At 39.6% G+C, this 115,343-nt stretch carries 103 protein-coding genes, 1 other RNA gene, 2 pseudogenes and 1 riboswitch (2 of these 107 only partly in view); of the genes and pseudogenes, 81 read left to right on the top strand and 25 right to left on the bottom strand.

Features of this window, described 5'->3' with window-relative positions; all coding sequences use genetic code 11:
- Both ACXAEO_RS14320 and ACXAEO_RS14315 read right to left on the bottom strand, forming a co-directional pair.
- Positions 1-93: the 5' portion of a hypothetical protein gene (locus ACXAEO_RS14320; RefSeq protein ID WP_474882185.1), read on the bottom strand. It extends 234 nt beyond the left edge of the window; the window shows 93 of its 327 coding nt (coding positions 1-93); it begins with the start codon at positions 91-93; the stop codon falls past the left edge of the window.
- Between the two features lie 150 nt (positions 94-243).
- Entirely contained in the window at positions 244-450 is a 207-nt protein-coding gene (locus tag ACXAEO_RS14315) for a hypothetical protein (RefSeq protein WP_474882181.1), read from the bottom strand.
- Between the two features lie 272 nt (positions 451-722).
- Here ACXAEO_RS14315 and ACXAEO_RS14310 point away from each other — a divergent pair, with 272 nt between their 5' ends.
- A complete protein-coding gene (locus tag ACXAEO_RS14310; RefSeq protein WP_474882179.1) occupies positions 723-1,904 on the top strand; it encodes a DUF4317 domain-containing protein in 1,182 nt (393 codons plus the stop codon).
- Between the two features lie 74 nt (positions 1,905-1,978).
- Complete coding sequence (locus ACXAEO_RS14305; protein WP_474882177.1) at positions 1,979-2,473, top strand: hypothetical protein; 495 nt, start codon at positions 1,979-1,981, stop codon at positions 2,471-2,473.
- A 118-nt stretch (positions 2,474-2,591) separates the two neighbouring features.
- On the opposite strand, the gene ACXAEO_RS14300 is transcribed toward ACXAEO_RS14305, so the two are convergent.
- From ACXAEO_RS14300 to ACXAEO_RS14290, 3 genes are all read right to left on the bottom strand, one after another.
- Positions 2,592-3,551, bottom strand: coding sequence for an L-threonine 3-dehydrogenase (locus ACXAEO_RS14300; RefSeq protein WP_474882175.1), 960 nt, complete (start codon positions 3,549-3,551; stop codon positions 2,592-2,594).
- Between the two features lie 37 nt (positions 3,552-3,588).
- A complete protein-coding gene (locus tag ACXAEO_RS14295) occupies positions 3,589-4,794 on the bottom strand; it encodes a glycine C-acetyltransferase (protein WP_474882173.1) in 1,206 nt (401 codons plus the stop codon).
- 294 nt (positions 4,795-5,088) lie between these two features.
- On the bottom strand, positions 5,089-5,703 hold the full coding sequence (locus tag ACXAEO_RS14290; protein WP_474884169.1) for a TetR/AcrR family transcriptional regulator: 615 nt from the start codon (positions 5,701-5,703) through the stop codon (positions 5,089-5,091).
- A gap of 275 nt (positions 5,704-5,978) precedes the next feature.
- Between ACXAEO_RS14290 and kynU the strand changes: the two genes are divergently transcribed.
- The 3 genes from kynU to kynB all read left to right on the top strand — a co-directional run bounded on the left by kynU (position 5,979) and on the right by kynB (position 8,869).
- Positions 5,979-7,265, top strand: a complete 1,287-nt coding sequence (kynU, locus tag ACXAEO_RS14285) for a kynureninase (protein ID WP_474882171.1) — start codon at positions 5,979-5,981, stop codon at positions 7,263-7,265.
- Positions 7,266-7,302: 37 nt separating this feature from the next.
- Positions 7,303-8,151, top strand: a complete 849-nt coding sequence (gene kynA, locus ACXAEO_RS14280) for a tryptophan 2,3-dioxygenase (RefSeq protein ID WP_474882169.1) — start codon at positions 7,303-7,305, stop codon at positions 8,149-8,151.
- 91 nt (positions 8,152-8,242) lie between these two features.
- Positions 8,243-8,869: an arylformamidase gene (gene kynB, locus ACXAEO_RS14275; RefSeq protein WP_474882167.1), complete on the top strand. Its 627-nt coding sequence runs from the start codon at positions 8,243-8,245 to the stop codon at positions 8,867-8,869.
- 131 nt (positions 8,870-9,000) lie between these two features.
- On the opposite strand, the gene ACXAEO_RS14270 is transcribed toward kynB, so the two are convergent.
- Positions 9,001-9,126 carry a hypothetical protein gene (locus ACXAEO_RS14270; RefSeq protein ID WP_474882165.1) on the bottom strand — a complete coding sequence of 42 codons (126 nt, stop codon included), beginning with the start codon at positions 9,124-9,126 and terminating at the stop codon, positions 9,001-9,003.
- 220 nt (positions 9,127-9,346) lie between these two features.
- Here ACXAEO_RS14270 and ACXAEO_RS14265 point away from each other — a divergent pair, with 220 nt between their 5' ends.
- Entirely contained in the window at positions 9,347-10,942 is a 1,596-nt protein-coding gene (locus tag ACXAEO_RS14265) for an ATP-binding protein (protein WP_474882163.1), read from the top strand.
- Positions 10,943-11,006: 64 nt separating this feature from the next.
- Here ACXAEO_RS14265 and ACXAEO_RS14260 read toward each other — a convergent pair whose 3' ends face one another.
- Positions 11,007-12,314 (bottom strand): replication initiation protein, encoded by a 1,308-nt coding sequence (locus tag ACXAEO_RS14260; RefSeq protein ID WP_474882161.1) that lies wholly within the window; start codon positions 12,312-12,314, stop codon positions 11,007-11,009.
- Between the two features lie 1,067 nt (positions 12,315-13,381).
- Between ACXAEO_RS14260 and ACXAEO_RS14255 the strand changes: the two genes are divergently transcribed.
- The 5 genes from ACXAEO_RS14255 (at position 13,382) to ACXAEO_RS14235 (ending at position 17,847) form a co-directional block, all read left to right on the top strand.
- The gene (locus ACXAEO_RS14255; RefSeq protein WP_474882158.1) at positions 13,382-14,269 is read left to right on the top strand and encodes a peptidylprolyl isomerase; all 888 of its coding nucleotides are present in this window, start codon (positions 13,382-13,384) and stop codon (positions 14,267-14,269) included.
- Between the two features lie 136 nt (positions 14,270-14,405).
- Positions 14,406-15,080 (top strand): response regulator transcription factor, encoded by a 675-nt coding sequence (locus tag ACXAEO_RS14250; RefSeq protein WP_474882156.1) that lies wholly within the window; start codon positions 14,406-14,408, stop codon positions 15,078-15,080.
- Complete coding sequence (locus ACXAEO_RS14245; protein WP_474882154.1) at positions 15,070-16,491, top strand: sensor histidine kinase; 1,422 nt, start codon at positions 15,070-15,072, stop codon at positions 16,489-16,491. Before ACXAEO_RS14250 ends, ACXAEO_RS14245 begins: the two co-directional genes overlap by 11 nt.
- Before the next feature lie 275 nt (positions 16,492-16,766).
- Positions 16,767-17,174 carry a hypothetical protein gene (locus ACXAEO_RS14240; RefSeq protein ID WP_474882152.1) on the top strand — a complete coding sequence of 136 codons (408 nt, stop codon included), beginning with the start codon at positions 16,767-16,769 and terminating at the stop codon, positions 17,172-17,174.
- Between the two features lies 1 nt (position 17,175).
- A complete protein-coding gene (locus ACXAEO_RS14235; protein ID WP_474882150.1) occupies positions 17,176-17,847 on the top strand; it encodes a PspA/IM30 family protein in 672 nt (223 codons plus the stop codon).
- A 142-nt stretch (positions 17,848-17,989) separates the two neighbouring features.
- On the opposite strand, the gene ACXAEO_RS14230 is transcribed toward ACXAEO_RS14235, so the two are convergent.
- The 3 genes from ACXAEO_RS14230 to speB form a co-directional block, all read right to left on the bottom strand.
- Positions 17,990-18,808: a transporter substrate-binding domain-containing protein gene (locus ACXAEO_RS14230; protein ID WP_474882148.1), complete on the bottom strand. Its 819-nt coding sequence runs from the start codon at positions 18,806-18,808 to the stop codon at positions 17,990-17,992.
- Between the two features lie 254 nt (positions 18,809-19,062).
- Positions 19,063-20,010 carry an alpha/beta hydrolase gene (locus ACXAEO_RS14225; protein ID WP_474882146.1) on the bottom strand — a complete coding sequence of 316 codons (948 nt, stop codon included), beginning with the start codon at positions 20,008-20,010 and terminating at the stop codon, positions 19,063-19,065.
- Between the two features lie 295 nt (positions 20,011-20,305).
- Positions 20,306-21,271, bottom strand: a complete 966-nt coding sequence (gene speB / locus ACXAEO_RS14220) for an agmatinase (protein WP_474882144.1) — start codon at positions 21,269-21,271, stop codon at positions 20,306-20,308.
- Positions 21,272-21,975: 704 nt separating this feature from the next.
- Between speB and ACXAEO_RS14215 the strand changes: the two genes are divergently transcribed.
- The 9 genes from ACXAEO_RS14215 to ACXAEO_RS14175 all read left to right on the top strand — a co-directional run bounded on the left by ACXAEO_RS14215 (position 21,976) and on the right by ACXAEO_RS14175 (position 34,411).
- On the top strand, positions 21,976-23,322 hold the full coding sequence (locus ACXAEO_RS14215) for an APC family permease (RefSeq protein WP_474882142.1): 1,347 nt from the start codon (positions 21,976-21,978) through the stop codon (positions 23,320-23,322).
- A 104-nt stretch (positions 23,323-23,426) separates the two neighbouring features.
- Positions 23,427-23,672: a biotin/lipoyl attachment domain-containing protein gene (locus ACXAEO_RS14210; protein ID WP_474882140.1), complete on the top strand. Its 246-nt coding sequence runs from the start codon at positions 23,427-23,429 to the stop codon at positions 23,670-23,672.
- A gap of 195 nt (positions 23,673-23,867) precedes the next feature.
- The gene (locus ACXAEO_RS14205; protein ID WP_474882138.1) at positions 23,868-26,006 is read left to right on the top strand and encodes a sigma-54 interaction domain-containing protein; all 2,139 of its coding nucleotides are present in this window, start codon (positions 23,868-23,870) and stop codon (positions 26,004-26,006) included.
- A 327-nt stretch (positions 26,007-26,333) separates the two neighbouring features.
- Positions 26,334-27,806, top strand: a complete 1,473-nt coding sequence (locus tag ACXAEO_RS14200; protein WP_474884167.1) for an aldehyde dehydrogenase family protein — start codon at positions 26,334-26,336, stop codon at positions 27,804-27,806.
- Positions 27,807-27,841: 35 nt separating this feature from the next.
- Entirely contained in the window at positions 27,842-29,209 is a 1,368-nt protein-coding gene (locus ACXAEO_RS14195) for a putrescine aminotransferase (protein ID WP_474882135.1), read from the top strand.
- 441 nt (positions 29,210-29,650) lie between these two features.
- Positions 29,651-30,793, top strand: a complete 1,143-nt coding sequence (locus tag ACXAEO_RS14190; protein ID WP_474882133.1) for an alpha-hydroxy-acid oxidizing protein — start codon at positions 29,651-29,653, stop codon at positions 30,791-30,793.
- A gap of 575 nt (positions 30,794-31,368) precedes the next feature.
- Positions 31,369-32,655 (top strand): GntP family permease, encoded by a 1,287-nt coding sequence (locus ACXAEO_RS14185; RefSeq protein WP_474882131.1) that lies wholly within the window; start codon positions 31,369-31,371, stop codon positions 32,653-32,655.
- Positions 32,656-32,671: 16 nt separating this feature from the next.
- Positions 32,672-33,448, top strand: coding sequence for a 3-hydroxybutyrate dehydrogenase (locus ACXAEO_RS14180; RefSeq protein WP_474882130.1), 777 nt, complete (start codon positions 32,672-32,674; stop codon positions 33,446-33,448).
- A gap of 189 nt (positions 33,449-33,637) precedes the next feature.
- Entirely contained in the window at positions 33,638-34,411 is a 774-nt protein-coding gene (locus ACXAEO_RS14175) for a class I SAM-dependent methyltransferase (protein ID WP_474882128.1), read from the top strand.
- Between the two features lie 472 nt (positions 34,412-34,883).
- Here ACXAEO_RS14175 and ACXAEO_RS14170 read toward each other — a convergent pair whose 3' ends face one another.
- Complete coding sequence (locus ACXAEO_RS14170; protein WP_474882126.1) at positions 34,884-35,342, bottom strand: hypothetical protein; 459 nt, start codon at positions 35,340-35,342, stop codon at positions 34,884-34,886.
- 17 nt (positions 35,343-35,359) lie between these two features.
- Entirely contained in the window at positions 35,360-36,130 is a 771-nt protein-coding gene (locus ACXAEO_RS14165; protein ID WP_474882123.1) for a hypothetical protein, read from the bottom strand.
- A gap of 315 nt (positions 36,131-36,445) precedes the next feature.
- Here ACXAEO_RS14165 and ACXAEO_RS14160 point away from each other — a divergent pair.
- Positions 36,446-37,555 (top strand): annotated as a pseudogene (locus tag ACXAEO_RS14160) (HAMP domain-containing protein); the annotation flags it as partial.
- On the top strand, positions 37,553-38,503 hold the full coding sequence (locus ACXAEO_RS14155) for a methyl-accepting chemotaxis protein (RefSeq protein WP_474884165.1): 951 nt from the start codon (positions 37,553-37,555) through the stop codon (positions 38,501-38,503). The pseudogene ACXAEO_RS14160 and the gene ACXAEO_RS14155, both read left to right, overlap by 3 nt.
- 79 nt (positions 38,504-38,582) lie before the next feature.
- Here ACXAEO_RS14155 and ACXAEO_RS14150 read toward each other — a convergent pair whose 3' ends face one another.
- Together ACXAEO_RS14150 and ACXAEO_RS14145 are read right to left on the bottom strand one after the other, a co-directional pair.
- Positions 38,583-39,149: a glutathione peroxidase gene (locus ACXAEO_RS14150; RefSeq protein WP_474882121.1), complete on the bottom strand. Its 567-nt coding sequence runs from the start codon at positions 39,147-39,149 to the stop codon at positions 38,583-38,585.
- 519 nt (positions 39,150-39,668) lie between these two features.
- Entirely contained in the window at positions 39,669-39,920 is a 252-nt protein-coding gene (locus ACXAEO_RS14145) for a DNA alkylation repair protein (RefSeq protein ID WP_474882119.1), read from the bottom strand.
- Positions 39,921-40,017: 97 nt separating this feature from the next.
- Between ACXAEO_RS14145 and ACXAEO_RS14140 the strand changes: the two genes are divergently transcribed.
- From ACXAEO_RS14140 to ACXAEO_RS14095, 10 genes are all read left to right on the top strand, one after another.
- Positions 40,018-42,294, top strand: coding sequence for a DEAD/DEAH box helicase (locus ACXAEO_RS14140; RefSeq protein WP_474882117.1), 2,277 nt, complete (start codon positions 40,018-40,020; stop codon positions 42,292-42,294).
- A gap of 56 nt (positions 42,295-42,350) precedes the next feature.
- Positions 42,351-43,634 (top strand): ribonuclease H-like domain-containing protein, encoded by a 1,284-nt coding sequence (locus ACXAEO_RS14135; protein WP_474882115.1) that lies wholly within the window; start codon positions 42,351-42,353, stop codon positions 43,632-43,634.
- A 325-nt stretch (positions 43,635-43,959) separates the two neighbouring features.
- A complete protein-coding gene (locus ACXAEO_RS14130) occupies positions 43,960-44,361 on the top strand; it encodes a CotD family spore coat protein (protein WP_474882112.1) in 402 nt (133 codons plus the stop codon).
- Positions 44,362-44,387: 26 nt separating this feature from the next.
- Positions 44,388-44,963 (top strand): SLOG family protein, encoded by a 576-nt coding sequence (locus ACXAEO_RS14125; RefSeq protein ID WP_474882110.1) that lies wholly within the window; start codon positions 44,388-44,390, stop codon positions 44,961-44,963.
- Positions 44,964-45,101: 138 nt separating this feature from the next.
- Positions 45,102-45,416 carry a cell division regulator GpsB gene (gene gpsB / locus ACXAEO_RS14120; RefSeq protein ID WP_474882108.1) on the top strand — a complete coding sequence of 105 codons (315 nt, stop codon included), beginning with the start codon at positions 45,102-45,104 and terminating at the stop codon, positions 45,414-45,416.
- A gap of 168 nt (positions 45,417-45,584) precedes the next feature.
- An RNA gene (rnpB, locus tag ACXAEO_RS14115) (RNase P RNA component class B) lies at positions 45,585-45,980 on the top strand.
- Positions 45,981-46,243: 263 nt separating this feature from the next.
- Complete coding sequence (locus tag ACXAEO_RS14110) at positions 46,244-47,917, top strand: glycoside hydrolase family 13 protein (protein ID WP_474882105.1); 1,674 nt, start codon at positions 46,244-46,246, stop codon at positions 47,915-47,917.
- Positions 47,918-48,084: 167 nt separating this feature from the next.
- On the top strand, positions 48,085-49,233 hold the full coding sequence (locus tag ACXAEO_RS14105; RefSeq protein WP_474882102.1) for a THUMP domain-containing class I SAM-dependent RNA methyltransferase: 1,149 nt from the start codon (positions 48,085-48,087) through the stop codon (positions 49,231-49,233).
- A gap of 173 nt (positions 49,234-49,406) precedes the next feature.
- Entirely contained in the window at positions 49,407-49,586 is a 180-nt protein-coding gene (locus ACXAEO_RS14100; protein WP_474882099.1) for a DUF3934 family protein, read from the top strand.
- 230 nt (positions 49,587-49,816) lie between these two features.
- Entirely contained in the window at positions 49,817-50,011 is a 195-nt protein-coding gene (locus tag ACXAEO_RS14095) for a DUF3921 family protein (protein WP_474882096.1), read from the top strand.
- 45 nt (positions 50,012-50,056) lie between these two features.
- Here the strand turns inward: ACXAEO_RS14095 and ACXAEO_RS14090 are convergent, their stop codons facing one another.
- A complete protein-coding gene (locus tag ACXAEO_RS14090; protein WP_474882094.1) occupies positions 50,057-50,209 on the bottom strand; it encodes a hypothetical protein in 153 nt (50 codons plus the stop codon).
- 169 nt (positions 50,210-50,378) lie between these two features.
- Between ACXAEO_RS14090 and ACXAEO_RS14085 the strand changes: the two genes are divergently transcribed.
- Both ACXAEO_RS14085 and ACXAEO_RS14080 read left to right on the top strand, forming a co-directional pair.
- Complete coding sequence (locus ACXAEO_RS14085) at positions 50,379-52,313, top strand: ATP-dependent DNA helicase (protein ID WP_474882092.1); 1,935 nt, start codon at positions 50,379-50,381, stop codon at positions 52,311-52,313.
- A gap of 169 nt (positions 52,314-52,482) precedes the next feature.
- The gene (locus ACXAEO_RS14080; RefSeq protein WP_474884164.1) at positions 52,483-54,000 is read left to right on the top strand and encodes a carboxypeptidase M32; all 1,518 of its coding nucleotides are present in this window, start codon (positions 52,483-52,485) and stop codon (positions 53,998-54,000) included.
- Between the two features lie 73 nt (positions 54,001-54,073).
- Here the strand turns inward: ACXAEO_RS14080 and ACXAEO_RS14075 are convergent, their stop codons facing one another.
- The gene (locus ACXAEO_RS14075; protein WP_474882090.1) at positions 54,074-54,415 is read right to left on the bottom strand and encodes a DUF3992 domain-containing protein; all 342 of its coding nucleotides are present in this window, start codon (positions 54,413-54,415) and stop codon (positions 54,074-54,076) included.
- Positions 54,416-54,614: 199 nt separating this feature from the next.
- Entirely contained in the window at positions 54,615-55,037 is a 423-nt protein-coding gene (locus tag ACXAEO_RS14070; RefSeq protein WP_474882088.1) for a DUF3992 domain-containing protein, read from the bottom strand.
- 365 nt (positions 55,038-55,402) lie between these two features.
- Here ACXAEO_RS14070 and ACXAEO_RS14065 point away from each other — a divergent pair, with 365 nt between their 5' ends.
- The 14 genes from ACXAEO_RS14065 (at position 55,403) to ACXAEO_RS14000 (ending at position 69,857) form a co-directional block, all read left to right on the top strand.
- On the top strand, positions 55,403-55,765 hold the full coding sequence (locus ACXAEO_RS14065; RefSeq protein ID WP_474882085.1) for an S-Ena type endospore appendage: 363 nt from the start codon (positions 55,403-55,405) through the stop codon (positions 55,763-55,765).
- Positions 55,766-55,835: 70 nt separating this feature from the next.
- Positions 55,836-57,296 carry a DUF11 domain-containing protein gene (locus ACXAEO_RS14060; RefSeq protein ID WP_474882083.1) on the top strand — a complete coding sequence of 487 codons (1,461 nt, stop codon included), beginning with the start codon at positions 55,836-55,838 and terminating at the stop codon, positions 57,294-57,296.
- A 130-nt stretch (positions 57,297-57,426) separates the two neighbouring features.
- Positions 57,427-57,528: riboswitch (purine riboswitch) on the top strand.
- Positions 57,529-57,716: 188 nt separating this feature from the next.
- Positions 57,717-58,319: a xanthine phosphoribosyltransferase gene (locus ACXAEO_RS14055; RefSeq protein WP_474882080.1), complete on the top strand. Its 603-nt coding sequence runs from the start codon at positions 57,717-57,719 to the stop codon at positions 58,317-58,319.
- Positions 58,316-59,623 (top strand): nucleobase:cation symporter-2 family protein, encoded by a 1,308-nt coding sequence (locus tag ACXAEO_RS14050; RefSeq protein ID WP_474882079.1) that lies wholly within the window; start codon positions 58,316-58,318, stop codon positions 59,621-59,623. The genes ACXAEO_RS14055 and ACXAEO_RS14050 overlap by 4 nt, the downstream gene beginning before the upstream one ends.
- Positions 59,624-59,897: 274 nt before the next feature.
- Positions 59,898-60,440, top strand: a complete 543-nt coding sequence (locus tag ACXAEO_RS14045; protein WP_474882076.1) for an N-acetyltransferase family protein — start codon at positions 59,898-59,900, stop codon at positions 60,438-60,440.
- A 224-nt stretch (positions 60,441-60,664) separates the two neighbouring features.
- The gene (locus tag ACXAEO_RS14040; protein ID WP_474882073.1) at positions 60,665-61,753 is read left to right on the top strand and encodes a type III polyketide synthase; all 1,089 of its coding nucleotides are present in this window, start codon (positions 60,665-60,667) and stop codon (positions 61,751-61,753) included.
- A 4-nt stretch (positions 61,754-61,757) separates the two neighbouring features.
- Complete coding sequence (locus tag ACXAEO_RS14035; RefSeq protein WP_474882071.1) at positions 61,758-62,327, top strand: isoprenylcysteine carboxyl methyltransferase family protein; 570 nt, start codon at positions 61,758-61,760, stop codon at positions 62,325-62,327.
- A gap of 329 nt (positions 62,328-62,656) precedes the next feature.
- Entirely contained in the window at positions 62,657-63,154 is a 498-nt protein-coding gene (locus tag ACXAEO_RS14030; protein WP_474882069.1) for a P-loop nucleotide/nucleoside kinase family protein, read from the top strand.
- A 160-nt stretch (positions 63,155-63,314) separates the two neighbouring features.
- Positions 63,315-66,944 (top strand): dynamin family protein, encoded by a 3,630-nt coding sequence (locus ACXAEO_RS14025; RefSeq protein ID WP_474882066.1) that lies wholly within the window; start codon positions 63,315-63,317, stop codon positions 66,942-66,944.
- Positions 66,945-66,953: 9 nt separating this feature from the next.
- On the top strand, positions 66,954-67,817 hold the full coding sequence (locus tag ACXAEO_RS14020; protein WP_474882064.1) for a nucleotidyltransferase domain-containing protein: 864 nt from the start codon (positions 66,954-66,956) through the stop codon (positions 67,815-67,817).
- Positions 67,814-68,071: a YpbS family protein gene (locus ACXAEO_RS14015; protein WP_474882061.1), complete on the top strand. Its 258-nt coding sequence runs from the start codon at positions 67,814-67,816 to the stop codon at positions 68,069-68,071. The genes ACXAEO_RS14020 and ACXAEO_RS14015 overlap by 4 nt, the downstream gene beginning before the upstream one ends.
- Before the next feature lie 70 nt (positions 68,072-68,141).
- Entirely contained in the window at positions 68,142-68,978 is an 837-nt protein-coding gene (locus ACXAEO_RS14010) for a sulfurtransferase (protein WP_474882058.1), read from the top strand.
- 75 nt (positions 68,979-69,053) lie between these two features.
- Positions 69,054-69,293 carry a hypothetical protein gene (locus ACXAEO_RS14005; protein WP_474884304.1) on the top strand — a complete coding sequence of 80 codons (240 nt, stop codon included), beginning with the start codon at positions 69,054-69,056 and terminating at the stop codon, positions 69,291-69,293.
- A 102-nt stretch (positions 69,294-69,395) separates the two neighbouring features.
- On the top strand, positions 69,396-69,857 hold the full coding sequence (locus tag ACXAEO_RS14000; protein ID WP_474882056.1) for a divergent PAP2 family protein: 462 nt from the start codon (positions 69,396-69,398) through the stop codon (positions 69,855-69,857).
- Positions 69,858-69,930: 73 nt separating this feature from the next.
- Here the strand turns inward: ACXAEO_RS14000 and ACXAEO_RS13995 are convergent, their stop codons facing one another.
- Positions 69,931-70,848, bottom strand: coding sequence for a DMT family transporter (locus ACXAEO_RS13995; protein ID WP_474882054.1), 918 nt, complete (start codon positions 70,846-70,848; stop codon positions 69,931-69,933).
- On the bottom strand, positions 70,845-71,252 hold the full coding sequence (locus tag ACXAEO_RS13990; RefSeq protein ID WP_474882052.1) for a reverse transcriptase-like protein: 408 nt from the start codon (positions 71,250-71,252) through the stop codon (positions 70,845-70,847). The genes ACXAEO_RS13995 and ACXAEO_RS13990 overlap by 4 nt, the downstream gene beginning before the upstream one ends.
- Positions 71,253-71,450: 198 nt before the next feature.
- On the opposite strand from ACXAEO_RS13990, the gene ACXAEO_RS13985 reads away from it, so the two are divergent.
- Together ACXAEO_RS13985 and ACXAEO_RS13980 are read left to right on the top strand one after the other, a co-directional pair.
- On the top strand, positions 71,451-72,107 hold the full coding sequence (locus tag ACXAEO_RS13985) for a ribonuclease H family protein (protein ID WP_474882049.1): 657 nt from the start codon (positions 71,451-71,453) through the stop codon (positions 72,105-72,107).
- Position 72,108: 1 nt separating this feature from the next.
- Positions 72,109-72,309 (top strand): zinc-finger domain-containing protein, encoded by a 201-nt coding sequence (locus ACXAEO_RS13980; RefSeq protein ID WP_474882047.1) that lies wholly within the window; start codon positions 72,109-72,111, stop codon positions 72,307-72,309.
- Positions 72,310-72,345: 36 nt separating this feature from the next.
- Here the strand turns inward: ACXAEO_RS13980 and ACXAEO_RS13975 are convergent, their stop codons facing one another.
- Together ACXAEO_RS13975 and cspD are read right to left on the bottom strand one after the other, a co-directional pair.
- Positions 72,346-72,618 (bottom strand): DUF2564 family protein, encoded by a 273-nt coding sequence (locus tag ACXAEO_RS13975; RefSeq protein WP_474882046.1) that lies wholly within the window; start codon positions 72,616-72,618, stop codon positions 72,346-72,348.
- A 151-nt stretch (positions 72,619-72,769) separates the two neighbouring features.
- Complete coding sequence (gene cspD / locus ACXAEO_RS13970; RefSeq protein ID WP_474882044.1) at positions 72,770-72,970, bottom strand: cold-shock protein CspD; 201 nt, start codon at positions 72,968-72,970, stop codon at positions 72,770-72,772.
- Positions 72,971-73,317: 347 nt separating this feature from the next.
- On the opposite strand from cspD, the gene ACXAEO_RS13965 reads away from it, so the two are divergent.
- Positions 73,318-73,599 carry a hypothetical protein gene (locus ACXAEO_RS13965; RefSeq protein WP_474882042.1) on the top strand — a complete coding sequence of 94 codons (282 nt, stop codon included), beginning with the start codon at positions 73,318-73,320 and terminating at the stop codon, positions 73,597-73,599.
- A gap of 54 nt (positions 73,600-73,653) precedes the next feature.
- Here the strand turns inward: ACXAEO_RS13965 and ACXAEO_RS13960 are convergent, their stop codons facing one another.
- Entirely contained in the window at positions 73,654-74,871 is a 1,218-nt protein-coding gene (locus tag ACXAEO_RS13960; protein ID WP_474882039.1) for a NupC/NupG family nucleoside CNT transporter, read from the bottom strand.
- A gap of 360 nt (positions 74,872-75,231) precedes the next feature.
- Between ACXAEO_RS13960 and ACXAEO_RS13955 the strand changes: the two genes are divergently transcribed.
- The 4 genes and pseudogenes from ACXAEO_RS13955 (at position 75,232) to ACXAEO_RS13940 (ending at position 80,288) form a co-directional block, all read left to right on the top strand.
- On the top strand, positions 75,232-76,065 hold the full coding sequence (locus ACXAEO_RS13955; protein ID WP_474882037.1) for a PRD domain-containing protein: 834 nt from the start codon (positions 75,232-75,234) through the stop codon (positions 76,063-76,065).
- 203 nt (positions 76,066-76,268) lie between these two features.
- Positions 76,269-77,639, top strand: a complete 1,371-nt coding sequence (locus ACXAEO_RS13950) for a sucrose-specific PTS transporter subunit IIBC (RefSeq protein ID WP_474882034.1) — start codon at positions 76,269-76,271, stop codon at positions 77,637-77,639.
- Between the two features lie 239 nt (positions 77,640-77,878).
- Positions 77,879-78,838 (top strand): aminoimidazole riboside kinase, encoded by a 960-nt coding sequence (locus ACXAEO_RS13945; RefSeq protein WP_474882032.1) that lies wholly within the window; start codon positions 77,879-77,881, stop codon positions 78,836-78,838.
- 2 nt (positions 78,839-78,840) lie between these two features.
- Positions 78,841-80,288: pseudogene (locus ACXAEO_RS13940) on the top strand (glycoside hydrolase family 32 protein).
- Here the strand turns inward: ACXAEO_RS13940 and ACXAEO_RS13935 are convergent.
- Positions 80,283-81,974 carry an IS1182 family transposase gene (locus ACXAEO_RS13935; protein WP_474882029.1) on the bottom strand — a complete coding sequence of 564 codons (1,692 nt, stop codon included), beginning with the start codon at positions 81,972-81,974 and terminating at the stop codon, positions 80,283-80,285. The pseudogene ACXAEO_RS13940 and the gene ACXAEO_RS13935 overlap by 6 nt on opposite strands.
- Positions 81,975-82,247: 273 nt before the next feature.
- Here ACXAEO_RS13935 and ACXAEO_RS13930 point away from each other — a divergent pair, with 273 nt between their 5' ends.
- A complete protein-coding gene (locus ACXAEO_RS13930) occupies positions 82,248-83,168 on the top strand; it encodes a S66 peptidase family protein (RefSeq protein WP_474882027.1) in 921 nt (306 codons plus the stop codon).
- A 68-nt stretch (positions 83,169-83,236) separates the two neighbouring features.
- Here the strand turns inward: ACXAEO_RS13930 and ACXAEO_RS13925 are convergent, their stop codons facing one another.
- Positions 83,237-84,859, bottom strand: coding sequence for a PAS domain S-box protein (locus ACXAEO_RS13925; protein ID WP_474882025.1), 1,623 nt, complete (start codon positions 84,857-84,859; stop codon positions 83,237-83,239).
- Between the two features lie 295 nt (positions 84,860-85,154).
- Between ACXAEO_RS13925 and ACXAEO_RS13920 the strand changes: the two genes are divergently transcribed.
- The 6 genes from ACXAEO_RS13920 (at position 85,155) to ACXAEO_RS13895 (ending at position 92,995) form a co-directional block, all read left to right on the top strand.
- Positions 85,155-86,879, top strand: a complete 1,725-nt coding sequence (locus ACXAEO_RS13920) for a DUF2339 domain-containing protein (protein WP_474882023.1) — start codon at positions 85,155-85,157, stop codon at positions 86,877-86,879.
- A 284-nt stretch (positions 86,880-87,163) separates the two neighbouring features.
- Complete coding sequence (locus tag ACXAEO_RS13915; RefSeq protein WP_474882021.1) at positions 87,164-88,174, top strand: LacI family DNA-binding transcriptional regulator; 1,011 nt, start codon at positions 87,164-87,166, stop codon at positions 88,172-88,174.
- Positions 88,175-88,383: 209 nt separating this feature from the next.
- Entirely contained in the window at positions 88,384-89,688 is a 1,305-nt protein-coding gene (locus ACXAEO_RS13910) for an ABC transporter substrate-binding protein (protein WP_474882019.1), read from the top strand.
- A 164-nt stretch (positions 89,689-89,852) separates the two neighbouring features.
- Positions 89,853-90,743: a carbohydrate ABC transporter permease gene (locus tag ACXAEO_RS13905; RefSeq protein WP_474882016.1), complete on the top strand. Its 891-nt coding sequence runs from the start codon at positions 89,853-89,855 to the stop codon at positions 90,741-90,743.
- A gap of 6 nt (positions 90,744-90,749) precedes the next feature.
- Positions 90,750-91,634, top strand: a complete 885-nt coding sequence (locus ACXAEO_RS13900; protein ID WP_474882014.1) for a carbohydrate ABC transporter permease — start codon at positions 90,750-90,752, stop codon at positions 91,632-91,634.
- A 14-nt stretch (positions 91,635-91,648) separates the two neighbouring features.
- Positions 91,649-92,995 (top strand): GH1 family beta-glucosidase, encoded by a 1,347-nt coding sequence (locus tag ACXAEO_RS13895; RefSeq protein ID WP_474882012.1) that lies wholly within the window; start codon positions 91,649-91,651, stop codon positions 92,993-92,995.
- A 253-nt stretch (positions 92,996-93,248) separates the two neighbouring features.
- On the opposite strand, the gene ACXAEO_RS13890 is transcribed toward ACXAEO_RS13895, so the two are convergent.
- On the bottom strand, positions 93,249-94,145 hold the full coding sequence (locus ACXAEO_RS13890; RefSeq protein WP_474882010.1) for an AraC family transcriptional regulator: 897 nt from the start codon (positions 94,143-94,145) through the stop codon (positions 93,249-93,251).
- A 305-nt stretch (positions 94,146-94,450) separates the two neighbouring features.
- Between ACXAEO_RS13890 and ACXAEO_RS13885 the strand changes: the two genes are divergently transcribed.
- The 19 genes from ACXAEO_RS13885 to ACXAEO_RS13795 form a co-directional block, all read left to right on the top strand.
- A complete protein-coding gene (locus ACXAEO_RS13885) occupies positions 94,451-96,001 on the top strand; it encodes a sugar ABC transporter ATP-binding protein (protein WP_474882008.1) in 1,551 nt (516 codons plus the stop codon).
- The gene (locus ACXAEO_RS13880; protein WP_474882006.1) at positions 95,998-97,002 is read left to right on the top strand and encodes an ABC transporter permease; all 1,005 of its coding nucleotides are present in this window, start codon (positions 95,998-96,000) and stop codon (positions 97,000-97,002) included. The genes ACXAEO_RS13885 and ACXAEO_RS13880 overlap by 4 nt, the downstream gene beginning before the upstream one ends.
- 54 nt (positions 97,003-97,056) lie before the next feature.
- The gene (locus ACXAEO_RS13875) at positions 97,057-98,013 is read left to right on the top strand and encodes a substrate-binding domain-containing protein (RefSeq protein ID WP_474882004.1); all 957 of its coding nucleotides are present in this window, start codon (positions 97,057-97,059) and stop codon (positions 98,011-98,013) included.
- A gap of 425 nt (positions 98,014-98,438) precedes the next feature.
- Positions 98,439-99,383: an aldo/keto reductase gene (locus ACXAEO_RS13870; protein ID WP_474882002.1), complete on the top strand. Its 945-nt coding sequence runs from the start codon at positions 98,439-98,441 to the stop codon at positions 99,381-99,383.
- Positions 99,384-99,432: 49 nt separating this feature from the next.
- Positions 99,433-99,738: a Dabb family protein gene (locus ACXAEO_RS13865; RefSeq protein WP_474882000.1), complete on the top strand. Its 306-nt coding sequence runs from the start codon at positions 99,433-99,435 to the stop codon at positions 99,736-99,738.
- Between the two features lie 38 nt (positions 99,739-99,776).
- Positions 99,777-100,700, top strand: a complete 924-nt coding sequence (locus ACXAEO_RS13860) for a phytanoyl-CoA dioxygenase family protein (RefSeq protein WP_474881998.1) — start codon at positions 99,777-99,779, stop codon at positions 100,698-100,700.
- Between the two features lie 288 nt (positions 100,701-100,988).
- Positions 100,989-103,163, top strand: coding sequence for a DNA topoisomerase III (locus tag ACXAEO_RS13855; protein ID WP_474881997.1), 2,175 nt, complete (start codon positions 100,989-100,991; stop codon positions 103,161-103,163).
- A 33-nt stretch (positions 103,164-103,196) separates the two neighbouring features.
- The gene (locus ACXAEO_RS13850; RefSeq protein ID WP_474881995.1) at positions 103,197-104,081 is read left to right on the top strand and encodes an EamA family transporter; all 885 of its coding nucleotides are present in this window, start codon (positions 103,197-103,199) and stop codon (positions 104,079-104,081) included.
- A gap of 433 nt (positions 104,082-104,514) precedes the next feature.
- The gene (locus ACXAEO_RS13845) at positions 104,515-104,844 is read left to right on the top strand and encodes a DUF3870 domain-containing protein (RefSeq protein ID WP_028396613.1); all 330 of its coding nucleotides are present in this window, start codon (positions 104,515-104,517) and stop codon (positions 104,842-104,844) included.
- A gap of 185 nt (positions 104,845-105,029) precedes the next feature.
- Positions 105,030-105,698 carry a CoA transferase subunit A gene (locus tag ACXAEO_RS13840; RefSeq protein WP_474881992.1) on the top strand — a complete coding sequence of 223 codons (669 nt, stop codon included), beginning with the start codon at positions 105,030-105,032 and terminating at the stop codon, positions 105,696-105,698.
- Positions 105,688-106,350 (top strand): 3-oxoacid CoA-transferase subunit B, encoded by a 663-nt coding sequence (locus ACXAEO_RS13835; protein WP_474881989.1) that lies wholly within the window; start codon positions 105,688-105,690, stop codon positions 106,348-106,350. The genes ACXAEO_RS13840 and ACXAEO_RS13835 overlap by 11 nt, the downstream gene beginning before the upstream one ends.
- A complete protein-coding gene (locus ACXAEO_RS13830; protein WP_474881986.1) occupies positions 106,350-107,540 on the top strand; it encodes a thiolase family protein in 1,191 nt (396 codons plus the stop codon). Before ACXAEO_RS13835 ends, ACXAEO_RS13830 begins: the two co-directional genes overlap by 1 nt.
- Entirely contained in the window at positions 107,528-108,913 is a 1,386-nt protein-coding gene (locus ACXAEO_RS13825) for an aspartate aminotransferase family protein (protein WP_474881983.1), read from the top strand. Before ACXAEO_RS13830 ends, ACXAEO_RS13825 begins: the two co-directional genes overlap by 13 nt.
- Positions 108,897-110,195, top strand: a complete 1,299-nt coding sequence (locus tag ACXAEO_RS13820; RefSeq protein WP_474881981.1) for an aspartate aminotransferase family protein — start codon at positions 108,897-108,899, stop codon at positions 110,193-110,195. Before ACXAEO_RS13825 ends, ACXAEO_RS13820 begins: the two co-directional genes overlap by 17 nt.
- Positions 110,196-110,222: 27 nt before the next feature.
- Positions 110,223-111,683 carry an aldehyde dehydrogenase family protein gene (locus ACXAEO_RS13815; protein ID WP_474881978.1) on the top strand — a complete coding sequence of 487 codons (1,461 nt, stop codon included), beginning with the start codon at positions 110,223-110,225 and terminating at the stop codon, positions 111,681-111,683.
- A gap of 30 nt (positions 111,684-111,713) precedes the next feature.
- On the top strand, positions 111,714-113,234 hold the full coding sequence (locus ACXAEO_RS13810) for a M81 family metallopeptidase (RefSeq protein ID WP_474881975.1): 1,521 nt from the start codon (positions 111,714-111,716) through the stop codon (positions 113,232-113,234).
- Positions 113,222-113,698, top strand: a complete 477-nt coding sequence (locus tag ACXAEO_RS13805; RefSeq protein WP_474881973.1) for a GNAT family N-acetyltransferase — start codon at positions 113,222-113,224, stop codon at positions 113,696-113,698. Before ACXAEO_RS13810 ends, ACXAEO_RS13805 begins: the two co-directional genes overlap by 13 nt.
- 58 nt (positions 113,699-113,756) lie before the next feature.
- Positions 113,757-115,166, top strand: a complete 1,410-nt coding sequence (gene kamA / locus ACXAEO_RS13800; protein WP_474884163.1) for a lysine 2,3-aminomutase — start codon at positions 113,757-113,759, stop codon at positions 115,164-115,166.
- A gap of 2 nt (positions 115,167-115,168) precedes the next feature.
- Positions 115,169-115,343: the 5' portion of a YokU family protein gene (locus tag ACXAEO_RS13795; RefSeq protein WP_474881970.1), read on the top strand. It continues 104 nt past the right edge of the window; only the first 175 of its 279 coding nucleotides appear in the window; the start codon lies at positions 115,169-115,171; its stop codon lies off the right edge, out of view.

Here is a 115,343-nt window from a genome sequence, read left to right as displayed (position 1 = left end):
TTCTGTTTGAGCAAGTACAGCTGGCAGTTTCACCATGCTGAGAAGAAGGGCGATAAGCAGTAATGTTCGTTTTTGAATCAGCAGCATGTTCATTTCCAAACCTCTTTTCCTTTCTTGCCTAATAGCTGTTCAACACTATTGTTGGCCTCACCAGTAAAACCCATGTATTACAGTTCGGTTACAAACTTGTTACGGAAACTCATAAAAAAAGATGACCCAAACCATGAACTTCCATGTTTTGAGTCACTTTTTAAATTCATTAATTCGTTTATCCGCTATATCGATAAATACTCGAAGTTTATTTATTTCATTTTCGAGCAATTTTTTTGTAGCTTCGCCTTGAACATTGGAAACATCACTTTTATAATCATGTAATTCTTGTTCAAAATTATTTTTCCAATCTTGAAAATAGCTCACTTCATGTCGATGCTTTTGTGATTTAAATAGCATGAGAACCTCCCGCGGTTTTACCCCGTCTGAACGGGCAGTAAGTCACCCATTTCAATACTTTGAGTGATTGGAGAAGATAAGCAGGGGATGAAGGGAAACCCCGATTAATGAAAGTTTCCTTTATATGCGATTACGTTTATTATGCCCATAGTAAACGAAAAAAGACTTCTTTTTACGCCTTTCAAATTGGATATATATTGTTGCTTTAGATGGAAAAGCAAGTGAAAATATACATAATAGAAAATCAAAACAGCTTAGGAGAGGAAAGAACGATGAATAAAAAAGATATAGCAAACCTTCGAAAGCAATTTAAACGAGAGAATGATTTACTTAACATTACGGACATTTTCAATGTTTATATTATGAAGGAAACAAGTGAAATTTATCATCATCAAAGTCAGCCGTTTGAAATGCTGGATCAAGACCAGCAAGAATTATTTATGAATAACTTTAAAAAATTACTGGCAGGACAATTGGATGAAAAATTATTTGAGTTAAAGTTTCAGCGTCATGCTGAGCATAGCAGTCAGCTTATTCTGCATCAAGCATTACTGAGCAAGGATGTGGAAGGCTGGAAAGAACAAATGCTACTCATTGTGGAAAAAATGCTAAAAGACCGACAATATGAAATGGACATTGTTGTCACGTTTATTCGGGGAGAATACTTAAAACCGATGAAGCGCCGAAACGAAGACACAGAAGAGAGTGAACGGGATACGGTGTATTCCCATTCTTTTATTTTATGCAGTATAAATAAAACCGAAGACCCCAAAAAAGAACTGCTGTTTGATTATGTTGAGCGGGAATTTAAGTATAATTTTGTCGTAGATCCTATCATCAATCTTACTGCTCCAGTAGGAGGATTTCTTTTCCCATGTTTTACTGATAATGCTGCTGATGTGAACCACATTCTATACTCGGCAGGCAAAGCCCATGAGTTGGATTATCAGTTTATCGAGGATGTACTAAATGGTGAAGAGGCAATGACGGCAAAGGATGATAAAATCGCTTTTGAAGAAATTGTTAAAAATGTAACCGGAGATCAATTAAGCACATCAACACTTTCCAATGTATATGAAGAAATTCAACGTGTGATTGAAGAAAATGAAGAGGAAGAACCACCAAAATTAGACTACAAAGATGTCGAACGGATTTTAAAAATGAGTGGATTAGAAGATGTTAATACTGAAAAGGTAGAAACAGCGTTTCAACGAGTGCTCGATGACGAAAACTATGAGCTAAAAGCAAGCAGTGTTGTGCCAAAATATAATTCAAAATCCATTAAAATCAATACAAAAATAGCGAACATCTCCATTAGTCCGCAAGATTTAAAATACGTAAAACAGGTTCACTTGCAAGGAAAACGTTACCTTATGATTGAAGTAGAGGAAGACACGGTAATTGAAGGGTTTACGATGATTCCAGAAGCTTTTGATGGGTCCTCAGCTAAGTAAAGAGGACGTTTCCATATCCAGAACATCTCATTATTTTAAGACGAAAATGGAAATAATGAGAAGAGGGGGCTTAAATGGAGAAATTGAAGAAAGCATTACCTAAACAAGTGATCATCGGTTTAGCAATTTTTATGTTTGTAACAGTTAGTTATGGAGTTGTGTCATGGTGGGGAGGGAAAAATGCTGTTGTACAGCCAGAAACAGTGACAACGAACCTGCTTCATTCTGTTCACGAGTTAGAGGAGTTGACGGATGAAGCAGCGTTCATTGCTTATTTCCATCATTTTTATAATGAAACGGTTTGCTATGGAAGAGTGAAGACGCTCAATTGGGAAGAGCAACAGACCGCCGCTTCTGCCATTCTAAAGTCATTGACCACTATAAAGCCGGCTAACGAAGATTTAGCAAAAGATTTCAAGAACATTAATAAATTAGTACAGGAAATTGAGAACAATAAAACAGATAAAGCAAATGTGAAGACACTTCACCGTTATTTCCATGATTTGGACATTCATTATAACGGCTATAAAGAGTCTGTTCAAGTTTTCAATATTACAGAGTTTCGATGAGAAAAACAGTACTAACAATGCTTCTTCACAAGTGACATAAACCTAATTAATCAAATAGAAACGTCCGGTTATAGCATGTGGAAAACGATATAACCGGGCGTTTTATTGTTTTTATCATTTAGGCAGTAACTGAAAGTGTTGTGCCTCGAAGTTTATCAAGCATATCCTTTGTCATCGTCTGTAAATTGTATGCTGTTTTAAATCCCCATTCTTGTTTGGCACAAGTCGAGTCGATGGCGTTCGGCCAGCTGTCAGCGATGGACTGTCTAATTGGGTCCACTTTATAATGCATAACAAATTCTGGGATATGCTTTTTAATTTCAGCAGCAATATCTTCAGGTGCAAAAGTCATAGCAGACACATTGAAGGCGTTTCGATGGTGTAGTTTGGCAGGGTCTGCTTCCATTAAATCAATAACGGCATTGAGCGCATCAGGCATATACATCATATCCATGTACGTTCCTTTGGCGATATAAGAAGTATATTTTTTATGTTCTAAAGCTTTATAATAAATTTCTACAGCATAGTCTGTCGTTCCGCCGCCAGGGGGGGTTACATGTGAAATTAAGCCTGGGAAGCGAAGTCCTCGCGTATCTACCCCGAATTTATAATGATAGTAATCACATAGCAGTTCTCCTGATACTTTATTTACTCCATACATTGTAATCGGTCGTTGAAAGGTATCTTGCGGGGTCCAATCTTTTGGCGTGGTCGGACCGAATGCGCCAATGGAGCTAGGCGTGAAAAATTGACATTGACATTCCCGTGCGGTCTCTAGTGCATTCATTAACCCTCCCATATTTAAATGCCACGCTAACAGCGGCTTTTGTTCAGCTGTTGCGGACAATAAAGCGGCCAAATGAATAATGGTATCTATCTCATGCTTTTTCGCTATTTGCCCCATTGCGTTTGCATCTGTTACATCTAAAATCTCAAATGGACCGGATTGTACGACTTCATCTTCTGTTTTGCGAATATCTGTTGCAATAATATTGCTATCTCCGTAGATGCTTCGCATTTTGATCGTCAACTCGGAGCCAATCTGACCTAACGCCCCCGTGATTAAAACTTTCTTCATGAAACGTCCCCCCTTTGTTGTTCTCTCCCATTATCCCTTAAATGATTGACATTTCTTTTCCTACTTTTTCGTAAGCAGTGAGCGCACGATCAAGCATTTCTTTCGTATGAGCAGCCGTCGGCATATTACGCACTCGACCGGTTCCTTTTTGCACAGTTGGGAAGACAATCGCCTTTGCGTATACCCCTTCTTCGTTTAAGCGTTGACTGAATTGCTGAGCTTTTGCTTCGTCTCCAATGATGCAAGGTGTAATCGGTGTTGCGCTTTCTCCGATATCAAATCCGAGCTCTTTTAAGCCCTTTTTTAAATAGTCGCCATTGTCCCACAGCTGCTGCAACAATTGAGAACTATTCATGAGGATATCAATGGCTGCAATACAGGAAGCGGCGGCTCCTGGTGTGACGGCAGTGGAGAATAAAAACGGCCGGCTTCTTACTTTAAGCCAATCAATTAACTCTTTCTTACCCGCTACATAACCACCAACAACGCCAATTGCTTTTGATAACGTTCCAATTTGAAAATCCACCTTATCAGACAATCCAAAGTGTTTGACCGTTCCGGCTCCATTGCCTAACACCCCAGAACCATGTGCATCATCGACATAAGTAATTAAATCAAATTCTTCTGCAATGGCGACAACGTCAGGAAGCAGTGCAATATCTCCATCCATTGAAAAGACACCATCGGTAATAACCATGATTTTGTTATATAATCCAGATTCTTTTGCGGCTCGTGCTTTCTCTCTTAAATCCGCCATATCTGAATGGTTGTAACGAATAATCGTAGCTTTTGATAAACGGCAGCCGTCAATAATGGAGGCATGATTCAATTCGTCAGAAAGAATGGCATCCTTCTTATCCATCACTGCTGAAATGGCCGCCATATTACAATTGAATCCAGATTGATAAGCAATGGCTGCTTCTGTATGTTTGAATTCAGCGAGCTTTTCTTCCAACTTTACATGAACATTTAATGTTCCATTAATGGTCCGCACAGCTCCAGCTCCGACGCCGTATGTTTTCGTTGCTTCTAAGCAAGCATCTATTAACCTTGGATCTGTCGCTAATCCTAAATAGTTATTAGAAGACAAATTGATTAATTCTCTTCCAGCAATGTTGATGATGGGCCCGTTCGCACCTTCTACTGGATCAATGACATTGTAAAGTCCTTTTGCTTTCAAGTCCTCCAAGTTTTCTTTCAAAAACTGCGTTAATGTATTGCTTGCCATCCCATACCCCTCCATATGACCATTCAATTTGGTAACTGTATTCGTTATTTTTGTTTTGTGTTGTTTGTTCGTATACTTAAAAATCTTAAAATATACAAATGTATTTTCTGAAAGGACATCTAATGAAGAGCTAACCCCTTTATTAACAACGCTTTCAATAAATATAATAATCTAACTTTTCTGAAATGTACATATGAAAAAGACGAAAACATGATGAAAATCATTTCAAAAGACATCCGAAGAGAAGGGGATATGATAGGAAAAACCCCTCAAATATCATGACATTCGAGGGGTTTCGGCAGATGCATTCTACAAGTATATTCCAGCTGTATAAACAGCCGTAATGGTGGAAGCAATTTCTTCAACAGAGGCTTTATGTTCATTACGGACAATTTCCCATAAATACATTTCATTTGTAAAAAACCAGCCTCTTGCTACAAGTTCACTATTTAAGCTGGAGCGCGCCAGTCCATTTTGTTGAGAATAAGCGATATCTTTAGAAATACGGTGAATAAATTTTTCGCGAATTTCTTTCCATTTAGTAGCGGCCATAGGAGACATTCCGATTGCTTGTTCAAACACTTGCATCATTTTTCGCTCTTTTTCAGCTAATGTTAGAAAAGAGTATGCTTGTTTTTCGATAATTTCTTCTGCTTCTGCTTTGGAGGCAGGGGCAAACGGGGTTTCGGCAATCTTATAAAATTCCCCCATAACATCCTCCATTAAAATGATTAAAATATCGTCTTTTCCTTCAAAATGGACGTAGGCCGTTCCATATCCAACTTCTGCTTTTTTAATTATTTGGGAAATGGTCGCTTTTTGGAAGCCTTCTTGAAGAAATATCTCTTTAGCGGCCTCTAATAGCTTTTCTCTCGTCAAAATGGAGCGAAGATGACGTTTATCCATACCTTCTTTCGTATTCACATTCACTGCTTGTTAATCCTCCTCTATGTATGTTGATGATTAGCTGTACGTAAAAAGCTCCCGGTTCAGCTTCATTTCGTCCATAACTACAGGCAATCTTCCCAGATTTTTTCATCATTCTAGCATATACAGATTTTTCTTGAAACAAAATTTTTTAGGAGGGGCTGTTTACATCTTTACTTTTAGAATGTTCTGATTTGTTATTGACATAATGTCATATTGTTTGATACGCTTTCTCTAAATATTAGCAAAAATGAAGTCTAGGGGGATTATGAATGCACTCATATTCTTTTGAACCAACAGTCGAGTTTGCTCAAAGTCTTGATCAACAAGATCCATTATCAACCTTTCGCGATGAATTTTATTTGAATTCATCTTCCATTTATATGGATGGAAACTCATTAGGATTGCTTTCTAAACGAGCAGAAAAAACCTTATTGCAATCGTTAAAGGATTGGAAGGAGCTTGGAATAGATGGTTGGACACAAGGAAATCATCCATGGTTTTTTATGTCGGAAAAATTAGGAGAGATGAGTGCACCGCTTGTTGGCGCTTTGCCGGAAGAAGTAATTGTAACCGGTTCCACTACGGTGAATCTACATCAGCTTACCTCCTCTTTTTATAAGCCGAAAGGAATGCGCACGAAAATTTTAGCTGATGAGCTTACGTTCCCATCTGATATTTATGCGCTGCAAAGTCAGCTACGTCTTCATGGATATGACCCTGATACGCATTTAATTCGTGTGAAAAGTCGGGACGGACGCTTTTTAGAAGAAGAGGATATTATCGCCGCTATGACGGATGAAATTGCGTTAATTGTGCTTCCAACTGTGTTATATCGGAGTGGCCAAATTTTAGACATGAAGCGATTGACAGAAGAAGCTCATAAAAGGGGGATTTTAATTGGATTCGATGGTTGTCATTCTGTTGGAGCCATTCCTCACTCCTTCAGCGAGTGGCAAGTCGACTTCGCTTATTGGTGTAACTATAAGCATTTAAATGGTGGCCCCGGTTGTGTTGGCGGCTTGTATGTCAATCAAAAACACTTTGGTACCCATCCAGGACTGGCCGGATGGTTCGGGTCAAGAAAGGATAAACAATTTGATATGGAGCATACATTGACACCGGCTGAAACGGCGGGCGCTTTCCAAATTGGAACTCCTCACGTACTAAGTCTTGCCCCGCTGATTGGTTCTCTTGAAATATTTAAAGAAGCGGGAATTGAAAATATTCGTAAAAAATCGCTGTTTATTACTCGCTATTTAATGGATTTGATTCAGCATGAATTGGCTGACATAGGCTTTACAATTGGAAATCCAAAAGAGGATGTACGCCGAGGTGCCCATATTAGTCTTGAGCATCCAGAAGCCGCTCGAATTTGTAAGGCGTTAAAAGAGAACGGAATCATTCCAGATTTTCGTGCTCCTAACATTATCCGTTTAGCACCTGTCGCTTTATACACTTCCTATGAAGAGGTATGGAAAGTCGTCCAAACCCTTAAAACCATTATGACGGATAAACAATATGAAAAATTTGCGAATGAGCGTGAAGTGGTCGCTTAAAGTGGAATATCTTGAAGGGTAAAGGGAGGAAAAGAGAATGAAAAACAATAAAGAAACAGCATCATCAAGCTTAGAAAAAAACATTCGGACCGATTTTCAACAAGACATGTCTTACGGCGATTATTTACACCTTGATAAAATATTATCGGGCCAACACCGACTATCTGATCACCATGATGAAATGCTGTTCATTATTATCCATCAAGCGAGCGAACTATGGATGAAGCTAATTTTACATGAGCTTACAGCAGCGACTGAATGCATTCGCCGCAATGAGTTAGAGCCTTCTTTTAAGATGCTGTCCCGCGTCTCAAAAATTCAGCAGCAATTAATTCAGTCATGGAGCGTGTTATCTACGTTAACACCAGCTGAGTATATGGAATTTCGGGATAAGTTAGGGCATTCGTCAGGCTTTCAATCTTACCAAAATCGCCTCATTGAGTTCGGTCTTGGAAATAAGAATGCTCATACATTGTTAGTGTATCAACATGAAGCAGAGCTTTATGAAAGATTGAAGAACGCGTTGAATGAACCAAGTATTTATGATGTAGCCATTAATGCACTTGCGGTTCGAGGATTGCCGATTGATGAAAAAGCTTTAAATCGAGATTGGTCTAAAAACTATGAACCAAATGATAGTGTAGAACAAGCCTGGTTGACCGTGTATCGCAATGTTGATCAATATTGGGATTTGTATGAACTAGCTGAAAAACTTGTAGACATTGGGAGCCAGCAACAGTTCTGGCGCTATAATCATATGAATACAGTGGAAAGAATTATTGGTCATAAGCAGGGAACAGGCGGGTCATCTGGCGTTACATATTTAAAACGTGCCCTTGATCATCATTTCTTCCCTGAGTTATGGAGCTTAAGAACAAAGCTCTAAACAATTGTGGGGGGACCTGTCAATCGCAATCATGATGCGTACAGATTCCTCCTAATAGGATATGTATGAATATGTGAATGGAGGAATCGGGATGGGGAAGTGGATTGATATTTCACAGCGATTAGATGAACATACCGCTGTTTGGCCGGGGGATACACCTTTTACATATAAAATGAACTGGAGCAAAGCTGAAAGTGGTTCGGTTAATGTTGGCCAAATTACGATGAGCATTCATACAGGTACACATATTGATGCTCCCTTTCACTTTGATAATGAAGGAAAAAAAGTGACAGAATTGGATATTAATCTGTATATCGGTCCGGCACGTGTTATTCGATTGGAAGAGAAGACAAGCATTGGTGTGGAAGATTTTCATGAGGTAGATTTAAGCGGGGTGACACGCTTACTCATTTATACGGGAGCTTGGAAAAACCGTCATGTTTTTCCAACAGTCATTCCACATCTTCACCCCGAACTTGCTGCATATCTTTCCAAATGTGGCGTTCGATTGATTGGGCTCGACTTACCGTCTGTTGATCCTTTAGATAGTAAGGAGTTGTCCGCTCATCATGAGCTTACTCGTCATGGATTGCATATTTTAGAAGGGATTATCTTGGACGATGTTGAAGAGGGAGATTATGAATTAGCAGCTCTCCCACTCGCACTTGCCGAAGCAGACGGCAGTCCTGTGCGGGCCGTATTGAAAAAAATTGACTAGCTAGCATAAGAAAAGGCAAACAACTCCTTCGACGAGCGGTTTGCCTTTTTGTTTAGAGACCTTCGCTTGCAACAGAATTTGTGTGATTGTTCAAAATGCAAACAACCATCGGATGACGAAAAATCGCCATTTTACTGTTTAGAATTTTGCCGTTTTGTTGGATGAATCGCTTTTTCCATCTCTTCAGCAGCCATGACTGTCTTAGCTGTATCGGCATTCGGCTTCCCTTTTTGAGAGCCTTGCTTTGATTTTGCCATTCATATCACTCCAATCTTCGTAACGTCGTACAGGATAGGTTGTGAAATAGTGGGATGAAATATGCAAATTTCTTGATGAGAATCCTCTATTACGTTGCTAATGGCAACGACTATAAAAACATGTTATTATTTGGTTTTTCTTCTTAACTCCTTTCTCTTTCTGACCTATAATAGATAATAGAAACTGTATGGAAAATAGGGATGTCAGGAGACACAAATAATGAAAGATACTATTCTAGATTTTGAAACTCTTAAAAAGGAATGTCAGGAACGGGGGATGGACCCTCTTGAGATCCCACCCTTCCCTTATTTTTTAAGTGACGAAGAATTACAAAAAAAGCGTTTTGAATATCGGGAAATTTTACAAGTAGTTGAGCATTTTTTAGATAAATTGCTGTTATCCATAGAAGGAATCCCTATTTTAACGTGTGTAACCGATGAAAGAGGTTACGTATTGCAATTTTTAGGTGACGAAACGATTAAAAGCATGGTTGCACACCTCGGGCTTAAAGAAGGGGTGCTCTTTACGGAAGAATATAATGGGATTAATGCTCTTAGTTTATCATTAAAGCATGAAGCCCCCGTACAAATCGTCGGAGATCAGCATTATCACCATGTTCTACACTCATCAGCCTGTTATTGTGTCCCTATTAAAAATCGAATAGATGGGCGAGTACTTGGAACAGTGTCGCTTATGACGGGGGCAGAGTATGACAATCCACTCCTATTACCCATGCTATTAACAGTGAATGATTCGATTGAGCGCGAATTGAAGCTTTTGCGACAAAACTATCAATTAAATGTTTTAAATGAAATTATTATGGATACAACAAGAAACGGGATTATGATTGTGGATGCCGATGGAAAACTTGTTGGTTACAATATTCATGCAGAACAGTTAACAGGAATAGAGAATAAGAGCGTTCTCCATCAGAATATTGATCAATTTCCTCTTTTCGGAGCGTATTTAAAAGAGGTGCTCATCAATCAGCAACTTTATACAGACGTTGAGATATCTTTTACTAGAAAAGATGAACATGTATTGACCTTTTTATTAGACGCCTTGCCAATTTTTGATAAACAGCAATATTTAGTTGGAGCTTTTGCGCAATTTCGTGATATTACAGAACGTAAGCAGACAGAAAGTATGTTGTTGAACTCAGAAAAACTGGCAGTTGTCGGTCAGTTGGCGGCAAGTGTCGCTCATGAAATTCGCAACCCGTTAACAACAATTCGTGGATTCATTCAATTTACAGCAGAAAACTTTTCTAATAGTGAGCATCACCAACTCATTCTTTCTGAACTTGACCGGATTAACTTTATCATTAGTGAATTTTTAATTTTATCAAAGCCTCACGTGTTGAATTATCAAAAAAGAGATGTCTTACAAGCTTTGAACGAAACGATTGTTTTATTTCAAGCACAAGCTACCATGAATAATATTAACGTGCATGTGGAGGTAAAAGAGTCTGAACTAATTGTCAAATGTGATGAAAATCAATTAAAACAAATATTTATGAACGTCTTAAAAAATAGCATGGAGGCTCTTCCATACGGAGGCAATATTACGGTAAGAGCGTGGAAGGGAAAAAGTGAATCCGTAGTCATTGAAATTGAGGATGATGGGTATGGGATGGAAGAAGAACAAATTCAAAATTTAGGAAAGCCTTTTTACACAACAAAAGAAACGGGAACAGGTTTAGGGTACATGGTCATTAATCAAATCATTGAACACCATCGCGGCCATATCAATATTCAAAGTGAGCGAGATAAAGGAACAAAAGTCCAAGTAACAATCCCGTTATCTTTTGAATAAAAATTACGATATTCTTGATAAAAACCCCCTTATGGTCGAAAAAACGACCATAAGGGGGTTTTTATCAAGAAAGATGTTCTAAAATGACTTCTTGGTAAAATCTGCGTAAAAGATCGTTCTGGAAATCATCAAATAGTCGAACAGGCAAGCCGAGTTCTTTTCTTTTTTTTATATCCATTCGAATCGTATTTTTCACTTCTTCCGCTGCAATGTTGTCGGGATGTTCTTTTCCTGTTGCCAAGCTTTTTTTCAATTCATATACTTCAAGACAGTGATGCTCAAAGGCGGCTTGTGATTCAAAGCGATTCAAATAGGAAGCTTGCTGTTCATCATTGGTCTGCTGTTTCATAAAGCGTGGAACCATTTCTTTTCGAATAACTCCTCGTTTTTTCGGCTTCCATCCTTTTTTGACGGCTGACAATAAATAACCAGGAATGTTGTCAATTTCTTTTGTTTCCAAACGCTGTTGCGTATATTCCAGAGCATTCTGAATGCGTTCTTTGTCATACTGAGTTAAGAGAGATTCAGCTACCGCTTTTTCCATATTGTGTTGCAAAAGTTGATTCAATAAACTTTGCTCTGTTTCGTCCCAACTTTTATGACTCTCAGTGATGGATACATCAAGCTGTTCTTCTGTTTCATTGTTCGTTTCTAATAAAGGCACTTCTTCATTATCTTTCGGAATAATACGGAATTCGATTGCTGTTACTTTTCGTCCGCTTTTCACTTCTCGAAATTCAAAATTCATGTCTGTCACTTCGTTAATGTCTTCTTGGGCTTTTGACAAAATTCGGTTTTTAAAATGGCCGTATTGCTTATATGTATTTGGCTCAAGACCAATCCATTCCCTTAATGTTTCAAGAGGAATGGTTCGAGTTTTATGTCGTAAAAACTGATACTGCTTTAACAGTTCATAAATTCGAATTGAGTAAAACGAACTCAGCTGCAAAATGTACTTGAGCTGATAAGACGTAAATCTTTTTTTCATATTAAGCAAGAAAGGTTTCAATTTAGAGGAAATTTCTAATTCAACGTAACCTTCACCTGGAAAATATTCTGCACTGGCGAGCCAATTGACAACGAGTGTTGATTTATCTTGTTTAATCGGAATGGTTTTTTCCTGGAGGCCTGTAATAATTTCACGAATATATTGATAAATATTCCCCTTAATTCCAACCATATTGGCAAATTCTTTTACGGTGAATTTATAAACTTGAAAATGTTCATCATCAGGTTCCACCATACTAATGAGTGTATGGATAATCCGCGTCTCTTGAAGAGATAATTTATAAGCGGTCTCAATTAAGTCATTGGACTTTGTTACCTTATGATTAGGACTGATTTTTTTCTCCTGTTTCACGACATCCTGCATCTAGCTGCCTCCTAACTATCACTAATTCTAATGGATTGTGATAATTCCATCAATCAAAAATTACTTTAAAAAACGTATAAAATTTGTGATAGTTGATTTTTCTAGCTATAAGAAATGGGAGAGTTTCAAACTAAATTAAATAATAAGATCGAGATTAGGCGATTTTTCATGGACTATATTTATGAAATTTTACAAAATGTTATATAAACCGACTAGAATTTTGGATCCTTTTTGTTTCTCATAGAACTTTTCTTAGGAAAAAGGAATGATAAAAAATGTGATAGTTTGCATAAAAAGTGTGAGGGTTTAAAGATAAAAAACGTGAGGGTTTGTATAAAAAATGTGATAGTTTGAGATAAAAAACGTGAGGGTTTGTATAAAAAATGTGATAGTTTGGGATAAAATGAGTGAGGGTTTGTATAAAAAATGTGATAGTTTGGGATAAAAAACGTGAGGGTTTGTATAAAAAATGTGATAGTTTGGGGTAAAATGTGTGAGGATTTGCATAAAAAGTGTGATAGTTTAGGATAAAATGAGTGAGGGTTTGCATAAAAAATGTGATAGTTCAAATAAAGAGTGTGAGATTTTAAAGATAAAAAGTGTGAGGATTCGAATGAAAAGTGCGATAGTTCAAATAAAAAGTGTGAGAATAAAGATAAAAAATGTGAGAGTTTGAACAAAATCTGTGATAGTTCAAATAAAAAATGTGAGGATTAATACGGAAAAACGTTGTTATATCAAGTTTTTAAAAGTTCTAAAACAAAAAAACAAGAAATCATTTAAACAATATAAACAAGTAAACAAAATATATTTAAACAACATAAACAAACCAAAGAATACGTTTATTCTATTACATATGAAACTGTATGATAAATAATCAAAATTTATCATGTGCGATATAAGAAATTGTATAATTAACAACTCGTTTCTTAAGTGGTTAGTAATCCCTTTTCACCATATTTTCATTTTTGAAGTTTACAATAATAAATGGAAAAAGAACGGTTAAACGAAATGGACTGTTAAAAGTAAAAGTGATGAATGCAGTTTTTAAAAGGAGAGAATAAAAGATGGGAAAATGGAAAGAGAAAAAAATATATATGGTGATAGGAGCCTTTATCGTCGGCATCATCGTTTTGTTTACAACCGTCTTTGATGAAAAAGAAGTTGTTGCACGTGTAGATGGTACAGATATTAGCAAAGAACAATTATACGATATGCTTGTACAACAAAGTGGACAAGCAGCACTTGATGTACTTATTGATCAAACGATCATTCAACAAGAAGGAGAAAAACAAAAAATTGGTGTGACGGAAGAAGAACTTGAACAGGAATTGCAAGAATTAGAAGAAACTTACGGAGGCGAAGAAGCGCTGAAGGAAGCATTGGAGATGAGCGGCATTTCTTTAACAGATGTAAAAAAGGATCTTTCCTTGAATTTGATAATTGAAAAACTTCTTCAATCTAGAATTTCCGTGACAGAAGAGGAAATGACGACATATTTTGAAGAAAACGAAGAATTGTTTGCGACAGCGGAGCAAGTAAAGGCAAGTCATATTTTAGTAGAAGATGAGGCAACAGCGAAAAAAGTGAAAGACGAGTTGGCTAGCGGGGGAGATTTTTCCATATTGGCGAAAGAATATTCAATAGATACAACAACAAAGGAGCAAGGAGGAGACCTTGGTTTCTTTACAAAAGGGGACATGGTAGCAGAATTTGAGCAAGCGGCTTTTTCATTAAAGCAAGATGAAATTAGTGAACCCGTCCAAACAGAATATGGTTATCATATTATTAAGCTAGTCGAGAAACAAGAAGCACAAAAAGCAAATTATGAAGAAAATAAAAGTGAAATTAAAGCGTTATTAACAAGCGAGAAAATGCAAACAGAATATGCAACATGGCTGGAGGAGAAAAAGGCCGAATACCAGATTGAAAACTTTCTTGTGGATGGAAATTAAAAATATTGTACAAGAAGACGGCAGGTCGTATAAAAGACTGCCGTCTTAAGCAGCGCTATGGAATCTTCTTTCACCATCTAGTGAGGAGAAAGGAGAATTAGTGATAAAATAAAAAAGCGGAAAGGAGTTTGAATAGATGAATATTCTTTTGGCAGAAGATGATCTGCAACTTGGTGAATTAATAGCATTTATGTTAAAGAAAAAAGGCGGGTACAAGGTCGATTGGGTAATGGAAGGGGAGGATGCGTATGATTATGCAACGGCTTCTCATTACGACCTCCTTATTCTAGATTGGATGATGCCAAACGGAGATGGCGTAGATGTGTGTCGACGTTTGCGAAAAGCAGGATATTCGGGCGCTATTTTAATGCTTACAGCGAAAGATTCCCTTGAAGATCGAATTGAAGGTTTAGATTCAGGTGCGGACGATTACCTCGTTAAACCATTTGAAATCGATGAACTTCTTGCACGATTACGAGCGCTTTCCCGGCGAAATTATGCTCCAATTGTAGAAGAAGAACTTCGTATTAATGATATCGTGTTAAATCGAACGAGCCAAACGATTGTGAACGGAGAAGAAAATATTCAACTAAGTCCTCGCGAGTTCCAGTTGTTAGATTTTCTCGTTCAGAATAAAGGACAAGTTTTGCCGCGAGAAACGATTTTGGATCGAGTGTGGGGATATGATGCGGATGTATCGGTTAAAACAATTGACGCTACCGTTAAATTGCTTCGAAAAAAGCTTGGTCTAATTGGAAAGCAAGAAGCGATTCAAAGTATAAGAGGGGTAGGGTATAAGTTTGAAATTTAATCTCCGTTCACTTATACGTGATTGGCGAAATCGTCCAGAGCAAGATGTATTTACACGTACGCAAAATCGTTTAACGCTTTCATATAGTGGATTGCTGATGCTTTTTCTCGTTCTATTCATTATTGTTGTGTATTTATTGCTTTATACTGTTATTTTGAATGGACAGAAACGGGAATTAACAGAAACGGCAAATCAAGAAGCACGAATTTTGGAAAATTATTTAATCCAAAATAACTATCGGAGCCTTCAAGGAATTCAAAACCAAGAATTAGTACTAGCAGGAGTGGACCAATTTTTTTACTATGTCATAAACCCTGAAGGTGAATTAATTATGGGGGATGAAAAGGTTCTCGTACTGCGTAAAGATTTATTTGGTCTTTTAAAAGGGTGGGTTCCGAATCGAAATGAAATCCGTCAAGAAACACTACAAGCTACTTATCCTGAATTAAGACCAAAAGGCGAAGGGATGGGAGCTGAACTGCGTCCTCCTGCAAAACAGCATGAAATTCAGTTGATGATCGCAGGTCGTCCGATGTTTTATAAAGGACAATTTATCGGTATGCTTTATATCGGGAAAGATATTACATTTGCGTATCAATTATTTAAAATGCTCTTTATTATTTTAGTAGCACTTGTCATTCTTTTTTCTGGAATTGCTTTCTATTTAAGTCGTGTCATGTCTAAAAAGGCAATGGTTCCGATTACAGGAGCTTTTACGAAACAGCGGGAATTTGTAGCCGATGCCTCCCATGAACTTCGGACACCGTTAAGTGTAATGTTGTCTTCCATTGATGCAATGGAAATGACCATGGATACGGAGGAAGATGATTTTTCCAAGAAGTTGTTAGTGAACATGAGAAATGAAGTGAAAAGGATGACGAAATTAGTGAGTGATTTATTGACACTAGCTCGCTCGGATTCCGGTACGATAGAAAGAGTGAATGAAACGTTTAATTTTCGACCGCCTGCCGAAAAAGCGCTTCAATCTGTTGAGATGCTCGCAGCAGCGAAGCAAATTCAACTTCATTTAAGCGCTCCCAAGACGATGGTCATCAATGGCGATCCGGAGAGATTAACGCAATTGCTCTATATATTACTGGATAATGGCATTAAGTACACGCCAAATGGTGGAGAAGTTCGTCTCCTTCTGTCGATTGAATCATCGGAGCATCCTCCTGTCATGTGTATTCAAGTAAAAGATACGGGAATTGGTATTAAACCAGAAGATCATGCTCGTATATTTGACCGTTTTTATCGGGCAGATAAAGCACGTACAAGACAAATGGGAGGACATGGATTAGGCTTATCCATCGCCAAATGGATTGTAGAAGCACATGGAGGAACGATTCAAGTGTCAAGTGAAATCGGCCAAGGGAGTACCTTTACGATCCGAATTCCATTTACTAAGTGAGAGAATAGATAGGAAGCACTCAATATTTTGAGAAAGTAAGAACAGCTGAGGATCTTACTTAGAAAATTAGACCTGACCGTTCAAAACGGTCAGGTCTAATTAATTATATATACTTCATTTTATCATTCCACACCTCTTTATTTTTGGGGAAGGTGTTCCCAAGTGATTATTGAGACCTTCTGAATAATTAATCTTCTAAATCGATCTAGTTTTCACTGATTTTTCATTTTCCTTTATTACAATGCTAGTATCAAGAAAGGGAAGGAGGAGAAACAATGAAAACTCAAGTACAAAAGAGCATATTATGGATTGCTGGCGTAATTGTTGCATTCACAACCATTAAGTTTCTAATGAACTTCTTCGGAGGTTTCTTCTTTTATAATGCTCCATTGCATTATCAGTCAATGGGCAGGGGGCATGGTCCGAGCTTTGGGCACCACCATTTTATGTCTGGCCCGCATCATGGAGGTTTTCATTTAATGGGGTGGATCGTATTTTTGATTGTAGGAGTTGCCGCTTTCCTTTTATGGAGACGATTTAAGCAGAAAAAAGCAAACCGTTTTTATGAAGCGTCTATGATGAAAGAACCGATTTTGCACGAAGCTTCTCATATCAACACGAACCATACAGATGTATTGGATGAGTGGGAAAAAAATCAAACCACCAAAAAGGAGAATGAATAAGATGGGCATTTTTAAACGGATTAAAACAATCATGATGGCTGAAACACATGGACTTTTGGATCGAGTAGAAGACCCCATTGAAATGTTAAATCAGCATGTAAGAGACATGGAGCAGGAAATTAATAGAGGTCAACAAGCACTTTCTAATCAAATTTTCCTTGAAAAGAAACAAGTTGCTTTAATAGCGGAAACAGAGAAATTAATTAGTAAACGAAACCGACAAGCAAAGTTGGCCGTGAAACACGAGGAAGAAGAATTTGCTAAACTAGCGGTGCAAGAAAAGTTAATCCAAGAAAAACAATTACACATTTACGAAGAGCAATATGAGCTGATTAAAAGCCAGACAACCGCTCTATGGGAACAGTTAAATCAACTAAAACAGAAATATAAAGAATTACAGCAACAACGAATGCTGCTTGTTTCAAGAGCAAATGTTGCCCGTTCGATGAAACAAATGAACAACACGGTTCTTTCATTCAGCAATGAAAACGTAGCGAGAGGAGTAGCGCGAGTGGAGGAGCAAATATTAATGATGGAAGCTGATGTACAAGCCAGTCATCAATTGGCTAACCCGTCCAGCGCTTTTCCTCTTCCTACAGTTGGTAGCTCGATGCAAGACGAGGTAGAAAGAGAAATTCAAAAGTTGAAAGAGTTAACGAAGGAACCAGCTTAACTGTATAAATCCATCTAGAAAATTGGATATGACGAAAGAGTGGTCATGTCGAATCGCATCTAGTTTCTTTAGTTGAAAATACGAAAAAAGAGAAAAGATGAACACGTTCGTATCATCTTTTCTCTTTTGGCTTGTATAGAGATTATTCAGCAGGAGTTTCGCTGCCGAACCATTTTTCAATTAATTGATCTAATTCGCCACTGTCTTTCATGTCCTGTAATACTTTATCGAATTCTGCAGTTAGCTCGCTTCCTTTAGGGAACGCTACAGCAGATCCTTTTTCGTCCGCATCTGGGATTGGAAAGCCTACAAGAGTCTCATCTTTATTAAAGTAGTTTTTGGCCACAACATCTTCAATGACTGCTGCATCAAAACGATTAGAGTTCATTTCTTGAATAATTTCTGGAATGCGGTTACGGTTTTCAACTTGCATATCGATTGTTTTTTGAAGTTCAATTGCTTTTCCTTCTTGAATCGTTCCTACTTGTACACCAACAGTTTTTCCACTTAAATCCTCAATTTTCTCAATCCCGCTGTCTTTTTTCGTAACAATAAGGTTGTTACTGATGTAGTAAGGAACAGTGAAATCAACGCTCTGTTTACGTTCTTCCGTAGCAGTCATCCCTGCCATAACAAAATCAACTTTACCAGATTGAAGGGCTGGAATAAGACCGTTAAAGTCCATATCTACCAATTCAACTTCATATCCAAGCTCTTCTGTAATAGCTTTCGCCAAATCAGCATCAAAACCGATAATTTCATCGCCTTTTGTTGTATCAATATACTCAAATGGAGGATAGTCTGCTGATGTCCCCATTGTTAGTACTTGTTTTTCTTCTTTCTCTGTGTTCGGTTCAGTTCCTTCTGTGGTTCCTTCTTCTGTGCTTCCTCCACATGCTGTTAGTAAACTGACAGCAAACATGCCACCTAAAATTGATGCAAACCATTTTTTCTTTTTCATAGTGTAAAGTCCCCTTTTCTATTTTTTTGAAAATTAATAATATTATAAAATAAATATGAAGCTTTGGAAATGATATTTAAAAAATTTATATATATTCAATAAAATGTATTTTAAATCATTTTATTGAATATAACAACTAATTTTTGAAAATTAAAAAGAAAAAGTATTATTGTAAGAAAATCCCACGATTTCTTTCTTATAATGGGAGCATAGCATTGTCATCCCTACATGCAATGTGACAATGTTTAGTAAGTTCATTTAATCTTCCAGTTTTCAAGCCACCTCGAGATAATTTGTTTTAATTCATCGTCGATTGGACGCTGCACTTGTTGTTTATAATCTTTTAAAATGGCTTTAAATCGATGATCAACCTTTGTTTTTCGTAATAGATGTGTCATATCTTCAATGAGGTGATATTCACACTCACCTTGTACAAATCGGCAAATGTCTTCTACTTGTTCGGGTTTTACTTGAACGTCTTTCGCTCCGGTAATAGCAAGGACAGGGCAATTTAATGCAGGTAAATATTCTCGTACATCAACTTGAGCATGTTCTCGATTCCACTTCGCGTTAATTTTTTTTCCTTTAAAACGGATTATGCTTTCATTTGTGTTATTGATTTTAGCGATGAGGTCATCATTCATTTTTAAAAATTTCTGTTCGACTTTCAACAAACGAAGCAACCATCCTTCAAATCCTGTTGTATGGCGCATATCTTCAATCATTTGTTTTCGTTGCCATTCAGTTGTGACAGGAAGTGGTTCGGCCGATCCAGACAGTAAAATGGCTCCTTGAACGGGGATTTTTTGATGAACAATTGGAATAATTAAACATCCTTCGCTATGACCAAGGAGAATAATGCGCTTAGTGTCAATTTCAGGATGCTGGCGGGCAAATTGTAAAGCGAATGTTGCATCGTCGACTAAATCAAAAAAACCTGCCGCAAAATAATTACCTTCACTTTCCCCAATCCCACGTTTGTCATAGCGTAGCGTGGCAAATCCTTGTTCTACCGCTAAGTCACTTAACTCTTTAAATGCGTTAATACGCAGTTTCTTTGCATTTTCATCTCGGTCAATTTCTCCGCTTCCGTGGACGAATAAGATAAGAGGGTGTTTGTCATGTCGATTTTGGGGAATTGTCAAGGTGCCTCTTAACTTGTATGTTCCATGAATCGTTACTTCATGTTCTGTAAATGTCACAGCCATCAGTCCTTTAATTTATCAGTATCTTTTTTTATTATATTATCAATTTTGATAATAATAAGTCAACAAGGCTGTAAAATAGCTTTCATAGTCTACGAATTATACTATGTGAATTCATGTAATAGAATTCTACAGTAAATAAAGAACGATTCATATTGAAAAGAGCACGCAAAAAGAGGAGAGAATCTTAGGAATGGATTTTGCAATATTCAAAAGCAAACAGCTTGCTGTAAACCATTGCAAGCTGTTTGTTTGGAGAGCGGAATGTCTAAACTAAGCGATGCAGTAATATTTATTCAGTTGCGGTAGCTATATTTGTTCCAACATTGTCCTTTACTTTGAGCGCAACGAGGCTGGCAAACTCATGGACGATGGTTGCTGCTAGTAAGGAAGTTATTTGGGTTGGATCATAAGGAGGAAGAACTTCGACAAGGTCAAAGCCGATAAACTGGAAGTCGGTTAATGAGCGAATAATTTGCAATGTTTCTAAGCTATTTAAACCACCAACCTCCAATGTTCCGGTCCCTGGAGCACATGACGGATCAACAAAGTCAATGTCAAAAGTTAAAAAACATGGCGTGTCGCCAATCTTTTGCTTCATCTCTTGGAGGACGTCTTGGATGCCACGTTCTTTTAGTTCCGGAGTGGTAATGACGTGATAGCCTAAGTCCTTACTAGAATCGATATCCCCTGGGTGATTCAATGTTCCTCGAATACCAATTTGAAATACTTTATCTGGCTGCAAAAGCCCTTCCTCATAAGCTCGTATAAAAGGAGAGCCGTGCCAATATTTTTCTTCGTAATACGTATCCCATGTATCTGTATGAGAATCAAAATGAATTAAGGCGACTGGTCCGTATATTTTAGCTGAAGCACGGAGGTTTGCTAATGTAACCGAATGGTCTCCACCTAATCCAATTGGAATTATTCCTTGCTCCATTAAATCGATCACAGCTTTTTCAATTAATTCATAACTACGATGAATGTTATGAGGAATGACGGATACATCCCCTACATCAATCGCATGACAATCCTCAAATGGATACACTTTGTGAATCGGATGATAGGGGAATAGAGTCATGGATGCTTGGCGGATAGCCTGTGGTGCAAAACGGGCACCGACCCGAAAAGAAGCGGCTGTATCAAACGGCATTCCGATAATGGCTAATTTTGCTTTTTCTTTTGAAGATGGTAAACGCATAAAAGAACCAGTCGTACAAAATTCGGGCTTAATGTCAGGTGATAAAGGATATTGCATATATTAATTCCTCCATTTTCCATATGGTTTTGTTATAGTTATATTTCCTGCAAGAAGTGTGCCATTTTTAAACCTGCCGTTGAAGTAATGGAAAGAAAGCGCGCAGTGTAAACAAGCAGAGTTTTTTAGGAATAGAAATTATGATAGACAGAATAGTATATGCAATTTTGAATAGAGAATGGAGGCAAGGCACGATGAAGATTTGACTAAAAGAATGGTCCAATAGGAAAATAACGTACATTATTTTGAAAACTAATAGTTAAGTAAACATATAGAAGGATGTTACTTTTTTCAATTTTTTTGTTCAGATTTTTTAATCCAGCAAAACTGGCATGAAAATTGAAAGGATGTTTAATGAGTTTCTTTTTTAGGAGATAAAGGTTTGATGAGAAAGGATAGGTTAATGATATGTGATGCAATGGGTTAAAGAAGAGGAGGGAGATAAAAAGAGAGATCAATAATATGACAGGGTAGTGAAGGACTATGAATGAAAGAATAGGAGAAAGTGTGCCAGCCAGATAAATGTATGTCAGAATATCTAACAAATCCGCGGGCGAAATAATTAAAAGCGTATATATTAAAAATGCAGAATTTTCAGACATAAAATAGGTTTTTATCAAATTTTTGTTATACATTCATGTTCACAAGAAGGAACGAGTCGTTTTTAAGGTGTGCTGATTTACATTATTAAGGGGGAATGATAGGTGGGAAATGGGGATCGGTTAAAGCAGTCGTTAAAATTGTGGCAAGTTGTGATGATGGGATTAGCATATATGACGCCAATGGTTGTATTTGATACATTTGGTATCGTATCGGATATATCAGGCGGACATGTGCCAGCAGCGTATTTAATTGCATTGGCGGGTATGTTGTTTACGGCAGCTAGTTATGGGAAATTAGTGAAAGTGTTTCCGACAGCAGGTTCTGCTTATACATATACACAAAAGGCTATGAACCCGCATCTCGGTTTTCTTGTCGGATGGTCCTCGCTATTAGACTATTTATTTTTACCGATGATTAATGCGTTGCTGACAAAACTATATCTTTCTGCTTTATTTCCAGAAGTTCCTTCATGGATTTGGGTCGTCATTTTTGTTTTGATTGTGACGTTCCTCAACTTAAGAAGTGTAAATATGTTGGCAAACTTCAACACCGTATTTGTGCTAATCCAAATTGCCATTATGGTCGTGTTTGTAATTTTAGTTATAAGGGGTCTTCATCAAGGAGAAGGGACGGGCACGGTATGGACGATGCAGCCGTTTATGACGGAAGATATGCAGCTTTCTGCGCTCGTAGCTGGGGCAACCGTTCTTTGCTTTTCCTTCTTAGGGTTTGATGCGGTTACGACACTCGCCGAGGAAACACCGAATGCGGTAAAGACTATTCCGCGCGCGATTTTTCTTACGGCACTATGGGGCGGGGTCATCTTTATTACAGCATCTTTTTTTATTCAATTATTTTTCCCTGATATGTCCAGATTTAACGATCCAGAAGCAGCCTTACCCGAAATTGCTCTTTATGTAGGTGGTAAGCTGTTTCAATCCATTTTCTTATGCACTACATTCGTTAACACACTGGCATCAGGGATGGCATCACATGCAAGTGTTTCTCGCCTTTTATATGTGATGGGACGAGATAATGTATTCCCAAACAAATGGTTCGGATATATTCATCCAAAATGGCACACACCTGCTTTTAACGTGTTGATAGTGGGAGGCGTTTCTTTATCTGCTATTTTCCTAGATTTAGTGATGGCAACGTCGCTCATTAACTTTGGGGCACTGATTGCGTTCACGTTCGTCAACTTGTCTGTTATTAGTCACTTTGTTGTCCGTGAGAAGAAACATAAAACAGTAAAAGGATTTATCAACTACCTTGTTTTTCCATTAATTGGTGCTGGATTAGTCGGAATATTATGGATCAACCTTGAGTTTAGTTCTTTTATACTTGGGTTAGGCTGGGCCGCCATTGGTTTTGCTTATTTATTGTATATTACAAAAGCATTTCGTTCTGCTCCTCCTCAATTTGAAGTGGAGGAAGTACAAGCATAGATGTACCATTTTTGAACAAAAGTACCGTTTAGAGCTAAGACTAAAAAGAGAGGGCATTCATTTGATTGCAAGAGATTTCGGGGGCAGGAAAGGCAGTGGTCTGATTGTATGAGGAAATGATTACAAGTCCTTGTTATGGGATAATTAAGAAAGTCTCAATCTCAAAAAATTCAAGGATTCATGTGGGAGAGCCGTTATTTTGGATTACAACTTTTGATGGATCAATTGAAACAGTTCAAATGAGCGTAAGTGGAGCTGTTCAATCATTAGAGGTACAAACAGGGGAAAGAGTCATTCCAGGTATGGTTTTAGCTTATATAAAAGAAGATAGCATCATTTCAGGGGAATAATGGAAAAAGTGCTACCATAAACTGAGTGACAAGCTATTTAATAAGAGATTAGCAAAAACCATTTAAGGAGATTGCGAATCTCTTTCTTTTTTAACACCGTGAGGGCAAGTGGAAAGAATAAGATTTCATATTTATGGAAAAATTCTGTTAAAATAGTGATAAGCAAAGTATTTGCTGTTTGAAGGGGGTTGAAAGATGTTCTCGATTGAAAAGGAAAAAATTAAACCGGTTGTAGCTTTGGATGTAGATGAGATAGGAAAAGACGGTTACGTAGCCACAGATTATATAAAAGAGCCATTTTTATTTTTGAAAAAAGAAAATCAATTGTTTGCTTATGTTCATATTCATAACCTTTTACATGGGGAGAGCAGGAAAGAAAAGGTAGCATTAAAAACATTACTTTCCTATGCAATTTCCATTGACCATGTGTGCCATTTGAGTCAGCATATTTCTTTACCCGTTCTTTTCCAAATTATTGGCGAGCCTATTGCAATGGTGAAAGATGAACAAGGCGAACTGTCGGGATACATACGAAGAGAAGATATACTTGCTGAACTGTTTAAACAAGAAAACAAAAGTGTGGATTTACTTAAAATTATTTTAACCTCTATTCCGATGGGCATGTTCATTGTGGATCGCGAAAAACAAATTATTAATTGCAATGATGCCGGTTTGAAAATGATTAAATCTACGTCTGAAAAAGTCATGAATGTGTCAGCAGAAACGATTTTTCAAGCTAGTCATATTCAAAATGTGTTTGCGACTGGAAAAACACTTCTCAACCAAATTCAAATTACGGATGAAATGGGAGTGCTTGTTGATTACAGCCCTATTTTCAATCTTGAACAGGAAGTAGAAGGAATCATTATCGTCGTCCAAGATTTGCCGATGGTTGAAGAAATGGCGCTGGAAATTGAATACATTAAAAATTTGAATACGGATTTGAATGCGATTTTATCAAGCATTTATGATGAAATATTAGTTGTGAATCAAAAGGGCGAGCTTTTACGTTTTAGTGAAACAATTATTCCTGATTTTTGGGGAATTGACTTAAAAGATCTTATTGGGAAAAACATTTTAGAGTTAGAAGATCAAGGGTTATTTAGTCCGTCTGTTACGCGTCTCGTATTGGAAAAAAAGAAGAAAGTATCTGTTGTTCAGGAAACGAAAAGCGGAAGGAAGATTTTAGCTGTCGGAAATCCTGTATTCAATGAAAAAAAAGAAATTGACCGCATTATCATTGCTTCACGTGATATTACAGAAACCACTCGTTTGCGAACCGAGCTGAAAGAAATGAAAAAAATATCCGAACAATATAAGAGAGAATTAGATGATTTCAAAAATAAAGACCGCTTCTTAAAAAAATTGATTTATTGCAGCCCAAAGATGGAACAAATTATGAATCAAGTGAAAAAAATAGCGGCATTTTCTTCTACCGTCCTCATTAATGGTGAGTCTGGTGTTGGAAAAGAAGTGATTGCGCAAGCCATTCATCAATTAGGGAGCCGTTCATCAAAGCCATTCCTTAAACTAAACTGTGGTGCTATTCCGGAAAATTTACTTGAAAGCGAACTGTTTGGTTATGTGAAAGGGTCATTTACGGGTGCTGATAAAAATGGAAAAGACGGTTATTTTAAACAAGCTGATCAAGGGATTTTATTTTTAGATGAAATAGGGGAAATGCCTTCGCACCTTCAAGTCAAACTTCTCAGAGTGCTACAAGAACAAGAAGTCATTCCGATAGGAAGTACGAAACCGATTAAAGTAGACGTACAAATTATCGCTGCAACGAATAAAAAATTAGAAAAAATGGTTGAACAAGGAACGTTTCGCGAAGATTTGTTTTACCGCTTAAATGTCATCCCCCTCCATATTCCACCGTTACGGGAACGAATTGAAGATATTTCCATGCTGGCCTTTCACTTCCTCCAGCAATTAAATGAAAAGTATCATAAAAGCTTTCAATTGACACCGGATGCTGTTAACGTATTGGAGTTTTATCTTTGGCCTGGAAATGTAAGGGAACTGCAAAATATGATTGAACGCCTGATCGTTTCAGCAGATGATCCTATACTTACGGCTGAGTTTGTTAGTCAATTTCTTCCGGTCAGCTACGGTTTAAAAACATCTAAGCCAATCATTACACGGGTAATCCCTCTTCAAGAGGCACTCGATCATGTTGAAGAACAATTAATTGAACTGGCGATGAAACAATACAAAACAACGACGAAAGCAGCAAAAGCACTCGGAATCAGTCAATCGTCCGTTAGTCGAAAATATCAAAAAATCGTCAATGGAAAGGAAATGAACCTTGATAAACGTTCTTATTCGTGAATAGGATGATAATAGTGAAGAGAAGAAATGAGTAGAATGTGTGCAAAAGGGTTCGGTGAGCAGTGGATGACTGCCAGCCGGACCTTTTTTTGAGAAAATCGCTGCTAATATTACGAAAAATAGTATATGTATGCACGTATTAATAGCTTATGCATCGTTGCATAACATTTTGGAACATATGTAGAGGGAACGCGATAAAGGTCAATTCCATCTAGGTTGGCATAGAACTTGCAAGTATATATGGATGAGGAGATGGATAAGGGAGGCGAAAGAAAGATGATTGATACAAAAGACGTGCAAGGTGTTCGTTATGATGGAGAAGATAGAATACTAGATTTAAAGATGTATATAAGTGGGCAATGGGTAGATTCAAGTAATCAAGAAAAAAGGCCCATTATTAACCCTGCGAATGGCAAAGTGATCGCTTATGCGGCAGAAGGAACAATAACAGATGCTAAAGAAGCTATCGCTGCCGCCAAGAGAACGTTTGAGGGCGGAGAATGGTCCGAGCTTCCTGCCATTGACAGAGCGGCTTATTTATTCAAAATTGCCGATAAAATGGAAGAATATCAAGAAGAACTTACTAACCTTGAAACGATGGATAACGGTAAAACATTAAGGGAGGCTGGCTTTGATGTGAGCGATGCGGCTACCTGCTTCCGCTACTATGCTGGTTTAATTACAAAGCCTGATGGCTATACGTACCAAGTTGCCGATCCGATGCAAGCAATGGTCGTTCGTGAGCCGGTCGGTGTATGTGGACTAATCGTTCCATGGAACTATCCGCTACTTATGAGTGTTTGGAAAATTGCACCTGCTTTAGCGGCGGGAAATACGATTGTTTTTAAGCCGTCTGAAGTAACACCTGTCACACCGACAAAGTTGTTCGAAATTTTTGAAGAAGTGGGATTGCCTCAAGGGGTTGCCAACATGGTGATGGGAGCCGGACCTGTTATTGGAAACGAGATTGCTGCGAGCCCAGATGTTGATATGATTTCTTTTACAGGTGGAACGAAAACAGGAAAGCACATTATGAGAACGGCTGCGGAAACGATGAAAAAAATTTCGTTGGAGCTTGGAGGGAAATCTCCGAATATTATTTTTGCCGATGCCGATTTTGAAACGGCAGTTGATTATGCGTTGTTTGGAATTTATGCAGGGGCTGGGCAAGTATGTTCTTCAGGTTCGCGTATTCTCGTAGAAGAAACGATTTATGAGAAATTTATTGACAGGTTTGTAGAGCGTGCTAGTCGCATTAAAGTAGGACCTGGAAATGATCCGAGTTCAGAAATGGGGCCGCTTGTCAGCCAACAACATATGGAGAAAGTATTGAACTACATTGAAATCGGAAGAGAAGAGGGAGCCCGTCTTGTATGCGGCGGAAAGCGCATTATAAAAGAAGAATTGAATAACGGTTTTTTTGTAGCACCAACGGTTTTTGTAGATGTAAAGCCAAACATGCGTATCGTACAGGAAGAAATTTTTGGACCTGTCGTGGTCATTCAACGCTTTCGGGATGAACAGGAAGCCATTCAGCTTGCGAACGATACGGATTATGGGCTTGCAGGTGGGGTTTTCACAATTGACGGAGCGAAGGCATTGCGTGTGATCAAAAAAATTCGTGCCGGAATTACATGGATTAATTCTTATCATCCAACTTACAATGAGGCGCCATGGGGAGGCTATAAACAAAGTGGAATCGGGCGCAGTTTAGGCACATTTGGTTTAGAAGAGTTTCAAGAAATTAAGCAAATTAATATTAACTTACAAGTAGAACCGATTGGTTGGTTTAAGGGATAAAAAAGGCTGATAAAAAATGAACAGGAGTGATGAGAATGAGTATTGATGTGAAAAAGGAAGAACAAGTTCAAAATGTCCATGATTATATTAAAAAGGTTTTATGTTTAATTGAAAAAGAAATAGTAACAGAAGAAGAAGCGAAATGGATTACAAAGGAAACAGTTGCTGGTTTCCGTGAACATGTGAATCCAGGTTTTCTCGAGTATCGGAAAACCGTGACGAAGGATACACAATTTGCCGCTGTCGAATGGTCAGATGAAGGGTCATGCTTTACTGATGTCAATGGCAAGAAATACATTGATTGTCTTGGAGGATTTGGCATTTATAATGTGGGACATCGCCACCCGAAAGTCGTTAAGGCTGTAACGGATCAATTGAAGCGTCAAGCTCTTCATAGTCAAGATTTACTCGATCCTCTTCGTGCGATGCTTGCCAAAATTTTGGCCGATATTACGCCTGGAGATTTAAAATATGCATTCTTTACAAATAGTGGAACAGAAAGTGTAGAAGCAGCGCTGAAGCTTGCTAAAATGTACAGTGAGCGCACGACTTTTATTTCGACGACCCGTGCCTTTCATGGAAAGAGCCTTGGGGCATTATCGGGAACTGCGAAAGGAATGTTTCGAAAGCCGTTTTTACCATTAATTCCAGGATTTCGTCATGTCCCGTTCGGGGATATTGACATGATGCGAAAAACGTTTGAAACATGTTCGCTAGTAGGAGAAGATGTAGCGGCTGTTCTTCTGGAGCCGATTCAAGGAGAAGGCGGAATTATTCTCCCGCCGGACAACTATTTGACACAAGTAAGAGAGCTTTGTGATGAATACGGAGCATTGCTCATTTTTGATGAGGTACAAACAGGGATGGGGCGGACAGGGAAAATGTTTGCTGCACAATTGTATGACGTTGTACCGGATATTATTTGTTTAGCTAAAGCTTTTGGAGGAGGCGTGATGCCTGCAGGAGCCATTGTAGCAAAGGAAAAAGTATTTAAAAGCTGGTTCCCAAACCCATTTATGCATACAACTACATTTGGCGGGAATCCGCTTGCCTGCGCAGCTGCCATTGCGACCATTGATATTTTATTAGAAGAAAACTTACCGGAAAGAGCAGCCGAAGTAGGAGAATATTTGTTACATGGATTGCGGGATGCGATGAGAGGACATGAAGATAAAGTGCTTGAAATTCGTGGGCAAGGATTAATGATTGGAGTGGAGTTTCATAAAGATGAGATCGGTTACGAAGTATCTCAAGGGATGTTTGATCGAGGCGTTCTTGTGGCGGGGACTCTGATTAACTCTAAAACAATTCGGATTGAGCCTTCTTTAACAATCAGCTATGAAGAAGTTAATACCGTAATTCGTACGTTCAAAGAGGTGTTAGATCAAGTCAAAGGTATATAAGTTGAGCTAGTATCTCTTTTCTTACCACAGGGACAACAACTCAGGAATCTTTCAAGATGGTATTAAATCTGACGGAGCCAGTAAAACATGGCTCCGTTACTACTTTGCTCAATTTAAATTAAGCAAAGTAATAGTGATGACTGGATTGAGAAGTGCCGTAAGAAATCGTTGAGAAAAAACATTTTACGAGGCACACGACTCTAAAAAAATAAATGATTGAACTACTCACCGCTTAACGCTCTTGCAAGCTGTTTGAAATAGGAATATTCTCGCCTATTTTAGATAGATATGAATATTCTTAGCCATAAAGGCAAGAAGGATGTTATAATTGTTAGAAAATTACATAAAATCGATGTGATAAGAAGTGTCCAGTGTTAAAAAAGATAATTTATTGTTCATGATTAAATCGTGTTTATATTTTAAGAATGGAGGTAATCATACATGCAAATAGTAGGAGGGCAAGAGACATTTATAGAAAAATATAGGGAGATAAATAGATTTCCGTTATCCCTAAAGGAATGGGAAGAAAGTGCGAAGGAACATATGACGAAAGGAGCATTCGGATACGTTCAGGCAGGTGCCGGGAGAGAAGAAAGTGTGCACGCAAATGAAGAAGCGTTTCGACGGTGGAAAATAAAACCGAGGGTTCTTCGAGATGTATCAACAATTGATACATCGATTACAATTTTTGGACATACATATTCCACCCCTGTCTTTTTGGCTCCTGTTGGTGTACAAAAAATTGCACATGTGCAAGGGGAATTGGCCACCGCTAGAGCAACGGCCAGTCTGCAAATTCCTATGATTGCAAGTACTGTATCGAGCTATTCTTTAGAAGAAATTGCATCTGAACTTGGCAAATCGCCAAAATGGTTTCAATTATACTGGTCAGCAAATAAGGAAATCTCCTACAGTATGATTCAGCGTGCAGAGAAGGCAGGGTACGAAGCAATTGTTCTTACCGTTGATACAGTTATGCTTGGTTGGAGAGAGACAGATTTGCGTAACGGATATTCCCCCTTAAAGCGCGGGTATGGAAGCGCCAATTACATACAAGATCCGGCTTTTTTAGCATCACTGCCGGACAGAGAAGAAAACACAATTATTGATTATATTGAGCAGAACATCAATCATCCGTCTTTAAATTGGGAAGATATTCAATTAATTAAACAGCACACTTCGTTGCCTCTCGTTATTAAAGGGATTCTTCATCCGGAAGATGCAAAGCTCGCTGTAAAATATGGAGTGGATGCTATTGTTGTTTCAAATCATGGAGGCAGACAATTAGATGGATGTGTAGGGGCACTTGACGCCTTGCCTGAAGTTGTAGAAGCTGTAGGGGAGAACATTCCTGTTTTATTCGATAGCGGCGTTCGGCGGGGAGCAGATATCGTCAAAGCATTGGCACTTGGGGCTTCTGCCGTTTTAATTGGGCGTCCATACATTTATGGTTTGGCTGCAGAGGGAGAAAAGGGAGTCAAGCAAGTACTGGAAAATTTACTTCAAGAATTTAAGCTGTCTCTAGCTCTTTCTGGAATTTCCTCCATGAGAGAAGTTTCGTCTATTGAAATAGTAAGACAATGAAGTAGGCGCCTTCACTTCACGTTCATTCATAAAAAGGCAATTTAGAAAAATTAGGAGCATGGTTTTTCTTATGGACGTGTAGGAAATGAAAAAGGCGTTCTGCTTCTAGTGTTGAAAACCTTCCATTGTGAAGGTTTTTTGTCTTTGTTACGAAAGAAAAGTGTAGTAGAAACTTTTGTGAAATTTTTTTACTTGCCTGCTTTAATAGAGCGGTATGGTTGTAAATCTGTCTTTCTATCAATGGTAACTATAGATTCTATCTATACTTACTATGAATTTAATTCATTTTACCTATAGATATAAATGCAGTAGATTAATTATATGCATAAAACGTTACATGTAACAGTTAAATACACAATGCGATGTTGTTTGTAGGCATTCTATGTTGATGCATATACATTTCACTTAATGATTCGACATCGTTTTATTTAATAGGGGGGCTTTCGCAAGTAGTTCTTTAAACCTCCTGAATGATCATTCAAAGATTTACTTAAATCGATTTATTATATAACGACACATTATGAAACCTTCACTCTATGACTTACAAAAGGAACTGCATGAAAGGAGGAGGTTGCATGCTCACAATTATTTTTGGTCTTGCATTATTAATGTTCTTTGCTTACCTTGGCTGGTCCATTATTTGGATCGCTCCGCTTGTGGCGGCTATTGTGGCCATGACAAGCGGTTTGGATGTATTGCCAACCTATACCGAAACCTATATGGGAGGTTTTGTAGCATTTGCACAAAAATGGTTTCCAATTTTCTTATTGGGTGCTATTTTTGGGAAAATGATGGAAGACACGGGGGCAGCTCAATCGATTGCACAACGTATTGCTAAGCTGTTTGGAGTAAAAAGAGCCATTTTAGGTGTTTTAGTTGCTTGTTCTGTACTTACATATGGAGGAGTTAGCCTATTCGTTGTCGTATTTGCTATTTATCCGCTTGCAATCGCTTTATTCCGGGAAGCGAATGTTTCGCGGAACTTGCTGCCGGCTACTATTGCTCTAGGGGCATTCACGTTTACGATGACTGCAATCCCTGGGACACCGCAAATCCAAAATTTAATTCCGACTGATACATTTAAGACTGATGCAATGGCTGGTTCCATTATCGGTTTAGTGACAGGTGCCATTATGGCGGTCGGGGGTTATTTTTGGCTGGCATATCGTGACAAGCAGCTGAAGGCTAAAAACGAAGGGTTTACAGAGCCAGATACAGCAATAGAAAAGGATGATGGTGACGAAGCAGAGCTTCCGAACTGGTTGTTATCCTTAACACCGCTTATCGTTGTTGTCTTGCTTCTTAATGTAGCAAAGTGGGCGCCTATTTTGTCTTTACTCGTTGGGATTCTCACGATTATGCTGCTGAATATAAAGCATTACAAAACGTTCATTTCGTCGGTGAATGAAGGGGCGAAAGGTTCTGTAATGGCTGTGATCAACACGAGTGCCGCTGTTGGTTTCGGTTCGGTCATTACAGCTGTTCCGGAATTTAAAGATGTAACAAACATGCTGTTAAGCGTTTCCGAGAATGCGCTTGTCTCAGAAGCGTTAAGTGTTCAGGCTCTTGCTATGATTACAGGCTCTGCATCCGGTGGAATGGGAATTGCGCTTCAGGCTCTTGGTGATACGTGGTATCAATTATCTCAAACAACCAACTTGAGTGCTGAGGCACTACACCGCATTGCGAGTGTGGCATCTGGGGCGTCGATACTGCCTCATAACGGAGCTCTTCTGACACTTCTTGCGGTAACGGGCTTGCGTCATAAAGAAACATACAAAGATGTATTTGTTGTAGCGCTCGTTATTCCAACAATTGCATTGGTTGTAGGGATTGCATTAGCAGCAATTGGATTAATTTAAAAGGGAGGAATTGTACATGGTACAAGATCAAGTAGTTATTATTACAGGTTCTGCAAGAGGAATTGGATTTGAAATCGGGAAACATTTTGCTGAAAGTGGAGCTAAAATTGTTTTATCTGATATTAATCAAGAGGGTGTAGAAGCAGCAGCAGAAGAGCTAAAAAAACAGGGGTATGAAGCTCTAGGGGTAAAAGCTGACGTAACAAAAGAAGAAGATATTCAAAACTTAATTGAAACCGCTAATAAGCACTTTGGCGGCGTTCATGTTGTCATTAACAATGCAGGATTACAACATGTATCCCCAATTGAAGAGTTTCCGACTGATAAATATGAATTGATGATTAAAATCATGTTGACGGCTCCTTTCATGGCTATCAAACATGCATTTCCAATTATGAAAAAACAAGGCTACGGACGCATCATTAACATTTCGTCTATTAATGGACTAATTGGCTTTGCCGGTAAAGCTGCTTATAACAGTGCAAAGCATGGCGTTATTGGTTTAACAAAAGTAGCAGCACTAGAAGGGGCAGCACATGGTATTACAGTTAATGCTTTATGCCCTGGCTATGTAGATACGCCTCTTGTACGTGGCCAATTAGAAGACTTAGCTAAAACAAGAAATGTTGCATTAGAAAGTGTTCTTGAGGAAGTTATCTATCCACTCGTTCCGCAAAAGAGATTGTTAGACGTGAGTGAAATTGCTGATTATGCCATTTTCCTTGCCAGCGATAAAGCAAAAGGTGTAACAGGACAAGCAGTTGTTATGGACGGAGGCTATACAGCTCAGTAAAAACCAAACAAAATGCTGATCCATATCGTAGAAGATGTGTAAAGAGGGAGGAAATTCTCCTTTTTACACATCTTTTTTGTGTTATACACCCATTGGATCGTTTGTTTTTGTATTCATGCTTCTTTTTGGATGCGAATATGCTATATAGATATACAAAAAAGGATTTTACCTAAGAAATGGGTGAATTGAATGGATCATAAAGAAATTATAGCGAGTCAATTTGGAAAAAATGCTGGGAAATATGTAGTGAGTAAAGGACATGCTAAAGGTGCGGATTTGGATCTTTTACTGGATATTGTGAAGGAGAATGAACATAAAAATTTGCTGGATATTGCGACAGGAGGGGGGCATGTCGCTAACAAGCTGGCACCAGTATTTGAAAGGGTGGTCGCCTTTGATTTAGTACCTGAGATGCTTGAGAAAGCTAAATTGTTTATTGAAAAAAATGGGCATCAAAATGTTTCTTTCGTTCAAGGCGATGCACAAGCTATGCCGTTTTCCCATGACATGTTTGATGCGGTCACATGCCGAATTGCGCCACATCATTTTCCTGATATTGAAAAGTTTGTGAGAGAAACCGTTCGTGTTTTGCAAACAGGAGGCTTGTTTCTTTTAGTTGATAATACAGCGGCCGAGTTAGATGAGTATGATCAATTTTATAATATAATCGAAAAAAAGAGAGATCCAAGTCATTCTCGTGCCTATAAAAAAACGGAATGGATTGTACTATTGGAGCGGCATGGTCTTCGACTTGAAAGTTTAGTCTCGTTTAAAAAGACGTTTTTATTTAATGGCTGGTGTGAAATGACCGGTGTTCCCAATAAAGAAAAGGCGAAACTAAATGAATATATGAGATCTGCTCCAAAGCATGTACGTACATTTCTTTCCATAGAGATAGATGGGGAGCAAGTTCAATCATTTCAAGGAGAGATGGTTCTTTTCGCTGCCAGAAAAGAAAAGTAAACCTTTATATTAATCAACCTAAAAAATTCGGCATGACGAAAGAGCGGTCATGCCGAATTTTTTACACCTAATATTCTCAGGATGATAAGTGCGAAAGTTCGTGATACAAAAAGCCCCTGCAGGCATCTATATGATGAGTTTGCCTGCAAGGGACAGTAAAGTTACTTAATAAGGGGGAGTTACGCGGCCATTTTATGATGGTTGGATAAAGGGGATTTACCAGGTTTAGGTTTCCAGTTTTTTAACTTGTTTTTAATGAAATCTTTCAGTGATTCAAGTTTCTTTTTTCGTCTTTTCTCACGATTTTTCATGGAACGTCACCATCCCTTCAGTTCCTAATTTCATTCCAGTCCTACAGCTTTCAACTTATATCTTCATTATATCTGTCTCCAGTGTTTTCATCTACTCTTCTGTAAAAAGAAAAAAATCCCATCCATATCTATGTGATGTTATGTATAGCATTGACATTATGCTAAGACATTAATTTTCCCACTGCAATCGCCTTATGTTCTGTTAAGATGTGTTGGACAGTTGGATAATTTGTCTGGTCGCACTTTACGATGACAATGACTTCAGTATGAAGTTTTTTATTCTTTGACATACGGATTCGTTTTTTTGTAAACAAATAATCAATGAGAAATCCAATCATCGCCCCAAATGCTAAGCCGAGTAATCCCCAAATGACCGGTCCCCATGTTAATTCAAATCCAAATGTTGCTCCTAAAACCGAAAAAATAGTTCCCATTACAGCTGCCAAGTCAAATAAACTGTATCCATCTGCCCGATGAATGGTGTCAAAAAAATGCGGGGATTCAGTAATGATTTCGAGCGGAACGGCCGCAATGCATTCTTTTTTAATCCCGGATTGCTGTAATTGATTGATGGCTAATTCCAAAAATGCCGAATGTTGGAATGAAGAAATTACATGCATAGTGAACTCCTTTTCATTTAAAGCAGTGAATAATCAGTAGGCTGATAAGTTTTTTTCAGAAATTGCTTCTGTTCCTTATCGTATAATTTATTGTACTCTATACAAATGACGTAAGATTCGTATGCGGCAAAACAATAAATGGAAGGCAAAAAAAGCGTCCATTCAGGGTCGAGCAATACCGTTGCTTCAGCGAAAGACCCCATCATCGTGTAGCGCAGTCCGTCAAGGAAATTCGACATGTAAATAATGATGATGGTCCACGACATGATGAAAAAGCCAGTTGGAATGCGATGAAGGTATAAGTGCCCTAATCCTGGAAATAAAAGAGAAAACATAAGGGAGAATAGAGGATTTCTCTTATCTAAAAAATTAAGGGAAAATCCATTCATCTGAAACGGAACAATGGGTGCATTTTCAAATTCCGCCAGTAAAAAATGCTTATTTAAATCGATGGCTTGCCGGTAACTATCCCAAATCGTAATAATGTAAATACCGATATACAACAGAAGCATTTTCGTATTTAAAGTTTCTTTTGCTAATTCAAATTGACCGGTAAAGGAATAGACCATCGCTTCATTAATTCGTGAATGTACATTAATAATAATTTCCCAAAAAATTAAAATAAATCCTTTTACGTATAACCCCATTTTTAAATGTCCAAATCCTGGAAAGGCAGCTGACCACCATGCTACAACTGAAGGGGTTTGTAAATGAATATAGTTACTGTTTAATGTTCCGGTAAAATTGTTATATCTCCGAACTGATTCGTTTGCTTTGTTATTTTCCAACCCGAATCCCCCATGTTTTGTAAGGATATCCATAGCTTTTCTCGAAATGCTCATTAATATGTGAAAAGACTGTTTTCCTAAAATAACGGATATGTAAAAGTTTCTAATTTTACATATAGTTAACGCGAAATTAATGTTTCTATGGTACACTTTAATGACAAAAAACGACAAAAAATCTATTTTTCTGTATGTTTTTTGAGAAAAAAGAAGCAGTTCTGACAGCACTAAACATGATGTTGTTTATCTATAGTTAGTCGCATATCTCCGAAGCTTTTAAACAGTGAGGAGACCACTAATGAAAGGAAGAGAAGAAGCATGACATTGAAGATGAAAATTTTGACTTTTTTCGGGGGATTTACCGCTATTTTGTTAGTGACAATCTCCACAGTGTTATTTATGTCCAAATCGAATGTAGATACGGAAATTGTCAATAAAACGACTGAAATGAGAGCGAGAGCGGGAGACGAAATGACTAAAATGTTGACAGATCTTTCGTCTAGTATCTCTAATGAAGTATTGTCACTTGAAGAAGCGTATGATCAAAGTATGGTCAATGCAGCGTTAGTGCTTCAACAAATGGAGCAAAGGAAAAATATCACAAACGAAGATTTACAAGCTATTTTGTCTGAAGTGCAAATGGATCATTTATACGTGACCGATTCTACTGGAGTGTTTACAGCATCCACCAATCCAGATGCCATTGGCCAAAACTTATTTGATATATGGGACGGATATAAAATGCTCCTTACGGGAGAAGTGGATGTCCTTCCTTCCACGTTAAAAATTGCAGTGGAAAGCGGGGATATTTTTAAATTCACGGCTATTCCGACAGCAGACCGAACAGGAATTATTGAAGCTGCTTTAAATGCGAACAAGTTGGAGGACGTACTGAGCACATACATGGATGATGACAATGGGATACAAGCTATTCATTTAGTGGATGCCGAAAATACTGTCTTAACCGAAACGGTAAAAGTGGGGAGTGAATCACAATGGAAAAAAGGCAGTACGATGGAAAACGAACATATTACAGAAGTGTTGGAGACAGCTGAACTGAATGTTCAACTCAATGAACAAGTGGCAACGATTTACTATCCTATTTCTCAAGAGGGAGAACAGCGATATGTTTTATATATGAAGGTTGACACAACTCCTTATATGGCTTTAGGGGGAAAAGTGGAGCAGTCGTTTAACGATATCGCGTCTTCTTTTGATAAAGCAATGTTTTCAGTTATTGTCATTACATTAATTGTTACAATTGTCGCTTTATCCATCATTGCTTGGATTATTCAAAGAAGTATGAAACCTTTAACTAGACTGACAGAAACTGCTCGTGTGTTGGCGACTGGGGATTTGACAGTGCAGCTTGAGAAGAGTGCTTCAAACGATGAAATTGGCAAGTTAACAAACTCGTTTTATGACATGATGTTTAATATAAAGGAACTAATCGGGGGCTCTAGTAGAATCGCGGTTTCCGTCGATGAGACAACGACAGCGCTTAAAGATATGCTAGAACAGACGACATTGTCGGTTGAACAGGTTTCTCAAGCTGTTAGTGAAATTGCAGCAGGTGCAACAGCTCAAGCACATGAAGCAAATGAAGGGGTCACAAGGGCTGATGAGCTGAAAGAAAGTGCTCATACGGTTAAAAAGCACGCTGATGAAATGATTAATATGACAAAAGAGATGCAAAAAAACAACCAAGATGGAAAAGCACAAATTCATTCTCTGTTAGAAAGTCAAAGATTGAGCAAACAATCGTCAGAGACTATCAATCGTACGATTGAGCAATTAGGAACACAAGTGGAAAATGTACGAGAGTTTACAACCGTTATCTCAAGGATTGCTGATCAAACGAGTTTATTAGCTCTGAATGCGTCGATTGAAGCAGCAAGAGCAGGAGATTCTGGAAAAGGATTTGCAGTAGTAGCTCAAGAGGTGAGAAAATTAGCGGAAGAATCGCAGCGATCGTCACTTGATATTCAACAAGTTATTGAAGGTATTACAAATCAAGTAGCGTTTGCTATACAAGCGGCAAAAGACATGCAAGAAAATTTTGTTAAACAGGATGAAACGGTGGATATGACAAATGAAGTATTCAATAAATTGGAGCAGTCCATCGATTTGTCTGTCGCCAAAATGGAAGAGGTACATCAACAAATCCAGGCGCTTGACGCCTCTAAAGAGGAAGTATTAGCAGTATTAAGTGAAATTAATGCAGTAACAGAAGAAACAGCTGCATCATCTGAGCAAGTTTCGGCATCTGTTCAGCAGCAAACAGCCTCGATGACTGAAATTAACGATCGAATGACAGAGTTAGCTACAACGGCAGAAGAATTAAAACATGCAATTCAACGCTTTAAGTGTGAATAGTAAAAGATAAGAAGCAGGCTTACCTAGGAATATTACTCTTCCTAGGTAAGCCTGCCTTTTTATGCGGGATGAGAAAAAATTAGGATATGACAGTCGATTGTAATAATGTTTCGATATCAGCTTCCATATCAATCGGGTCTGTCGTACACTCGAATCGTTTCACAACATGGCCATTTGTATCAATTAAAAATTTAGTGAAGTTCCATTTAATTGAATAGTCATCTGCTAAATATTCTGGATGCTTTTCGTTTAAAAGCGGCAGTAAAATTTTAGCGACTGGATGAAATTTATTGAACCCTTCAAATGGTTTTGAGTGTGAAAGATAGTCAAATAACGGATGAGCGTTTTCATCACGTACGTCAATTTTTTGAAACATTGGGAAAGAAACTCCATAGTTTAATAAGCAGCTTGCTTGAATTTTTTCATTAGAGTCAGGCTCTTGGTTGTCAAATTGATTGCAAGGAAATCCTAAGATAACAAATCCTTGATCTTTATAGCGATTGTATAAGCGCTGCAATTCTTCATATTGATATGTAAAGCCGCATCGTCCAGCTGTATTGACAATGAGTAGAACTTTTCCTTTATATTCCTCAAGTGATTTTTCTTGACCGTTCATAGCAGTGGCAGAAAAATTATAAATACTCATAGTGATGTCCTCCTATTGGAAACTAGTGATTTTGAACTGAGTCTTTAGTTATGGATTTAGTATACACTTTTAGAAAAATGAAGCCAACTGGAATGCTTGACATCTATTTCTATCTCAATCGATTTAGGAAATTTGAGGGGAAGCTCAAGTTTTCTGGATAATAGTAAAAACTATATAAAGCAGTCTAGGAAATTTAACATGAATAAAAAGTGATTATGCTAAATTTCCTAGACCTAAGCGGCTGTCTCCGTTGTGGAGGACAGACGTTTTAGGTGAACCTTTGAAAGATTATTCAGGAAGTCAGAAGAACCTCTAGTGAACGCACTACCATTAAATAAAGAGGTGTTGATGTATATAAACAGCTTTAATAGAACGAAAGTATCATGGATTATGAAACGGGGGAGATGTACATACCCTATAAGGGAGAAGTGTTCATCTTCCTTATAGGTAAGCAAAAGTTACACGAAGAGAAGCCGGTCAGAGACTTGCACTGCTCTATCCCGGCTTTTTTTCGTCGTTTTACGATAGTCGATGATGTTCGGCATGTTTAATGAACATTTTTTCATCCTCTACTAGCCCGCAGGCGGCGCATTGCACTCGCCGTTCAGGGCCGCGGTAAGGATTGTGAAAAGGATCGAGGCTATCGTTTGTATACTCCTCTGTAATATCGCCTGTACGCGGGTCCATTTTAACTGGCTTTGCGACTTGCTCAAGAATATTGAAACGAGTACGGTTTGTTTTACAACTTGGACATAAATAAGCATGTGACACGTCCAGCACCTCCTGTTTATTACATTCTCCAAAATCTCTTCAATCATACCGTTTGAAAACGAACGCTTATTCGTTACAATAGAGATAGGTGATGAATATGAAAGTACGGAAAAATTTGCAAGAAGTAATTCATATATTGAAAGAAAACCTTGATTATCAACAAAATATTGTTCACTGGCATACAATTGAACCGAAAGAAGCAAAGACAGCTCCGTTTCCTTCTTTTATGGATGAACGCCTAAAGAAGGCTTTAGAAGGGCGAGGCATTGGTTCGCTTTATACGCATCAAGAAACTGCCTTTTCCACCGCTTATGAAAAACAAAGCTTTGTAGCGGTAACACCAACTGCTTCAGGGAAAACGCTTTGCTACAATTTACCTGTTCTTCAAACGATTTTAGAAAATGAACAGGCACGGGCTCTTTATTTGTTTCCAACAAAAGCACTGGCGCAAGATCAAAAAAGTGAAATCAATGAACTAATTGAGGAGATGGGGGTTGGGATTAACAGCTATACATATGATGGTGATACTCCAGCGAATATTCGGCAAAAAGTAAGACAAGCAGGTCATGTCGTTATTACAAATCCGGATATGTTACATTCTGCTATTTTGCCTCATCATACGAAGTGGGTGTCGTTGTTTGAGAATTTACGCTATGTTGTAGTGGATGAACTGCATACATACCGTGGAGTGTTCGGGAGTCATGTTGCGAATGTCATTCGTCGGTTAAAGCGTATTTGTGCGTATTACGGAAGCAATCCGACGTTCATTTGTACATCCGCAACTATTGCAAATCCAAAAGAACTTGCTGAGCAGCTGACAGAAGAGAATATCGTGCTCATTGACAATAATGGAGCGCCGGCGGGGAGGAAACATTTCATTTTCTATAATCCGCCTATTGTTAATAAACCATTGAACATCCGGCGCAGTGCCACGCTTGAAGTTCGAAAGCTGGCAAGTGAGTTTTTGAAAAATAAAATCCAAACCATTGTGTTTGCGAGAAGTCGTGTGCGCGTGGAAATCATTTTGACTTATTTGCAAGAACTGGTAAAACATCAGTTGTCTGCTCAATCTATTCGCGGCTATCGGGGAGGTTACTTGCCGAAGCAGCGACGTGAAATTGAAAAAGGGCTGCGTGAAGGGGACATTTATGGAGTGGTCAGTACGAATGCACTTGAACTTGGAGTTGATATCGGCCAACTTCAAGTGTGTATTATGACCGGTTATCCTGGCAGTATTGCGAGTGCTTGGCAGCAAGCAGGACGAGCGGGAAGAAGGCATGGAGAAGCAGTCATCATAATGGTCGCAAGCTCTGGCCCGCTCGATCAATATATGATTCAGCATCCTGATTATTTTTTCAACCGCAATCCCGAAACGGCCCGTATTAATCCTGATAATCTTGTCATTTTAGTCGATCATGTGAAATGTGCGGCTTATGAACTGCCATTTAAACGAGGCGATATGTTCGGGAATGTAGAGGTCGAGGATGTTCTTGAATTTTTGACAGAAGAGCGAGTCTTGCATGAGAGCGGTGAGAAGTGGCATTGGATGAGTGATGCGTTTCCAGCTCACAATATTAGCCTTCGTTCCGCTTCCCAAGAAAATGTCGTCATTATTGATCAATCAAATGTAGCCAACGTCAAGGTCATTGGAGAAATGGACCGTTTTAGCGCGATGACACTATTGCATGAGGAAGCTATTTATTTGCATCAAGGAATTCAATATCAAGTAGAAAAGCTCGATTGGGAAGAAAAGAAAGCTTTCGTGAGAGAAGTAGATGTCGATTACTTTACCGATGCGAATTTAGCGGTAGAACTGAAGGTGCTAGAAACCGATAAATTTAAGGAAACGCAAGATTTTGATATGGGTTACGGAGATGTAATGGTGACCGCGATGGCCACAATCTTCAAAAAAATTAAATTTGAAACGCATGAAAATATTGGCTCTGGCCCGATTTCTTTACCTGAAGAGGAGCTTCATACAAATGCGGTCTGGTTTAGTTTCCATGAACATCTCTTTGATCATTCGAAGGAACGGACAGAGCAGGCGCTTGTGTCTGTTGCCCATGCCTTGCAGTCGATTGCTCCGCTTATGGTCATGTGCGATCCGTCTGACTTGCACGTTGTTCCGCAAGTCAAAGCGGTGCATAACGAAAAGCCGACCATCTTTTTGTATGATCGTTATCCTGGAGGAATTGGCTTAAGCGATAAAGTGTATGCGAGAATGGACGATATGTTAAAAGAAACGCATTCACTTATTGCAGGATGCTCCTGTGAGAGCGGATGCCCTTCATGTATTGGGACAGAAGCTCAAACAGAAAAAGCGAAACAAGATGCTTTGACGTTGTTAAAAGCACTTGTACGTAATTTGTCATAATGTTTTACTAGATAAGTTTCATCGGAAATGATGATTAATTTAAATTAGGTGATGAGATGTCAATGAAAAACAAGCTGCGGCGAATGAAGCAGCATTTGAACGTGGAAGAACAAGTTTCAGTAGAAGAGGTAAGGGAACAAACAAAAGAAGTGGAAGCGGTCATTCCCTTTATGGAAGAATGGAGAGACTTAGGTGCTGTGCCGTATTATGCTGAAGACGGTCATTGTTTAATTCGGGAAGTTGTTTACCCTCTTCATCATCAGCATGGCATCCACATGTTTGGCGAGCTGCACGATGTAGTGGAGGGGTGGAATATGACAGCCGCTAAGCACCCGCTTTCATCTGCTGGCTATCAGTCTACCGATTTGTTTTTTTTCGATACAGAGACAACAGGGCTAAAAGGGGGGGCAGGTACGACCATTTTTTTACTCGGTTATGCGAGAGTGTTTGCCGACAAAGTCGTGTTGCGGCAACATTTTTTGCCAGAACCGAAAGGAGAAGTTGCCTTTTATGAAAGTTTTTTAAAGCAGGTTGATTACACAACGCTTGTGACATATAACGGTAAAGCTTTCGACTGGCCGCAAGTAAAAACACGTCACACGTTGTTGCGGCAGCATTTACCGAAGCTTCCTTCTTTCGGTCACTTCGATTTGCTGCACGGAGCACGAAGACTTTGGAAGCACCGACTTGAATCGGTCAAATTAGCTCTTGTAGAAAAAGAAATATTACAAATCGAACGGGTTAATGACGTGCCAGGCTTTTTAGCTCCCATGATTTATTTTGACTATATTCAGTCTAAAGATCCTAAAGGTGTTTTTGAAGTTATCAAACATAATGAACATGATATTTTATCGTTAATTACGCTCTATATTCATATGTCCAAACAACTGTTGCATTCTTTTGAGGCAACATCGAAGGAGCGCTTTGAAGTCGCGCGCTGGTATGAGGCACTTGGGGACCGGAATACAGCTGTAAAAGGATATGAGTCGATTGCGGACATATCAGGAAGTGAACAGCTCCAGGCTAAGATGGCTCTCGCTCTTCAATCGAAGCGGGAGCGGCAGTGGGAGAAAGCGATAGAGTTGTGGACGGGCATCGTAGAAAAGGGAACGGGAATGCTTGGAATGAACGCGGCGATTGAGCTAGCGAAAGCGTACGAGCATCGAGTGAGAAACTTAGATGAGGCAATCCGTTATACAAAGATGGCTCAGGAATTCCAGCGCAGTTTGTTGACAGGAAGACATGAACAAGAGCAGGAATTAGAGAAGAGACTGAAACGCCTGGAAGGTAAACAGGTTAAAGCACAATCAAAAGAGGAAAAACGAGAGGAGGAATCGTAAATAATTCAAATTTTTCAAAACAATAAAATTTTTGTTTCAAAACAAGTTTTATATTGAGATGAGATTCCTCCCTTGATAAAATAGTGCATTGTAATGACTAAAAATTTGAAATATAAAATTAGGTGGAGAGAATTTCATGAAAAACATCATTCTCGTTTCTTTCTTTGCAGTGGTATGTTTAACAATGATTGTTTTCAGCGGTTGGAAAAATTCTTACTATACATTTTTATAAAATATAGGAAAAATAGGTGTTTGTACTAGTACATGTATACCCTCTTTCTCATAATGTGTTAATGTACCAACTATTAGAAAGGGGAATAACAAAATGCATTGCAGACCAAGACCATCACAAGTATTACCGGCGATTGTTCATCCTACTAAATGTTGTGTAAAGCACACACATTCAAACGTTATTCAGCCACATGTGCATCCAACACACACAACAGTTGTCAACCATACGAACTATCAGCACCAACACTATTTTCCACAAACTCAATCCGTTGTAAACGAAGTAACAAATCAACAAATGAATATGGGGCCTGGACCATCACCAGCAGTAGCAGGCGCTTATATGCCAGGACCAGGGGCAGGTATGCCTGGTTACGGACCTGGACCAGGTATGCCAGGAGGCCCTGGAGTAGCAGGAGCAGGTATGGGGATGCCAGGTGGGCCAGCAGTGGCAGGTGCTTATATGCCAGGTCACATGGGCGGACCTTGCTGCCGATAATTTCATCTACAAGCAAGAACTGACCGATGTCAGTTCTTGTCTACATAGTGAGGAGTCATGGTGTGTTAAAAGTTGTTGCAATTACAGGGTATAAACCGTTTGAACTCGGTATTTTTCAAGGAAACCATCTAGGAATCGGCTATATCAAGAAAGCGCTGTATCGTCGACTTGTTCCACTTGTGGAAGAAGGATTGGAATGGGTGATGATTAGCGGACAGCTCGGGGTCGAATTGTGGGCAGCGGAAACAGTGTTTGAGTTACAATTAGCATATCCACAACTGCAGTTAGCGGTGATTACTCCTTTTTTAGAACAAGAAGAAAAATGGAATGAAGCGAATCGGGAACTTTATGAAATGGTGCTGGCCCAAGCTGACTTTGTCGATAGCATCACGAAGAAAAAATATGAAAACCCGGCGCAATTCCGGTTAAAAACTCAATTTTTCATTCAAAAAAGCGATGGTTTATTAATCGTGTACGATGAAGAGCATGAAGGAAGTCCGAAATATATGCTTGAAGCGGCTAAATTAAAGGAAGACTATCCTATTATGAGCATTACGTCATATGACTTGCAAGTGATCGTAGAAGAGGAACAATTTGAGTAAAAAGAAGTCTGTTTTTCTTAGAATAAATAGGTTTATGATAAAAATGTCGAAAACCTTTCGCGAAGATAAATTGACAATTGCTTATATTTTTGAAAAAATATAATGAAAGAATGGGTTTATTGTGTTGAGGTGAGTAAAATGCTTTCGGATAAAATTCGTTATACGGCAAAAGACATATTGGAAAAAGATTTTAAAACAAGCATGCGTGGATACAGCCAAGAAGAAGTGGATAAATTTTTAGATGGGATCATTAAAGATTATGAAACATTCCATCAAGAAATTGAAGAGTTGCGTCAAGAAAATCTACGTTTGAAAAAACAAATGGAGGACGCACAAAAGAAACCTTCTTATGCTGCACCACAGCAAGCAACGGCAGGAACGACAAACTTCGATATTTTAAAACGTTTATCGAACCTGGAGAAACATGTGTTTGGCAGTAAGTTGTACGAGTAAAACAGAATAGGCCAAGGCCTCTGAATAAGAGACCTTGTGGCAAATAAGCGGGACGCCATTTGGAGGCACCGCTTATTTGTTTTCTGTTTTGTTCATCATTTAAGAAAATGGTTGCATCATCTATTTTTTTTTGTTATGATTAATCTCGTCTTTCGAGATGAATGGATAGTGTTCGAGCAATCGCTGGGTTGTTTACAATTCAGAGGAAAGTCCATGCTCGCACAGGCTGAGATGCCTGTAGTGTTTCGTGCCTAGCGAAGTCATAAGCTAGGGCAGTTGGGCAGTGATGCTCGGCTGACGGCGGAGAAAGGACCTAAGTCTGAATAGATATGGTCTTAATATCCTGAAAGTGCCACAGTGACGTAGTCTTGCAAGAAATTGCAAGAGTGGAACGCGGTAAACCCCTCGAGCGAGAAACCCAAATAATGGTAGGGGCATCTTCCTGAAGGAACTGAACGGAGGGAAGGACAGGCAGTATGCTGTCTGTAGATAGATGATTGCTACCGGAGTACGAGGTGTTGCTTGCCGTTTGAAGTACGAAGGAACAAAACATGGCTTACAGAACGTTATCTTCAAGCAATAAAAACCGAACGATATTATAATCAATACACACCAGCTCTCCCTAACCATTAGGGGGCAAGCTACATAAAAGAGCAGATGCGACATCTGCTCTTTTTTTCTATGATTAAAAGTGGTATGAAACGTGAAGTTTGTGATGTTCCATAATTTATGTGGATTCGTACAGCGTTTTCATTTAAAATAATGAAAGATGCGAAACTGCAAAAAGCAAAGCATCCGAGCAGTATGCAGTTAGAGGAGTGGATTTCATGGAGAAAAAATGGTGGAAAGAAGCCGTGGCGTATCAAATTTATCCGCGCAGCTTTATGGATTCAAATGGTGACGGAATTGGTGATATTCAAGGTGTAATATCAAAGCTAGACTATTTAAAGGATTTAGGGATTGATGTCATTTGGATTTGCCCAATTTATCAATCGCCAAATGATGATAACGGTTACGATATTAGTGATTATAAGGATATTATGAAAGATTTTGGCACGATGGCGGACTTTGATGAGCTGTTAGAAGAAGTACATAAACGAGGGATGAAGCTCATTATGGACTTAGTCATTAACCATACGTCAGACGAGCATCCATGGTTTATTGAATCTCGTTCTTCGAAAGAGAACCCTTATCGTGATTACTACATTTGGCATGAAGGAAAAGATGGGAAAGAACCGAACAACTGGGAATCTATTTTTAGTGGATCTGCTTGGGAATATGATGAGCAAACAGGGGAATACTACCTTCATGTATTTTCACGTAAGCAGCCAGATTTGAACTGGGAAAACCCGAAAGTGCGTGAGGACCTTTATGAAATGGTTAACTGGTGGTTGGATAAAGGGATTGACGGTTTCCGTGTAGATGCGATTTCTCATATTAAAAAGACAGCGGGATTCCCTGATCTTCCAAATCCAGAAGGACTAGATTATGTTCCATCGTTTGAGGGGCATATGAACCGTGAAGGTATTCAAGATTTTTTAACAGAGCTGAAAGAGCAAACGTTTGCAAAGTACGATATTATGACAGTCGGGGAAGCAAACGGTGTATCGTCTAATAATGCCGATGAGTGGGTCGGTGCGGAAAACGGGAAATTCAATATGATTTTTCAGTTTGAACATATGAGCCTTTGGGCAAAAGGAGAAACAAATCCGCTAGATCTTCGCAGCTTGAAGAACATTTTAACGTCTTGGCAAAAAGGACTTGAGGCAAATGGTGGATGGAACGCCTTATATTTAGAGAATCATGACCATATTCGTTCGGTTAACAAATTCGGCAATCCCGAATTGCGTGAAGAAAGCGCAAAATGTTTAGCAGCTCTTTACTTTAATATGCAAGGAACGCCTTTCATTTACCAAGGACAAGAAATTGGCATGACGAATGTCAAATTTGAGTCAATCGATGAGTACAATGACGTGGGAATGGTCAATTATTATCGAATCGAGCGGGAAAAAGGACGTCCGCATGAAGAAATCATGAAAGTTGTGTGGGAGCAAGGACGCGATAATTCACGCACACCGATGCAGTGGAATGATGACGAAAACGGTGGTTTTACGACGGGAACGCCATGGATAGGTGTGAATCCGAATTACAAGGATATAAACGTAAAAGCACAACAGGATGATCTGAATTCCATTTTGAACTTCTATAAAAAATTGGTGGCTCTTCGCAAGAAACATGAAGTATTTGTATACGGGACATACGATTTAATTTTACCCGACCATGAAAAAATTTACGCCTACACGCGTACACTTGGTAATCAAACAGCTGTTATCGTATGTAATTTGTCCAACTTTGAAGAGAAATTTGAACTTCCAGAGCATATTTCATTTAACAGTCAGCAACTGTTGCTTCAAAACTATGAGCATGAAAACATTGAGTCGGTTTATGCATTTACATTAAAACCGTATGAAACACGTATTTATTTACTTGGAAACAACTAAGTGGACAAACGTTTGCACAACTAAAAGTTATCAGCAGTCTAAGGTTTCCCTTAGGCTGTTTTTTCTTTAAATTTATGATGTACCGGAAAGAACATTGCACGTAAGCGTTCATTTATGTTAAGTTAACAGGTGATGTACGTAAATGATGAAATTAAAGAGGTAGAGAAATGAGTAAACAATATACATTAATTGCTACTGCTGCAATGGGACTGGAAGCGCTCGTTGCAAAAGAAGTACGTGATTTAGGATATGAATGTACAGTTGATAATGGAAAAGTTATTTTTAAAGGTGATGAACTGGCGATTGCCCGTAGCAATATTTGGCTTCGAACAGCTGACCGTGTAAAAATTAAAGTCGGTGAATTCCGAGCAAAAACGTTTGATGAATTGTTTGAAAAGACGAAAGCGTTAAACTGGGGAGACTATTTGCCAGTTGATGCGAACTTCCCTGTTACTGGAAAGTCTGTCAAATCGACATTATTCAGTGTATCTGATTGCCAAAGTATCGTAAAGAAAGCTATTGTTGAAAGTGTGAAAACACATTATAAAAAGACAACAGGCTGGCTTGAGGAAACAGGGCCTGAATTTAAAATTGAAGTAGCGTTATTGAAAGATGTCGCTACGTTAACAATTGATACGAGCGGGGCAGGTCTTCATAAACGCGGCTACCGAACAGCACAAGGAGAAGCTCCATTAAAAGAAACGTTGGCAGCAGCTTTAGTCAAGCTGACAAATTGGCATCCTGATCGTCCGTTTGTGGACATATTTTGCGGTTCAGGAACTATTGCGATTGAAGCGGCACTAATCGGTCAAAACATTGCACCTGGTTTTAACCGTGACTTTATTTCGGAAGCATGGCCATGGATGTCTGAGGATGTTTGGGAGAAAGCTCGTGAAGAAGCAGATAACTTGGCAAACTATGATCAAGAGCTTGATATTTCCGGTCATGATATCGACCATCGTATGGTGAAGATTGCCCAAGAAAATGCGATTGAAGCCGGTTTAGGTGACTTAATTACATTTAAGCAAATGCAAGTAAGAGATTTTACAACGTATAAGCAATACGGAGTCATCGTTGGAAATCCACCGTATGGTGAACGTTTAAGTGATCGCCCGTCTGTTGAGAAAATGTATAAAGAAATGGGGGAGGCGCTTTTACCGCTCGATACGTGGTCTGTTTATATGCTGACATCCCATAAAGGATTTGAACAATTTTACGGCAAGCAAGCAACGAAAAAACGTAAACTCTTTAACGGATTCATTGAAACGGATTACTACCAATATTGGGGAAAACGTCCGCCGAGAAAAGAGCAATAAATGATTAGTATCATTCTTTGAACAATATTGATATAAGGTCAATAAAAGAAGCAGGATGTCTGCTTCTTTTTTTAGGCTTTGTTGTTGATTTTTTATGAAACTGATAATCAGTTAAGCTGCCGATGGAAATGAACAATCGTTAGCGCAACGTAAAAGAATAATGGAGTGATAACATGAGTAAAGCTAAAGGTAAAGGCGGAACGGGTAGAGGAACAGGTAAGAAAGGCTGGACTCGCTGGAAATCTAGTTCTAGCAAAAAGGGTGCCAAACCTTACGTGAGCAAAGGTACTAAAAAACGGGATGCCGTAAAGTCAACTAGCGATTATAAAGGTAATGTATCTGAGATGAAATAACTGCTGAAAAAATCCGCTTTCGTTAGTTAAGTTGAGGCTAGGGGTTGTTCCTGCCTCATTTTTTATTTTGATTTACTTCTTATGGAAAGGTGTTCATGATAGGTTCTTCCGATTTCCTGAATAATAATCTTCTTAAGTTTAGAAAATGACATTGAATAGGAATAATCTATACAGCAGCGGCATATATTAATAATATTTGAAAAAATAATATCAAAAAGGAGTATGCCAAAATGAAAAAAGAGCCATTAAACTTTTCGATGATTCATCAAGCGCTTCAACATAGCTATCAACAACTGTTAACGTCTGCTGATGAAGTGACTTCCTCAACGTTAACGGAACTTCAGCAAGCGCAGGAAGATTTACAGTCGGCTATGGCAGCGGCAACCAATATTGACCCAAAATATTTGTCATATACAGAAAGGTAAGAAGCGGTCCTGTCGTTGTGTCAGGACCGCTTTCCTAATAAGAAGTTATTCCTCATCAAACAGCTCTCGTTCTACGTCTTTAATCTTTTCGGCATCCAGTGACATGAACGTTCCTTCGTTTGAGGCATTCTTACCGGTTTGTGCTACGGTATTAGTGAAATTCATTTTACTGTCAGGTATATATTGGTTTGTTCGCATATTCTTTCCTCCTTTCTCTTTTCTTAGTAGTTTCTTCAGAATAGAGACCTTCATACATTTATAGCGCGACTCTCTTCGTTATTCACTCCGCCATCTTATTGACAATCACGGTCAGGTAAGGGATAATTATGTTTTGTTTAATTCGACTTTAATGAAGGAGTATCCTTACATGATTAGAGAACGGTTACCTTTTGCACTTGAACGGAATGAAAACTTTTTTGATAAATTAAATGAATGGATTGGCGACGTATTTTATGATTTGCTGCCGGATGCAGGTTTAGAGCTTCGTGATGAACAAATTTTTATGGCTTTCCAAGTTGAGCGCGCCTTTAAAGAGAAAAAAATTATGTTTGCAGAAGCTGGTGTTGGGACAGGAAAAACGCTTGTCTACTTGCTTTATGCTCTTTGTTATGCGCGTTATACAGGCAAGCCTGCTATTATCGCCTGTGCAGACGAGACGCTCATCGAACAGCTTGTAAAAAAAGAAGGGGACATTGCGAAGTTGTCCACGATTTTAGGGTTGAATATGGATGTACGTCTCGCTAAATCTCATGAGCAGTATCTTTGTTTGAAAAAACTCGATGAAGTCACAATGCGTACGGACAATGACAACATTGAAGAAATTTATGACTCTCTTCCGCCGTTTGTCCATGAGCATGGGGCCATGCAGTCATTTTATCATTATGGAGACCGAAAAGAGTATCCACACTTAACAGACGACGAGTGGAAGCAAGTTAATTGGGATTCGTTTCAAGATTGTTCTTCCTGTGATCAGCGCCATCGCTGTGGGTTAACTTTGTCGCGTGATTATTATCGAAAAGCAGCAGATTTAATTATTTGTTCGCACGATTTTTATATGGAACATGTTTGGACGTATGAAGCACGTAAACGTGAAGGGCAGCTGCCATTGCTTCCAGAAAGTTGTGCGGTCGTATTTGACGAGGGGCATTTGCTTGAGTTTGCTGCTCAAAAAGCCTTAACATATCGTGTGCAGGAGAGTACATTGGAAAACTTGCTTACACGTTTGCTTGAAAATGATGTTAGAGAAGAGTTTGCGTTTAAAGTAGAGCGAGCGATTGAAGTGTACGGCAAATTTTTTGATGTGCTAAAAGCATCTGCTAAGCACATTTCTGGTTCTAACCGAAAAGAAGTGACATTAAGTGAAGAGCTTGCGACAGCAGCAGGTCAATTGCTTGCTTTATTGGAGCAAATCGGAAACGAGATGGTGTTTGAAAGTGAAACATACACAATTGAAGACTATGCGTTGAAAATTGTTGATGAATATTTAGATCAAATTGATTATTGTATCCATCTTTTCCTTGAAAATGAAAATGCCATTTACTGGGCGGAAGAGCATGAAGGAGAATTTACCCTTGTCGTGATGCCACAGGCAGTAAAGGATATTTTAAAGGAAAAAGTATTTGCGAAACAAATGCCATATTTATTTACATCAGCTACGTTGTCTGACAACCAATCATTCGACTATTTAGCATATAGCCTGGGAATTTCTGATTCTTTATCATTTTCGGTAGAGTCGCCGTTTGACTACGAAGAACAAATGACTTTAAATATGAAACGCATTGCCACCACGAATGAGGCATTTGCCGAGAAGTTCGCAACAAGTATGGAAATGCTAGAAAAAACGGATGGACGTGCGTTGTTCTTATTTAATACGAGAGAAGAGTTGCAGCGGTTTAAAAAGGCTGTGGCCGACGAGAAACGATATACGTTTTTATTTGAAGGCGATCAAGAAATTAGTGAGCTTGTTTCACGATTCCAGCAAGAAGAGGAAACCATTCTTTGTGCGGTTCATTTATGGGAAGGACTGGATATTCCAGGGCCGTCACTTTCTAATGTCATTATTTGGTCTCTTCCATATCCTCCAAACGATCCAGTTTTCCAAGCAAAACGAAACCAAGTGGCTGACCCGTTTTGGGATGCTGAAATGCCGTACATGTTGCTTCGTTTGAAACAAGGAATTGGCCGTTTAGTTCGTTCACATGACGATAAAGGATATGTCACAATTTTTGTGCCTGAGAATATTGAGGCTGAAGTATTAAATGTGATTACATCTAACTTGCCAATTTCGCCAAATATGTTGTAACACGAGGAACTGTCCAATCAGTTCCAAACACTTCAGAACATAGCTGTTTTGGAAAGGCTGCCTGACAAGAGAGAGTTTTCCTCTTTATCAGGCAGCCTCTTCGTTTAGTTTCCATAACGGGTATGGTAAAATGAGGGGGAAAAATGGGTTGATAGGGGGAATTGAGTTGATGAAAGAAACAGTGCAATTATTAGAACAACAATTTATCGATTATGTGAAAAAGATGACTGCATACAATGAAGCAATTGGCTTGATGTTTTGGGATTTACGGACAGGTGCGCCTAAAAAAGGAGTAGAGCAGCGCTCAGAAGTGATTGGGATGCTGTCATCAGAAGTGTTTAATATGTCTACTTCTAATGAAATGGCAGCATATATTGCTCAATTGACAACGGAGGAGGCTGGACAATATACATCCGAGTTGACGAAGAAAATGCTGGCCGAATGCCAAAAGGAATACGAGCGAAATAAAAAAATACCAGCCGAAGAATATAAAGAATACATAATTTTGTCCTCTAAATCGGAATCTGCCTGGGAGGAAGCGAAAGCTCAAGCCGATTTCTCGATGTTCCAGCCGTATTTAGAGCAAATTGTCGAGTATAAAAAGAAGTTTGTGGAGTATTGGGGCTATGAAGGACATAAATATAATACCTTGTTGGATATGTATGAACCGGGTGTGACTGTTGATGTTATTGATCGCGTATTTGGTCAACTTCGTGAACGAATTGTTCCTCTTGTCCAGCAAATCTCCTCTTCCGCGCATAAGCCGGACACCTCTTTTTTATATCGTTCTTTTCCGAAAGAACAGCAGAAAAAGTTCAGCGAAGCTATTTTAGCGGAACTAGGGTATGACTTTGAAGCAGGACGTCTTGATGAAACGGTTCATCCGTTTGCGACAGGGCTTAACCCAGGAGATGTTCGAATTACGACGAAATACGATGAAAATGACTTTCGTACGGCTATTTTTGGAACGATTCACGAATGTGGTCATGCTTTATATGAGCAAAACATTTCAAAAGAACTAGTGGGAACAAACTTATGTGACGGAACATCAATGGGAATTCATGAATCGCAGTCTTTGTTTTTTGAGACGTTTATCGGAAAAAATTATTCCTTTTGGAAACGGAATTATGATGTGTTAAAGAAATATACGCCAGGCCAGTTCGACGACATTTCCCTGGATGATTTTTACCGTGCGGTGAATGAAGCAAAGCCTTCGCTTATCCGAATCGAAGCCGATGAACTCACTTATTCACTTCACATTATGATTCGTTATGAAATTGAAAAAGGGTTAATTAACGGCGAGATTGACGTGAAAGATCTACCACAAATTTGGAATGATAAATATGAAGAATATTTAGGGGTTCGTCCTGAAAGTGATGCAGAGGGTGTGCTGCAGGATGTTCATTGGTCAGGAGGGGATTTTGGCTACTTTCCTTCTTATGCCCTTGGCTATATGTATGCTGCTCAATTTAAACATGCGATAGAAAAGGACCTTCCTCATTTTGACGAATTAATTGAACAAGGAAAGGTCAATGACATCCGCCAGTGGCTTACAAATCATGTTCACCAATATGGTAAAACGAAGCAACCGTTAGAAATTCTCCATGATGTAACAGGGGAAGGGCTGAATGCTCAATATTTAATTGAGTATCTGGAAGAAAAATATCGTCGGATTTATCAAGTATAAAAAGAAAGAGCAGACTTAAAAAATTTAAGTTTGCTCTTTCTTTTTATACGTAGAGATGTGTTAAACTTCACGATTAAAATGCATAGTTGAGCGAGAAGGAAATTTTGACGGCTGATATACCGCTTCCCCCAGCTGGAGTTAGTGCGATGGAATTTAAGTTGTCAACGGTAATGGACTGGCATTCGCCAGGAGTGACTGTGAGTAATGGTGTTGCACTTCCATTTATTGTGAGGTCAGCGCTTGGATTTCCTGTTACCCCATTGTTTTCTACAACGATAGTTCCGTTAATGACAGAAGTGGTAGTATCAGTCCAAATAACTTGTGATGTAGCATCATCGCTAGATAATTGAACCGTGCAACAAACAGCATCATTGACCGTATTTCCTGAGTTACAGCAACTTCCTAATTTAGCCAATATTCATTCCTCCTAGTAATTGAGTACAGTACATACTATGTGAAAAGAAACTTTTCGTGTGGACAGATACCCTTCGTCAAAAAGCCCTTTTATAATAGCGACGAAAGAATTTTCTAGTTTATCCTGCGTTAATGGATAGTACAATGTCTCTTCATAGTCTGAAAGTGGAGAAGTTCACAATGATAACGGGCAAAACGTATTACGATTGTACAGGATAGTTAATTGTTAGTGAGTATGTGCCTTTGCATTTGCTATTTTCATCTCCAGGGGGGCAAGTGAGACTAACTGAAACTAAATCTACATACGTCCTTGAAACGGTATTATGAGGTGGAACTTCAAAGGTATTGATGGTTCCTAATGAATCGGTAACGGACACGATAAGATTAGCAGCACATCCGCCTTTGTAGAAAACACTAATGGTTCCGGCGGGCGCAGCTTCATTTGATTCCCAAATGATAAAGTTAGCAGAACCACATGATAGATAAAAGTCCCCACAAATGTCATTCGTCGCTAAAAAGACTTGAGAAGCAGGAGAAGGAGGGGAAGGAGGGTAAATGGATCGGCAACTTTCCGGGGGGATAAGGGTTGGACAAGGTGATTTTAACCAATCTAAGTAATTCAACAGGTTCTCTCCTTTCGTTCGAATACTACACATTTGCGGCAGAGCGAATTATAACGACTGTTACAGCTTCAAGGCGTATCGTTTTCAAGTCTGGAGTTTTATGCGAATAAGAACAAATCGGACACTTATTCACAGCTCGTAATGCATACAAAAGTGTTTTCGTTCCGTTATTGCATTTTATGTATAAAAGAGAAGGGATGTATCTGTTATTTTCCTAGTTTTTTATGAAAATTTCGGTTTATGATGGTGTGATGCCTATCATTAGTGTAGTGGTTTCTGTTTTTTGAGAGAAGTTTGTGCGTAAAACCTATCACATATCTACCTTTTGAATCGTATATTGATAATGTGGAAAGGGAGAATGTGAAATGGGATTGAATACTTTGCGAACTGACTTATGTAACTGCAAGCAGAAAGCATTATTTACTGTGAAAAAGTGTGTTCCTTTCAGAAGTCCATGTGACGGGCAAACAGAAACGACTATTTATACGACACCATCACTCGCTGCCTATCCATTAGCGAGTGGACTGATTTCAATTGTCAACACAAGTGTACAATGTACCATGAATGTAACGATTACCGATCTTTCAGGAACGAATCAATACTCTATTACGGCGCAAAATTCATTAATAATTCAAACGGTTTCTCTCTCCTCCATTACAGTTATTTGCGGTCCTGATGATGCTGAAAATTTTTGCACAGGTACATTTGAAGCTGTATTGTCCATGTAAGGTTAAATTGGACAAAGACCCAATTATTTTAAAGCTATTTGACTATCATTTTAGATGAAAAGGTGAAACGATGCCGATAATAAACCGTTTTTCTGTCATTGAGTGTGGTGCTATGACGTTTACAGGCAATACATTAGGACTTAGTCAGCAAATAAACGTGAATGAAGCAGGAACAAGCGGCAGCATCGGGGCATTTACAACTGTTGATACCACAATGCAAGTGCCGACTTTCCCACAAGGAACAACTTTAAATATTAGTGAAAATAGCTCTGCGGCAGAGCTTATGATTCCTTCAGGAAGCAGTGTCCTTTATGCTGAGTTAATTTGGGGCGGGAATTATTTATCGAGGGATGAGAACATTATTACTTCTATTGACACACCCGTTACGTTTATCGATCCTAACAATAATGTGTATACCATTGCTCCTGACGTATTAACGAGCAATGAAGAAATATTTACAGCAGGGAACCCACCGGTCCAAAGGGGATTTTATATGCGATCGGCTGATGTAACAACGATTGTACAAAACAGCGGAGCGGGCACGTATATCACCGGCAATGTGCCCGGTCTTCTAGATCCAATATTACAATCTACTGCTAATACGAATCATGCTGGCTGGACGTTAGCAGTTATTTATAGAAACGCCAATCTCCCTAGTCGTGCCATGTATTTATATGTGGGGACAGAGGGAATTGTTAGTAGTATATCGGTTCCTAGTATTGATGTGACCATTATTAATTTTATGACCCCACCGACAGGTCCTGTTAATACGAGAGTTCTCATTAGTGCCCAAGAAGGTGATGCGAACATTTCGGGAGATCAAGCTTTATTTGGTCCAACCCCCCTCTCTCTTATGAACTTGTCTGGCCCGCGGAATCCTGCTACTAATTTTTTTGGCTCTCAAATTAATGATGACAATGGAAATTTGGACACAACAGGTACATTTGGTGACCGCAATCAAGATCCAATTACAGCGACGAACATATCGGCAGGGCGCCAAGGTTGGGACATAACAAATGTAGATGCTTCTGATTATCTTCCTAACAATCAAATGATCGCGACTTTTCGCTATACATCCACCGGTGACGCTTACATGCCGAATGCTCTCGGCGTTCAAATTGATCAGGGAGATGCCTTGTTGGATGTTCAAAAACGAGTGGATCGCACCTTTGCTGGTCCAGATGATGTATTGACTTATACCATTACTATTAGAAATGATGGCGTTGTGGAGGCTAATAATGTAGTGTTTACAGATCCCATCCCGACCGGAGCTGTTTTTGTAGAAGATAGTGTGTCGGTTAATGGGACGCCTATTCCCGGAGTCAATCCGAATGAAGGAATTCCTCTTGATAATATTGAAATTGATGAGACGGTTACAATTGAATTTCAAGTGCGAGTCTCTAAGTGTGTTAGCTTTTTACGCAATGAAGCTTTTGTGACATTTAGTTGTGGCAAGACTGCTTTTAGCAATCAAGTGCTTACAACAATTTGCCGCTCCTGTCATAGTACGCTCTGTTATTGTGAAGGATAGAAAGACTGTTATGCAGTAGAATCTGGTAGGTGAGAAAATTAAAAAGCGAATGTTTTTAAAAAAATAAAACAAAATGTTCGTGAAAATATCCATTTTCTCTTTTCAAACTTACCAATTCTTGTTATAATCCAATTAACTTAATAAATGCACTCATATAATTACGGGAATATGGCCCGAGAGTTTCTACCGAACCGCCGTAAATGGTTCGACTATGAGTGAGCGGTGAAGAGTTGTAAAGGAATTTATGCCTTTCTATTCTTTTCTTTGTGCTTATCGACGAAGCCCAAAGACATTGCTCCACTCATATTGGGTGCAGCAATGTCTTTGGGCTTTTTATGTAGAGAGAAAAAGAACGATGGTATCGATGAACAGATCGGTCGGGTTCTAAAAGTGAAATGAAAGATGTGGGGGAAATTGAACATGAAACAGCTAGAAGAAAAAATTGCAGCCGAAGGAATCGTCTTATCGAACGCGGTGTTGAAAGTAGATTCTTTCATCAATCACCAGATGGACCCAGTGCTGATGAAAGAGATTGGCAAGGAGTTTGCTAAACGTTTCCGTCATAAGAACATCACGAAAATTTTGACAATTGAATCTTCGGGTATTGCGCCAGCAATTATGACAGCTCTAGAGCTGGACGTTCCGATGATTTTTGCCCGTAAACGTAAATCATTGACACTGACCGAAGGATTGATTACGGCGAAAGTGTACTCCTTCACGAAGCAAGAAGAAAATGAAGTGACAGTGGCGAAAAAATTCCTTTCTGAAGACGATCACATACTTATTCTGGATGACTTTTTGGCAAACGGTCAGGCTGCTTTAGGTTTAATCGAAATTGTGAAGCAAGCAGGCGCATCTGTTGCAGGAGTCGGCATTGTTATTGAAAAGTCATTCCAAGACGGGCGCCAGCGGTTAGTAGATACGGGTGTTCAAGTAGAATCATTAGCACGCATCGCATCACTAGAAAGTGGAACAGTGGAGTTTGTGAAAGAAAAAGCAGTAGCAGGGGAGATGCAAAGATGAATAAAGGTAAAGTACTTTCATTAGGATTTCAGCATGTGTTAGCCATGTATGGAGGAGCTATTATCGTCCCTTTAATTGTAGGCGGCGCGTTAGGATTAACTCAAGAACAACTTACATATTTAGTAGCGATTGATTTATTAATGTGCGGAGTGGCGACTTTGCTGCAAGTAGCGAAAAATCGTTTCTTCGGAATCGGGCTTCCTGTTGTACTTGGTTGTACTTTTACAGCGGTAGGACCTATTATTGCGATTGGAAGTTCTTACGGTGTATCTTCCGTGTACGGAGCTATTATTGCATCAGGCGTAATTGTCGTATTGACAGCAAAATATTTTGGGAAATTGGTTAAGTTTTTCCCTCCTGTTGTGACAGGATCAGTTGTTACCGTTATTGGAATTACCCTTATTCCGGTAGCGATGAAAAATATGGCAGGTGGTGAAGGTAGTCAAGATTTTGGAGATTTAAGCAACATTGCACTTGCATTTGGTGTGTTAGCATTCATTATTTTATTATTCCGATTCTTTAATGGGTTTATCCGTTCTGTTGCGATTTTACTAGGGCTCGCAGGAGGAACAATCGTTGCAGGATTCATGGGGAAAGTGAACTTATCGGCAGTGAGTGAAGCATCATGGTTTCACATGCCGGAACTGTTTTATTTTGGAGTACCGACGTTCAACCTTACTGCTATTTTGACGATGCTTCTTGTCGCGATTGTCAGCTTAGTAGAATCGACAGGTGTGTACTTTGCTCTTGGAGATATTTGTGACCGAAAGCTGACCGAAAAAGACTTAGAGAACGGTTATCGTGCAGAAGGTTTAGGGATTGTATTAGGCGGACTGTTCAATGCATTTCCATATACCACGTACTCTCAAAACGTCGGCCTTGTTCAATTATCGGGCATTAAAACGAGAAATGTTGTCGTAGCGGCAGGCAGCTTGCTTGTTATTCTTGGATTTGTTCCCAAAATCGCTGCGATTACGACCATTATTCCAAACTCTGTGCTTGGGGGAGCGATGGTTGCGATGTTTGGAATGGTGGTCGCATACGGTATTAAAATGTTAAGTAACGTAGACTTTGCTTCACAGGAAAACCTTTTAATCATCGCTTGTTCAGTTGGAATGGGCTTAGGTGTCACGGTTGTTCCAGACTTGTTCATTCAGCTTCCGCAAAGTGTGCAAATTTTAACAGCGAACGGCATTGTGGCAGGAAGTATAACAGCGATTGTGCTGAACATTGTGTTTAATGTAGTGAAGAAGAAAGATGCTGTATCGAAAGTAGCTCGCTTGGCGGAGCAGAAAGTTTCTTAATGAATAGACCTGGACGTTTGTCTAGGTCTATTTTGTGTGCCCGACGAACAGAAATGGTCAATCTGTTAGCTAAAATAGTTGCCACTCCCCCATCTTTTATGTAAAAATATAAATTCAAGTCTCTTTGTGTATATTTTCACAAATATAAAAGATGACAATCTGTCTGACTAAGAACATGAAGTGTAAGGCGTTCCCAGTTCAAACGGGATAAATTTTTAGAGAACGCCAACACTAATCATAACAATGATTGAACTTGAAATGGAGTGGAACAAACATGACAACGATGATGATGCAGACGATGACATTTGAAGCAAAAAACGGCAAGGTGGTGACCATTCGCCCTGCGGAAGAACGAGATGCCCAGCAAATTACGGTAGCCGTTCAAGAAATCATTGAAGCCGGTCAATATATCCAAAAAGAAGCCCCGAGAGAAATTGAAGAAGAAAAAGCTTTTATCCGTTCAATTGTAAAAAAAGAAAATATGTATGTCGTGGCGGAGGTAGACGGGGAAGTTGTAGGGATTGCCCGCGTTCTGCGTGGGGAGTTGCAAATGAAGCATCATACAGGTCTTTTCCGCACATGGCTGATTGCGAAAGCCCAAGGAATGGGAATTGGAAAAAAGCTGATGGAATATACGCTTGAATGGTGCCGTGAACAAAAGTTGCATAAGCTTTGTTTAACCGTTTTTGCCTCCAATCCGATTGCTTATGAGCTTTACAAGAAAGCTGGCTTTCATGAAGAAGGCGTCATGAAAGAGCAAGCCTATCTAAATGGTCAGTATGTGGATGAAATTTTTATGGCTATTTTCTTTGATTAGAATCGTATATTTTGAGCATTTTAGGCAAATGATTGCGAAAATACATATAAAATATGGAAAATATTGTTTATGAAGTAAAGGGGAATTTGAGTTATAATAAAGATGCACAACAAATTACTCCTTTAAAACGTAGGCTTTCCCGATATTGGCGGGGAAGCTTTTTTTTGTATAAATTTCCTTCTCCTTACAAAATCTATTTATAATATCAAGATTGAGGTGAGGGTATGCCCAAAATTGTATCGGTTGGAACAGCCATTCCGCCTTTTCAATTAAAGCAGCAGGAAGCGCTGGAATTTGCCCGCCGTCTTTTTTCAGAGAAATTTAAAGATATTGAGCGGCTTTTAACAGTCTTTTCTAATGGACAAATTGAAAACCGGCATTTTGTAAAGGATTTAGCGTGGTTTCAGCAGTATCATTCTTTTGAAGAAAAAAACGAGGCATTCATTGCATCAGCTGTTGAGTTGGGCATACAGGCAATGAGTAGTTGCTTACAAGATGAGCTATACGTCAAAGAACCTGTTGCATATGAAGAGATTGATGCAATTTTTTACGTTTCCACGACCGGACTTGCCACACCGAGTATCGAGGCACGGATTATGAATCGCCTGCCATTTTCCCCTCATACGAAACGGATTCCGATTTGGGGATTAGGGTGTGCTGGAGGAGCCTCAGGGCTTTCTAGAGCATATGAGTATTGCTTAGCATTTCCGAAAGCAAAGGTTCTTGTTTTATGTGTGGAACTTTGTAGCTTAACGTTTCAGCCGAATGATTATAGTAAAAGCAACTTAATTGGAACGTCTTTATTTGCTGACGGAATTGCGTGTGCCATGGTAATTGGAGATGAAGTAGATGCTCACAGTTTTTCTGTTCAAAAAGCACACCCAATCGTTATGGGGACGCAATCAGCGCTTATGCCAGACTCAGAAGATGTCATGGGCTGGGACATTAAAAACGAGGGACTTTATGTGATCTTTTCACGAGATATCCCATCAATCGTTCAAAATTGGTGCGGCGGGCAGGTAGAGACGTTTTTACAAAAACATGAGCTAACGACACAGGACATTAATCATTTTATTGCTCATCCGGGAGGGAAAAAGGTGCTTAACGCTTATATAGAAGCGTTAAATCTTCCGAGTGCCATGACGAAGCAGTCCTTTGATGTCTTAAGACAACATGGAAATATGTCGTCAGCAACGGTTTTGTATGTGCTACATGAGTTTATGAAAAAAGGTGGAAACAAGGGTGAATATGGATTAATTACAGCATTAGGACCTGGTTTTAGTTCGGAACTGTTGCTTGTGAAATGGGGGTAACGATATGTTGTTTTACATTGTACTAACGCTTATTGTACTTCAGCGACTTTTCGAACTGGTCGTCGCTAAGCGAAATGAAAAATGGATGAGAAATCAAGGAGCAGTAGAAATCGGTCAATCCCACTATAGATGGCTTGTGTTGCTTCATTCCTTGTTTTTTGTCTCGCTTATAACAGAAGTGAGGTGGATGGACAAGCAATTGTCTTCGGTTTGGTGGTTGTTGGCTGTTTTATTTGGGGTAACGCAGCTCGGTCGTTTATGGGTCATGATGTCGTTAGGAAAGTTTTGGAACACAAAAATTCTCGTACTTCCAAAAGCTGACGTTGTGCTGAAAGGACCGTATAAGTTTTTAAAGCACCCGAATTATGTTATTGTTGTCTTAGAATTTTTAGTCATTCCGCTTTTGTTTCAAGCATATGTGACGATGATTCTGTTTAGTTTGTTAAATATCGGCATTTTAGCCGTGCGCATTCGTGTAGAAGAGAAAGCGTTATCTACATTCACCAATTATAAGGAAGCGACAGAGTGGCATGGTCGATTTGTCCCGTTAAAACATGATAAAAATTCTCATTGAAAATGATTATCTTTCATGATAAGATGAAACAAATGATAAAGATTATCACTTTCACAAATGATAACGGGGTGAAAAACATGGTAAGCTTATTCGTGATCGGAACAGTTGCTGTTTATGCAGCGGTAGGAAAGTATGTATTAAAAGGGTTACATAACGCTCAAAAAGCTTAACTGAATCTAAGGTAAACAAAAAAGCGGTTGATTCAGAAGTTAAAAAGTAAAAATCACAAATGTTTTGGCAAGCGAATTGATATAAAAATCCGCTTGCTTTTTTTATGATTATGACAAGGGTTATTGAGTTTATAAAGAAATACATGAGGTGTTAAAAATATGAAGAAATTAGGAACACTTTACTTTTTTTGCGGGAAAATGGGGGCAGGAAAATCCACTAAATCAAAACAACTGGCAATAGAGAAACAGGCTGTACTGTTGTCAGAGGATGAATGGCTTTCATCACTTTATCCTAATCAAATCACATCATTTGAAGACTATCTAAAGTTCTCAAATCAACTCAAGCCGTTAGTGAAAAACCATGTCCAAAATATATTAAGTGTTGGTACAAATGTAGTGATGGATTTTCCAGCTAACACTCAAAAACTGCGAAAGTGGTTTTTGGATATGGCGTCAGAGGTCGATGCAAGTCATCAACTAATTTTTCTAAATCTAACGAACGAGCAATGCTTGCGTCAAATTGCACAAAGACGTAACGAACTACCTGAGAGAGCAGCTTTTGACACAGAAGCGGTGTTTATGTATGTGACTAAATTTTTTGAAGCGCCAGAAGCATCGGAGGGTTTAAATGTTTTAGAGGTGAATGGCAAAGAGTAACAAGGTGTTATAGAAGAAAAAATGAAAGAATTCAAACATTTAGCATAGGAAATGAACGGAAAATCAAGTAAAATGTATGCATGAGTGTTCGCTTATTAGAGAACAAACAGGGGAACGGCACTTTAAAAGCGACATTAAATGAAAGACAAAAGGGGTATCAATGATGTTGAATGTGAAACAGCGAGGCCATTCACCAGAGACCGAAAAAAAGCTAGCCGCATTATATGGCGAGTTTATGAAGACGCAACATACAGAAAATGCGAAAAAGGTTGTTGAGCTTTATAAAAAATGGGAGGAGCAGCAATTTATTATCGCCTTTTGTGGGCATTTTTCAGCTGGAAAATCCAGCATGATTAATGAACTCGTAGGGTATCATTTATTGCCTTCTAGTCCGATTCCGACGAGTGCAAATCTTGTATCGGTCAGAGCAGGAGAAGAGCATGCAACCGTGCATTTCAAAAAAGGAGAGCCAATTCGATATTTAGCGCCTTACGACTATGAACAAATTAAGGCGTTTGCCATTGATGGAGATGAAATTGAATCCATCCACTTGTCTGTCAAAACAGAGCAGCTTCCGCTAGGTCTTACGGTCATGGATACGCCAGGTATCGACTCAACAGACGACGCTCACCGTTTGGCAACAGAATCGGCGCTTCATTTGGCTGATGTCATTTTTTATGTGATGGACTACAATCATGTGCAGTCAGAACTGAATTTTCAGTTTACGAAAGAGCTGAAGCAACAGGGAAAAAAAGTATACTTAATTATTAACCAAATTGACAAACATCAAGATCAAGAATTGACCTTTCCACAGTTTAAAGCGTCTGTAAGGCAGTCCTTTGCTAATTGGCAAGTAGAGCCGGATGATATTTTTTATACGACGTTAAAGAACCGAGATTATACATATAACGAGCTTGATAAAGTGAAGAAGTTGCTTGCTTCCTATGTACAAGAAAAAGAGCAGTACATGGAGATTCACCTTTTACAAGGGATGAATCGTTTACTTGGTCAACATTTGCAATGGGTAGAACGAAAACAAGAAGAAGATATGGCGGCCTACGCGAATGAGCTAAAAGATTTATCACCGGAAGAAAGAGAAGAAATGATGGAATCTGTTTCGGCGCTTGAGCATGAAACAGCAACAATGGAGCAAGAAGAACATCAGATGGAAAAAGCATTTTGGTCAGGAACGAAAGATATTTTGCAAAATGCCAATTTGATGCCTTATGAAACTCGCGAGAAGGCAAAACTGTTTATTGAGAGCTGTCAGAACGATTTTAAAGTTGGATTTTTATTCTCAAAAAAGAAAACAGAACAAGAACGTCAAGAGCGACTCACCCGTTTTCAAGAGGATTTGCAGGAAAAAGTAACATCACAATTGAACTGGCACCTACAGCAGTTTTTGCAGCAGTTTTGCAAGGAGCACCACCTTGAAGATAATAGCATTCTTCAAGAAGCTAGTGAATTTGCTATCACCATAGAAGAAAATGAACTTCGTGCTTTAGTAAAAAGCGGTGCTGCGGTGACGGGTGAGTATATTTTGACATTTGCAGATGATACGGTGAATGATATTAAAAAAAGGGCTGAGCGACAGCTGCATGGTATACTCGCTCGTCTTCTGTTCGCCAAGCGCAACATCTCAGAAGGGAAGACAGAAGCACTGAAGGAAAAATTAGCTCATTACAGCCAATATGAAGCAGAATTGAGCGAACTTGTTCGCATCCAAAAACGAGGAAAAGAAACAGAAAAAGTGCTACAGGCGATTTTAAATGGTCGTGATTTGCAAGTGAATGAGCCAATAAAGAAGCAGTTGAAGGAACTTGCAAATGAGCCGCTGATTATTAAGCAAGGCGAAGAGCTTGGGACAAAAATGGTGGAAACTGTACCGACGTTTAACGAGTCAAAAACCATGGTTGGAATCGAGCGTGATGGCGGGAAAAAAATTCCTGAAGCCCTTCAAGATGTTCGCAGCACCATCAACGCAGTATCGCCTTTCGAGTCGCTCCAAAGCATTGTGGCGAACTTGGAGGAAAAAGCCGAGAAGCTTGAACATCATCAATTTACGGTGGCTTTGTTTGGAGCTTTTAGTGCAGGAAAATCATCCTTTGCCAATGCGCTCATCGGTGAAAAACTTTTGCCTGTCTCACCGAATCCGACGACAGCAACGATTAACAAAATTATGCCGCCAACTGTGGAACATCCACATCGTACGGCTAGCGTCTATTTAAAATCAGAAGAACAGTTAGTCGCCGATTTACAATCATCGTTAAAGTTGTTCTCGCATCGAGTAGATAGCTTGGAAGAAGCATTAAAGGTTATTGCCCAATTGCGTTATGATGATGAAATGGATGTGCGTCATAAGCTACATCTATCCTTCTTGCAGGCTGTTAAGAAGGGCTATGACAAAGTGTCGGCACATCTCGGGACAGCTGTAACAGCGACAGTTGAAGAATTTCATGAGTATGTAGCAAAAGAAGAAAAGGCTTGTTTTGTTCAGTTCATTGAGCTTTATTATGATTGTGAGCTCACAAGAAAAGGCATTACGTTAGTGGATACACCAGGAGCCGATTCCATCAATGCGAGGCATACAGATGTCGCCTTCGAGTATATTAAAAATGCCGACGCAATTTTGTTCGTTACGTATTATAACCATGCCTTTTCTAAAGCGGACCGTGAATTTTTAATTCAGCTTGGACGTGTAAAAGATTTATTTACGCTTGATAAAATGTTTTTCCTCATTAATGCCGCTGATTTAGCTTCATCGGATGAAGAACTAAATATCGTTGTAAAATATGTAGGACAACAGTTGGAACAATACGGGATTCGTTTTCCTCGTCTTTTTCCGCTGTCGAGTTTGCTCGCCTTGACAGATAAACAAGCGGCGGGTTTTGTGCCTTTTGAAGAAGCGTTTGATCGGTTCATTTCAACTGAATTAACAGAGGTTGTTACAACGTCTGCTTATGAAGAAATCGGTAGAGCGTTTCATATGATTGATGAATTGCTGAAGTGGCAGACACAGGGAGAAGCTGAAAAACAATCCCGCTTAAACCGGATTATCATTTCAAAAGAGCAGATGCAACAGGCGGTCGATCAGCTGAGTGCCGAACAAGAGAGACAGCGTCTCCGTCATGAAATCGATGAATTACTTTATTACGTAAAGCAGCGGGTGATGCTTCGGTATGCCGACTTTTTCCGTGAAGCGTTCAGTCCCGCCAATTTAAGGGACGATAAAGGGCGAATGAAGGAACAGTTGCAAGCTTGTTTAGAGGAACTTCTCCAGTCGTTCGGTTTTGATGCCGCTCAAGAAATGAGAGCAACTTCTCTTCGCGTAGAAACTTTTATGAAGCGTTTAGGAAAAGAGCTTCATGAAGCATTTATGCAAGAGGTGGAGAAAATTGATGCTTCCCTACAATGGAGCGCGAAAGGGAAGGCGCCATTGCCAGAGCTGACCTTTGCTTCTCCTTTTGAAGGAACGGATGCAGAACCATTTAAAAAGCCGCTATCTTTGTATAAAAACAGTAAAAGCTTTTTTGAGAAAAACGAAAAAGAGAAAATGGGAGAGCAGTTGAAAGAAAAGCTGTCACCGCTCATTGATCACTACATCACTGTTCAGAAGGAGAAGTTAACTGCTGCTTACACTGCTTCGTTTAATGATATGGTGACGCAATATCAACAGCATTTATTGAGAGATATTGATCAAACATATAAAGGGCTCGAGCGAGCGATTACGCATCCAATTAGCACAGATCAGCTTCAAAAGGCGAAGCAAGCGTTACAGCAAATTTTGTAAGCAGAAAGGATGCGCGCTCGAAAACGAAAGCTTCTTTTCGCTCTATTGCTTCCAAAAACGGGAGGAACCGGCGGTCATGTTGACAGCAAAGGAATGACAAAGATGGAGCAAGAAATTCAACGGTATTTACACAAGCTTGAGCGTGTGCACCACATCGAGATTTTATATGCTTGTGAAGCGGGAAGCCGTGCATATGGGCTTTATACAGAACAGAGCGATTTTGATGTAAGGTTTATCTTTAAGTATAAGGCAGAGGAATATTTAAAGCTTCAGCCTCCTATAGAGGTTATGAATGATACGTCACTGCCGCAAATAGATATACAAGGATGGGATCTTTATAAGGCGCTCCGTTTGTTCGTAAAATCGAATCCTTCTTTATATGAGTGGCTGCATTCACCCGTCGTCTATAAAGAGGACGCCAATTTTGCTGAGCGATTAAGGTCATATATACAGGTGCAATACGGCTTTAAAAGCCTTGGCTTTCATTATTGGCAACTGATGAAGGCCAATTTAAAACGAAAAATTTCTCAGCCTGTTCATACAAGTGATATGAAAATTTGTTTGCATGTGATGCGCGCGTATTTATCGTTACAATGTATAGTTGGCCAAAAACTACCGCCGCTTTCGTTTCACGATTTAGTAAACGAAAGCGTGCTCCCAGAAGGAATCGGTGCGCATACTCTTTTGCTCCAAAAGGCTAAACAAAACGGTGGAAGAGTAGAAAGCGATGTCTGTCTTGACATCATGAAATTTGCCGAGGCGCAGCTGCCCATTTTACAACAACAGCTTCAAAAGCTAAGCGAAGGAAAAGTAAACGAAGAACTGCTCAACAAATGGATACTTTCATTACATAAGGAGGAATTAGGAACATGAGTGTACATAAAGAAATTAGTCAGCATTCGAACAGACAACATCAACGGGTAAAAGCTTTTGCGGAGCTGGACATGATGAGGGAGTCTTATATTGAAGAAGCGGTTTCTCTTTGTAAAGCAGGTAAAGCTTTTACGGTTGATAAAATTAATGAAGTGACAAAACAAATTAATGAAATGGCCCGACAAGGAATTGTTCCGACAAGAAAAATCGTGACACCTGAGATGGTGCAAGAATATGTGGAACGCGTAAAATAAAGGAAACGTCGATTGGTGAGGGGGACCTGCCCGTTCATAAGAGGGAAACAAAAGCACAAGGGGGATGGAGATGCTGCAACATATTGTAGAAGCAGAATGGCTGCAAGATCATTTGGATGATGAGAAAGTTCGAATTGTGGACTGCCGTTTTTACCTTGGAGAAAAGGAAAAAGGCTATGCTGAATATAAAGAGGAGCATATCCGCGGCGCAGTCTATGCCGACCTTGAACGCCATTTATCTGGAGAAGTTGGCAAACATGGGGGGAGACATCCCCTTCCAAATCTGTCCGATTTTGTTGATTTTATTGAGAGTCTTGGCATTTCCAATGACACAACGGTTGTCGCCTATGATAGTCAAGCAGGGGCGATGGCTTCCCGTTTTTGGTGGATGATGAAATACGTTGGTCATCAGAACGTATTTGTGTTAAATGGAGGCTTCCCAAATTGGAAAAAGAGTGCTTATCCTCTTTCTTCAGAACACACACCAGTTTCTCGTCAATCTTATCAACCGTCTGTACAGTCGGACATGCTCGCATCAATGGAAGAAGTAAGGCAGCAGATTGCAGACCGCTCGGGGTTACTCATTGATTCCCGAGAAGAACGCCGTTTTGCCGGTTTAGAAGAACCAATCGACACGGTAGCCGGCCATATTCCTAGTGCTGTCAATAAATTTTGGCGTGAAAGCATGGATGAAAGCGGGCGATGGAAGGCGAAAGAAAGCCTTGAAAAAAGGTTTGCAGAAGCGAAACGTGATGAAACCATTATCGTTTATTGCGGCTCAGGTGTTACCGCTTGTCCAAACGTTTTAACGTTATTAGAACTTGGATTTCCCAAAGTGAAACTGTATGCAGGAAGTTGGAGCGACTGGATTTCGTATGAAGAAAATCCAATTTATCCTGCACGCTAATGCAGGATAAAGAAGGCTATTTCTTCTCATACTAATTTTGTACCTTTTATAAAGGTACAAAAGGAGGAGATAGCAGTGGGCAAAACAAAACTAGGTAATGCAAATGCACAGCGCAATAACAACGCCAAGCAAAAAATTCAATTTAATGAAGAGTTTGCGCAGGAATCGATGGCAGAGTCCAATAAAATGAAGAAAAACGCTGAGGCGATGAAGGAGCAATATGGACAAGAGTTTGCTTCTTACGCCGAGTTTGAAGCGAATAAAATGAGCAACGGCAAGCAACGAACAAATGTGAAGCAAGGAAATCATCAATAAAGCCGTTTGAAAAAGCGACGAGGGAGCCCCTTCGTCGTTTTTTCATGAACGAGCGAATAGTTCTATGCCTCAACATAGAGACTAAGCAAGAGGTGAAATCTTATGAACAAAGGCGTTGCAATTGCGGTCACTTCAATAGGATTGGCCCAATTTTTAAAAATCCCAATTAAAAAATATCAAACCGGCGTATGGGACTGGAAAATGGCAGTGGCAAGCGGCGGTATGCCCAGCTCTCATTCCGCAGGTGTGACATCACTTGCTGCATATGTAGGGCTGAAGAAGGGGATTTCGACAGTGGATTTTGCTTTGGCAGCAGTTTTTGGATTAATTGTTATGTATGATGCGCAAGGAATTCGAAGGCAAACCGGCGAAATTACTTTGCGAGTTAATGACCTTGACGAAGAAATTGAGCGGCTTGCAGGTATGCCCGATCAGAAGATTATTGATGCGAAAAATGCCCGTCTGCGAGAGATGCTTGGTCACCAACCAGAAGAGGTGGCAGCGGGTGCTTTACTTGGAATAGTAATGGGAGCTTTCGGGCACTTTTTAAGTGAAAAAGCATAGTCAAATGGAATGGTGAGCGCGATAATATAAAGGGACCGTTTCGCATGTAAAAAAGCGAAGCAGTCCCTTCTATTCATATTCCAGTTTCTTTTTCCACAGCAACTTTCTTTTTTAATGGAGGCAGTTCGGCAATAATCATTCCGGCAAAAATGCATAAACAGCCAATCGTTCCTAAAGCTGTCAATCGCTCATTTGCCCAAAAAAATCCAGCTAAAGCTGCAAATACAGGCTCCATTGCGAAAATAAGGGCGACTCTTGTAGGGGTAGTATATTGTTGTATCGATGTTTGCACTAAAAAAGCAAGAGCCGTAGCGAGCAATGACGTAATGAGCAGAGCAGTCACGACATGTTGCTGGAACAACATGGCCGGTTGCAGTGCTGAGCCCCAATCTTCCATGAAAAATGAAAAAATGGAGCAAAGAATTGTGACAGTAAAGAGTTGGATAATTGTCAACAACAAAGTGGGATGGTGCTGGCTGTATAAGCCGGTCACTAAAATATGTAAGGCAAACGAAATGGCACATAATAATATGAGGAAATCGCCTTTACCAATTGATAATTTGTCACCAAGTGTTAAAAGGTAAAGTCCAGCCGTGGCAATCGCAATTCCGGCCATTCCATTTATTTTGAGTTTTTGTTTAAATAGCACAAAAGCAAATAGTGGAACGAGTACAACGCTTAATCCCGTAATAAAGCCGGCTTTCGATGAAGTCGTATAGAGCAAGCCAACAGTTTGGAAAGCATATCCTCCAAATAAACATAGTCCCATTAACGCTCCGTGCAACCATGTTTTCTTTGTCAGCATTTGAAGTTGCTGACGGTTAAACATCAGCAACCATATAGTCAAGGCCAATGTGGCAAGCAAAAAGCGAACGGCATTAAAGCTGAGCGGAGGTAAATATTCAATGGCTTGCTGGACGATTACGAACGTTGCTCCCCATATAAATGCAACAAAAAGAAGGGAACCATCTGCTAACCAAATTTTTTTCATCTTGGTCCTCCTTCTGTTCGTTGAGCGGCAATGGCTTTCCTAGCAAGCTCGTCAGCCACTTTATTTTGACTGCTTGGAATCCATTTCATGAAAAATAAATCGAACTGCTTCGAAAGATCCAATGCTTTTTCCAGCAACGGGGCAAAATCAGGGTTTTTGGCAAATTCTTTTTCAATCGCGCGGTCAACAAGCTGTGAATCAGTCCGGAAAGAGACAATAGAAAAGTTTTTTTCCAGGCAAATTTCCAACCCTTTAATCAGTGCATGATATTCCGCTTCATGATTTGTCATCGTTCCTAATGGGATGGAGTAGTGAAGATTTTCTCCATTTCCTTTAATAAAAACGCCTGCTCCTGATGGACCTGGATTTCCGGCAGTTGCACCGTCTACATACACTTCAATCAATGAAACACCCCCATTGTATAAGTTTTCTGCCTGTATTTTATCATATGAAGTGGTATTTAGGTGTAAACTTAAAAAAACAAAAGCTCATTTTTCAATTCTGTATGAAAGTAAGTTTGCTTGCTTGTCTATAAAAGGAGTGATACGATGGTCTCCGGTATAAGAAATCCATTCAGAAAGCAAAAGAAGGGATTATGAATAATGAAATTTCAAATCGAATGGCATTATAAACTGAAAAGCAGAGAATTGACATTTACGTCTGACTATACAAACGCAGAAGAAGCTCTATTAATGGCCGCTGATTTAGAAAAAACAGGGCGTACGAAAGAAATTATGTTAGTGGATGAACAGCAAAATAGGTGGACGGTAAAAGAAGCGAAAAAATTAGTAAAAGAAGTTGAAACAGAGCCAGATGATCTTGTTGTATATTTTGATGGGGGATTTGATCGTGAAGTGGGGGTAGGCGGGTTAGGAGCCGTTATTTATTACACACAAAATCGAAAGAAGTTTCGTGTCCGCCAAAATGCTCGTTTGGAGCAATTGCTCTCCAATAATGAAGCAGAGTACGCTGCATTTTACTTCGCTTTACAGCAACTAGAAGACCTAGGGGTAGCAAGGGCATCTGTTGTTTTTCGAGGAGATTCACAAGTCGTTTTGAAACAGCTTTCAGGGGAATGGCCTTGTTTTGAAGAAGAGTTCAATCGCTGGCTAGACCGAATTGAGGTCAAAGTAAAGGCTCTGAAGATTACGCCGGTTTACGAACCAATTTCTCGAAAAGAGAATCAAGAAGCCGATCAATTGGCGACACAAGCGTTACAGGGAACGGAGATCGCCAGTCATAAACAGGTTGAAGATTAACATGCAGGAGATGAAAAGGGTGAAACGAAAACAGCTGTTGGAAGAAGTTACGCAATTATTGGATTATTATTGTCAAGATTGTTTTGTTAAACGTACCTTCAATAAAGAACAAGGAAAAAACTATGCTCAATCCTTTTGCATTAATCAATGTACCATTGGAGAGAAAATTCAGGAATATGGGCAAATGCTCTTAAAAAAATGAGCCTTGGATTCATCACAAGGCTCATTTTTTTATGGGTTAATGCAGCGCTTCTTGTAATTGGTGCTCGCATTGGGTAAGCGTGCTTTCGCATTTTGCTAAAAATTCTTCGTCAACACCGGTAGCGTTTGTTTTTGCACTGGTAAGCTCTGTTCTGGCTGTATTGACCGCATTTTGAGCATGCTGAAGAAATTCAGGATCCATTGTAAGCGTGGCGGACCCCACAACTTTTTGGGCGGTCTGAACTAACGCTTCTACTTGCTGTAAATCATTGTATCCAGTAGTGACTTCTTGATTTGGCAATCTATCCATATCAACACCTCCATAGTAATAGAGTGGTGTAATTGAGCTAAAAATATTCGGCTAATCACGGAAAGTTGGCCACAGAAGTGTACAAAAAAAGGGTGGGGAAAGAATTCGTCTTCTTTCCTCCACCCTTTTTATATAAATGTGCAACTTGTGATTATAATTTTACAACGTTAGCTGCTTGAGGTCCGCGGTTTCCTTCTACGATTTCAAAAGAAACTTCTTGGCCTTCTTCTAAGCTTTTGAAGCCTTCTCCTTGAATAGCAGTGAAGTGTACGAATACATCGTCGTTGCCTTCAACTTCAATGAAGCCAAATCCTTTTTCGTTGTTAAACCATTTTACTTTACCGTTTTGCATATTCCTGAATCCTCCTAATACTTCGCAGTTCAAAAGAAACCGCTTAAAAACTGTATTATCAACTAGCAGAGTGTACAGTGAATCAGTAGTTTTGAAACCATCATCAAATTGTATATTCACATAATATTCAGCTAGATGATTGTCTTAAATATACAATAATCTCCATGAGAGCGTCAAGGTAAAAACATATTTTTTGGCACAATTTGAAGTTCGTCTGTAGGTCTTTTCATAGGACTAAATTTTTTGTTTCGATGACGGTTTTTCTTGTAGTGTTTAGTAAAAATAGAAGGTATTTTAGAGGAAAATGGTGAATACTTTAAATAGTAGCTCAAGAGGAGTTGGTAAACATGTTTCGTGGTCGAATGGGAGAACAGGAAATCATCATTTTATTTTCATCTGCCATCTCTAAATCATTTACTGAAGAAAAAGAGCATATTTATAAGCAAATTTTATCTGTCGGTGAACGGATTTTATCCTTTGAGGACGGAACGGGTTTTACAGTAGCTGAACCGAATCGCTTAATTGTTGCAGAAGTAAAAAAGCAAGATTTAGTTACAGTGTTTGTGCAGCATATTATTGAAAAACCATTTATGTATGATGCGTTGGCAGAAGAAGATCAAGCTGGATAATCACAGAAAGAAAGGGTCCAAACATTTTCGTTTGGACCCTTTCTTTCATAAGGATTAAAAGAACATACCTGCAATTGTAGCACTTAATAAGTTTGCAAGTGTACCAGCAAAGATAGCACGAACACCTAAGCGGGCAATATCAGGACGACGGTTCGGTGCTAAGCTTCCTAAGCCTCCAAGAAGGATAGCTAATGAAGAAAGGTTAGCAAATCCACATAATGCAAAGCTAATAATGGCTACTGTTTTATCAGATAGTTGATCGATTTGTGGTGCAAAAGAAGAGTACGCCACAAATTCATTTAAGATAATCTTTTGGCCAATAAATCCACCAGCCGTTACGGCTTCACTCCAAGGAACACCAATTAAGAATGCGACAGGAGCAAAAACATAACCTAAAATAGTATCAAGTGTCATATTTTCAATATTGAACCAGTTCCCGATACCAGAAAGCATACCGTTTAATAACGAAATGATTGCAATAAATGCTAGAAGCATTGCTCCAACGTTTAAGGCAAGTTTTAAACCTTCAGACGCTCCGCGAGCTGCCGCATCAATGACGTTGACCGTTTCGCTGTCTTTTTCCATTTCAATGAGTTCATCTTGCTCTTTTTTCTCTGTTTCTGGCATGATCATTTTCGCCATGACTAAACCAGCAGGTGCAGCCATAAAGCTTGCTGCAAGAAGGTATTCAATCGGTACTCCAAGTGCAGCATATCCAAATAATACAGAGCCGGCAACAGAAGCAAGTCCACCCGTCATAACAGCAAATAACTCAGAATTTGTTAATTTTCCGATATATGGACGAATAACAAGTGGCGCTTCAGTTTGTCCAACGAAAATATTGGCAGCGGCAGACAATGATTCCGCTTTCCCTGTACCTAAAAGTTTAGATAATGCACCACCAAGAAATTTGATGATAATTTGCATAATACCTAAATAGTACAAAACCGCAATTAAAGATGAGAAGAAAATAATAATCGTTAAAACGTTAAACGCAAAAATGAAACCAGTTGGTTGTGATGGATCTCCTAAGCTTCCGAATAAAAACCCAATCCCGTTAGAAGCGTAGTTCACCACGTTTTGAACTTTTTCTGAAACCGCTTGTAACGCCGCACGTCCAGGTCCCCATTTTAAAACAATAAGGCCAAAGGCGATTTGTAGGGCAAGCCCTGCTAAAATCGTTCGCGGCTTGATTGCTTTTTTATTAGTGGAGAGTAAAAAAGCTGCAGTGAAAACGAATACAATACCGAGTAAACCCCATGCAAAATTCATAGTATGCCACCTTTACAACATATTTATTTTAGAAGCAGACCAATTGTTGTCTGACCTCTAACATCTCTTGTATTAATATAGCGTTTTTTGTCGAAAATTTAAAGAGAAATTTTAAATTTATGTAGTGTTTATTATTTCCAAATGTTGCGTTTTCATTGATACATTTTCTAATTTCACCTTCTTTTTTTTTGTAGTACAAAATGGACTGCTGTTTTATCTCCCTTTTCATTTTGTGCTACATTGTGAAAGTTTATCAATTTTAGGTAGGACTTTAGTTGTCAAAAGTTTGTTTTAAGGTTATATTTCTATGTACAATATAATCATGTAAAGGAATTTCATTACATATGCGGAGAGGGAAACATGGCTTTTAAAATTCATAAAGTGTTAAACAACAATGTGGCAGTAGTAGTGGATGAAGGAAAAGAGAAGATCGTAATGGGAGCAGGAATTGCCTTTCAGAAAAAACGAAACGACGTTATTCCGAATGCCAAGATTGAAAAGATTTTTGTCATGGAAGAAGAAAATGAAAAATTTCAAGAGCTACTTCGTACGTTACCAGAAGAACATATTAACATAGCCGAAGAAATCATCAGCTATGCCGAAGGTGAACTACAAGCTCCTTTAAATAATCATATCCATATTGCATTAACGGATCATTTATCGTTTGCCATTGAACGACTGCAGCAAGGATTTGAAATCCAAAACAAATTATTAAATGAAATTAAAGCGCTTTATAAAAAAGAATATCAAATTGGACTTTATGGAAAACAGCTTATTCAAGAGCGGTTAGGAATAATCATTCCAGACGATGAAGTAGGTCACATTGCGCTTCATATTCACACAGCCAAAATGGACACTGCCAGCATGGCAAAAACTTTGAAGCAAACGACACTTATTCGAGAAATGATTGATATTATTGAAAAAGAATTCCAACTTGCGCTGAATGAAGAAGGAATTTCGTATCAGCGGCTACTTACACATCTTCGATTTGCCCTTAATCGAATTGAAAGCGGGGAGACATCTCCTATTATGGATGGGGATATGCTTAAACTGATTGAGACGAAATTTTTAAAGGAATTTGCCTGTGCGCAAAAGATGGCACACTATGTGAAGCAAGGATATGGTCTTATTCTGTCAAAGTCGGAGCTTGCTTATATCACTCTGCATATTCAGCGGGTCACACAAAAAGGGTAAAAAAGGCATTGACGAACTTTGTTGAGTGAATTAGAATGAAAGCGTGAAAAGGAATTCAATATGAGGATTGTTACTGGTAAAGCAGGCAAGACCTAAGATGTATAAAGGACGGGTAGAATGAGATTCTATGCCTATAATCCTTTGTATATTTTAGGTCTTTTTTTGTTTGCCGGGTTAACGAGAAATAAAGGAGGACTACTACCATGAATTATGAAGCAGTTGCAAAACAGCTCGTGTCATTATTGGGCGGGCGAAGCAACATCGTCAGCGGTGCTCATTGTGCTACACGTTTACGTCTTGTATTAAAAGATGAAGGACAAGTTGATCAAAAAATGATTGAAGATTTAGAAGGAGTAAAAGGCGCTTTTTCAAGCTCAGGACAGTACCAAATTATTTTTGGAACGGGAACAGTCAATAAAGTGTATGAAGAGTTTGCCAAAGAAACAGGGATCCAAACAGTAAGTGGAGATGCTCACCAAGAAGCAGTAAAACAAAAAATGAATCCGCTTGCTCGTGCTGCGAAAACATTATCGAATATTTTCGTTCCAATTATTCCAGCCATTGTTGCGAGTGGTTTATTAATGGGACTTCTCGGCATGATGAAAGCGTTTGAGTGGGTCGCTCCTGACAGTGCATGGATTGTCCTGCTTGATATGTTTTCAAGTGCAGCTTTTATCATTTTACCTATTTTAATTGGTGTTAGTGCATCGAAAGAATTTGGAGCAAATCCATATTTGGGAGCGGTTATTGGTGGAATTATGACCCATCCGGCTTTATTAAATCCATGGGGGTTAGCTAACGCGCAGCCAGAGTCTTTAAATTTTCTTGGATTTGATGTTGCAATGATTGGGTATCAAGGTACTGTTATTCCTATTTTGTTAGCTATTTATGTTATGAGCAAAATTGAGAAAGGGCTGCGAAAAGTCGTTCCGAATTCAATTGATTTGCTTGTAACGCCATTTGTCACAGTTATTTTAACAGGATTTGTTGCGATTTTAGCGATTGGTCCATTAGGAAATGCTCTTGGGGCAGGAATTACAGCCGTATTGAATTTTGTTTATGAAACAGGCGGACCGCTTGCAGGTCTAATTTTTGGTGGACTTTATTCACTTATTGTCATTACAGGCGTACATCACAGCTTCCATGCGATTGAAGCAGGTTTGTTGGCTGAAATCGGGAAAAACTACTTGTTGCCGATTTGGTCTATGGCCAATGTGGCTCAAGGTGGTGCTGGTTTGGCGGTCTTCTTTTTAACGAAGCGTGCCAAAACGAAAGAAATTGCGCTTCCGGCTGCACTATCGTCGTTTCTTGGGATTACAGAGCCTATTATTTTTGGGGTTAACTTAAAGTATCGCAAACCGTTCATCGGAGCGGCCATCGGAGGTGCTTTAGGGGGAGCATACGTCGTATTTACGAATGTTGTCACAAACGCTTATGGTTTAACAGGAATTCCGATGATTGCAATTGCTGCACCATTTGGGATGGAAAACATCGTGAATTACTTGATTGGACTTGTAATTTCCATCGGTGGCGCCTTCATCGCTACATTTGTCATGGGCATTAAAGAAGAATAAAGGATGTTTTCATTTTCTTGTCGAACAGACAGTGACATCACGATTTTTAATAGATAAAGTTGTGGGAAATTCCAGAATTTACACGACCTTTATTATAAAATAAAAACAGACAAAAGGAGACCCGTCATGAAAATCTAACAACGTGAAGATTCGATGGCGGGCTTTCTTTTCAACAAGGTGGCTGTTGAGCTGTATATAAGCAAGGTTACGTTTATATTTTACATAAGGAGAGATACCGTATGAAAACAGGTGTTATCAGTTTAGGGGAAGCTTTAATTGATTTTATCCCACTTGATGAAACTAATTTAATGTATCAAAAAAGTCCGGGTGGAGCGCCGGCGAATGTTGCAGTTGGTGTTGCGCGTTTAGGTGTTAAGTCCACATTTTTAGGAAAAGTGGGGGATGACGTACTAGGGAGGTTCTTGAAAGAAACACTGAATCACTACGGTGTCAATACAGAAGCAATGCCTTTAACAACAGAGGCGCGTACTGGTGCTGTTTTTGTTACTCTTTCTGAGACAGGAGAGCGAAGCTTCGACTTTTATATTAATCCGAGTGCCGATCGTTTTTTAAATAAGAACGATGTCCATGAGCAGCTGTTTATGGAATATAAAATTCTTCATTTCGGTTCCATTTCCATGATTAGTGAACCATCTAAGAGCGCTACGAAAAAAGCAGTGCAACTGGCTAAAGAGAACGGGTTAATAGTGTCATACGACCCTAATTTACGACTTGGTCTGTGGGATGATGAGCAACAAGCACGAGAAACCATTATCTCGATGTTGGGAGAAGCGGACGTTCTGAAAATTTCCGAAGAAGAATTGGAATTTTTAACAGGTGAAACTAATATTGAAACAGGTATAGACGCACTAAAGGACTATCATATTCCCATGATTCTTGTTACGTTAGGCGCTGAGGGCAGCTATGTATTTACGAAACAAGGGGCGGCCCGTGTGCCGGCTCTAAAAGTGACGACAGTGGATACGACAGGTGCTGGCGATGCTTTCGTATCGGGAATGCTTCATCAATTAAATGAATCGCCAAAAAAGGTAGAAGAGATAACGGTAGAAGAAGCGGAAAATATGGCGCGGTTTGCCAGCGTTTCTGGTGCATTAGCAGCCTCCACGAAAGGTGCGATGACCGCATTGCCGACATTAAGTGAAGTACACAACATTTTAGAAACAAAAAAGGTTGAGTGACGATGACAGCAAAAGAACAAACATTAATACAAGAAGCGAACGAAGAGGTTGTTAAGCATTACGATACGGTCCAAAGGGATCCAAATCGCCTACATTATCATCTCATGCCACCGGTCGGGCTGCTTAATGATCCAAATGGATTTATTCAATGGAATGGCACGTATCATCTGTTTTATCAATGGATGCCGTTTAAAACCGGACATGGAGCAAAATTTTGGGGGCATTATACATCGCCTGACATGGTGGAATGGACACATGAAAAAATTGCACTTGCCCCAAGTGAATGGTATGAAAAAAACGGCTGTTATTCAGGGAGTGCGGTAGATCATAACGGGACGTTAACGCTTTTTTATACAGGGAATGTAAAAGATGAGCACAACCATCGAGAAACATACCAATGCATGGCCATTTCTAAGAACGGCTTGGATTTTGAGAAAAAAGGTCCTGTTGTCCGACTTCCAGAAGGCTATACAGCTCATTTCCGCGATCCAAAAGTATGGAAAAAAGACGATACATGGTACATGATTGTCGGTGCTCAAAGCGAGCAGCTCGAAGGAAAAGCCGCGTTGTTAAAATCAACAAATTTAACGGATTGGGAGCATCTAGGAGCGATTGCTGGAAGTCAGATAGGCAATCTTCATGATTTCGGATACATGTGGGAATGTCCAGACTTGTTTGAACTGGATGGTCAAGACGTACTAATCGTTTGCCCTCAGGGGTTAGAGGCAGACGGTATGTTGTATCAAAATGTGTATCAAGCAGGTTATTTTATAGGCGAACTGAATTATGAACAAGCAGTGTTCCAACATGAGAGTTTTGTGGAACTCGACCGTGGTTTTGAGTTTTATGCACCGCAAACTACGTTAGATGAGCAAGGAAGACGCCTTCTTATCGCATGGATGGGAGTGCCTGAACAAGATGAAGACAAGCATCCGACTATTCCGTATAAGTGGATTCATGCGATGACACTTCCGCGTGAATTGTCGATCAAAGATGGGAAGCTTCGTCAAAAGCCGGTCGTAGAGCTCAAAAGCTGCGCACAAATGAAACTGTGTATCAAAATGTAAAGGTGCAAGGTGAATGTCAATTAGAGAATGTGTACGGGAAAACAGTGGAGTTATTAATGACGGATATTTTGTGCGAGGAAAGCTCGTTTGAAATCCGTTTCAGACATCACGCTCGTTTCATATATGATTCTCAAACGAAGATTGCAACGTTGGAGCGGAAGCGTTTGGATGGAGATGGAACAGAAAGGCGCCAATGCAAAATGGAGAGTATAACGAACTTGCACATTTATTTAGATACGTCGTCTATTGAAATTTTCATCAACGATGGAGAAGAAGTATTTACAGCAAGATTATTTCCTAATCCTTCTAATGAAGAAATCTTATTTATTTCTAATGGAACATGTGAAATGAACGTGAGAAAGTGGGATATAAAAGCTTCATAAGTAGAAAGGAGGCTGGGACATAACTAGCCGAAAATAAGGAAAAAGGGTTCGAATCATCGCACTTTGATGATTCGAACCCTTTTTTGGTTGGTTTGTTCTAGTGATCCGTGCTAAATTTGCGTTCGAGGCGATGTACTTTCGCAAGTTCACCGCCATGAACGCAAACCCTAATTCGTTTTTCACGTTCTCTTTGCCCCTTACGGACATTCGTGTGAAACGCAAATTAGCCTTCAGATATCCAAAAACTGGTTCTACGTCAACCTTACGTTTTCCGTAGATTTTACCCGTTTTCTCCTCTGAAAGCAGCTGTTGAATCATTTTCTTTTGTTGTTCCCACTTTTCATTATAATAGATTCTCCGATTAGTTCCTTCCTTCGCTGTGGTACATTGGGAACGGAAGGGGCAACCTGAACAGTCTTCACATTCATAAACCTTGAATGACCGTTTAAATCCATAACGATCGGTGCGGTGGGATTCATAACGAAACGTTAAACGCTGACCATTGGGGCACGTAAACGAATCATGTTCTTCACAGTAATCCCAATTGGCTGTGTAAAAAGGATCGTTTTTTACACCCTTCGTTTTTTCTTTACGATAGGTACTGTATGTCATCAGTGGCGTACGCTTACGATTCTCAAACACATCTTGATCGTTTTCTTCACTTCCATAGCCTGCATCTGCCACAATATAGGGAGGAAGTTCAAAGAAATGGCGCTGAATCTGATCTAAAAATGGACGCAAAGTACGTGTATCTGTTGGATTTGGAAACACATCATAAGCGAGTGTATATTGACCTTCGGTCGCAATTTGCACATTATAACCGGCCTTCAGTTGCCCATTTTTCATGTAATCATCTTTCATACGCATAAACGTGGCATCGTGATCGGTCTTTGAATAGCTATTCCGTTCTTCAAAGATTTCCATATCTTTTTGATACTTCTGTTTCCGTCTTAAAAAATCTTGAAATTGTTTGTGAGCTTTCTTAGGTTCTTTCCGATTTGAACGCCATTGTTTTCGCTCTCTAACGTCTTCACTCGCTTCAATTTTTTGACTAAACTCCTCCACCTTTTCCTCTAGCTTTTTGGTGAGAAGAGAAAGTTCGTCAACGGAAAGTTCGTCAGAGCTTTCTCGTTCGATTTGTGGAAGGATTTCTTTTTCCACTAGTTCGTCATACAGTTGGTTGGACTTGTCAACGAGGCTTGCGCTGTACTTTTCAATGGACTTGCGCCAAACAAACGTAAACTTATTGGCATTTGCCTCCACCTTTGTTCCGTCAATAAAGATGGCTTCATGGTCAATTTCATTCTCTTCAATCAATTGACAACGAAATTGCACAAAACACTCACGCAAAAGGACTTGAACTTCCGGATGAACACGGAATCGATTAATGGTTCGATAGCTTGGTTCGTAACCTTGCGCTAACCACATCATGCGCACGCTATCTTTGAGAAGGGCTTCCATTTTTCTTCCGGAAAAAACGGACTGTGTGTAGGCACATAAAATGACTTTCATCATCATGCGCGGATGATAGGCAGGACACCCTGTCTTTCGTAAGAAGCCAGTGAAGGCTTCGTCTGGAATTTGTTCGACCAGGTAATGGATGGTGAAAGCTATATCATTTTCTTGAAGTTTTCTTTCTAAATCTAAAGGCAAAATCACTTGATTCATGTTATAATCTTTAAACATAAGGACACTTCTTTCGATTTGGATTTTGTGTGGTAACTTAATTCTATCAGAAGTTGTCCTTTGTTTCTTTTATAAAATGAAAAAACATAAATAGATTCGAAAACAGCCGAGGGGAACCAAAATTGGTTCCCCTCGGCTGTTTTCATTTTAATTAGCTGGGTTTTGTCCCAGCCTCTTTTTGTAAATTTATCGTCCAATACTTAAAACAACAGATGGTTACAGCATACATATAAAGAAAAGGTCTACAAAAGAGAGAAGGAGGTTTAAAGAAATATGAAGCCTCAGCGACTACAAAAAGGAGATACGATAGGGGTGGTGGCACCGGCAAGCCCTCCAGACTTACAGAAAATAGCGCATGCGACTCGCTTTTTGAACGAGCTTGGCTTAGAAGTGAAACTGGGAAAGCATATTGGTTCATCATACGGATATTTGGCAGGGAAAGATGAAGCGCGATTGCAAGATTTACATGATATGTTTGCAGACAAAAGCATAAAAGGAATTATTTGTGCAAGAGGAGGGTTTGGAACGGCCAGACTTGTGGAGCAATTGGATTATGAGTTGATTCAACATAATCCAAAAATCTTTTGGGGGTATAGTGACATCACCTTTTTGTATACAGCCATTTACCAAAAAACCGGCCTTGTTACATTTCATGGTCCTATGCTTAGTTCGGATGTTGGAGGGGAAGATGTACATGAATGGACGAAACAATCTTTTCAACAACTTTATTCCATTGAACCGGTCGTTTACACAGAAAAGATTTCTCCGTTGGAAACAATTAACAGTGGGAGAGCGGAAGCAAAGGTGACAGGAGGCAATTTATCGATGCTTGTCAGTACATTAGGTACACCTTTTGAAGTGGATACAAAGGGGAAGCTTCTTTTTATGGAAGAGATTGGAGAAGAGCCGTACAAAGTTGACAGGATGCTTAATCAATTGAAAATGGCAGGAAAGCTGGCCGAGGCTTCTGGCTTTCTTATCGGAAGTTTCCAACAGTGTGAACCGAAGGAACATCATCGTTCTTTATCGCTTAGTGAAGTGATCGATGATTACATGAAAGCGACCGGTAAACCTGCAATGAAAGGGTTTCAGATTGGTCATTGTTCCCCGCATATCGCCATTCCAATCGGTGTTAAAGCGATTCTGGATACAAAGACGAAAAGATTGATTATAGAGTCAGGGGTTCAATTGTAGAAGCTCTACAACAACGAAAAAGGGGGCGATTTTTTTCTCGCCCCTTTTCTTTATGTCCAGCAAATGTTTTAAACCGGGAGGAGTACTTCCGCCATCGTACCTTCACCTTTTTTACTTTTGAATTGAATTCGTCCTTTATGCGATTCAACAATTCGGTAACTGACCGTTAAGCCAAGACCTGTGCCTTTTTCTTTGGAAGAATAGAAAGGTTCACCTAAGTGTTTCATTCGCTCATCCGAAATGCCCGATCCATTATCTTCTACTTTAATGGAAATAACGTTTGAATCATTCATTTCCACTGTGACACGCACAGTGGTCGAAGAGGCTTCAATGGAGTTTTTAATAATATTGATGAACAGCTGCTTTAATTGATTTGGTTCGCATTCAATAAGAGGAAGCATTCCTTTAACATGAAGGGACATTTCGACTCCGTAAAGGTTGGCCTCAGATTCTAACAGGCTCATCACAGATGTTAAAATATCTTTCAAATTGGATGGCTTGAACGACAGTTTTTGAGGCTTGGCCAGCAATAAAAATTCACTCACAATCTCGTTAATTCGATCAAGTTCGTCTTCCATTACATTGTAGTACAGCTGCTTTTTCGGTTCATCATCCTTCATTAATTGAACGAACCCTTTTAGCGAAGTGAGAGGATTTCGAATTTCATGTGCCACACTTGCGGCCAACTCTCCTACGACTGAGAGTTTTTCGGTTTTCCTTAATCGCTCTTCTGCTGCTTTCAATTGAGTAATGTCTTTCGCATAACCGATGACTCCTACAATGTGATTATCGATAATCATAGGGACGAGTGTGGAAGCTAGTACAATGTGTTTGCCATCATGACGAACAATTTCAATTTCTAGATTATTTTGTGCGGTACCTGTGCGAATGACTTGACGGAAAACATTAATTAATTGTTCATGGTCTTCTTTTCGCACAAACTCTAAAATAGATTTCCCGACGTATGCGCTTCTCAATTGACCGGTAATGACTTCAAATTGTGGGTTCATATTAGTAAGATTGCCTTTTAAATCAACCATATAGACCATTTCTGGATTATATTCAAATAAAGATTGATAGCGCTGTTTGTTTTCTGACAGTTCTTTTTCAATTAAAATTCTTTCGGTAATATCTCGTCCAATAACGACAAGGCCTTTGCGGCTACCATCTTTGTAAAACAGCGGAACTTTAATGGTGTCAAATGTCTTTTCGCCGCCTTCTGGTAAGGGGATGCTCTCCGCTGTACGTGTAATTTTCCCTGCTTTCCACGTTTCCTCATCGGATTGTTCACAATAAAATAAGGCATCATGATAAAAATCCGTATATTGGGCCAACTCAGAATCTTTTTTCCCTTTGTAATCAACATGTTCAAGATGAAACAACTTTAAGCCAAAATCGTTTGCTTCAATCCAACGTCCTTCTCCATCCTTAAAGTTAACAAAATCAACCATTGAGTTAATTAATGTTTGGAGCTTTTCTTTCTCCTTTTGGACGGTTTGAAATTCTTCTTTCTTAATTACAAGATAGTAAATAAATGTACTTGATAACAAAATGAATGTAATCGCTTTAATTGTTTGCCACCTAAAAAGAATTTCGATATCGTTTCCAATCAGTAGCAATAGATCGTCGGTGATAAATACCCAAAAAAAGCTAAAAATGATGTATATTAGTAATATCTTCCTTTTAGACATATCCCACCCTCGTTTACTTAATATGCATACTGTTCATTTTACTAGCTTTTTTCATAAAAGAAATAAAAAATCACCAAAAAATAATATTTCCTTCAATAGCATTTGTTATTGATAAATTTTTAAGCGATGGAAACATGTAATGGAAAGATTTCCAAGGAAACCGAAAGGACAACGAACGTAGTGTTGCCCGAAGCGTTTAGTAAACGGTGCTGTAATTTTATGAGGTGTAGAAGGGCGTCCCAAGTTACTGAAAGGTGGAATTACGTTTTTAATTTAATGTTAAATGGCGGTGAACATGATGTCTATAAGTCAATTAGAAGAGCGAATAAAGATGCTGGAAAAGGAAATGGATACGCTAAGACACAGGATACATCAATTAGAGAACCATAGTGATGACAAAGAATTGTTTGAAGAAACAGAAAGCGTAACAGTTCGTACGGAACCTAAAAGGGTGCATAAGGCACCTCAACTTAATGTAGACGAAAGACCAGATCGTAAACAGGAAGCAGTAGATTGGGAAAAGCTTTTGCTTCAAATATGGATGCCGAGGTTGTTTCTATTTGTATTAATTATAGGAATATTATGGGGGTTTAAAGCTGCTTCAGATTACGGGCTTGTTAATGAGCCTGTTAAAGTGGCATTTGGTTTTATCGTGTCAGGTCTGCTTTTATATGTTGGACATAAACAAATGAGACAAGAACGGAAAAAATTTGGGCATGTTTTAGTAGGAGGAGTCATCCCGATTCTTATGCTGACGACATTTGCTATGCACGTTTTATATGGAATGATTGGTTCAACGGCTTCTTTTACCTTAAACGTTCTATGGATTGTGCTCGGTTTAGCTTTAACAAAGCTGTACCACTCTGAAGTGTTAGGAACCATTAGCATGGTGGGCGGTGTGCTAGTGCCCTTCCTTATTGAGAGCGAAGTACCAAATCCATATGTATTTTTAGGCTATGAAACGCTCTTGTATATGCTGTTTTTGTCAATGGCAGTTCGCTTTCATTATGAAAAAATTTATTATGGATCTTCTATTTTGCTCAATGTGGCGTTGTTTTTCTTTTGCACCTTTACAGGAGACATTGTGCAAGGCTATATGGTTGCCCTTCCAATTATCATTCAGCACATGCTACTTTTATATTATTTTGTAAAAGCGAATAAAGAAATACCGACTCATGCCAATACATTGCTGACAAGCTTATTTATTGTTTATGCATGGGTATACGGGACATTTACAGCTGGCTATGTCACATGGTTTTTACTGGCTTCTCTCTTCGTGTATGGGTTGCTTTCTTATAAGCGAAAAGATGATCTTCAAAAAGTTCCGATGTTTCATATCCACTTGATTGTGTTAGGAGCTTTTCTTATTATTCACGCAGTTGATGAGCGGTTTGTAACAAGCCTACTTTTAATTCAAGGGCTAGCAGCTTATTATTCCGTTTTTAAATATCCGAGTTTTGTCAAAAAAGTCGTGTCGCTCTTTATTTATACTGTTGCAGGCCTAAATGTTTTAGTGATCGGCATGATTGATAAACCATTTTCTATCGAGACACTTGATTGGATTGTCTTTCTTGCTACGTTTGTGCTAGGCGCGAAATTTCTATTCAAATATGAAAAACTTAAGAAAGAGTCGGCTCTCACCATTGGCAGTGCTGTATTTGCTCTTCTCTTTCTTATTTTTACAACCCAATTTACACTAGCATGTACACAGCATACGCAGGATGATAGTCAGCGGCTAATCTTAACATTTGTCTGGCTTTTATTATCTTTTGCATGGATTGGAGTCGGAGTGGCAAAAGAAATAAAGCAGGCAAAATATATTGGTGCCTTGCTTCTTATTCTCACATTGTTAAAATTGGTGTTTTTAGACATTCCATATATTCCGCTGTTTATTCGGGCTATGCTGTTTATTGTACTCGGTTTTGCAGGACTTGTCGTTTCCCGTTTTTTTTACCGTGGCTTAACAGTTAGCAAAAAGCCAACTTCAAAACTAAATAACCATAACAAGGATAAAAGTTAACAAGAGCATCCACCATCAGTGAGGGAGAAGTTGGACCCTTGCTGATGGATTTTTTAACGTTTACACTACATACATCGAATTTTTGACTTCTTTAAAGGGGAGGTGATGATAGATTCTCATCTTTTCGATGGAGAAAAGATGGAGATTTTCACATAATAGCTAGAATAAGGACAAGAAGAAAAGAACATAATTTGAGATAAAAAAAGCTTGCATAAAAAAGAATCGCACTTTAAAATAACAGTAACGAAAGCGCTTTCGATAGATGAAGGAGATTTAAAAAATCGATGGTTACAATTTATGATATCGCGAAAAAAACAGGATATTCTGTGACAACCGTTTCAAAAGCATTAAATAATTATACAGACATTAGTCAAAAAGCGAAAGATAAAATTATGAGTGCTGTCCAAGAATTAGGCTATTTACCAAATGCTCATGCACAATCGCTTTCGACTAAGAAATCGTGGACAATTGGAGTCGTGTTTTCAGAGATTTTAGAAGTAGGAATGAAACACCCCTTTTTCAATGAAGTAATTGAGAGTTTTCGTAAGTATGCAGAAAAAGAAGGGTATGATTTAATTTTTGTTTCGCGCAACCTTCGAAGTAAAAACACCAGTTATTTGGAACATTTCCAATATCGTGGTGTAGATGGAGTGGTTGTTATTTGCTCCGATTATGAAGATGAGCAAGTACGTCAACTTATGAATAGTCATTTGCCGTTAGTTGTCATTGATATGAATAATGAAAACACATCAGTCGTTTACTCGGATAATTGTGAAGGAGCAAGAATGGCAGTCGAGTATTTGTACTCCCTTGGTCATCGAGAAATTGCAACCATTGCAGGTCATCAACAAACATTTGCTGGCACAGAGAGACTAAAGGGATTTCAACAAGCAATGAGCCATTTTGGGTTACCAATTCCGGAAGAGTTTGTGATTCAAGGCGGATTTTTCTCTGTTGAAGAAGGCTACCAGGCGATGCAGCAGTTACTAAATGCTCCTCGTATACCTACAGCGGTTTTTGCGGCAGGGGATCATATGGCAGTTGGAGCCATTCAAGCAATTCGCGATCGAGGACTGCAAGTTCCAGAAGATATTTCAATTATCGGGTTTGACGATATTGATCTTGCCAAATATATTACACCAGCGTTAACAACTATTCGTCAAGATAAAGAGTTAATTGGAGAAAAATCAGCAGAAAAATTAATTGAGCAAATTAATCAAAAAGAAAAACAAAGCAATGTGAATGTTATTCCTGTTGAATTAGTCATTCGAGAAACGTGTAAAGGAGTGAGTTAAAATTTTTTAACGCAAAACGAAACCGGTTTCGTTTTGAACCCTTCTAACGTCATTAATGAGTTTTGGCCGCAGGGATGTAAAGTAAAGGCTATGAATATATTTTTTCAATAAATTCGAAACCGGTTTCGGAACAATGAAAGTGAAGATATCCTTTTTTTTATAACTAAACGAAACCGGTTTCGACAAAAAATTATAGAGGAGAGAATGGTATGAAAAAGTGGATGAGTGCTTTATTTGCAGGGACATTAATGTTTAGCTCTTTAGCTGCATGCAGCGGTGGACAGTCAACGAGCTCTTCTGACAAAGATGTTGATTTACGGGTGTGGTCATTCACAGACGAATTGAAAAAACCTATTCAAACTTTTGAAGAGAAAAATGGAGTGAAAGTTGAGTTAACGATTGTACCGACGGCTGATTATCCAACAAAGCTGAAGCCAGTGCTAGAAAGCGGTGTTGGTGCCCCTGATGTTTTTACGGGTGAAATCGCGTTTCTTAAACAGTGGGTAGATGCTGATTATTGGGAGAACTTATCGCAAGATCCTTATAACGCAGACGAACAAGCAGATAAAGTGGTTCCTTACGTATTTGATTTAGGAAAAGATAAAGAAGGTCAAGTGCGAGCGCTTTCTTGGCAAACAACTCCAGGTGGAATTTACTATCGCCGTAGCATTGCGAAACAAGTGTTAGGGACAGATGATCCGAAGCAAGTTGGTGAGATGATGTCCTCTACAGCGGGCTTGTTTGAAGTTGGAGAGAAATTGAAGCAAAAAGGGTATAAATTGTTCCCGGATGAAGGGGCTATGCGTTGGTTTGCACAAGGAAGCAACCAAGTACCATGGGTAAATGAGAAAGACGAGTTAGTCTTAACAGAAGAGAAAAAAGCTTTTATGGATGATGCTAAAAAATTAAGAGAGAACGAATTTACCGCACTGGCAGATGAATGGTCCCCTGCATGGTTAGCGGGGATGAACGGTCCAATTAAAGGAAGCGGAAGCTCAGCAGAACAAACAGAAGTATTCTCTTACGTTTTGCCAACATGGGGCTTGCACAGTGTGTTAAAGCCAAATGCAAAGGATACTGCGGGAGACTGGGCAGTCACTAGCGGTCCGAGCTCTTATTTCTGGGGTGGCACTTGGTTAGGGATTTATAAAGATTCAGAGAAGAAAGAGCTTGCATGGGAATTTGTGAAGATGATGACACAAGATGAAGAGTTTTTAACAGAGTGGGCAACAGAGACCGGAGATGTACTTGCCTTTAATCCGGTTACAAACAAAATTAAAGATACATTTAGTGATGAGTTTTTAGGTGGACAAAACAATTATGAGTTTTTCTTAGAACAGGCGAAAAACATTGAGTCTGGTATTGTCACAAAGTATGATCAGCAGTTGGATATTTTATTTGGCTCCCAAGTGAAAGAGTATGTGGCTGGTAAAAAATCGAAAGAAGAGGCGATTGAAGAATTTTATAAACAAGCTAAAAATGCCTTTCCAAATTTAGAGATTCCAGCACAGTAATCATGCTGACATGGCCGGTTGTAGGATGTGTGTTGCTTCCTGATGCAGGTGACATTTTCATTAGGAAGCTCTTAATAGTAGTTGGCGAAGTGGTTGCATGGAAAAACGTTTTTTAAAAGAGAAATGGGCAACCGGCACATTTTAAGAAAAGGAAGGGTTTTATTATGAAAAAAATTGATTATCACGGCTATCTATTTATTGCCCCCTTTTGGTTAATCTTTTTAACTTTCAGCATTTATCCCGTTCTTTTAACGTTTTATTACAGCTTTACCGACTTTACGGGAAGCGGTACACCCAACACAGTTGGGTTAGAGAATTATAAACGTCTAATCGGTGATACGTATTTTGTAGAAGCATTTTTTAATACATGGAAAATATGGGGCGTCAACTTTGTCTTACAAATTGCGTTAGCGCTTCTGTTAGCGGTGCTTTTCTCTGATTTGCGCATGAAGATTAAAGGAATGAATTTTTTTAGAGCCATTTTTTACTTACCCAACTTAATTACAATCAGCTCTGTAGCACTGTTATTTGGTATTCTTCTAGATTGGCAGCATGGCTCTCTTAATATGCTTTTAATGAACGTAGGTTTGATTTCTGAACCAATTGAATGGCTCAATAAGCCTGTGACTGCTCAACTCTCTGTATCTATTATTTTAACGTGGATGTGGTATGGCCATACATTCATTGTCATTATGGCGGGTATTACAGGAATTTCAAAAGACTATTATGAAGCCGCTCTCATTGATGGAGCGAATCGCTGGCAAACTTTTATCAGCATTACGCTACCTTTGTTAAAACCGATTTTGTTGTACATCATGATCACGTCTTTAATTGGCGGACTGCAGCTATTCGATTTACCGATGTTAATTACAGATGGCTTAGGATCGCCTGAAGGGGCGTTAAATACAATGGTCCTTTATTTATATAATCAAGCGTTTAAATATAATAATTACGGCTATGCAGCTGCAGTAGCGTACGGCTTATTTGTCATCACGCTTATATTCTCTGCCATTGTGTTCAAATCAATGTATCGAAAAGAAGTGAAACAGGGGTGATGGGGCATGATTGAAGTCAAAACAGAAGCAGTATACAACGTACAACGAAAATCAAAGGTTACATTAAAACGACTATCCATAACAAAAATCCTTATTTATAGTTTTTTAACGCTGTTGGCGATTATCAGCTTTCTTCCGTTTCTTATGATGATGTTGAATGCTACAAGAACAAATGCGGACATTTTACAAGGATTTAGTCTTATACCAGGTCAATCTTTAGCTGATAACTATGCAACGATGATGAGTTATGTGAATATATGGAGCGGTTTTAAAAACAGTTTAATTATTGCCATTCTTACAACGGTACTGTCAGGATATTTTTCAGCATTGACGGCGTTTGGTTTTACGTTTTATCACTTCAAAGGAAAGAATGTATTATTTGTGACCATGCTTGTGATGATGATGGTACCAGGCCAACTAGGTTTAATTGGTTTTTATCAGTTAAGTAAAAGTTTAGGTGTATTAGATTCATTTATTCCGTTAATTGTTCCTGCAATTGCAAGTCCATTTATCGTGTTTTTTTTAAGGCAATATTTAAAATCAACGGTTCACGTCAGCTTGTTAGAGGCGGCAAGGATTGATGGGGCCAATGAGTTGAAAATTTTCCATACGGTGGCGTTACCGGTAATGATGCCGGCTATTGCTACAATGTCCATTTTCACTTTTATTGGCTCATGGAACAACTATTTAATGCCATTAGTGTTAATTTTCTCGCCAGAGAAGTATACATTGCCGGTATTAATGGGCTTCTTGAAAGGATCTCCGGTTGCTCAAAACTTAGGTTCACTCTATCTTGGAATTGCGATATCAGTTGTCCCCATTATGATTGCCTTTCTATTTTTATCTAAATATATCATCAGCAGCATTTCAGCTGGATCAGTTAAAGAATAAGGAGTGGAGAAAACATGAATTTTTCAAAGGATTTTATTTTCGGAACGGCGACATCTGCCTATCAAATTGAAGGGGCTCATTTAGAAGATGGAAGAACGTTTTCCATTTGGGATACATTTTCTAGAGTGAAAGGGAAAGTGCATGAACTTCATAACGGAGATATCGCATGCGATCATTATCATCGACATGAAGAGGATATTGAAATTTTAAAGAAATTAGGTGTGGATTCTTACCGCTTCTCGATTTCATGGCCGCGTATTTTTCCTTATGAGGGACAGTTCAATGAAAAAGGGATGAAATTTTACAAAGAGCTCGTTCAAAAGTTAAAAAAAGCAGGAATTAAGCCATCTGTTACGTTATATCATTGGGATTTGCCGCAATGGGCAGAAGATAAAGGTGGCTGGGTAAATCGCGAGTCCGTTAATTGGTTTTTAGAACTTGCCGAAGTGTGTTTTAAAGAATTAGACGAAGATGTCGATATGTGGATTACTCATAATGAGCCTTGGTGTGCAGGGTTTCTCGGATACCATCAAGGTATTCATGCACCAGGTCGGAGAAATTTAGATGATGCGGTTCGTGCTGTTCACCATATTTTGCTTTCCCATGGAAAAGCTGTCCAATTGTTAAAACAAACTTTTGAATCTGCCACGCCAATTGGAATTACGTTAAACTTATCGCCTGTTTACCCGGCTACAGCATCGATTAACGATCAATTAGCAGCAAACAATGCAGACGGATATACGAATCGTTGGTTTTTAGACCCTGTTTTTAAAGGGAACTATCCGACAGATATGATGAATCTATTTTCAAAATATGTTCATTCATATGATTTTATAAAGGACGGCGATTTAGAAACAATTTCCGTGGAATGCGATTTCTTTGGCATCAATTACTATAGCCGCGGCTTAGTGGAATTTAACGGTGCTTCTGATTTCTTAAGTACAGGTGCGTATTCCGATTATAAAAAAACGGGAATGGGCTGGGACATTTCTCCGAATGAATTTAAAGATTTAATTGTGAGATTACGAGAAGACTATACAAAATTACCAATCTATATTACCGAAAATGGTGCGGCTTTTGATGATGTTGTTCAAAATGGACGTGTCCATGATGCAGATCGTGTTGAATATGTTGAAGAACATTTGAAAGCGGTAGCTCAGTTAAACGAAGCAGGAATGAATATTCAAGGCTATTATTTATGGTCGTTATTGGATAATTTTGAGTGGGCGTTTGGCTATGATAAGCGTTTCGGTATGATTTACGTAGATTTTGATTCACAAGAGCGTATTATGAAGGACAGTGCTCTTCGGTATGCAGAAATTATAAAACATCGAAGTTTGTTAACGCCATCACATATATAATGACGCCATCAGCGACCGATCATCTGAAGTTCATGAAATTTTTCCTGACAAACATCTCTTTTTTACAGAAGGTTGTGTAAAGAGAGGAGTCAAGCTTGGTGCATAGGAAACAGGCGAGTCTTATGGGCGAAACATAATTAGTGATTTTAACAATGGTAATCTTATCACCTTGTCATCTAAAAGGAATCTTTTAGATGACAGGGTATTTTTTCGTAAAATGAATATTGAACGAAAGAGAGGAGGAGGCAGTGCATTATTTGTGATAAATTAATTTTTTTGTGTGCTGTTCTTTAAATTTTTTAGGTGATGTACCAGTAAATCTTTTAAATAGCATAGTGAAATAATTAGGGTTGTCATATCCGACCATTTGAGCGATTTCACGCACTTTCATGTCTGTGGAGACAAGAAGTCTTTTCGCTTCTCCCATTCTGCGTGTAATTAAATAATGGATGGGTGAGAGGTTTGTTTCTTTTTTGAATGCATGTGAAAGGTAGTAAGGGCTTACAAAAAAAGTGTCGGCTAAATCATTTAAAGACAGGTTTTTTGTGTAATGTTTATCAATGTATTCTTTCGTTTGGCGTGCCAATGAATTAGCTTTTTCGAAAGAAGCATTGGTGTCTTGGAGTTTCATGATACGGAAAACTAAAGTAATCAACGAGATAAGCAAATGCTGGCAAATTGTTTGATATCCTTCAGCTTGAAGAGCAGACTCCTCAAAAATTTCAGAAAGATAGGTTTTAACTTTAGGAGAGTATTTGTTTTTTCGAATGATTGGTTCAATATGTGAAGGAATAATATGAAGTTCTTTAAGTCCCTCAATTGATAGATCGGCTATTCCGCAAAAATACGTTTTAAGCGGATTTGTAGGGTTAGACCATTCTTCGTGTATCACGCCACTGTTATAGATTAAGATATCCCCTTGCGTTGCTGTATATGTTTTGCCATCAATAATAAAGGTTCCTTCTCCTTCACTAATATAAATGATTTCACTTAAATCGTCATGTTTATGGCTTGAGAACTTCCAGTGGGGATTGTCGCTAATTTGTCCGGCATAAACGAGAATGGGGAGTTTTTGGAATTTATAGCTGTTTGCCGTATATTCTCTTTGGGGGAGAGAATTTATCAAGTTTGTATTCAATAAAACTTTCATCTTCATAGCCTCCCATCTTTTTTTAAGTGTATATGATATAGACGTTTAGTGCTACACGAGGCAGCAAGATATAATAGTTTTTTCTAAAGAAAAACAAGATGTTAATATATTTTGTGTAAGGGGTTTCAAAAGCGGTGTGCGCTGCGGTAGGATACAGTCTTTTATGCTTTTTTAACCAGATGGAGCAACAAGATGTAATAGTTTTTTCAGGAAAATAACAAGATGCTTTATTGTATAGACATAGTGATAAGCTTAATATTGAATTCAAATAAGATTGAATCTTCAAACTAAAATAGGAAGAGGAGATGAAATTGCAAATACATAAACGTGGCATGAAACAGTCAGGAGAATACGCTCTTCAAATGAAAAATATATGCAAATCATTCCCTGGAGTAAAAGCGCTTGAAAATGTTTCTCTTAACGTGAAAAGAGGCGAAGTTCATGCTCTCATGGGGGAAAATGGTGCTGGAAAGTCTACCCTGATGAAAATATTAGCAGGGATTTACACACCTGATGAAGGTGACATTGTTTTGAATGGCCAGAAAGTCGAGTTCCATGATCCGCGAGATGCTTTGCATAGTGGAATAAGTATGATCCACCAGGAACTTAGTTTTATTTCGGAGCTGACGGTTGCTGAAAATATTTTTCTTGGCAGGGAGCCCCGTATCGGGAAGACAGCTATTATCAATAAAAAGAAACAGAGAGACATGGCGTCCGAGCTGCTGGAGCGTTTGCATATACAGCTCGATCCTGGCAAGAAAATGTCCGCTCTTTCTGTTGCCGATATGCAAATGGTTGAAATCGCCAAGGCTCTTTCCAATGATGCCAATATTATCGTAATGGATGAACCAACTTCAGCAATTACGGACAGAGAAGTGGAAAAGCTGTTTCAGATTATTAACATGCTGACAGCCCAAGGGAAATCGATTATTTATATTTCGCACAAGATGGATGAAATTTTTAAGATTGCTGATCAAATTACCATTTTAAGAGATGGTGCTTATGTGGACAGCCGCAAAGCTGTGGACTTAAATGATGATATACTTATTTCTCTCATGGTAGGAAGAGAGTTAAAAGAAGTATTTCAAACGAGAACGTCTGCCATCCAAAATATGTGCATGAAAGTGGAAAATTTAACTCTGAAAGGAAAGTTTGAAAGCGTTTCCTTCTTGGTGAAAAAAGGGGAAATTCTCGGAATTGCCGGATTGGTGGGCGCTGGAAGGACAGAAGTGGTGGAAAGTATTTTCGGCATTTATCCTCCGGACAGCGGAGATATATACATTGATGAAAAGCGGGTCGTTCATAAACATCCGAAAGATGCTATAAAAAACGGTTTGGCTCTGGTGACGGAAGACAGAAAACAGACAGGGCTGAATTTAACAGGAACTGTCAGAGATAATATTAGCTTGGTGAATTTATCTAAATTGGCTGTATTCAATAAGATTATTGTAAAGAAAAAGGAATGCCAGGTGGTAGACGAGCAAATTCATTCGCTTAAAATTAAAACGCCGACAAGAGATATGCTGGTCAAAAATTTAAGCGGGGGAAATCAGCAGAAGATTGTCATCGCAAAGTGGCTCTTAAATAATCCGAATATTCTAATTTTAGATGAGCCGACACGCGGAATTGATATTGGGGCAAAAGCAGAAATCTATAAAATTATTCAAAAATTCGCTGATGAAGGAAAAGCCGTAATTATGATTTCCTCGGAGATGCCTGAATTGATTGGGATGTGCGATCGTATGATTGTGATGAGTGAGGGGAAAGTGACGGGCGAGTTTGGTAGGAATGAATTTAATCAGGAGCAAATCATGGCATGCTGTGCCGGATACATGAAGGGAGAGAAAATAGTATGAGTGTTCAGAAAGAAGCGGCTAAGAGTATATTTAATCCGCTGATGAAAGAGAAGTGGGAGCTTAACGGCGGAAAGGCAGGGGATTTACTTGCGAAGTATGGCATTTATGTAGCATTTGCGCTTTTATTTTTAACTTTGTCGTTTACCTCTGACTCGTTTTTAACAACATCCAACATTTTAAACATATTGAGACAAGTATCTATTATCGGCATTATTGCTATTGGAATGTCCTTTGTTATTTTGACAGGAGGCATTGACCTTTCAGTCGGGTCCATCATGGCACTTTCTGCTGTTGTAGCGACAAGTTTTGCCCAAGTCGATCACAGTCACGCTCTGTATGTGCCGATTGCCATTGGAATGCTGGTGGGTTTAAGCTGCGGTGCAGTAAATGGTGTAATGGTAGCCAAATGGAAAGTGACTCCTTTTATCGCCACATTAGGAATGATGACAGCGGCAAGGGGGCTGGCGATGGTTTATACGGATGGGCGTCCAGTTATCGGCCTCAGTGATGCTTACAACCATATTGGCATTGGTTATTTTTTAGGTCTTCCCATTCCTGTCATTGTTTTTCTTGCTATCACGTTGCTTGGCATTTTACTTCTTAACTTTACTGTATTTGGAAGATATGTATTCGCAACTGGAGGAAATGAACAGTCTGCCAAACTGTCAGGCATTAATGTCACTTTCATTAAAATTGGCGTCTACTCACTTGCAGGGCTGCTTGCGGGAATTGCAGGGATTGTCCTTTCTTCGAGAATTATGTCAGGGTCCCCAGTTTTAGGAGAAGGATATGAACTTGATGCGATAGCGGCTGTCGTCATTGGCGGTACGAGTTTATTTGGCGGAGTCGGCAGTTTGATTGGCACACTTATGGGCGTATTAATTATCGGTGTCATGAATAACGGTCTTGACTTGCTCAATGTTTCTTCTTATTATCAGCAAATTTTAAAAGGAGCGATTATTGTCATTGCTGTTCTCATTGATAAAAAGAACCATCAATGACATGTAATATCATGATTAGTTAGAAAGCATTTAAAAATCGAGGGAGTGGTCCGCATGAAAAATTTAAAACGGTTATCTTTATTAATGGTCATGCTACTTGTCTATGTAACCGGCTGTTCGGGCGAAGCAGCAACAAACAATTCGAAAGAAGGAAAGGGAGACGGGCAAATCACTATTGGGGTTTCGTATCAAAATTTACAAAATGAGTATATCGTCGCACTTCAGGAATCGTTACGAGAAAATGCGAAGGCTTCGGGCGTTAAATTAGTAGAGTCAGACGGATTGGGAAAAGCTGAAAATCAAATTAGCCAGGTTGAAAATTTCATCAATCAAAATGTCGATGCTATTATCATTAACCCTGTCGACAAAAATGGAAGCGCTCCCGCTGTTGAGATGGCAGCTGCAGCTAAAGTCCCCATCATCACCATTCTTTCTGTTGTCGCAAATAGTGACAAAGTAACAGCACATGTGGGATCAGACGATGTAGAAGCAGGGAAAATTGAAATGCAATACATTGCGGATTTATTGAAGGGGAAAGGGAATATTGCAATTATCCATGGACCGAACGGTCAATCAGCGGAAATTAACAGAACGGAAGGGAATTATGCAGTCCTAAAAAGCTATCCCGATATAAAAGTTGTCGCTGAACAAACTGCTAACTGGTCTCGTGCGGAAGCACTTGCCTTGACGGAAAACTGGCTGCAAACACAAGAACTTGATGCTATTATCGGTCAAAATGATGAAATGGCATTAGGTGCTTTAAAAGCATTGAAAGCCGCAGGAAAATTGGAGGAAACGAAAGTCATCGGTATTGACGCTATTCCGGATGCTCTCAAATCAGTTGAATCAGGAGATCTCTCAGCTACTGTATTTCAAGATGTTCAGTCACAAGGAAAACTCGGAATTGAAGTTGGATTGAAAGTTGCCAAAGGTGAACAGGTAGAGAAAGAAAACTTTGTACCATTCCAACTAGTGACGAAGGAAAATGTTACTGATTTTACAGAGAAGTAATTGAATACGGTGAAAAGGTGGAATGCCTCTACTAACGGTAGAAAGAAGGGATAAACGTTGACAGATATATGTATTAGCTGTGAAAACGAACTGACCGTGATGGAGAAAAACAGAAGTGAATGCTGGGCATGCAGGGACAAGATACATGAAACGTATTCTGAAGAGATAAAGGAAGAGTCATGACGCTGATCCAATTGTATTGATGAAAGAGAAAATAAGGAGGAGACGTTCATGTTTAGTTGTTCACATCATGTGATTCAAGTGTTGAAGTCTTTATATCTTCCACATGTAAAAAAAGTTTCCATCAAGAACATATCGTGCCGCTACTGTGCTCGAACAGCACGATATCATTTCTATTAATTTTTCTTTCGAACAAACAATAAAAGGAAGCGGAGCAGAGGCGAATAAAAAATCAGGAGGAGTATATGAGATATAGAAAATGGAACGGAACTGAGTTGGAGGTATCGGAAGTGTGTTTTGGAACGTGGCCAATTTCTGGTCATGGAATGGGGAAGGTCGACGAGAAGGATGCCTGCAGTGCGCTCACTCAAGCCATAGAAATGGGAGTCAATTTTTTTGATACGGCTGATATGTATGGATTTGGCTATGCTGAAGAGCTATTAGGGCGCTACGTTACCTCTAATAAAGATGCAATCATTGCAACGAAGGTAGGGGTGGAGTGGGATACAACAGGAAACTTGCGAAATAATTTACGAGCGGATTATATTATTCAAGCTTGTGAGGCGAGCTTAAAAAGACTTGGAGTGGATACTATTGACTTGTATCAGTTACATTGGCCCGATCCTGATACTCCGCTTGAAGAAACGATGACTGCCATGCAAAAATTGGTGAACGCGGGCAAGGTTCGGTATGTTGGGGTTTCGAACTTTTCTGCTGAACAACTAGAGGAAGCAAGCCGCTATATGCCGATTGCTTCTAATCAAATTGAATATCTTTTGCTCAATAGAAAGGCAGAAGATGATGTTATTCCTTATGCCGCTCAAAAGGGGATAGCTATTCTTCCTTATAAAGTACTTGGAAGGGGAATTCTGACAGGAAAGTTTAACGGCACACGTCAGTTTGAAAAAGGGGACTGGCGAAGTGAAGAAGATATCTTTCAGCAAGAGCAACTGCGCCGAAGTCTAGATGGAGTTGAAAAGTTAAAGTCAATTGCCTCCAGGTACGGATGTACAGTGAGTCAGCTTGTAATTGCATGGACATTGCGCTGGGAACATGTTCCTTCGGTTATTATTGGAGCGAAGAAGTCGAATCAGATTGCTGAAAGCTGTTTAAGTTCTGGAATTGATTTAGGCTCCGAATGTATAGAAGAAATCAACTCTATTTTCAGTCAGCGGGCAAGTGCACACTAGAAGTTTATATAGATATTTTTCTAGGAGAATTGAAAGGAGGGGAGACACAATGAGACCACCAATTGAACATCTTGTCTTCTTTACATTTAAAGAAGGAACCAAGAAGGAACAAAAGGAAGAGCTAGTACAAAGATTCCGGTTACTTAATGGGAAAATAGCAGGAATAAAGGCAGTCGAGGCTGGTTTAAATACAACAGTTGAGCATGAGTTTGCTGATTATGAATTTGGAATGAGGATGCTGTTTGAAAATCGAGAAAGATTAGCTGCCTATCAGCTACACCCTGAACATTTGGAGATTGGAAGGCTTGTGAAAGAAATTGTGGAAAATGTGGCTGTTGTCGATTTAGAAATTTAATAGAAATGTTTTTATTAGATTAAGAGGAGGAACATCAAATGAAAAATGAACAAGTGTTAAATAACATTTTGGAGATTGCTATTCCTTTAAATAAACGTGTCAATCAGGAACCATTACGGGTGTTAAGCGAAGAAGATTGGAAGTTCTGGAAAGATAACGGATATGTCGTTATTAAGGAAGCGGTTCCGAAAGAATATGTGGATCGGCTGGTAGAATTAATTTGGGAATTTGAAGAGAAAAATCCTAATGATCCTTCCACCTGGTATACAGCTCCAAGACGTGAAATCCAAATGAAGGAATTGATGAATACGGGGATGGTTGAATTATATAATCATCAATACTTATGGGATAATCGCATGTATGAAAAAGTATATCATGCTTTCGTCGATATTTGGGGAACGGAAAAATTATGGGCAAGTATTGACAGATGCAACCTCAATCTTCCACTAAAACCGGGACATGAGTATGAGAGTTTTATCCATTGGGATGTTGATACGTCATTAAATCCCATTCCGGTAAATGTACAGGGTGTTTTATCACTTGTGGACACTGATGCAGAAATGGGCGGGTTCCAATGTATTCCCGAATTGTATCGGGATTTTGATGAATGGGTCAAAACACAGCCAAATGACAGAGACCCGCATAAACCGGATACGACGGGATATACACCGACGAAAGTAGTGACTAAAGCAGGTGACTTACTTATTTTTAATAGTATGCAGCCGCATGGCATCCGCCCAAACCATTCAACAAAACCACGTTTGGCCCAATATATTTCTATGTTTCCGGCACAAGAGCATAACGAGTCGTTGCGTCAAACGAGAATCTCATCGTGGAGTGAAAGAATTCCACCAAGCGGAAAGGCGTTTCCTGGTGATCCTCGAAATTGGGAGCAAACGAAGTACCAACGTGCGGTCCTCACAGAACTAGGGGAGAAACTGCTTGGTCTTCAAAAGTGGTAAATAATGATCTTATATATAGGAATTGTTAAGGAGTTGCGATAGCAGCTCCTTTTTTTAATTCAAGCGCCAACTTAGAAATCGAATAGCGTAACAAATGAACCTAATCAGGGCAAATAAACAGCTTAAATTAGAGATAGGGAAACCATCTCGAACCTTAATATTTATATGTAAATTAAGGATTTGCAAAAAGAAAGAAAGTCTCCAGGGCAGGTTTGTTTTTCAACAGAACGACCGTTCGAAAAAACATGGTATAATAAGAGCACCTTATTATATGAATAGGAGAAGACCATGAAAGTCATCATAGCTGAAAAACCAGATCAAGGGGCAAAGCTCGCTGCTCCTTTTCCAATGAAACGACATAAAGAATACATTGAAATTTTGCCGAATGAGTGGTTTCCAAAAGGGGCCTATGTGACATGGGCTATCGGGCATTTGTGTGAACTGAAGCAGCCGGAAGAATATAATGCAGAATGGAAGCGCTGGTCGATGAATGCACTTCCAATCATTCCTGAATCGTTTCAGTTTAAGGTGACAAGGACGAAGGCAAAGCAATACAACGTTGTGAAAGAACTGTTAAAAAGACCGGAAGTAAGCGAAGTCATCATTGCGGGAGATGCGGGTCGTGAAGGGGAGCTAATTGTTCGGACAATTATTCAATTGAGCGGTGCTCGTAAACCGATGAAACGACTTTGGATTTCATCGTTGACAGAAAAAGCGGTAAAAGACGGCTTTGCCAAGCTGCTCGATGAAGAGAAGACAAAGCCGATTTACTATGAAGCATTAAGCAGAGCCTGTGCAGATTGGCTTGTCGGGATGAATGCGTCTCGTGCCTATACCCTGCTTTTACGTCAAAAAGGAGTCGAAGATGTCTTTTCGACAGGAAGGGTTCAAACCCCAACGCTCGCGCTCATCGTAAAAAGAGAAAAAGAAATCGAAAACTTTAAATCAGAACCGTTTTGGGAAGTTGTAGCAACGTTTAAGATGGATGGGAAAATGTATAACGGAAAGTGGCATAAAGAGGGAGAAACACGTTTGCACGACGAAGCACTGGCACAAAAAATTATGCAGTTTTGTAAAGGAAAAGAGGCAGTGGTTGATTCGGTCGAAAAAGAGCGGAAAGAATTTCAGCCTCCGTTTTTGTTTAACTTATCTTCTTTGCAAGCGACTGCCAATAAAATGTTTAAGTTTTCTCCACAGAAAACACTTGAAATTGCCCAGAAATTATATGTAAAAGGAATTATTTCGTATCCTCGTTCTGACTCGAGTTATGTGACGAGGGAAGAAGCGGCCATGTTTCCAGAGATTTTGAAAAAAATTAGTCAGCTTGATGCATTTAAAGCTCATTTTCCAGTGCCGTTTTCCTCGATTATGAATAATAAACGTTACGTCAATGAAAAGAAGGTAACGGACCACTATGCGATCATCCCGACGGAACAAGTGACAGATCCGGCGAAAATGTCGGCAGAGGAACAGAAAATCTATACGCTCATTGTTCAAAGACTAATCGCAGCTCATTACGAGCAAGCAATCTTCGATTATACAACGATACACACGATCGTTGAAGGAAGAGCAACATTTCTGTCTAAAGGAAAAGAACAAATACAAGAAGGTTGGCGTAAAGTTATATATGGAGGCAAGAAAGAGAAGGAGCAAGAATCTGAAGAAGAGGAACAAGATTTGCCTTCCTTGCAAGAAGGGGAGCAAGGTGCTGTACAAAAAGCAGAAGTAAAAGCAGGTAAAACCCAGCCACCGAAACGCTATACAGAAGGGCAACTTATTACACTAATGAAGACAGCCGGCAAGCATTTAGAAGATGGTGAGCTGATGAAAGTGCTCAACAAAACGGAAGGATTGGGGACAGAAGCGACAAGAGCTGGAATCATCGGTGTTTTAAAAGATCGGAAATATATTGAAATTAAAAAGAACCAAGTGTTCGCGACGAATAAAGGCAAGGTTTTGATTGAATCGATTGGAACGAGCATTTTAGCTTCGCCAGAAATGACAGCAAAATGGGAGCAGCGGCTTCATGAAATCGGAGAAGGAAAAGCGTCTCCAAAAGAATTTATGGAGCAAGCGAAGAAACTGTCGATGAAGCTAATTGAAGATGCTGTAAAGCAAAGTGAAACATGGTCTTTTGAAGGTTTTGACCTCACTGAATTTAAAAAGAGTAAAAGTGGAAAAAAAGGAAAAACAACCGGAGCGAAAGTCGGAAGATGTAAAAAATGTGAAGGAGATGTAATCGACAAAGGAAGTTTTTATGGTTGCAGCAACTATTCGACTACGAAATGCAATTTTACTATTTCTAAAAAGATTTTAGGAAAAACAATCTCTCAAGCAAATGTGAAAAAACTGCTGGCAGATGGTCAAACTGGTGTTATTAAAGGGTTTAAAAAAGGTGACAAAACATTTGATGCGAAATTAGAATGGGGAGAAGATAAAATCAAATTTTTGTTTAATGATTAGTAAGATGACTATAATGGAAAAAGAGGTTGAACCATGTTATATATGTTGTTCGTGTTTTTAGGGGCATGCAGCTATGGCGTTCTGTCGACTTTTGTGAAGCTTGCTTATGGAAAAGGATTTATGGCGAGTGGCGTCATTGGCAGTCAACTTTTTTTCGGTTGCCTTATGCTTTGGTTTGGGGTATCGATGTTTTCTCGAGTAAAAGTAGATGGTAAATCAATAGCGAAGTTGATGGCGGTCGGTTTGACCGTTTGCATGACAAGTATCTTCTATTATTACTCATTACTGACTGTTCCAGCCTCAATTGCTATCGTCCTTTTATTTCAATTTACGTGGATTGGTGTGCTGTTAGAAGCGTTCGTTGAGCGAACTGTCCCGTCATGGGAGAAAGTTGTGTCAATCGGAATTTTAACAGTGGGAACCTTTTTGGCAGGAGGCGTATTTGAACAAAACGAATTGTCGTTACATACAAATGGAATCATATTTGGATTGCTTGCAGCGTGCACGTTCGCTTTGTTCATTTTCTTCAGCGGAAGAGTAGCGCTTCACGTTCCATCCTTAAATCGGAGTGCGTGGGTGGCAGCCGGATCATTGCTTGGCGCGTTTGTCATTTTACGGCCATCTTTTTTGACAGATGGGTCATTGCAGGAAGGACTGTGGTTGTATGGTGCGCTGCTTGGTTTATTTGGACTGCTTATTCCGACGCTCTTGTTTGCCATTGGTGTTCCTCAAATTGGTTCTGGATTAGGGACGATTTTAGGAGCGGCAGAACTGCCGATGGCTGTTTTCATGTCTAGCCTTGTACTGAAAGAGCTTGTCACGTCGCTTCAATGGGTTGGGGTGGTGCTCATTTTACTTGGCATTGCCTTTCCGCAATGGATAGTCTATAAGCGAAAAAAAAGAATGCTAGTTTCTTAAAGTATATAAATCGATCTAGAAAATTCGACATGACCGTTCTTTGGTCATGTCGAATTTTCTAGACTTAAGCGGCTGACACCTCCTTTGCGGGGGTGGAGCCATTCGCATAGGTGAACCTTTGAAGGCTGATTTAAGTGGGCTGCCTAATCATTATAAATGTTCTCGAAGCAAATGAAGGTGTGCCGAATTATTAAGTGGAATATATAGATGAAAAAAGGGTCTTGTGTGAAGGAGTTTGTCCTTAAAAGGCGAATTTATTGTATATAATGCAAAAGAAAACAACTAATTGAAAGCGTTTTCTATAAAAGTTGATACGATGTCATCATTTTAGAAAATTTAGAATATTATGTATTGACATTGGATTTTCCGACACCTATAATCAAGGTAGAAATGGAAACGAATCAGTTAGTTTTTGAAAGGAGGTTTAGGGGGCATGCAAATACTGGACACAGTGATTGTTACAGGATATGCAAAGGCTCCACAGGGAACTTCCATGTATGAAATGTATAAGCATGCAGGAATTGTACTCGAAGTGGATCTGAAAGAACATAAAATCGTCGGAGCTGAATTCACATTCGTAACCGAGTTAACTAAAAATTATTTTCAAAAACTGCTGATAGGCTACTGTCTTGAAGATGGAGTAGAACCGTTAATTGAACGAATTCAAAGCTTTTATTTTGCTCCTTCTCAGCAAGCAATCATTGTGGCTCTTCAAGCCGCAGTTCAACGCTATTGGGACAATGTGAAGCAAAAAAATACATAACGTTTGGTTATAATAAAGTGGAGAGATGACCTCTTTCCATGGTCTTATTAAAACCGAGCAAACGTGGACTCTTTAGAAGGAATGTTCGTGATGACATTCTTTATAGAGGCTACACGTTTTGCTCGGTTTTTTTACGTATCCGAACGGTTAATGAATCAAAACAATGGAGAGGAAGGGGATGGAAGATGAGCAAACTGATGACATGCGAAGAAGCTGTAAAAAAAATCAAAAGCGGCTCACGAATTATGGTGGGGGGATTTGGACTTGTCGGTTGCCCTCTTCATTTAGTGGAAGCGTTGTCCAAAGAAAAAGTGAAAGAGTTGGAGATTATTAGTAACAATCTTGGGGAGCCAGGAAGAGGTCTTGGTGTATTGGTACGACAAAAGCAAGTGAAAAAAGCGATTGGCTCTTACTTTACGTCGAATCCGGAAGTAGTAGCTGCTTATCAAAATAAAGAACTCGAAGTGGAATTACTGCCGCAGGGAACGATGTCTGAAGCGATTCGAGCAGGCGGAGCAGGTTTAGGAGGTTTTTATACACCGGTGGGCGTCGGAACGAAAATTGCGGAAAAGAAAGAAGAACGGATGTTAAATGGAAAGAAATATGTTTTTCAAGAGCCGTTGCGAGCGGACTTTGCGCTAGTTAAAGCGAAAAAGGCGGATCGATTTGGAAATCTCATCTACAGTAAGTCAGCCCGAAATTTTAATCCGATGATGGCAACGGCCGCTAATGTGGTCATTGCTGAAGTAGACGAAGTGGTAGAAGTCGGTGAACTTTCTCCAGAAGAAATTGTCACACCTCATGTATATGTTGATTTTATTGTAGTGAAGGGAGGAGATGAGTATGGGGATTAAAGAATACATTGCGGCCAGAGCAGCAAAAGAGCTGCAGGATGGAGACATTGTCAATTTAGGGATTGGCATTCCGACTTTGGTCGCTGATTATATCCCGGCAGATGTGCCAGTGTTTTTACACTCAGAAAACGGGATTCTTGGTGTAGGACCGACACCCGAGCCAAATCAGGTAGACAAAGATTTAGTTAATGCTGGAAAACTGCCTGTCACGATATTGGAAGGGTCCTCCTTTTTTGATAGTGCATCTTCTTTTGCGATGATTCGAGGAGGGCATGTGAGCGTTTCAATTCTCGGGGTATTGCAAATTGATGCAAAGGGGCGAATTGCGAACTGGGCGGTACCTGGAAAAAGCGTGCTCGGTGTAGGGGGAGCGATGGACTTATTAGAGGGTTCAAAAAAAGTCATTGTGACAACGCTGCATACGACAAATAAGGGAGAGTCCAAGATTGTAGAAGAATTAACTTATCCCATTACGTCAGAACGGGCAGTCGATATGATTATTACGGATTTAGCAGTATTTATAGTGAAGGAAGAAAAGTTGTATTTAACGGAGTTGGCTCCCGGAGTTTCGCTTGAAGAAGTTCAGCAAAAAACGGATGCTCCCTTTTATATTGGAGAATCATTCAATCCGAGTAATGAGGTGACCTTATAATGATGGTCATTGTGAACGCATTCCGCACCCCCATTGGCAAATACGGCGGGGCTTTGACCAATACATTGCCAGAAGAGCTTGTATCGCTTCTGATGAAGAATAATCTTTCATTTTCTGGTCACGGTGCTCATATTGTGGAGGAAGTGATTGTCGGCCAGACAAAACAGAGCGCTCATGCACCGAATATTGCAAGAGTTGCTTCATTGAAAGCTCAGTTCCCAGAATCTATTTCTGCTTATACCATTCATCGTCAATGCGGATCCGGTATGCAAGCTATTATCAACGGAGCGATGTCTATTTTAACAGGTCAGGCCGAAGTCGTGCTGGCAGGAGGGGTCGAAAGTATGTCACAGGCGCCTCATTATACTGTCGGCACAAGGTTTGGATTGAACATGGGGGATATGGCGCTATATGACTCTAATACAGAAAGTCAGCCGAAGTCGCAGCCAGAAGACTTATATGGTCGGTTTACAATGGGGCAAACAGCAGAATGGTTAGCGAAGAAATACCATATTAGTCGACAGGAGCAAGATGAATTTGCTTTCAATAGTCAGTTGAAAGCAAAACGGGCTATGGATCGCGGCCGGTTTGAAGATGAAATCATTCCTGTCCCTGTACAAGAAGGAAAGAATGGATTTACGCATTTTGCAATCGATGAACATCCAAGGTTGACCCATGTCGAAAAATTGTCGTCGTTACGTCCTGTGTTTCAAAAAGACGGAACGGTTACAGCCGGCAACTCATCAGGCAGAAATGATGGTGCGTCGATGTTGCTGTTAATGTCAGAAGAAAAAGCAAAACAGCTTAAAGTTGTTCCAATGGCGAAAATTCGTTCTTTTGCAGCAACGGGCGTATCACCGAAAGAAATGGGCATAGGTCCGGTCCCTGCTTCTGAACAGGCGTTAAAAAAAGCAGGTCTTCGATTAGAAGAAATCGATTTGATTGAGTTGAATGAAGCGTTCGCTGCCCAAAGTCTCGCTTGCTTAAAAGAGTGGGGAATAAAAGGGGATAACGTCAATGTAAATGGCGGTGCCATTGCTTTAGGTCATCCGCTCGGCTGTTCAGGGGCAAGAATTATTACGACATTATGCCACGAGCTGGAAAAGCAAAAACAGCAATATGGACTTGCAACCATTTGTGTGGCAGGTGGATTAGGAATGGCAATGGTGGTGGAAAGATGGACGGAATAAAAAAAGACTATGTGTTTCATCGTGATTTCAAAAGAAAGTACCCAATTATTACCCATGGTGAAGGGGTCTATCTTGTAGATGAACAAGGAAAGAAATATTTGGATGCGTGTTCCGGAGCGGTTGCGGCTAATTTAGGTCATGGGCTTGCTTCAATTGGAGAAGCGATGGCGGAGCAGGCGAAAAAAGCGGCGTTTGTTCATACGATGAGGTTTGAAACAAAAGTCTTGCATGAACTCGCTGAAAAAATCGGAAAAATGGCTCCAGAACGGTTAAATACGGTTTATTTTACAACTGGCGGCTCGGAAGCGAATGAAAGTGCGTTAAAGCTGGCAAGGCAATATCATCGAGATGCCGGCAAGCCGCAAAAACATCTTGTCATTGGACGCTGGCAATCGTATCACGGGAACACGTTGGGGGCTTTATCAGCAGGAGGAGATGTGAAACGAAGGCACGTGTATACTCCTACTCTCTTAAACTGTGCCCATGTCTATTCTCCATACTGTCACCGATGTCCTTATCACCGCGAACAAGATGAATGTGTGGCGAAACAAAACTGGACGTGTGTAACTGATATTGAACGGACCATAGTAGAACTTGGCCCTGAGAATGTATCGGCCTTCATTGCTGAGCCGATTGTCGGAAGTCAGCAAGGGGCAGTACCGCCGCCGCCAGGTTATTTCAAGAAGGTTCGCGAGCTATGTGACCGCTATGACATTCTTTTAATTATCGATGAAGTGATGACAGGATTCGGGCGTACCGGAACGAACTTTGCCATTGAACAGATTGGAATAGAAGCGGACATCATGACCTTTGGAAAAGGAGTCTCTGCCGGCTATGCCCCGCTTGCTGGGATGATTGTCCATGATCGATTAATTGAAGGGCTTATTCAAAACAGCGACGGAAAATTCGTTCATGGGTACACGTATAGCGGACATCCGGTCGCAGTAGCAGCAGGGCTTGCTGCTTTGGACGTATATGAGCGGGAACGGGTGCTGGAAAATGTGAAGGAGCAAGGACAATATTTGTTAGACAGACTGTTGATATTGAAACATAAACATTCTTATATAGGAGATGTTCGGGGGCGAGGGCTATTAATTGGAATAGAGCTCGTCAAAGATCGCAGCAACGATGAGCTTTTTCATCCATCTGAAAAAGCGGCAGAACGGTTGAATACCATTGCGATGGAACTTGGGGCGGTCTTTTATCCAGGGGCTGGTTCCATTGACGGCATAAAGGGTGAGCACTTCATTGTGAGTCCTCCTTTAACTGTTACGAAAGCGGAAGTGGATGAGATTGTACGAGTGTTGGACGAATCGCTAACGATATTGAAAGAATGGTTAAGAAAGGATGGGACAGATGAGATTACAAAATAAAACAGAAGAAATTCAAGAGAAAGCGCGCAAACATTTATCACCTGTTATGACGAGAGTGACAGAACTCGTTATTGAGAAAGCGCACGGTGCTAAGTTTTGGACGACAGATGGCAGGGAATACATCGATTTTGTATCAGGAGTGGCGGTCAATGCGGTCGGTCATACGAACGACAAAATGGTAAAAGCCATTACAAAACAGGCCGAAAATTTAATTCATCTGGGCTTGAACTACGGCTATTATGAGACGGCGGCGAATTTGGCTGCTAAGCTTGCAGACATTGCCCCAGGAAATTTAGATACGGTATTTTTTTCAAATTCAGGTGCAGAAGCAATCGATGGTGCGCTGAAGTTAGCGAAAGTGGCGACAGGCAGACCGGCAGTTATTGCTTTTGAAGGGTCGTTTCACGGACGGACGATGGGGGCCACAGCAATTACGGCATCAAGCTCGAAATATCGCCGTTATTATGAACCGATTTTAGGGGAGGTGTATCATGCGCCATATCCATATCCAAGTCAATTGAAAAACATTAAGGAAGATGAAGTAGAAGAGTATTGTTTAAACCAGCTGCAAAAATTATTTGATTTGCGTGTTGACCCGTCCCGTGTAGCGGCCATCATCATTGAGCCGGTCATGGGAGAAGGCGGGTATTATCCGGCACCTTCAAGCTTCCTGCAGGCATTGAGAAAAATGACAGAGCATCATGGCATTTTGCTCATTTTTGATGAGGTGCAAACAGGGTTTGGCCGGACCGGAAAAATGTTCGCAGCAGAGCATGCCGGCGTGACACCAGATATTTTAGTGTTGGCAAAGGCGCTTTCCGGAGGAATGCCGCTTGGGGCAATTGTGGCAAGTCGTGCGCTTCACGAAAAATGGCCGATAGGCGGACATGGGTCAACATTTGGTGGGAACCCGATTTCCTGTGCAGCTGCTTTAGCCAATATTGAAGTGATCGAAGAAGAAAAATTAGTAGAACGAAGTGCACGGCTCGGTGGCGACATTGTGAGTAAACTGCAAAAATCGGTTGGCCATTTGCCAGGCGTCTTAGAGGTGCGTGGTGTAGGAATGATGATTGGAATTGAATTTGATCAGTCGTCTGCCGCGGTTGTTGTGCCAAAAATTAAGGAAAAAGCGTTAGAGCAAGGTTTGTTAATTATGAACTGTGGAGTAAGTGGGCAAACCATTCGTTTAATGCTTCCGCTCAACATTGAAGAAGATGTGCTGAATCAAGGGTTGACGATTTTAGAAGATGTCATGTCTGAAGTCCTGTCAGAGAATAAATGATTTCTGGCAAAAAAGGAGGCTATGTTTATGTCTAATCAAATGAAAGTAGAGATTCTTCAAGGAGATCTTTATATAGATGGAAAGTGGGTCAGCGATCCTGATCAGTCTTATTTCAAAAGCATCAATCCAGCGACAGGAGAACTTGTCGGCACATGTGCTTCTGCTACACCTGAGCAAGTCAATGAGGCAGTGATGAAAGCGAATGTGGCATACAGAAAATGGAAAAAGATGCCGATACCAGAGCGAGCGACGTATTTAACGAAAGCGGCTCAATTGTTTGAAGCGCGAAAAGGCGAACTTGCCCGAGTGATGACAATGGAAATGGGGAAAGTGCTGGCGGAGTCACTCGGCGAGGTTGGGGTAGTGAGTATGACTGCTCAATATATGGCAGGAGAGGGGCGCCGGCTTTTTGGAGAAACCGTTCCTGCTAGTTTTCAAAATCGAAATGTCCGAATGGTGCGAGAGCCGCTTGGGGTGGTTGCATGTATTACACCGTGGAATTTTCCGGTCGCGCTTGCTTCTTATAAAATTTTTTCCGCGCTCATTTCCGGTAATACCGTCGTATGGAAGCCGGCATCAGAGGTGGCTTTATCGGCTAAAATTTTCATGGAAGTGCTTCATGAAACTGGATTGCCAGCAGGAGTCGTTAACTTGGTTACTGGTTCTGGAAGAACAGTTGGTCAAACCGTTGCGGAGCATCCGGATGTGAAGGTCATCTCCTTTACAGGCTCAACAGCAGTGGGACAAAATTTGGCGGAGATGAGCAGCAAAACGCTCAAGCGTATTTCTCTTGAGCTAGGTGGGAAAAATGCGGTCATCGTGCTGAGCGATGCGGATTTGGATAAAGCGGCAGATGGAATTGTGAAATCGGCATTTACGACAACGGGACAGCGTTGTACAGCTGCGAGCCGAGTAATTGTCGAGCGCTCGGTTAAGGACGCTCTCCTGCAAAAAGTGATTCAATTAACTAAGAAGATGAAAATTGGAAATGGTTTAGAAGAAGGGAGCATCATTGGCCCACTTGTAAACGAAGAGCAACTCCAGACGGTAGAAAAATATGTAGAAATCGCCGTGGCCGAAGGCGGGAAAGTCGTACTAGGAGGTCAGCGTGTTAAAGCGTTAGGAGGGTTCTATTATGAGCCGACCATTATTGATCATGTGAAGTGTAACGACACGATTGCCCAAGACGAGATTTTTGGTCCTGTATTAGCTATAATCGAAGTCGATTCGTACGAAGAAGCGATAGAGGTAAATAACGGAACGATTTATGGATTATCGACGTCTGTTTACACCGAAAGTCTTCATTATGCTCATCGTGCTGCAGATGAGGCGGTGAGCGGACTTGTTTATATTAATAACGGGACGTCGAATGCTGAAATGGGTGTCGCGTTCGGCGGGATGAAGATGTCAGGGAATGGGCACCGCGAAGTATCCTATCATGCTTTTGATGTGATGACCGAATGGAAATCAATTTATACGAACTACTAACAATGATGCGGGGGATAAGGAGAGGAACTGATGAAGCCATATCGTATAGGAATTGCGTTCTTTTACCATGAATCTCACAGTTTCAGTCCAATGAAAACAGAAATGGAGCAATTCCGGGATGAGGGATATTTTATAGGTGATGAAATTTATGATGTTTACACCGGTACGAAAACGGAAGTGGGCGGCTTTTTAGATGTGCTGACAAAAGAGAAGGATGTGGCCATTGTCCCGCTTCTCTGTGCTGCCGCGATTCCATCGGGAATTGTTTCAACGGAGGCCTATACCAGTATCGAAGAGCAAATGCTCACAGCCATTCGCGGTGCAGGGAAACTTGATGGGATACTGCTTGCTTTGCATGGTGCGATGGTTGTGGAACATTTATTTGATCCAGAAGAACATTTGCTTGGAAAAATCCGCGAACTGATCGGTCCTGATGTGCCCATTGCGACAACGTTGGATATGCATGCAAATCTCAGTCGAAAAATGATTGAGTATACGCCCCTTCATTTCGGATTTAAAACATATCCACATGTTGACATGTATGAGCAAGGCGTTCATGCGGCAAAAGCGTTAATCAATGGACTTAAAACTGGCCTTCAATATTATGCCTTTTTTGAAAAGCTTCCGATGATGCCGCCATCGATTAATATGAGAACGGCAGAAGGACCGATGCATAAAATGATGGAACACGCTAAGTACGAAGAACAGGACGAAGGAATTTGTCATGTGTCCGTTTTTGGCGGATTTCCATATTCGGATATTCCAATGGTCGGAGCAAGTGTGCTCGTCGTTGCATTCGACCCAGTAAAAGGAGCGAAAACGGTTCAAAAGCTGGCGGCGTCATTTTGGAAAGTACGAGAAGACTTCATCATCGATTTGCCAAATGTGAAAGAAGCACTTGCTCTCGCGCTTGCAACAGAAACAGATAAACCTGTGGCGCTTGCAGATATTTCCGATAATCCGCTAAGTTGCGGGAGCGGGGATACAACAGAGTTGTTGAGAGAGATGGTAAAGCTGAACATTCCGAATTCATTGTTTGGCGGGCTTTATGACCTAGAATCAATGGAAGCTTGCCAGCAAGCAGGAGTAGGAAGTGAGGTTGAGCTAGCGCTTGGCGGTAAAATATCGCCTGAGTTCGGAAAACCGGTTCGTGTCCGTGCAACGGTTGTGGCGCTATCCGACGGGATTTTTCATAACTCGGGTCCATTTAATCAGCATTTGCGAGTTGATTTAAAGGGAGCGGCACATATTCGGATTGGTGAAATGGATGTATTACTAGTTGGAAGGCCGATGTCTGCGAATGATCCGGAAATGTTTCGGCACATTGGTCTTGAGCCATCGACAAAGAGAATTCTCGGATTGAAGGCGAAAAATCATTTTCGCGCGGCGTTTGAACCTATTGTTGGCCGCATTATTTACGTGGATGCACCAGGGGTGGCGTCGAACCGTTTGACGACATTTACATATCGTCATATTCCAAGGCCGATGTGGCCGTTAGATGATTGTGAATGGAAGGCAGAACAGGAGGGGATGGAAACATGGGAACGGTAGATAAAGCTTATTATGTAGAAGTGCCGACTTCACTAACTCCAGAGCAGCAAAAGATGATGATCGAGCTCGAAAAAGATGCCTTTCCAGGAATCGGTGCGATAGACGAACAGACACTTGTTCCATTGGCACGCTACGGAAAACTTATTCAATATCGGCAACAAAATGATCCAAGACCGATAGCAATTTGTGAACTGTTACGGGCATACCACGATATTCATAAAGCATACATTTTCGGATTTTACGTCCGCTCCGATCAACAAGGAAAAGGAATTGGAAAACTGTTTTTGCAAGACATTTTTCCCATCTTAAAGCAAGACGGTTTTCATAAAGTATGCTTAACGGTCAATGTTGCCAATCAAGCTGCTGTTAAACTGTATGGAAAAATGGGATTTGCCATTGTAGAGACGAGACAGAATGAGTTTGGCGAAGGGGAAGACCGCTATTATATGGAGCGTACTATTTAAACAGAGAGAGACAAATGGGAGAAACGATGAGAAACACAACATTTGGGAGGGGTATATGATGAAAAATAATTTGTACAAACCGAAAAAACATTGGAAAGATATTGAATTATGGCAAGACGTTACAGACGAGCAGTGGAATGATTGGGTTTGGCAATTGACGAATACAATCAAAAACTTGGAAGATTTGAAGAAAGTCGTCAATTTAACGTCGGAAGAAGAAGAAGGCGTGAAAATCTCCACAAAAACAATCCCCTTAAATATTACGCCATATTATGCATGGTTAATGGATGCTGATGATTCGAGATGCCCGGTTCGGATGCAATCGGTCCCGATTTCACAAGAGCTGCATAAAACGCGCTACGACTTGGAAGATCCGCTTCATGAAGATGAAGATTCTCCAGTACCTGGTTTAACACATCGTTATCCAGACCGCGTGTTGTTTCTCGTAACAAATCAGTGTTCAATGTACTGTCGTTACTGTACGAGAAGGCGTTTTTCCGGACAAATTGGGATGGGTGTACCGAAGAAACAATTGGACACAGCCATTAATTATATCGCTTCCAACCCACAAATTCGCGATGTGTTAATTTCAGGCGGTGATGGTTTGTTAATTAATGACAATATTTTAGAGTACATTTTAAAAAATTTGCGTGAAATCCCGCATGTTGAGATTATTCGCATCGGCACACGAGCACCTGTCGTATTCCCTCAGCGTATTACCGAAAACCTTTGCAACATTTTGAAGAAATATCATCCAGTTTGGTTGAATACACATTTTAATACATCCATTGAAATTACAGAAGAATCAAAGCGTGCCTGCGAAATGCTGGCTAATGCGGGTGTACCAGTCGGCAATCAAGCTGTTATTCTAGCTGGCATCAATGACAGTGTGCCAATTATGAAGCAATTGATGCATGACCTCGTCAAAATTCGTGTTCGTCCATACTATATTTATCAATGTGATTTATCGGAAGGAATTGGTCATTTTCGGGCACCTATTTCAAAGGGGCTGGAAATTATGGAAGGGCTTCGTGGCCATACGTCAGGTTACGCAGTACCGACGTTCATTGTGGATGCGCCTGGAGGAGGCGGGAAAATTCCATTGCAGCCGAACTATATTATTTCTCAAAGTGCTAATAAGGTTGTACTGCGCAATTTTGAAGGTGTTATCACATCTTATCCGGAGCCGCAAAATTATCAACCAGGCAGTGCTGAAGATTACTATAAAAAGGTTTATCCAGAAGTTTTCGAAAAATTTGAAAGTACTGGCGTTCTTTCTATTATTGACGATACGAAATTCAATCTGACCCCAGAAGGGTTAAAGCGCTTAGACCGACGCAAAACATATCATGAAAATCCAGAGCACAGCTCGCTGAAAGATAAGCGTGATAAGCGGGATGAACTAAAAGAGAAGAAATTCCAAGCACAAATGAATAAATACGAAACAGCAGGAGCAAAGGAGGAATAATAGTGACTTGCCAATGGTGCGAATCCAAGACGGCTGATGAAACGAGTAGCACAGTGTATTGGGAGCTTCCGGACGGAACGAAAGCGATTGAGATTAAGGATACACCATCAATTCATTGTTCGGAATGCGGGATGACGTATCAAACCGATGATACGGTAAAAGAAATTGAAGATCAGT

Source organism: Bacillus sp. ABA4_010, from assembly GCF_056159105.1.
The sequence above is the reverse complement of the archived record's forward strand: the minus strand, read 5'-3'. Positions and strand labels throughout refer to the sequence as shown.

What these genes read in the sequence shown, in the direction of transcription:
- ACXAEO_RS14315 (WP_474882181.1), bottom strand. Translation starts at nt 450, where the DNA reads ATGCTATTTAAATCACAAAAGCATCGACATGAAGTGAGCTATTTTCAA.
- ACXAEO_RS14310 (WP_474882179.1), top strand. Translation starts at nt 723, where the DNA reads ATGAATAAAAAAGATATAGCAAACCTTCGAAAGCAATTTAAACGAGAG.
- ACXAEO_RS14305 (WP_474882177.1), top strand. Translation starts at nt 1,979, where the DNA reads ATGGAGAAATTGAAGAAAGCATTACCTAAACAAGTGATCATCGGTTTA.
- ACXAEO_RS14300 (WP_474882175.1), bottom strand. Translation starts at nt 3,551, where the DNA reads ATGAAGAAAGTTTTAATCACGGGGGCGTTAGGTCAGATTGGCTCCGAG.
- ACXAEO_RS14295 (WP_474882173.1), bottom strand. Translation starts at nt 4,794, where the DNA reads ATGGAGGGGTATGGGATGGCAAGCAATACATTAACGCAGTTTTTGAAA.
- kynU (WP_474882171.1), top strand. Translation starts at nt 5,979, where the DNA reads ATGCACTCATATTCTTTTGAACCAACAGTCGAGTTTGCTCAAAGTCTT.
- kynA (WP_474882169.1), top strand. Translation starts at nt 7,303, where the DNA reads ATGAAAAACAATAAAGAAACAGCATCATCAAGCTTAGAAAAAAACATT.
- kynB (WP_474882167.1), top strand. Translation starts at nt 8,243, where the DNA reads ATGGGGAAGTGGATTGATATTTCACAGCGATTAGATGAACATACCGCT.
- ACXAEO_RS14270 (WP_474882165.1), bottom strand. Translation starts at nt 9,126, where the DNA reads ATGGCAAAATCAAAGCAAGGCTCTCAAAAAGGGAAGCCGAATGCCGAT.
- ACXAEO_RS14265 (WP_474882163.1), top strand. Translation starts at nt 9,347, where the DNA reads ATGAAAGATACTATTCTAGATTTTGAAACTCTTAAAAAGGAATGTCAG.
- ACXAEO_RS14260 (WP_474882161.1), bottom strand. Translation starts at nt 12,314, where the DNA reads ATGCAGGATGTCGTGAAACAGGAGAAAAAAATCAGTCCTAATCATAAG.
- ACXAEO_RS14255 (WP_474882158.1), top strand. Translation starts at nt 13,382, where the DNA reads ATGGGAAAATGGAAAGAGAAAAAAATATATATGGTGATAGGAGCCTTT.
- ACXAEO_RS14250 (WP_474882156.1), top strand. Translation starts at nt 14,406, where the DNA reads ATGAATATTCTTTTGGCAGAAGATGATCTGCAACTTGGTGAATTAATA.
- ACXAEO_RS14240 (WP_474882152.1), top strand. Translation starts at nt 16,767, where the DNA reads ATGAAAACTCAAGTACAAAAGAGCATATTATGGATTGCTGGCGTAATT.
- ACXAEO_RS14235 (WP_474882150.1), top strand. Translation starts at nt 17,176, where the DNA reads ATGGGCATTTTTAAACGGATTAAAACAATCATGATGGCTGAAACACAT.
- ACXAEO_RS14230 (WP_474882148.1), bottom strand. Translation starts at nt 18,808, where the DNA reads ATGAAAAAGAAAAAATGGTTTGCATCAATTTTAGGTGGCATGTTTGCT.
- speB (WP_474882144.1), bottom strand. Translation starts at nt 21,271, where the DNA reads ATGCAATATCCTTTATCACCTGACATTAAGCCCGAATTTTGTACGACT.
- ACXAEO_RS14205 (WP_474882138.1), top strand. Translation starts at nt 23,868, where the DNA reads ATGTTCTCGATTGAAAAGGAAAAAATTAAACCGGTTGTAGCTTTGGAT.
- ACXAEO_RS14195 (WP_474882135.1), top strand. Translation starts at nt 27,842, where the DNA reads ATGAGTATTGATGTGAAAAAGGAAGAACAAGTTCAAAATGTCCATGAT.
- ACXAEO_RS14190 (WP_474882133.1), top strand. Translation starts at nt 29,651, where the DNA reads ATGCAAATAGTAGGAGGGCAAGAGACATTTATAGAAAAATATAGGGAG.
- ACXAEO_RS14185 (WP_474882131.1), top strand. Translation starts at nt 31,369, where the DNA reads ATGCTCACAATTATTTTTGGTCTTGCATTATTAATGTTCTTTGCTTAC.
- ACXAEO_RS14180 (WP_474882130.1), top strand. Translation starts at nt 32,672, where the DNA reads ATGGTACAAGATCAAGTAGTTATTATTACAGGTTCTGCAAGAGGAATT.
- ACXAEO_RS14175 (WP_474882128.1), top strand. Translation starts at nt 33,638, where the DNA reads ATGGATCATAAAGAAATTATAGCGAGTCAATTTGGAAAAAATGCTGGG.
- ACXAEO_RS14170 (WP_474882126.1), bottom strand. Translation starts at nt 35,342, where the DNA reads ATGCATGTAATTTCTTCATTCCAACATTCGGCATTTTTGGAATTAGCC.
- ACXAEO_RS14155 (WP_474884165.1), top strand. Translation starts at nt 37,553, where the DNA reads ATGATGTTTAATATAAAGGAACTAATCGGGGGCTCTAGTAGAATCGCG.
- ACXAEO_RS14150 (WP_474882121.1), bottom strand. Translation starts at nt 39,149, where the DNA reads ATGAGTATTTATAATTTTTCTGCCACTGCTATGAACGGTCAAGAAAAA.
- ACXAEO_RS14140 (WP_474882117.1), top strand. Translation starts at nt 40,018, where the DNA reads ATGAAAGTACGGAAAAATTTGCAAGAAGTAATTCATATATTGAAAGAA.
- ACXAEO_RS14135 (WP_474882115.1), top strand. Translation starts at nt 42,351, where the DNA reads ATGTCAATGAAAAACAAGCTGCGGCGAATGAAGCAGCATTTGAACGTG.
- ACXAEO_RS14130 (WP_474882112.1), top strand. Translation starts at nt 43,960, where the DNA reads ATGCATTGCAGACCAAGACCATCACAAGTATTACCGGCGATTGTTCAT.
- ACXAEO_RS14125 (WP_474882110.1), top strand. Translation starts at nt 44,388, where the DNA reads ATGTCAGTTCTTGTCTACATAGTGAGGAGTCATGGTGTGTTAAAAGTT.
- gpsB (WP_474882108.1), top strand. Translation starts at nt 45,102, where the DNA reads ATGCTTTCGGATAAAATTCGTTATACGGCAAAAGACATATTGGAAAAA.
- ACXAEO_RS14110 (WP_474882105.1), top strand. Translation starts at nt 46,244, where the DNA reads ATGGAGAAAAAATGGTGGAAAGAAGCCGTGGCGTATCAAATTTATCCG.
- ACXAEO_RS14105 (WP_474882102.1), top strand. Translation starts at nt 48,085, where the DNA reads ATGAGTAAACAATATACATTAATTGCTACTGCTGCAATGGGACTGGAA.
- ACXAEO_RS14100 (WP_474882099.1), top strand. Translation starts at nt 49,407, where the DNA reads ATGAGTAAAGCTAAAGGTAAAGGCGGAACGGGTAGAGGAACAGGTAAG.
- ACXAEO_RS14095 (WP_474882096.1), top strand. Translation starts at nt 49,817, where the DNA reads ATGAAAAAAGAGCCATTAAACTTTTCGATGATTCATCAAGCGCTTCAA.
- ACXAEO_RS14090 (WP_474882094.1), bottom strand. Translation starts at nt 50,209, where the DNA reads ATGCGAACAAACCAATATATACCTGACAGTAAAATGAATTTCACTAAT.
- ACXAEO_RS14085 (WP_474882092.1), top strand. Translation starts at nt 50,379, where the DNA reads ATGATTAGAGAACGGTTACCTTTTGCACTTGAACGGAATGAAAACTTT.
- ACXAEO_RS14080 (WP_474884164.1), top strand. Translation starts at nt 52,483, where the DNA reads ATGAAAGAAACAGTGCAATTATTAGAACAACAATTTATCGATTATGTG.
- ACXAEO_RS14065 (WP_474882085.1), top strand. Translation starts at nt 55,403, where the DNA reads ATGGGATTGAATACTTTGCGAACTGACTTATGTAACTGCAAGCAGAAA.
- ACXAEO_RS14060 (WP_474882083.1), top strand. Translation starts at nt 55,836, where the DNA reads ATGCCGATAATAAACCGTTTTTCTGTCATTGAGTGTGGTGCTATGACG.
- ACXAEO_RS14055 (WP_474882080.1), top strand. Translation starts at nt 57,717, where the DNA reads ATGAAACAGCTAGAAGAAAAAATTGCAGCCGAAGGAATCGTCTTATCG.
- ACXAEO_RS14050 (WP_474882079.1), top strand. Translation starts at nt 58,316, where the DNA reads ATGAATAAAGGTAAAGTACTTTCATTAGGATTTCAGCATGTGTTAGCC.
- ACXAEO_RS14045 (WP_474882076.1), top strand. Translation starts at nt 59,898, where the DNA reads ATGACAACGATGATGATGCAGACGATGACATTTGAAGCAAAAAACGGC.
- ACXAEO_RS14040 (WP_474882073.1), top strand. Translation starts at nt 60,665, where the DNA reads ATGCCCAAAATTGTATCGGTTGGAACAGCCATTCCGCCTTTTCAATTA.
- ACXAEO_RS14035 (WP_474882071.1), top strand. Translation starts at nt 61,758, where the DNA reads ATGTTGTTTTACATTGTACTAACGCTTATTGTACTTCAGCGACTTTTC.
- ACXAEO_RS14030 (WP_474882069.1), top strand. Translation starts at nt 62,657, where the DNA reads ATGAAGAAATTAGGAACACTTTACTTTTTTTGCGGGAAAATGGGGGCA.
- ACXAEO_RS14025 (WP_474882066.1), top strand. Translation starts at nt 63,315, where the DNA reads ATGATGTTGAATGTGAAACAGCGAGGCCATTCACCAGAGACCGAAAAA.
- ACXAEO_RS14020 (WP_474882064.1), top strand. Translation starts at nt 66,954, where the DNA reads ATGCGCGCTCGAAAACGAAAGCTTCTTTTCGCTCTATTGCTTCCAAAA.
- ACXAEO_RS14015 (WP_474882061.1), top strand. Translation starts at nt 67,814, where the DNA reads ATGAGTGTACATAAAGAAATTAGTCAGCATTCGAACAGACAACATCAA.
- ACXAEO_RS14010 (WP_474882058.1), top strand. Translation starts at nt 68,142, where the DNA reads ATGCTGCAACATATTGTAGAAGCAGAATGGCTGCAAGATCATTTGGAT.
- ACXAEO_RS14000 (WP_474882056.1), top strand. Translation starts at nt 69,396, where the DNA reads ATGAACAAAGGCGTTGCAATTGCGGTCACTTCAATAGGATTGGCCCAA.
- ACXAEO_RS13995 (WP_474882054.1), bottom strand. Translation starts at nt 70,848, where the DNA reads ATGAAAAAAATTTGGTTAGCAGATGGTTCCCTTCTTTTTGTTGCATTT.
- ACXAEO_RS13985 (WP_474882049.1), top strand. Translation starts at nt 71,451, where the DNA reads ATGAAATTTCAAATCGAATGGCATTATAAACTGAAAAGCAGAGAATTG.
- ACXAEO_RS13980 (WP_474882047.1), top strand. Translation starts at nt 72,109, where the DNA reads ATGCAGGAGATGAAAAGGGTGAAACGAAAACAGCTGTTGGAAGAAGTT.
- ACXAEO_RS13975 (WP_474882046.1), bottom strand. Translation starts at nt 72,618, where the DNA reads ATGGATAGATTGCCAAATCAAGAAGTCACTACTGGATACAATGATTTA.
- cspD (WP_474882044.1), bottom strand. Translation starts at nt 72,970, where the DNA reads ATGCAAAACGGTAAAGTAAAATGGTTTAACAACGAAAAAGGATTTGGC.
- ACXAEO_RS13965 (WP_474882042.1), top strand. Translation starts at nt 73,318, where the DNA reads ATGTTTCGTGGTCGAATGGGAGAACAGGAAATCATCATTTTATTTTCA.
- ACXAEO_RS13960 (WP_474882039.1), bottom strand. Translation starts at nt 74,871, where the DNA reads ATGAATTTTGCATGGGGTTTACTCGGTATTGTATTCGTTTTCACTGCA.
- ACXAEO_RS13955 (WP_474882037.1), top strand. Translation starts at nt 75,232, where the DNA reads ATGGCTTTTAAAATTCATAAAGTGTTAAACAACAATGTGGCAGTAGTA.
- ACXAEO_RS13950 (WP_474882034.1), top strand. Translation starts at nt 76,269, where the DNA reads ATGAATTATGAAGCAGTTGCAAAACAGCTCGTGTCATTATTGGGCGGG.
- ACXAEO_RS13945 (WP_474882032.1), top strand. Translation starts at nt 77,879, where the DNA reads ATGAAAACAGGTGTTATCAGTTTAGGGGAAGCTTTAATTGATTTTATC.
- ACXAEO_RS13935 (WP_474882029.1), bottom strand. Translation starts at nt 81,974, where the DNA reads ATGTTTAAAGATTATAACATGAATCAAGTGATTTTGCCTTTAGATTTA.
- ACXAEO_RS13930 (WP_474882027.1), top strand. Translation starts at nt 82,248, where the DNA reads ATGAAGCCTCAGCGACTACAAAAAGGAGATACGATAGGGGTGGTGGCA.
- ACXAEO_RS13925 (WP_474882025.1), bottom strand. Translation starts at nt 84,859, where the DNA reads ATGTCTAAAAGGAAGATATTACTAATATACATCATTTTTAGCTTTTTT.
- ACXAEO_RS13920 (WP_474882023.1), top strand. Translation starts at nt 85,155, where the DNA reads ATGATGTCTATAAGTCAATTAGAAGAGCGAATAAAGATGCTGGAAAAG.
- ACXAEO_RS13915 (WP_474882021.1), top strand. Translation starts at nt 87,164, where the DNA reads ATGGTTACAATTTATGATATCGCGAAAAAAACAGGATATTCTGTGACA.
- ACXAEO_RS13910 (WP_474882019.1), top strand. Translation starts at nt 88,384, where the DNA reads ATGAAAAAGTGGATGAGTGCTTTATTTGCAGGGACATTAATGTTTAGC.
- ACXAEO_RS13905 (WP_474882016.1), top strand. Translation starts at nt 89,853, where the DNA reads ATGAAAAAAATTGATTATCACGGCTATCTATTTATTGCCCCCTTTTGG.
- ACXAEO_RS13900 (WP_474882014.1), top strand. Translation starts at nt 90,750, where the DNA reads ATGATTGAAGTCAAAACAGAAGCAGTATACAACGTACAACGAAAATCA.
- ACXAEO_RS13895 (WP_474882012.1), top strand. Translation starts at nt 91,649, where the DNA reads ATGAATTTTTCAAAGGATTTTATTTTCGGAACGGCGACATCTGCCTAT.
- ACXAEO_RS13890 (WP_474882010.1), bottom strand. Translation starts at nt 94,145, where the DNA reads ATGAAAGTTTTATTGAATACAAACTTGATAAATTCTCTCCCCCAAAGA.
- ACXAEO_RS13885 (WP_474882008.1), top strand. Translation starts at nt 94,451, where the DNA reads ATGAAATTGCAAATACATAAACGTGGCATGAAACAGTCAGGAGAATAC.
- ACXAEO_RS13880 (WP_474882006.1), top strand. Translation starts at nt 95,998, where the DNA reads ATGAGTGTTCAGAAAGAAGCGGCTAAGAGTATATTTAATCCGCTGATG.
- ACXAEO_RS13875 (WP_474882004.1), top strand. Translation starts at nt 97,057, where the DNA reads ATGAAAAATTTAAAACGGTTATCTTTATTAATGGTCATGCTACTTGTC.
- ACXAEO_RS13870 (WP_474882002.1), top strand. Translation starts at nt 98,439, where the DNA reads ATGAGATATAGAAAATGGAACGGAACTGAGTTGGAGGTATCGGAAGTG.
- ACXAEO_RS13865 (WP_474882000.1), top strand. Translation starts at nt 99,433, where the DNA reads ATGAGACCACCAATTGAACATCTTGTCTTCTTTACATTTAAAGAAGGA.
- ACXAEO_RS13860 (WP_474881998.1), top strand. Translation starts at nt 99,777, where the DNA reads ATGAAAAATGAACAAGTGTTAAATAACATTTTGGAGATTGCTATTCCT.
- ACXAEO_RS13855 (WP_474881997.1), top strand. Translation starts at nt 100,989, where the DNA reads ATGAAAGTCATCATAGCTGAAAAACCAGATCAAGGGGCAAAGCTCGCT.
- ACXAEO_RS13850 (WP_474881995.1), top strand. Translation starts at nt 103,197, where the DNA reads ATGTTATATATGTTGTTCGTGTTTTTAGGGGCATGCAGCTATGGCGTT.
- ACXAEO_RS13845 (WP_028396613.1), top strand. Translation starts at nt 104,515, where the DNA reads ATGCAAATACTGGACACAGTGATTGTTACAGGATATGCAAAGGCTCCA.
- ACXAEO_RS13840 (WP_474881992.1), top strand. Translation starts at nt 105,030, where the DNA reads ATGAGCAAACTGATGACATGCGAAGAAGCTGTAAAAAAAATCAAAAGC.
- ACXAEO_RS13835 (WP_474881989.1), top strand. Translation starts at nt 105,688, where the DNA reads ATGGGGATTAAAGAATACATTGCGGCCAGAGCAGCAAAAGAGCTGCAG.
- ACXAEO_RS13830 (WP_474881986.1), top strand. Translation starts at nt 106,350, where the DNA reads ATGATGGTCATTGTGAACGCATTCCGCACCCCCATTGGCAAATACGGC.
- ACXAEO_RS13825 (WP_474881983.1), top strand. Translation starts at nt 107,528, where the DNA reads ATGGACGGAATAAAAAAAGACTATGTGTTTCATCGTGATTTCAAAAGA.
- ACXAEO_RS13820 (WP_474881981.1), top strand. Translation starts at nt 108,897, where the DNA reads ATGAGATTACAAAATAAAACAGAAGAAATTCAAGAGAAAGCGCGCAAA.
- ACXAEO_RS13815 (WP_474881978.1), top strand. Translation starts at nt 110,223, where the DNA reads ATGTCTAATCAAATGAAAGTAGAGATTCTTCAAGGAGATCTTTATATA.
- ACXAEO_RS13810 (WP_474881975.1), top strand. Translation starts at nt 111,714, where the DNA reads ATGAAGCCATATCGTATAGGAATTGCGTTCTTTTACCATGAATCTCAC.
- ACXAEO_RS13805 (WP_474881973.1), top strand. Translation starts at nt 113,222, where the DNA reads ATGGGAACGGTAGATAAAGCTTATTATGTAGAAGTGCCGACTTCACTA.
- kamA (WP_474884163.1), top strand. Translation starts at nt 113,757, where the DNA reads ATGAAAAATAATTTGTACAAACCGAAAAAACATTGGAAAGATATTGAA.